We start from the raw sequence: 115343 nt of genomic DNA on the forward strand, positions 1-115343 counted from the left end.
CGTGAAACGACTTTGCGCCGATGATAGTGCTGCAACCAGTGTGAAAGTAGGTTATCGTCAGGCTAGTTATAAAGCAAAGCCCACCAAGTGAACTTGGTGGGCTTTTTGCTTTGGTGCGTCCGTTTGCACGTACGGCTGTGCATGGAAGTAGGGTGGGGACTCGTCCCCACCGAACCCAATCAACACGAACAACCGGTGGGTTCGAGAACCCACCCTACGCAAGTTCGCTGGCCGTACAATACGCACATGCGCATCCTGATCGTCGAAGACCACCCCGATATCCTGGCCAACCTGTACGGCTTCCTGGAACCGAAAGGCCATGTCCTCGACTCGGCGCGCAACGGCTATGCGGGGCTCGCACTGGCTTCGGAGCACACCTACGACGTGATCGTCCTCGATATCGGCCTGCCCGGCCTGAACGGCATCGAGTTGTGCCAGAAGCTGCGCGAAGAGCTGAATATCACGACCCCGGTCCTGATGCTCACCGCGCGCGACAGCCTGAGCGACAAGGTGGCAGGCTTCGACAGCGGCGCCGACGATTACCTGATCAAACCCTTCTCGCTGGTCGAACTCGACGTCCGCCTGAAAGCCCTGGTGCGCCGCGCCGAGGGCCAGCATGCGGTCAGCCACACGCTGCGCTTCGGCGACCTGGTGTTCGATCCCGACACCATGGAAGCAAGCCGCGAAGGCCAGTCCGTGGTGCTGACCAAAACCGGTTACATCCTGCTGCGCACCCTGATGAGCGCCGCGCCGCGCATCGTGCCGCGCGAAACGCTCGAGCAGGCGGTGTGGGGCGAGGACCGGCCCGACAGCGACGCCCTGCGCACGCACATCCACGCGCTGCGCCAGGCGATCGATAAACCCTACGCGCATGCCATGCTGCGCACGGTCGCCGGCGTCGGCTACCGACTGGTGCTGCCAGATGCGCGCGGCTGAGTCGCTGCGCCGGCGCATCGTCGTCGCCTTTGTATCCTTCAGCATCATCCTGTCGCTGTTCATCGCCGCGATCGCAGCGGTGGCCATCGAAGGCATCGAAGTGCACCTGGTCGACAACCGCCTGGCCGAAGCGGCGCGCTGGGCTTCGCCACGCCAGGCCGCGGGCCTGCCGACCGACATGCCGGCCGGCCTGCGCTTCCACCGCGGCGGGGACATCCCGCAATCGCTGCGCGGCCTGCCCACGGGTGTGTCGGAAGTCGACATCGACGGCGTCGGCCTGCACGTGCTGACCGGGACCGATGCCAACGGCCCGTATATCGTGGTCGACCACGAAAGCGACTACGAAAAGGTCGAGCTGGTCGTGTATTCGATGTTCGCGGCAGTCCTGCTCGGCATCATGCTGTTCGCCGCCGTGCTGGGCCGCTTCCTGGCGCGCCGCATCGTCAATCCGATCACCGAACTGGCCACGGCAGTCGCCAAAGGGAGTAATACCTTGCCGCTGACCGGCCGCGGCGACGAACTCGGCATCCTGGCGCGTGCGCTCGAAGCCCACACCACCGAGCTGCGCGCCTTCCTCGACCGCGAACGCTTCTTCACGGGCGACGTCAGCCACGAGCTGCGCAGTCCGCTCACTGTGATCATGGGCGCCGCCGAGATCCTCATGACCCAGGCCGACAGCGACGCCGTCCGCGCGCCGGCCGAGCGCATCTACCGCGCCGCGCACGAAGCCGCCGAGTGCGTGACCGTGCTGCTCCTGTTGGCGCGCGCCCCCGAGCTGGGCCGCCTGCCGCCGGTACAGGTCGATGCCATCGCCGCGCGCGAAGCCGAACGTTATCGTCCCCTGGTCGCCAACCGTCCGATCGCGCTGCGCTACCAGGACGGGCCGGCCTTTTCCATCCAGGCGCCGGCGGAACTGTGCGCCGCCGCCATCGGCAATCTGGTGCGCAACGCCTGCCAGTACACCGAGCGCGGCGAGGTGCTGGTGCAAATCCAGCAGGGGCAGGTCGTTGTCGAGGACACCGGCCCCGGCCTGCCGGACGCGGTACGCGAGACCCTGCGCCAGCCGGGCGGCACGCCGGCAGCGGTGCCCTCGAAAGGTTCGGCCGGCACCGGCCTCGGCCTGTCGCTGGTGCGCCGCATCTGCGAATACCTCGGCGCCACGTTGACGTATGAAGACCGCGCAGGCGGCGGCAGCCGCTTCACCATCGGCTTCCCCAGCGATTTCACACGTTCTTAACGTTCTGCTGACCAGCGCCTGACGCGCTGTTTTCTATCCTTGATGCAAGCGTGGCCGATCCCGGCCGCCATGTATGCACGGATGTCGGTTTGGACAAGCTTCTTGCACGGCGCATCAGCGCGCCATTTCTCACGCTGGCGGTCGCCATTTTCCTGGCCACCGCCGGCAACATCAAATTCTGGACCACCTTCACCGAGGCGGCCGGCGGGCTGTCCCTGGCGCACCTGCCGCTGCTGGCCGGCGCCATGCTCATCATCGTGTTGTTCTTCAACGCCTGCCTGACACTGGCCAGCTTCCGTTTCGTCGCCAAGCCGGTCTTCATCCTGCTGCTGGTAACGGCCTCGACGGCCAGCTATTTCATTGCCGCCTACGGCATCGTGATCGACCGCGCCATGATCCAGAACGTGTTCGAGACCGACGTGCGCGAAGCGACCGAGCTGGTCAGCTGGCACATGCTGCTGACGATCGGCCTGCTCGGGCTGGTGCCGGCGGCCTGGATCGCGCGCGCCCAGGTCGCGTATCCGCAAGGACGGCGCGGCTTGCTGCAGCGCGCGGGAATTGCCGGCGGCTCGCTGCTGCTGGCGGTGCTGCTGCTGGTCCTGCTGTTTAAAAGCCTGGCGCCGGCGGTGCGCGAGCACCGCGAACTGCGCTTCCTGCTCACACCCACGAATACCATCCAGGCCATGAACGGCTACTTGCGCGGCAAATGGAGCACGCCGGTCGTGGTCGCGCCGCTAGGACGCGATGCGATGAAGGGCAAGGCCTGGGCCGGACAGACGCGCAAGACCGTGACCGTGATCGTCGTCGGCGAAACCGCGCGCGCCATGAACTTTTCGCTGAACGGCTACAAGCGCGAGACCAACCCCTTGCTGGCCCGCCAGCCTGGCCTGATCAATTTCTCGAACGTGAGTTCGTGCGGGACGGCGACGGCGGTTTCGGTGCCCTGTGTCTTTTCCGCCTTTGGCCGCGAAGAGTATTCCGAATCGAAGGCCGCCAGCCAGGAAGGCTTGCTCGACGTCTTGCAGCACGCCGGCCTGCAGGTCGTGTGGCGCGACAATAACTCCGGCTGCAAGGGCGTGTGCGCGCGCGTGGGCTACGAGGATGTGTCGCACCCCGTTGCCGGCGATCCTTTCTGCGAGGGCGAGGAATGCCATGACGAACGCCTGCTGGCCGGCTTGCCCGAACTGATCCGCAACAGCGACAAGGACCTGGTGGTCGTGCTGCACCAGAAGGGTAGCCACGGTCCGGCGTATGCGAAGCGCTACCCGCAGGGCTTCGGGAAGTTCAGCCCTGTGTGCGACAGCAACGAGTTCGAGAAATGCACCTCGGCCTCGATTACCAACGCCTACGACAACACCATCCTGTACACTGATTACTTCCTCAGCAAGACCATCGACTTGCTGCGCCAGACCGCTGCGCAAGCAGGCGTGGACACGGCGATGCTGTATTTTTCCGACCACGGCGAATCGCTGGGCGAAAACAATCTGTATCTGCACGGCGCGCCCTACCTGTTCGCGCCCGCAGAGCAGACCCGGGTGCCGATGATGCTGTGGATGTCGGACGGTTTCAGCGAACGCTTCGGCATCGACCGCACCTGCCTGATGGCGCGCCGCGGCGAGCCGCTGTCGCACGACAACGTGTTCCACTCGGTGCTGGGCCTGCTCGACGTGAACACGGCCGTGCTCAATCCCAGGCTCGATCTGTTCCACGGCTGCGCGCGGGGTATCTGATGCTGGTCACGCAACACAACGCCGCGCCGGCACTGATCGGCGCGCGCACCGCATGGCGGATTGCCGCGGTCCTGCTCGCCAGCGCCGCCTTCCTCTTCTGGCTGGGCCGCTGCACCGACATCGACCTGATGCTGGCCGACGATTTCTACGATGCCGGGCTGCACGACTTCCCCTGGCACCACGCCTGGCTGACCGAAACCTTTAGCCACGGCATTCTCAAGATGATGCTGACGCTGGCGGCGGTCGGCTGCATCCTGCTGGCCTTGCAGGATGCGGTGCGCCCGAAACCTGGCCGCAGCCCCTTGCAGCGCTTGCGCCTGCGCGTGATCGGCCTGTCGGCGCTGCTGGTGCCGCTGGTGATCAGTACACTCAAACAGGCCAGCGTCGCCCACTGCCCCTGGGACCTGGCGCGCTATGGCGGCAGCGAGCCTTATTTGCGTCTGTTCGATGCCTTGCCGTTCGGCGTGCAGCCGGGACATTGCCTGCCGGCCGGGCATGCATCGAGTGCGCTGTGGCTGGTATCACTCTGCGTGCTGTGGCTGCCCGAGCGGCCGCGCACCGCGCTGCGTGCCCTCGTGGCGGCGCTCGCTATCGGCGGCGCCGTCGGGTGGCTGCAGCAGTTGCGTGGGGCGCATTTTTTGACGCATACATTGTGGTCGGTCTGGATTGCCTGCGCAGTGGTATTCACGCTGCTGCTGTGCCTGCAATGGCTGCCGGCGTACCGGCGCAGCCGGGTGCTGCGCCTGTCGTCATAGTTTTTCCAACTTCGGGCCGCGCAAGCCCACCAGCAATGCCTTGCCGTTCGCATCGACCCGGAACTCGCCATAACGCGCCGCCGCCCAGCGTTCGGCTTCGCCCTCCTTGAAGTACCAGGCATCGGTCACGATCAGGGGCCGGCTGCGCTTGCTGATCGCTTCGATCAGCATCTCCTGCGGGCCGAGGGGCCGGCCGTCGTGCTCGCCCAGCAAGGTCACCACGCCGTTCGGCGCGCGCCGCGCCACCAGCTTCGTCCTGGCCGTGTCGACCATGGCGAAGTCGGAAGGAAATGCATAGTTCAGCGTCATGTAGTCGCCTTGCATCAGCGAGCGCGGGTCGACCGGCGCCAGCTCGACGAAGACGACCTGGCCGGTGCTGATCAACGTCTCCTTTTCCCAGATGGCGGCGTTGGCGACGACCAGCGCCAGCATCCCGGCGCCGGCAAGCAGGCCGCGCTTCCAGCGCGGGTTGGTGTCCGGGGCAGCCGGGGCCGGCTGGAGCTGGGGCAAGGCTTCCGGTACTGATGGCAGCAAGGCGCCCGGCATCGCAAAGCGTACGATGGCGCCCAGGGCCAGGCCGCAGCCGAGCAGGAGCAGGGCCTTGTGCGCAAGCGGCCAGTACAGGTAGTAATACAGCGCGCCGACCATCCACAAGGCCGATGCCCCGGCGAGCAAGGCCAGGTTGCGGCGGCCGCTGGTCACGCAGATTGCCAGCATCAGCAGCACGGGTCCCATCGATGGCGCCAGCCAGCACAGCACCACGGCCGTGCCGCCCAGCGCCGCGAACCAGGCGCTGCGCAGCCTGGGCCAGCGCTGCATCATCCATCCGGCCGCGCCGAGTGCGCAGGCAAGGGACAGGAGGCCATCGAACCTGCCCGGCAGATCCCCGCCATAGCCGCCGTCGAGTCCGGCCGGCAGGCTGGCGCTGAGCAGGAAAGTGGGGCCGGAACAATATGCCAGGGCCAGCAGGGTCATGCCGCCGATGCCGGTCAGGATGGTTTCCAGGGTGGCTGCCGTGCCGGCGCGCAGCGGTGTGCGCTCCAGCTGCGACAGCAGGCCCTGGCCGAGCAGCCACACGGCCGCCAGGCAGGTCCAGGCTTGCCTGTAGGGCAGATCGAGCAGGCCGCGGCCAACGTGGGGAACGCCCGACATGGCCAGCGCCGCCAGGGTGGCCCCCGCTGCGCCGAGCAGGACACGCAACCAGACTTGGTGCAGCAGGAAGGCCAGGCCGAACACCAGCGTTGCCGTGATGGCCATGGCAAGGCCCATGTTGTTCCTGGCGAAGTCCATGTTGCCGAGCCCGACAACGAATAGCCCGGTCCCGATGATCAGGCAGGGGATGGCCAGCTGTTCCAGGAACAAGGGGATGTCGCGCTGGCGCAGCAGGGCCACGGCCGCACCCAGGAAAATGATGCCGAGCACGAGGGCGGTGCCATACACATTGGCGCCCGCCAGGAACAGCAGTCCGACCACCGCCCCGAGCGGAATCGCGGCGAACCAGGCCGCCATGGCCATCATGACGATCACCGGCCATGGCCGGTGCTGGCTTTCGAGTTCGGCATGGGCGGCGGCAAGCAAACCCTGGTCGACCGCTTCGCGCAACACCTTGTCGAGATGCCTGCTCATGGTTTGCCTCCGCTGCCGTATTCGCGCATCAGCGCAAGAATGCCCCGCACTGCCAGGGCCATCAGTCCGACCGTGGTGAGGCCAGCCACCAGCAGCATGCCGATTTCACCGCCACGACCCATGGTCATGGCCCGCACCAGGCCGGCGATCAGCAGGATGATCAGGCCAAGGGCAATCACGCTCAGCGCGGTCACGTCGAAGAGCCTGCGCCGGGTCAGGAGCGCCGCCGCCACGCCGAGCAGGCCCAGGCTCAGCAGATAGTACAGCGCGCCCCCGCTGCTTGAAGCGAACAGGGCCAGCATGCCGGCGCCGCCCAGCGAGGTCGTTGCAAACAGCACGACCAGGTTGAATGCTACCTTGCCGGCGCCGCTGAAGCGGGCAAGCGGCTGGCTCATGAGCACGGCAAGCGCGCTGGCCAGCAGCGCCACCAGCATGTGGGCGCCGAGGTTCGGGCCGGCGAAGCGCCACCATCCCGACTGCGCGGCGTCCCAGGCGGTGAGCCCGGTCATGGCGACGATCACCCAGGCGCTCCAGACGAGGTCGGTGCGGGCGCCCAGCGCCAGCGGCAGCGCCAGGACAGCCCAGACGGCGAACAATTGCCAGGGATCGGCGCCGGTCTGGTAGGTCTGGCCAAAGTAAGCGAACAGCGCGCCGATGACGAGCAGCCCGAGCAGCGCCAGCGACGTGCGCAGGCGCGGCAGGAAGGCCGCACCAAGGCAAGCCGCTCCCACGCACAACTGGAGCAGGATAAATTTCTCACGCCGCCCCAGCGCATCGAGGTTGGCGGCGACCAGGAAGATCAGGCCCAGGCCGGCGAGCAGCGCGGCCAGCATGCCGACAGCGCGGCGCAGCAGGGTGTCCAGCTCCGGCGATGGCTGGCCGAGGCGGGCAATGCGCCACAGCGCGCCGAGCGTCGCCGCGTCGAGCCGGTGCCGGTGGGTGAGTTCGAGAATGGCGAGGCGGGTGCTTATCATGCGAAAGTTCTCCTTGGAACATGGCAAAGGCCGCTCGCTATTCTAGGCAAGCCCGGCTGGCATGCGTTGCGTAAAAGCTAACGGGAGGCAGCTTAGCAGGAGACTGTTAGTTGCTCAAAATCATCTCTGATCATGAAGCGCCGCGAGATGATAGCCACCTTCTATCATGAGGAGAACACCATGCAGACTGGTAGCGACGCGGCAGGCCTGGGCAGCAAACTGATGGCGCCCATGAACGACATTCTCGACAAGCACAGGAGCAGCGTGCTGCCCCTGCTGGGTGGCGGCGAAGCGGCGGCGCGCGCCGCGCTGGCCAACGACGAAGCGGTGCGCAAGGTGGCGACCTTCTGCTATCCCTTGCTGCCGGGTTTGCTGCGGCTGGCCATCAAGGAGCCGATGTTCGTCAACTTTGTGATGAGCAACCGCGAACGCGTGTTCGCGACCCTGGTCAGCAGGGCCGCCTGAACCCCGGCGCTCAGGCCTGCTGGGCCACCGGCTCGGCCTGGGTCGCCTTTTCCCGTCCGCGGCTGATGCTGTCGCCATCCTCGCGGCGCAGGCGCCAGAAGATGATGGCCGACACCACGGTCAGCCCCGCCAGGAAATCGAAGGCGTGGTGCAGGGCGCCGGTCACCAGCACCTGGTTGGTTTGCGGCACCCGTCCCAGGAACCAGGCGGTCACCAGCGAGCCTGCCGCCAGGCCAAAGCTCATCGACAACTGCTGGAAGGAGCTGGCAATCGTGCTCGCCATGCTCGAATCGCGGGTCTCGATGTCGGCATAGGCCAGCGTGTTCATGCTGGAAAACTGCAGCGAATTGAAGAAGCCTTGCATCAGGCTGATGCAAACGATGGCCGCCAGCGGCGTGCTCGGCCCGACCTGCCCGAACAGCGCGATCGTGATGCCGATGCACAGGGTATTTGCCACCAGCACCTGGCGGTAGCCGAAGCGCGCCAGCACCTTGGGTGCGATCAGTTTCATGCCCATCGCCGCCGCGGCCGACGGCATCATCAACAGGCCCGATTGCCAGGCCGGCAAGCCCAGGCCCAGCTGGTACAGCAGCGGCAGCAGGAAGGGCAGGCCGCCCACGCCCAGGCGCGTGACGAAACCGCCGACCACGGAAATGCGGAAGGTGCGCACTTTCAATAATGTCAGGCGCAGCAGCGGGAACTTGATGCGGCTGGCGTGCAAGGCGTAGGTGCCGAGCAGGCCGATCGACACCACCAGCAGCAGGGCCATCGTGGCGCCGCTGAGCGTGTGCTCGCCGAAGATCTCCAGCAGCCAGGACAAAATCGCGGTGCCGGTGCTGAACAGGATCAGGCCGAGCACGTCGAGCGGACGGCGCTCGTCGCCGTGATAGTCGGGCATGTGGCGCCAGACCAGGTACATGGCGATCAGGCCGAAGGGCACGTTGATGAAGAAGATCGCGCGCCAGGAGGTCCAGTGCACCATCAGGCCGCCGACGGTCGGGCCCAGCAGCGGGCCGATGAGGGCCGGGATGATGACGAAGTTCATCGCCCCCAGCAGTTCGGATTTCGGGAAGGTGCGCACGATGGCGAGGCGCCCGACCGGCATCATCATGGCGCCGCCCAGGCCCTGCAGCAGGCGCGCGAAGGTCATCATCTCGGCATTCACCGACAGGCCGCACAGGACGGAAGCGGACGTGAAGATGCCGATCGCGGTGAGGAAGACGCGCCGGGTGCCGAAGCGGTCGGCCATCCAGCCGCTGACGGGAATGCCGACGGCAAGACCGAGGATGTAGCTGGTGACGACCGACTTCAGGCTCAGCGGGGTGACCCCGAGGCTGGCCGCGATGCTGGGAATGGCGGTGTTGACGACCGTGGCGTCGAGCTGCTCCATGAACAGGGCAGTGGCGACCAGCCATGGCAAATAGGTCTTGACGGTGGAACTATCCAATCGGCCCTCATCCAATCCCGCGCGCGCGGGCTGCGGCGCCTGACCGGATTGTCACATAAATTGTCAAATGATTCAGGGAGCGCCGCGTTCAAGCGGGCGCTCCCTGCCGGGCATGACAATCAGAACTGGTAGCGCGCCTGGACCACCAGGAAGTTGACGCCGCTGTTCGGCTTCTTGATGCTGCCGTTCGAGTAGTGCTGGATCTTCAGGCCCAGGTCCCACCTGGTGGGCGTGACATAGCCGATGCCGAGGTGATCGCCGAACTGGAAGGCGGTCGACAGGCGGTTGTCGCTGTTGTTATACAGTTCCGACATCAGGTTGGCGCCGATGCCGCCTTCGACGTACAGGCCGAGCTTGTCGTCGCGCTGGTAGCGGAACACCGGGGTGATGCCGATGACGCCGATGTTCTGGTGCTGGCCCTCGACGTTGCGGTAGGCCGAACCGCGCCAGTAGGCGGCCGACAGGTCCCAGTAACCGCCCAGGTGGCGGCCGTTCGAGGCAAACCATTGCTTGTCCCAGTTCGACTGGACGGCCACGCGGGCCATGCGTACTTTCGACCCCGTGCCGGCTTCGAAGGAAGCCGAATCGACCCAGCCGTCGGCGGCAAACGCCTGGCCGGTGCTCATCAGGACAACTGCAGCGAGGATAGTGCCAATTTTTTTATTAGAGACCATAATTGCTTTCATGAATAGTCGCCAGTCCTTGCTGGCGAGTGCCGAATATTGTACTGGCGCGGACAAAAACGCGTAGCGCGCCATCCAAAACTGAAAAAGGAAGCAGATGCCTCATCCAACTGTCGCTTTTCTGGGCATCGGCCTGATGGGCCAGCCGATGGCCGCACGCCTGGCCGGCGCTGGCTTTCCCCTGCGTGCCTGGAACCGTAGCACAGCCAAGGCGCGCACGCTTGCCACGCACGGTGCGCAGGTATGCGAATCGCTTGAAGACGCGGTGCGAGACGCCGACATGGTGGTATCGATGCTGGCTGACGGTGCGGCCGTGGGCGCGACCATGGACGCGGCATTGCCGGCCATGGCGCCGGGAAGCGTGTGGATCGACATGAGCTCGACCCGGCACGACGAGGCGCTGGCCTTCCATGCCCGTCTTGCCGGGCAGGGTGTGCGTTTCCTCGATGCGCCGGTGTCGGGCGGGGTGCCGGGGGCGCAGGACGGCAAGCTGGCGATCATGGCGGGCGGCAGCCTGCGCGACTTCGAAGAGGCGCTGCCGCTGTTCGCGGTGCTCGGCAGCGCGCAGCTGGTGGGGCCGGCCGGCAGCGGGCAGGTCGCCAAGTTGTGCAATCAATTGATCGTCGGCGCGACCCTGAACGTGGTGGCCGAGGCGCTGCTGCTGGCGCAGGCGGCCGGGGCCGATCCGGCGGCGGTGCGCGAGGCGATACGCGGCGGGTTTGCGGGCAGCCGGATCCTCGAATTGCACGGGCAGCGCATGCTGGACCGGAATTTCGTGCCGGGCGGGCAGGTGAAGAGCCAGTTGAAGGATCTACGGAATGTGCTGGCGGCGGCGGGGGAGGTGGGGCTCAGTTTGCCGCTGACGGCGGCCGCGACCCGCAGTTACGAGTCGATCGAGGCTGAGTTGGGTCATGCTGATCATGCGGCGGCGTTGCTGGCGCTGGAGCGGATCAATCCGGGGGTAAGGTTGGGGTTGGCCGAGGACCGGTTGCCGGAGTGAGGGTCGGGTGCGCATGAGTACGACTGCGTGGACACAGGTGCCTGGCGCGGCCCGGTCCACCCTACGAAAAACGACGTTGTAGGGTGGACATTCGTAGTGCTGGCATTTAGCCAGCCCTACTGTCCACGCTGTCTCACCGGTTGAATGGCCGGTGGGTTCGAGAACCCACCCTACAGCAAGGTAGGGTGGGTACTTGTACCCACCGTTTGTGAACGTTTGAAACCCGGCGCCGTTACGCCACCGGCAAACTCATCTCCACCAGCCTCGCCCAATAACTCGCCCCGATCGGCAGCAAGCCGTCGTTGAAGTCATAGCTGCCATTGTGCAGCTGGCAAGGCCCCAGCCCATGCCCGCCCGCGCGGTGCTCGCCGTCGCCGTTGCCGATGAAGACGTAGCAGCCCGGCTTGGCCTGCAGCATGAAGGCGAAATCTTCCGCACCCATGGTCGGCTCGACCGCGGTGTTCACGGCCGCCGGTCCCACCACCGCGCGCATTGCCTCGACGGCAAACGCCGTCTTCTCCGGATCGTTGATCAGCGGCGGGTAATTGCGCTTGAAGCCGAAATCGACGCTCGCATTGAACCCGGCCGCGATACCCTGCGCCATGGCTTCCATGCGCTCCTGGATGAGGTCCAGCACGGCGGTCGAGAAGGTGCGCACGGTCCCGATCAGCACCGCTTCATCCGGAATCACATTCGTGGCGCTGCCCGCGTGAATTTGCGTGATCGACAACACCGCCGTTTCCAGCGGATTCTTTTCGCGCGAAACGATGGTTTGCCAGGCTTGCGCGATCTGCACCGCCACCATCACCGGGTCGATGCCGCGGTGCGGCTGCGCGGCGTGCGCACCCTTGCCTTTGACGGTCACGCGGAACTCGTTACTGGACGCCATCATCGGCCCCGGGATCACGCCGAAGCTGCCCGCCGGCAGGCCTGGCCAGTTGTGCATGCCGTACACGGCGTCCATCGGGAACTGGTCGAACAGACCATCCTCGATCATCTTGCGCGCGCCGGCGCCGCCTTCTTCGGCGGGTTGAAAAATCAGATATACGGTGCCGTCGAAGTTGCGGTGACGCGACAAATAGTGGGCTGCACCCAGCAACATCGCGGTATGTCCGTCGTGACCGCATGCATGCATCTTGCCGGGGTGGCGCGACGCATGGTCAAATGTGTTGAGTTCCTGCATGGGCAGCGCATCCATGTCGGCGCGCAGGCCGATCGCACGTGGCGAATTGCCATTCTTGATGATGCCGACCACGCCGGTGATGCCCAGCCCGCGCACGACGGGAATGCCCCATTCGGTCAGGCGCGCGGCCACCACGTCGGCGGTGCGTTGTTCTTCGTAGCAGAGTTCCGGATGGGCGTGGATGTCGCGCCGGATTTGCTCCAGTTCGGTCTGGAAAGCGAGGATAGGTTCTACCAGTCTCATCTTGTTCTCCCTAGCATGGTGTTCGCTTACGTCAAAGCCTGTCAAAACCATTGTAGCCCTTGTCAGCCGATGAAATCCAGCCCGGCAGCAGCAACGGGCCGGTCCGCCACGAAGCCAGCCGGAATCGGATAAAGTATTGGTTTCTCGACGTTTTTTTCCCTGGAACTGATTCAGAATGAGCATCACCCAAGTCCGCGCCGCCTGCCCCCACGACTGCCCCGATACCTGCGCCATCCTCGTCACCGTCGAGGACGGCGTGGCCACCGCGGTGCGTGGCGACCCGGAACATCCGACCACCGCCGGCGTGCTCTGCACCAAGGTCTCGCGCTACGTCGAGCGCACCTATTCGCCGGACCGCGTGCTGCGTCCGATGCGCCGCGTCGGCAAGAAGGGCGAGGGCAAATTCGAACAGATCAGCTGGAACGAGGCACTGGACGAGATCGCAAACCGCCTGAAGCCGATCGCCGAACGCGACCCGCAAGCCATCCTCCCGTACAGCTATTGCGGCACCATGGGCCTGGTGCAGGGCGAGTCGATGTCGCTGCGCTTCTTCAACAAGCTCGGCGCCTCGCTGCTCGATCGCACCATCTGCGCTACCGCCGGCTTTACCGGCTACAAGTACACCATCGGCGCCTCGATCGGCACCGACATGGAGCAGTTCCAGGACGCCAAGCTGATCCTCATCTGGGGCGGCAATCCGATCGCCTCGAACCTGCACTTCTGGATGCGCGCCCAGGAAGCCAAGCGCCGCGGCGCCAAGCTGATCGCCATCGATCCCTACCGCTCGCTGACGGCCGAGAAGTGCCACCAGCACATTGCCCTGCTGCCCGGTACGGACTCGGCGCTGGCGCTGGGCATGATGCACGTGCTGATCGCGGAAGACCTGCTCGACCACGCCTACATCGCCGACCACACGCTGGGCTTCGACCAGCTGAAAGAGCGCGCTGCCGAATGGACCCCGGAACGCACCGCCGACACCTGCGGCATCAGCGCCCAGGAAGTGGTCGACCTGGCACGCCTGTACGGCGAAACCGCCAAGTGCGGCGAGCCGGTGGCGATCCGCTGCAACTACGGCGTGCAGCGCGCGAAGGGCGGCGGCATGGCCGTGCGCAACATGAGCTGCCTGCCGGCCCTGGTCGGCGCCTGGCGCCACGCGGCCGGCGGCATCCAGCTGTCGACCTCGGGCTCCTTCCCGGCCAACCGCGCCCTGCTGCAGCGCCCGGATTTACTGGCCGGCCGCAAAACCCGCACCATCAACATGACCACCATCGGCGACGATTTGCTGAAGGAGGCCTCGCCGGAATTCGGCCCGAAGGTCGAGGCCGTGATCGTCTACAACGCCAATCCGCTGGCGATTGCCCCGGATTCCGCCAAGGTGCAGGCCGGCTTCGAGCGCGAGGATTTGTTCACCGTGGTGATGGAACAATTCCGCACCGACAGCGCCGACTACGCCGACATCCTGTTGCCGGCCACCACCCAGCTCGAGCACGTCGATGCCCACCTGGCCTACGGCCACCTGTACATGATGGCGAACAACGCGGCAATCGCGCCGCTGGGCGAAGCCAAGCCGAACACCGAAATCTTCCGCCTGCTGGCCGCCCGCATGGGCTTTGACGATCCCTGCTTCCAGGAGAGCGACGAGGAACTGGCGGCGCAAGCCTTCGACAAGACCCACGCCCGCGCCATCCACTTCGACTGGGAATCGCTGAAGCAGAAGGGCTGGCAAAAACTGAATATGCCGGACGCGCCGTTTGCCGAAGGCGGCTTCCCGACCCCATCGGGCAAGTGCGAGTTTTATTCGAGCACGATGGAGCGCGATGGCCTCGACCCGCTGCCAGCCTACATCGCCCCGTACGAGTCGGTGGCTTCGAACCCGCAATTGGCAAAAAAATACCCGCTGGCGATGATTTCTCCGCCAGCAAGGAACTTCCTGAACTCAACCTTTGTCAATGTACAGAGCTTGCGTGCAACCGAGGGCGAGCCGCACCTCGACATCCACCCGTTTGACGCCGCCCCGCGCGGCCTCAATCACGGTGACATGGCACGTATTTTCAACGACCGCGGCTCTTTCGTTGCCAAGGCGCGCGTGACCGAGAAAGCGCGACCGGGCCTCGTGGTGGGCTTGTCGATCTGGTGGAAGAAACTCGCCAGCGACGGCAAGAACGCCAATGAAGTCACCAGCCAGCGCCTGACCGACATGGGCAGGGCGCCCACTTTCTACGACACCCTGGTGCAGGTCGAAAAGGCCGCGCCCCGACCCGGACATGAAGACACTCCTCACTAGACTCCCCCGTTTCATCCGGCACGCGCTGTTTGCGGGCGCGGCCGCCGGAATGCTTGCCAGTTGTTCTACTCTGAATTACTACACCCAGGCGGCGCAAGGCCAGCTTGAACTCCTCTCCGATGCAAGGCCGATCGACGACTGGTTGGCCGATCCCGCCACCAACACCTCCCTGCGCCACCGACTCGAGACTGCCCGCCAGATCCGCCTGTTCGCGGTCCAGAAGATGGGCTTGCCGGACAATGGCAGCTACAAGAACTACGCCGCGCTGAAACGCCAGTACGTCCTCTGGAACGTGGTGGCCACCCCCGAACTTTCGCTCAAGCCCCTGCAGTGGTGCTTCCCGGTGGCCGGCTGCGTGAACTACCGCGGCTATTACAACAAGGCCGACGCCCAGGCCTATGCGAAAGAGTTGCGCGACCAGGGCCGCGACGTCGAGGTCGGCGGCGTCAGCGCCTATTCCACCCTCGGCTGGTTCAGCGACCCCTTGATTTCCACCTTCATCAACTACCCCGACGCCGAACTGGCGCGCCTGATCTTCCACGAGCTGGCGCACCAGGTGGTGTATGTGCCGGGCGACTCGCGCTTCAACGAATCCTTTGCCAGCGCCGTCGAAGAGGCGGGCGTGGAAATGTGGCTGGAAAAATTCGGCAACCCGGCGATGCGCGATGCCTATGAGCGTTATTCGGTGCGGCGCAAGGGTTTCCTCGAACTGCTGCTGAAATACCGGCGCGAACTCGAGCGCGCCTATGCGGCGCCGGTCGGCGACGAGGACAAGCGCATCGCCAAGGCGCGCCTGTTCCTGGCGCTGAAAGACGAATACCAGGTGCTGAAGGCGAATTGGGGCGGCTATGCCGGCTACGACCGCTTCTTCGCCGAGCCGCTGTCGAACGCCCACCTGGCCTCGATCGCCACCTACAACGACTACGTGCCGGCCTTCCGCGCGATGCTGCGCAGGGACAAGGATTTCCGCACCTTCTACAAGGAAGTCACCCAGCTGTCGAAGCGCGACAAGGCCGAGCGGACGGCGGCGCTGAAGGTGTTCGACGCCGCCGCGCCGGGCGGGCCTGTCATGGTGCAACGCACCAATGCAGCCATGCCGTGATGGGGCAAATACGAGGAGCCGTAGAGTCCCTGTTCCAATAACGGCAAAAGCGCTTGCGTGCAAGCGCGCTGCCCGATAGCATCATATGCGGCAATAGCAAAGGCATAAGCACGCACGTTCGGTTTGCAAATATAATTTGACAATGTAGGCTGAACGACAACGATACTATTGGAGACAGGGGCATCTGATGGACAAGATTTGGCTGAAGTCGTATCCAGCTGGCGTACCGGCTGAAATCAACCCGGACCAGTACCGGTCCCTCGTTCACCTGCTGGAAGAGTCCTTCCAGAAGTACGCGCAGAACAACGCGTACGTCTGCATGGACAAGTTCCTGACCTACGCCGAGCTCGATGCCTGCTCGAAGCGCCTGGCTGCCTGGCTGCAAAGCCGCGGCATGGCCAAGGGCGCGCGCGTGGCGGTGATGATGCCGAACATCCTGCAGAATCCGATCGCGATCGCCGCGATCCTGCGCGCTGGCTACACCGTCGTCAACGTCAATCCCCTGTACACCGCGCGCGAACTCGAGCACCAGCTGAAGGACTCGGGCAGCGAAGCCATCATCGTGCTGGAAAACTTTGCCCATACCGTGGAGCAGGTGCTGAAAAGCACCCCGGTGCGCCACGTGGTCGTGGCCAGCATGGGCGAGATGCTCGGCGGCGCCAAGGGCATGCTGGTCAATTTCGTGGTCCGCAGCGTCAAGAAGATGGTGCCGGACTTTGCGATTCCGAACATGGTGCGCTTCAAGGACGCGCTGGCGCAGGGTGCCAGGATGCCTTACACCGCGCCCAATCTGACGGCGTCCGACATCGCCTTCCTGCAATACACCGGCGGCACCACCGGCGTCTCGAAAGGCGCCACGCTGACCCACCGCAACATCATCGCCAACGTGCTGCAGACCGAGGCCTGGGCCCAGCCGGCGCTGTCGCAGCCGCCTGTCGTCGAGTTCCCGAACATCGTCTGCGCACTGCCGCTGTACCACATCTTTGCACTCACGGCCTGCGCCATGTGGGGCATGCGCGTGGGCGGCATGAACATCCTGATTCCGAACCCGCGCGACATCCCGGGCTTCATCAAGGAGCTCGGCAAGTACAAGATCACCATGCTGCCGGCCGTGAACACGCTGTACAACGCACTGGTGAACCACCCGGACTTCGCCAGCGTCGACTTTTCCACGCTGAAGACCGCGAACGGCGGCGGCATGGCCGTCCAGCAAGCGGTTAATGACAAGTGGAAACAAGTGACCGGCAAGAGTATCATTGAGGGTTACGGTTTGTCGGAAACCTCGCCGGTGGCTACCTGCAACCGCGCCGACGAGCAGGGCTTCACGGGCACCATCGGCTTGCCGGTGCCGTCCACCGACATCGCCATCCTCGACGACGACGGCAACATCCTGCCGCTCGGCCAGACCGGCGAGATCGGCATCCGCGGCCCGCAAGTCATGGCCGGCTACTGGAACCGTCCGGACGAGACCGCCAAGGTCATGACCGCCGACGGCTACTTCAAGTCGGGCGACGTCGGCATCATGGACGAGCGCGGCTACGTGAAGATCGTCGACCGCAAGAAGGACATGATCCTGGTGTCGGGCTTCAACGTCTACCCGAACGAACTCGAAGGCGTGATCGCCGGCCACCCGGGCGTGCTCGAATGCGCGGTCGTCGGCGTGCCGGACGAGCACTCCGGCGAGGCGGTGAAGGTCTTCGTGGTGCGCAAGGACCCGAGCCTCACCGAAGCGACGCTGATGGACTACTGCAAGACGCAGTTCACCGGCTACAAGAAACCGAAGTACATTGAATTCCGCGACGAATTGCCGAAGACCAACGTCGGCAAGATCCTGCGGCGTGCGCTGCGCGACGAACAGCAGCAGAAGCAAAAAGAAGCAGCCTGAAGTCGTCGTACGGCGCAGGTTGGCCGGCAAAACCGCCCGGGGTATCCGGGCGGTTTTGCATTTTATTGGATACACAGCGTTTAAGAAGGCGAGGCAGAGATGGACAAGTTTTGGCTCAAGTCGTACCAGGCAGGGGTGGCGTCGGAAATCGACCCGACGCAGTATCGCTCCCTGACCCATTTGCTGGAAGAATCCTTCCGCAAGTACGCCGGCCAGAAGGCCTTCGCCTGCATGGACAAGGCCATCACCTACGGCGAGCTCGACCACCTGTCGCAGGCGATGGCGGCCTGGCTGCAAAGCCGCGGCCTGCAGCAGGGCGCGCGCGTGGCGATCATGCTGCCGAACGTGCTGCAATACCCGGTCGCGATGGCGGCCGCCCTGCGCGGCGGCTACACCATCGTCAATGTCAATCCCCTCTACACGCCGCGCGAACTGCAGCACCAGCTGAACGACTCCGGCGCCGAGGCGCTGATCGTGCTGGAAAACTTTGCCCATACCGTGGAGCAGGTCATCGCCCAGACCCAGGTCAAGCACGTGGTGGTCGGCACCATGGGCGACATGCTCGGCGGGATCAAGGGCGCGATCGTCAACTTCGTCGTCCGTAAAGTGAAGAAGATGGTGCCGGCCTGGTCGCTGCCCGGCCACACCCCGTTCAAGAAGGTGCTGGCCGACGGCGCGCGCCGCACCTTCAAGCCGGTGAAGCTGGGCCACGAGGACATCGCCTTCCTGCAGTACACCGGCGGCACCACGGGCGTCTCGAAAGGCGCAGTGCTGCTGCACAAGAACGTGCTGGCCAACGTGCTGCAGAACGAAGCCTGGTTCGGCCCTTCGCTGGGCAATGCGCCGGCCGGCAAGCAGCTCGAATTCATGTGCGCGCTGCCGCTGTACCACATCTATGCGCTGACGGTCTGCGCCTTGCTCGGCATGCGCCTGGGCGGCATGAACGTGCTGATCCCGAACCCGCGCGACATGGATGGCTTCATCAAGGAACTCGGCAAGTACAAGATCAACGTCTTCCCGGCCGTGAACACCCTGTACAACGGCCTGGTCAACCAGCCGGCGTTCGCCAACCTCGATCACTCGACCTACCTGGTCTGCCCGGGTGGCGGCATGGCGGTGCAGCAGGCCGTGGCCGACAAATGGCTGAAGATCACCGGCACGCCGATCGTCGAGGGCTACGGCCTGTCCGAGACCTCGCCGGTGGTCACCGCCAACCGCTGCGACATCAAGTCGTTCACCGGCACCATCGGCCTGCCGCTGCCGTCGACCGAGGTGCAGATCCTGGACGAAGCCAACAACCCGGTGCCCTTCGGCCAGTCCGGCGAGATCGCCGTGCGCGGCCCGCAGGTGATGGCCGGCTACTGGAAGCGCGACGACGAAACCGCCAAGGTCATGACGGCCGACGGTTTCCTGAAGACCGGCGACATCGGCATCATGGACGAGAAGGGCTATACCCGCATCGTCGACCGCAAGAAGGACATGATCATCGTCTCGGGCTTCAACGTGTACCCGAACGAAGTCGAGAACGTGGTCGCCTCGCACCCGGGCGTGCTGGAAGTGGCCTGCGTCGGCGTGCCGGACCAGCACTCGGGCGAAGCCGTGAAGCTGTACGTGGTGAAGAAGGATCCGAAGCTGACCGCCGAGGAACTGCTGGCTTTCTGCAAGGAAGAACTGACCGGCTACAAGCGCCCGCGTCAGGTCGAGTTCCGCGAGACGCTGCCGAAGACGAACGTCGGCAAGATCCTGCGCCGCGAATTGCGCGACGAGAAGCAGACGGCCTGAGGTTCAGGCTGTTGAATGAAAAACCGGCACAACGATGCCGGTTTTTTTACGTTGGCTGTGACCGTACGGTGGGCACCCCGTGCCCACGCGGAACGGTGCGCATTATTTGCGCTGGTCTTGTCGATGATGCCGCGACTTGCCGGCCTCTCCCAAGGCGTCTCGTTAGCGCCGCAGGTCTTCGTCCGCGTCTCGGAGCGAGTCCTGACGGCCACGGACCAAGGATGAGCACGTAACCGCGTGGGCACGGAGTGCCCACCGTACGATCTCGGCCGCCGGCCAACCCTTGCGTCAGCGGCCGGCCTTTTGCGCCGCGTCGCGCAACACTTCGTGCACACGCTCCAGGTCCGCCGGCTTGGTCAGGTGCGCATCGAACCCCGCATCGCTCGAGCGCTGGCGGTCCTCGTGTGCGCCCCAGCCGGTCAGCGCCACCAGCGTCGCCTGGTCCATGCCGTCGATGCGGCGCAGGGCCTGGGCGACCTCGAAGCCGCTCTGGTCGGGCAGGCCGATGTCGAGGAAGACGGCGTCCGGACGGAAGCTGGCGGCGCGCGCCAGGGCCGCATTGCCGTCATAGGCCACCGCCACCGCGTGGCCGCTCATCTCCAGCACCGCCTGCAGCATTTCGGCGGCATCGGCGTTGTCGTCGACCACCAGGATGCGCAGGCCGTCGCCGATCGGCGCGGGCGCGGGCGCCGCCGCGCCGGCCGCAGGTGCCGGCACCTCGGCCGGCGCCTCGGCCGGGGGCGCATCCGCCTGCACCGCTTCGAGCGGCAGGATCACCGTGAAGCGGCTGCCCTGGCCCAGCCCCGCGCTGTAGGCCGTCACGCGGCCGCCATGCAGTTCCACCAGGCGCCGGACCAGGTTCAGGCCCACCCCCAGGCCGCCCTGGGCCATGGTGGCGTGTTCCTGCACCTGGGCGTACATGTCGAAGATCGCCGACAGCATGCCGGCGTCGATGCCGATGCCGGTGTCGCTTACGCCGATCGTCACTTCGCCATCGCGGACACCGGCGTCCACCTCGATGTGGCCGCCGCGCGGCGTGTACTTGGCGGCGTTGTTCAGCAGGTTGCTCAGCACCTGGGCGATGCGGTGGCGGTCGACGTACAGCGGCAGCGGGGCGTCCGGCAGGCGCAGTTCCAGGCGGTGCCCTCCACCGCTCACCAGCGGCATGCTCATCTCGACCGCATCCTTCACCACGTCGCCCAGCAGCACGGCGCTGCGGCGCAGTTCGACCTTGCCCTCGGACAGGCGCGCCATGTCGAGCAAATCGTCGACCAGGTGCACCATGTGGTCGACCTGGCGCTTGATCATGCCCTGCACGTCGCCGGCCTGGGCCACGGCCGGGTTCACGCGCATCAGGTCCAGGCCGGTGCGGATCGGCGCCAGCGGATTGCGCAGCTCGTGCGCCAGCGTGAACAGGAACTCGCTTTGCATGCGGTTGCGTTCCGAGAGTTCCGACGCCAGGCGCTGCAGTTCCTGCTGGGCGTTCTTGTGGCGGCTGATGTCGAAGGTCACGCCGTCGAAGCGCAGCGGCTGGCCTTTGTCGTTCAGCTCGCACCAGCCGACCGCGCGCAGCCAGCGCGATGCGCCCTGGTCCTCGTGCAGGTGGGCCGGCGTATGGCGGAACTCGACGTCGAGCGCGCTGCCGTCGCCCAGGGAACGGGCGATGCCGCCCGCCAGGCGCGCGCGGTCCTCCGGGTCGACCGCCGCCAGCAGGGCGTCGATGGCCACGGCGCGCTCGCCGCTCACGCCGAGGTGGGCGGCCATCTGCTCGTTCAGGCGGAATTCCCGGAAAGGCGCATCGGCATACCAGACGCCGATGTCGCCGGCGCGCGCCACCCGCTCCAGGCGCAGCTGCAGCAGCGTGCGCGTGTGCACGTCGGTGACAGTGCCGACATAGCCGTTCGGCTGGCCGGCATCGTCGAAGCGCGGCGTGCCGGCATCGATGAACCAGCGGTAGCTGCCATCGTGGCGGCGCAGGCGGTAGTCGATGCGGAAGGCGGTACGCGCGGCGTTCGCGGCCAGGAAGGTGTCGCGCGCGTTCTCGAAATCCTCGGGGTGGATGTTTTCGAGCCAGCCCATGCCCTGGTCCTGTTCCCAGCTGCGGCCCGTGTACTCGTGCCAGCGCTGGCTCAGGTAGGTGCACATGCCGGCGTTGTCGGTGGTCCAGAGCATGACCGGCGCGAAGTCGATCAGCGAGCGGAAGTAGGATTCGCGCATGCTCGACGCTTCCAGCTGCAGCTGGCGCTCGCGCCCGAGCTCCACCTGGCGCCGCACGCGCGCCAGCAGCTCGCTGGCGGCAAAAGGCTTCACCAGGTAGTCGTCGGCGCCGGCCTGCAGGCCCTCGACCTTGGCTTCCTCGCCGGCGCGCGCCGACAGCAGCATGACCGGCAGGTGGCGCAAGGCGGGCGTGGCGCGGATCCTGGCGATCAGCCCGAAGCCGTCGAGCTTCGGCATCATCACGTCGCTCAGCAGCAGATCCGGGAGATCGCGCTGCACCGCCTCGAAGGCGGCCTCACCGTCGGCGCAGACCGTCACCTCGGCGTGCGGGTCGAGCAGGGCCTTCAGGTAGGCGCGCATGTCGTTGTTGTCGTCGGCGATCAGGATGCGCGGCAGCGGCGCGTCCGGCTGCAGGGCGCTGCCCGATGCCGGCCGTTCCACCGGGACCGCCGCTTCATCCGGCAGCCAGCGCAGGGCTTCCTCGACAAAGGCGGCGCCCATGCGCTGGGCGCCAGCAGCAGCGGCGGCATCGGCCACGTCGCTGGCGGCGATGCGGTCTTCCGGCAGGTGGGCATGGCCGAAGGGAATGTCGACGTCGAAGCGCGTGCCTGCGCCCAGCACGCTGTGCACGGCGATCTGGCCGCCATGCAGGCGTACCAGTTCCTGGATCAGCGCCAGGCCGATGCCGGTGCCCTCGAAGGTGCGGCCCGGCGTGCCCTCGATGCGGTGGAAGCGCTCGAACACCCGCGGCAGTTCCGACTCCGGAATGCCGCTGCCGCTGTCCTGCACGCTCAGGCGCACCATGCCGTCGACCTGGCCGAGCGTCACGCGCACGCCGCCCTGCAAGGTGAACTTGAAGGCGTTCGAGAGCAGGTTGAAGACGATCTTTTCCCACATGTCGCGGTCGACCCAGACCGGCTGGCCCGGGTCCTGCAGCGTTACCTCGTAGGCCAGGCCGCCCTTGGCCATGGCCGACTCGAACACGCTGGCCAGGTCGCCGGTCAGGCGCGCCAGGTCGGTCGGCACATAGGTCGCCTGCACGCGGCCGGCCTCGATGCGCGAGAAGTCGAGCAGCGAGTTCACCAGCTTCAGCAGGCGCAGGGAATTGCGGTGGGTGACGTCGATGCGGCGGCGCTGGACCGGCGGCAACGGCGTGTCGGTGTCGGCCAGGGCGTCGTCGAGCGGACCCAGGATCAGCGTCAGCGGCGTGCGGAATTCGTGCGAGACGTTCGAGAAGAAGGCGGTCTTGGCGCGGTCGATCTCGGCCAGCTCCTCGGCGCGGCGCTGTTCCTTTTCGTAGGCCACCACGTTGCCGGCCGCGGTGCTGAGGGCCGCGCCCAGCGCTTCGTAGAAGTGCAGGTAGTCGTCGTCGAGGGCGCGCGCCACGCTCGCGCCGGCCACCGCGAAGCCGTACAGCGCTTCCTGGCCGGGCAGGGTAATCGGCAGCACCATCGCCGACCCCGGTGGCTGCGGATACGGGCCGCAGGCCTGGTCGCCGAAGCGCGGCGCCAGGCCGTCGACACGCTGCGCCCTGGATTCGGCAGCGGTGCGGGCGAAGGGCCAGAGGGCGTCGTCGGCGTCCGTTACCGCCGGCGCCAGCGCGGTGTGCCCGTCCAGGCCCACGCGCGAGCGCAGCAGCAGCTTGCCGGTGTCGGGATCGATCTGGTAGACCAGCAGGAAGGGCAGGTCGAGCGTCATGTGCGGATGCTGGGCATCGATGCCGCGCGCCACGTCGCCGACCGTGCGGGCGTCGCCGATGGCCAGGCTCAGGTCGCGCAGGGCCTGGGTGCGGCGCGCGTTCAGCACCGTGGCCGTGGCTTCCGAGATCGGGTGGAAGATGCCGCCCACCTCGCCCGATTCGTCGCGGATCGGCGAGAACGAGAAGGTCATGAAGGCTTCTTCCAGGTAGCCGTAGCGGTCGAGGAACATGCGCTGGTCGCGGATATAGGTGCCTTCGCCCTGGTGCGCGCGCTCGAAGGCGTCGCCCACCACCGGCATCGCGCTCGCCCAGACTTCCTTGAAGGCGCCGCCCATCGATTGCGGATGCAGGTCGCCGCAGATCGGGCGGTAGGCGTCGTTGTAGATCTGGATGTCGTCCGGACCCCAGGCGATCAGGATCGGGAAGGTCGAGGACAGGCACAGGCTGACCGAGGTGCGCAGGCTTTGCGGCCAGGTGGCGGGTGGGCCGAGCGGCGTCTTCGACCAGTCCATCGAGCGGATCAGCGCGCCCATCTCGCCACCGCCCGCGAGCCAGCCCAGATCGTCGTTGGAGGCGGACAGGGGAGGAGGGGATGCGAGCATGGTATGGACTTTAGGAAGACGGCGGTGGACCGTTCATTCTAAGCCAAACCGGCGCGGTTACCTGTAACCGTTAGCCTTTTTGTCGATGCAGGACCGCTGGCGACCCGTCCTCGACGGCGAAAGCGGCCAGCATCGACTGTTTCGTCCCCGGCTCGCGCACCTCGTCAAGCGCCATGAAGCGCGCCTGCACCGCCTGCGGCGTCAGCTCCAGCAGCATGTAGCCACGCCGGTCGCTGCGCCCGTACAGGATATGCGGATTGCGGTCGACGTTTTCCTGGGTGCGCGCCTGGGCGCGCGAACTGGAGGTGATCGAGGTGCCGCAGAATTCCGCGGCGATGACCGGGTTGGCCTTCGAGACCGGCCGGTTGAAGTCGCGCCGCAGTTCGGCGGCATAGAAGGTGTGGACGTCGCCCGACAGCACCAGCGGATTGCGCGCGCCGCTTTTGGCCACCGTGTCGAGCAGGCGCCGGCGCGCGGCCGGATAGCCGTCCCAGCCATCGGTCCAGAAGCGGCCGTCCTCGGGCGACTGGACCGGCACGCCGCTCGACTGCGCCATCAGGGTTTGCTGGGCCAGGATGTTCCAGCGCGCCTTCGATGACGACAGACCCTGGGCCAGCCAGGCTTCCTGGGCGCCGCCGAGCATGCTGCGTTGCGGGTCGCGCAGTGCCTCGCAGGCGCGCGCCAGCACCACGTTCGAGCCGCCGCGGCCCGGCTTCGGACAGGCCAGGGGCGAGCGGTGCTGGCGGTCGTCGAGCACGTGGAAGCGCGCCAGCCGTCCCCAGTCGTAGCGCTGGTGCATGCGCAGTTCGCCGAAACCGGCTTTCGGCACGGGCAGGCGCAGCGGCATGTGTTCGTAGAAGGCCTGGTAGGCGGCGGCACGGCGCGTGGCGAAATCGGCGGCCAGGCGTTCGTCGACATCGCCCGCATAGTCGTTCGCGACTTCGTGGTCGTCCCAGGTGACGATCCAGGGTGCGGCGCGGTGCGCGGCCTGCAGATCCGGGTCGCTCTTGTATTGCGCATAGCGGGCGCGGTACTGGGCCAGCGTGAACGATTCATCGACCCGCACCGCGCGCGGCGGATGGCGCAGCTGGTACGGTCCCCACTCGTAGATGTAATCGCCCAGGAAAGCCACGAGGTCGGGCGCGGCTTGCGCGATGTGGCGGTGCGCCGCGTAGTGGCCGAATTCCCAGTGCTGGCAGGAGGCCACGGCCAGCCTGAGCATGGACGGCATCGCATCCGGCGCCGGCGCGGTGCGTGTACGGCCGACGGGACTGACCGCATCGCCCAGCATGAAGCGGTACCAGTAGTCGCGGTCCGGCCGCAGGCCGGTGGCGTCGACGTGGACGCTGTGCGCGAGAGCCGGAGCGGCGACCGCGCTGCCCTTGCGGACGAGCTTGCGGAAGGCGTCGTCCTCGGCCACTTCCCAGCGCACCGTGAGGGCGAGCGCAGGCGTCGACGCCGCGTTCAGCGGGTCGTGCAGGATGCGTGTCCACAGGATCACCGCGTCGGGCAGCGGCGACCCGGAGGCAACGCCGAGGCTGAAGGGGTAGGCGGGGCCGGCCGCACTGGTACCGGCACTCGCGCTGGCCGTGAAGCCGAGGCCGGCCGTGGCCGCCGCGGTGAGGCGCGCCGCGTCGAGCAGGAAGGCGCGGCGCGGCCCTGTCATTACTGCTCGTGGTGGTGGATCAGCGATTCGAGCGGCGGCAGCTGGCGCGGCTTGCGGTCCGGGCCGGTGGCCACATAGGTCAGGGTCGCTTCGGTGACCTTGACGATGTTCGACTGCAGGCGGTTGCGCTCGGCGTAGACCTCGACGTAGACGGTGACCGAGGTATTGCCGACCTTGACGATATCGGCGTAGAACGACAGCAAATCGCCGACGAACACCGGGTTCTTGAACAGGAAGGAGTTGACGGCAATGGTGGCGACGCGGCCATTCGCGCGGCGCGTGGCCGGCAGCGAGCCGGCGATATCGACCTGGGCCATGATCCAGCCACCGAACACATCGCCATAGATGTTGGCGTCGGGGGCGCCCGGCATCACCCGCAGCTGCGGAATCTTCCCTTCCGGCAGTCGGTTGGTCGGGGTGTCGTCTTTTTCTGGCGTGGTCATCGTGAATTCTCGTGAAAAGCTACAATCGACCCGAATTGAACCACAAATACCGGACCCCTGCCATGCGACGCACTCCCGCCAGCTCCCTCCCGCCGCCCGCCGATAACAAAGACCGCAAAGACCGGCAGCGCACCGACTGGGCCACGCTGCGCACCCTGTTCCCCTACCTCTGGGTCTACAAATGGCGCGTGATCGCCGCCCTCGGCGCCCTGATCGGCGCCAAGATGGCGAACGTCGGCGTGCCGCTGGTGCTGAAACAACTCATCGATCAACTCGCCATCGATCCGGCCCATCCGCAGGCTTTATTGGTGCTGCCGGTCGGCGCGCTGCTGGCCTATGGCGCGCTGCGCTTATCCACGACGGTGTTCACCGAGCTGCGCGAATTCCTGTTCGCGCGTGTGACCCAGCGTGCGGTGCGCACCATTGCGTTAAAGGTGTTCCGGCACCTGCACGCGCTGTCGCTGCGCTTCCATTTGAACCGCCAGACCGGCGGCATGACGCGCGATATCGAACGCGGCACGCGCGGCGTGAATTCGCTGATCTCGTATTCGCTGTTCAACGTGCTGCCGACCCTGGTGGAGATCACGCTGGTGCTGGGTTACCTGGCCTTCAACTACGATATCTGGTTCACCATCATCACGGCCGGCGCGCTGGCGGCCTACATCACGTTCACGGTCGTGGTCACCGAGTGGCGCACCCACTTCCGCCGCACCATGAACGAGCTCGATTCGAAGGCGAACACCAAGGCCATCGACTCGTTGCTGAACTACGAGACCGTGAAGTACTTCGGCAACGAGGACTACGAGGCCAAGCGCTACGACCAGGGCTTGCAGCACTACGAGAATGCGGCGGTGCGCTCGCAGACTTCGCTGTCGGTCTTGAACACCGGGCAGTCGCTGATCATCGCCACCGCCGTCACGCTGATTTTGTGGCGCGCCACCGAGGGCGTGATCGCCGGGACCATGTCGCTGGGCGATTTGGTGCTGGTGAACTCGTTCATGATCCAGCTGTACATTCCGCTGAACTTCCTGGGCGTGATCTACCGCGAGATCAAGCAGGCGCTGGCGGACATGGAGCGCTTGTTCGGCCTGCTGGACCAGAACCGCGAGGTGGCGGATGCGGCCTCAAGCCAGGCGCTGGTGACGAAAGGCGCGCATGTGGCGTTCTCGCATGTGGAGTTCAGCTACGAGACCAAGCGGCAGATTTTGTTCGACGTCGATTTCGCGATTCCGGCCGGGACCACCACGGCGGTGGTGGGGCACAGCGGCTCGGGCAAGTCGACCCTGTCGCGGTTGCTGTTCCGCTTCTATGACGTGAACCGCGGATCGATCAGCATCGATGGGCAGGATATCCGGAATGTGACCCAGCAATCGCTGCGCGCGGCGATCGGGATCGTGCCGCAGGATACGGTGCTGTTCAACGACACCATCGAGTACAACATCGCGTATGGGCGGCCGGGGGCGAGCCATGCGGACATCGTGGCGGCGGCGCGGGCGGCGTCGATTCATGAGTTCATCGAGAGTCTGCCGGATGGGTACCAGACCATGGTGGGCGAGCGCGGGCTGAAGCTGTCGGGCGGGGAGAAGCAGCGGGTGGCGATTGCGCGCACCTTGCTGAAGAACCCGGCGATCCTGATTTTCGACGAGGCCACGTCGGCGCTGGATTCGAAGTCGGAGCAGGCGATCCAGGGGCAGTTGAAGGAGATCGCGAAGAACCGTACCACGCTGGTGATTGCGCACAGGCTGTCGACGATCGCGGATGCGCAGCAGATCATCGTGCTCGATCATGGGCGGATCGTGGAGCGCGGCACGCACGGCAGCTTGCTGGCGGCGCGCGGCTTGTATGCGCAGATGTGGGAGCGCCAGCTGGCGCGGCCGGATGAGGAGTTGGCGTCGCCGCCGTTGGAGTTGCAGCAGGAGGAGTGAGATTGGTCGTGCCCCGTGCGGGGGGACGTGGCGCTGTTGCGTGTTGATGTATCGGTTCGCATGGTCCGCGTGGGCACGGGGTGCCCACCGTACGGTCGCCGTTCCGAGCGAATTCATGCAAAAACCGTCGATGCCGATGGTGGATCATACGGAACGCGGATACGCGACGTGTCCCGTACGGTGGGCACCCCGTGCCCACGCGGATTCAACATACCGATAACAGGACAGGCAACAGCCCCATTACCGTTTGCACACCGGCCAAAAACCGATCAATACGTCCCGAACATCTTCTGGATGTCCTTCGTATTCGTGGTCTTGGTCAAGGCCAGCATCAGCAAAATGCGCGCCTTCTGCGGCGACAGATTATCCCCCGCCACGAAGTCCAGCTCATCGTCATTCGCCTCGCCATTCCTCGCCACGATGCCCTGCCCAACCCGGCTCGAACGTACGATAATCACCCCCTTCTTGCGCGCCGCGCTCAAGGCCGGACGCACCTTGGCCGGCAGCGAGCCATTGCCCACGCCCGCATGCACCAGCCCCTTGGCGCCCGAGGCCACCAGCGCCTCCACCGCCACCGGCCCCACGTTCGCATGCGCGTACGCGATCTCCACCTGCGGCAGCACCGACAGGCTGCTCACGTCGAACTCGGTCTCGACCGTGTGCTTGCGCGTCGGGTTCCGATAAAAGTAGGGCTTGCCACCCTGGATATAACCCAGCATGCCCAGCTCCGCCGCCTTGAAGGTATCGGCCGTGGTGGTGTTGGTCTTGGTGACGTCGCGCGCGGACTGGATCTGGTCGTTCAGCGCCACCAGCACGCCGCGGCCCAGCGCTTCCGGCGAACCGGCCAGCAGCACCGCGTTGTACAGGTTGATCGGCCCATCCGCCGACAGCGCCGTCGACGGACGCATCGAGCCGACCACGACGACCGGCTTCCTGCTCTTGACGACCAGGTTCAGGAAATAAGCCGTCTCTTCCAGCGTGTCGGTACCGTGGGTAATGACGATGCCGTCCACGTTCGGCTGGGCCAGCAACACATTCACGCGCTTGGCCAGCGCCAGCCAGTGCTCGTTGCCCATGTTCTCGCTGGCGATCTGGAACACCTGCTCGCCGGTGACGTTCGCCACCTTGGTGATCTCGGGCACGGCCTGGATCAGCGCCCCCACGCCCACCGTGGCGGCGGTGTAGCCGACGGTGGTGGTGCTGGTGGCGCCGGTGCCGGCGATGGTGCCGCCGGTGGCGAGGATGGTCACGTTCGGCAGCTTGGCAGCTGGCTGGGTTTGCGCCTGGGCCGCCACGGCGACACAGAACAGGAAGCCGAACAGCGCGGCGGCCGAACGGGAATAACGTTGGAACAGCATGGCACTTCTCCTTAAAAAAACCTGGCGCCGCGAACCCGATTACAGGTTCTTGTAGACGACGCCTTCTTTCATCACAAATTTCACCTGCTCGAGCAGCTTGATGTCGCGCAGCGGGTCGCCGTCCACCGCCACGATGTCGCCCGCGAAGCCCGGCTCCAGCATGCCGAGGCGTTTCGGCTGGTCGAGCAGGGTGGCGGCATGGATGGTCGCAGCGCGGATGGCGTCGATCGGCGTCATGCCGGCTTCCACCATGTAGCCGAACTCTTTCGCGTTCTCGCCATGCGGAAAAACGCCGGCGTCGGTGCCGAAGGCGATCTTCACGCCGGCTTTATACGCGCGGGCAAAGGTTGCCTGCAGCTGCGGCCCGATGGCGGCCGCCTTTGGACGCACCAGGGCCGAATAGTAGTTCGGATCTTTCGCCTTGTCGGCCACGTAGCGGCCGGCCGAGATGGTCGGCACGTACCAGCCGCCGGTTTTCTTGAACAGGGCCACGCTTTCGTCGTCCATCAGGGTGCCGTGCTCGATCGAGTCGACGCCGGCGCGCAGGGCGCGCTTCAGGCCCTCGGCGCCGTGGGCGTGGGCGGCGACGCGAAAGCCATAGTCCCTAGCGGTGCTGACGATGGCCTTCAGTTCGTCCTCGGTGTACTGCGAGTTCTGGCCGCTGGCGGCCTGGCTCAGCACCCCGCCGGTGGCGGTAATCTTGATCAGGTCCGCGCCTTCCTTGTAGCGCTCGCGCACGGCCTGGCGGCCTTCGTCGGGGCTGTTGATCACGCCCTGCGCCGGACCCGGCGTGCCGATCGCGTGGCTGAGGAAGTGCGACAGATTGTTGGTCGGGTCGGCATGGCCGCCGGCGGTGGCGATCGATTTACCGGCCGTGAACATGCGCGGGCCGGGAATCGCACCGGCGGCGATGGCGCGCTTGAGCGATACGTTCAGGGCCTGCTCGGCGCCCAGGTCGCGCACGGTGGTGAAGCCGGCCATCAGCGTGCGCTCGGCGTATTTCACGGAGCGGTAGGCCATGTCGGCCGGGTCCGCGGTCAGGCGGTCGCGGTAGGCGTCGACCGCCGGCTGGGTTTCGCCCGTCAGGTGCACGTGCATGTCGATCAGGCCCGGCAGGCAGGATTTGCCGGACAGGTCGATGCGCCCTGGAGCAGGAGTGGACGCCATCGGACCAATCGACTTCACGGTCCCGTCCTCGATCACGATGCTGACGCGTTCGCGCCAGGCGCCGCTTTTCACGTCGAGCAAACGGCCGCAGTCGACCGTCTGGGTGGCGGCGTGGGCGCCGTTCAGGGAAAGCAGCAAACCCGCTGCGACCAGCTGTTTCATGTGTTCTCCTCTTTCTCTTCCGATGAAAAAAAGGCCTCCCAATGCTGGAAGGCCCCGGTGTCCCTTGTTGCGCGATCAGCGCAGCGGCGATGTGGCGACGTCCTTGTGCGGCACCGATTCGCCCAGTTCTCCTTCCCACTTGGCGACGACGGCGGTGGCGATGCCGTTGCCGATCACGTTGGTGCCCGAGCGCGCCATGTCGAGGAAGTGGTCGATGCCCAGCAGGAGCAGCAGGCCGGCTTCCGGGATGTTGAACTGGCCGAGGGTGGCGGCGATCACCACCAGCGAGGCGCGCGGCACGCCGGCGATGCCCTTCGAGGTGACCATCAGCACCAGCATCATCATGAGCTGGGTCGTCAGCGGCATCTCGATGCCGTAGGCCTGGGCGATGAAGACCGTGGCGAAGGTGCAGTACATCATCGAGCCGTCGAGGTTGAACGAATAACCGACCGGCAGCACGAAGGCGGCCAGGCGGTTCTTCACGCCGAAGCGCTCCAGGCCTTCCAGGGTTTTCGGGAAGGCCGCTTCCGACGAGGCGGTGGAGAAGGCCAGCAGGGTCGGGCCGCGCAGCTCGGCCACCAGGCGCAGCACGCGCTTGCCGAGGAACAGGCCGCCGATGGCCACCAGTGCCAGCAGCAGCAGGATGATCCCGAAGTAGAACTCGGCCATGAAGACGCCGTAGGTCTGGAGCACCGACAGGCCGCTCTTGGCGACGATGCCCGCCACCGCCGCGAACACGGCGATCGGCGCGAAGTTCATCACGTAGCTGGTCACCTTCAGCATGACGTGGGCGAGGCCGTCGATGGCCTCGATCATCGGGTTGGCGCGCGCGCCCACGGCGGCCGCGCCGATGCCGAAGAACACCGAGAACACGACGATCTGCAGGATTTCGTTCTTGGCCATGCCGTCGGCGATCGAGACCGGCACCAGGTGGCTGATGAAGTCCTTCAGGGTCAGGCCGGTGGCGGTAACGCCGGAGTCGGTGCCGATGGCCGGCAGGTGGCCCGACAGCGCCATCGCGTCGCCCGGACGGAACAGGTTCACCAGGATCAGGCCCAGCGACAGCGACAGGATGGACGCGATGATGAACCAGCCCAGCGCCTTGGCGCCGATGCGGCCGACTTCCTTGGCGTCGCCCATCTTGGCGATGCCGACCACCAGGGTCGCGAAGACCAGCGGCGCGATGATCATCTTGATCAAGCGCAGGAACAGGGTCGTCACCAGCGACATGGCGTCGGCGAAGCCTTGCGGATTGGCCGTGCTGACGTTGACGAAGTAGCCGACGATGATCCCGAGCACGAGGGCGATCAGGATATAAGTAGTGAGACGGTTTCGATTGTTCATGTGCTTCCTGTGGTCGGCCTGCGTTCTATCCCGCTTGCGCCGGAATTCGTGGTCCTGGCGCCGGCGAGGCGGGGCAAAATGGGGTGGTTCTGCGTGCGAACGGAATGCGTTCTGAGTATCTTGGCAAGTTCCGCAGTATCCTAGGCACTGTTAGTGCTGTCAAGCACGCCCAGGAGCTTGAATCTACTGTCGTAAACATGTTCGAAATCGAGAAAGGCAGCATGCCTTCCGCACTCGCCCGAGATAATTGGCGAAGTGCTGGACATGTTGACGGGCCAGGCCCTACCGGCTTGGTCCTGGTAATGACCCACAAAATGGACTTCGCGCAAAGTGACCAACCGGATTGTCTGTGCAGGTGTCTGATCGCCTGATGGGCGCCCTCACTGGACCTGGCTAAGGCAGCTGGCCTTGTTCAAATTCCGCAAGCATCGTATCCAGCCCAGTCATTACCTCTTCCGATGTATAAAATTCCCCACTTTCCAGCGCCTCGGTAAAGCCAGCTTGTCCCCGCGCGATAAACGCTTTCTGCGCTTCCGAAGGTGCTTCGGATCCCGGCTCCTGTGACATCGGCAAATCGTCCATGCTCATCTCCTTTCTTCATTTGGCCTTCAATCTACCCGAAAGTTCAGGCGCGCTCCACCACTCGCTATACAGGTAAAATACCGCCGTCCGCATTCCGAGAGCCGCCATGTCCACCTTCGACACCCCGCAATCCATCACCATCACCCGCCCCGACGACTGGCACCTGCACCTGCGCGACGGCGCGGCGCTGGCCAGCGTGCTGCCGCATACCGCGCGCCAGTTCGCGCGTGCGATCGTGATGCCGAACCTGAAGCCGCCGGTCACCACCGCCGCCGACGCGGCAGCCTACCGCGACCGCATCCTGGCCGCGCTGCCCGAAGGTGTACGGTTCGAGCCGCTGATGACGCTCTACCTGACCGACAACACCGACCCGGACGAGATCCGCCGCGCCCAGGACACCGGGTTCATCCACGCGGTGAAGCTCTACCCGGCAGGCGCCACCACGAATTCGGCCGCCGGCGTCACCGACCTGAAGAAGTGCTACAAGACCCTGGACGTGATGCAGGAAGTCGGCATGCCGCTACTGGTGCATGGCGAAGTAACCGACCATGACATCGACCTGTTCGACCGCGAAGCCGTGTTTATCGAGCGCGTGATGCGTCCGCTGCGCCGCGACCTGCCGGCCCTGAACATCGTCTTCGAGCACATCACCACCAAGGACGCGGCCCAGTACGTGGCCGAGGCCGAAGGCCCGATCGCGGCAACCATCACCGCCCACCACCTGCTGTACAACCGCAACGAGATCTTCCGCGGCGGTATCCGTCCTCACTATTACTGCCTGCCGGTGCTCAAGCGCGAGGAACACCGCCTGGCGCTGGTGACCGCCGCCACCAGCGGCGACGAGCGCTTCTTCCTCGGCACCGACTCGGCGCCGCACGCCATCGGCGCCAAGGAGTCGAGCTGCGGCTGCGCCGGCTGCTACACCGCGCTGCACGCGATGGAGCTGTACACGCAAGCCTTTGCCGACGCCGGCGCGCTCGACAAGCTGGAAGCGTTCGCCAGCTTCAACGGCCCGGCCTTCTACGGCCTGCCGCGCAACGAAGGCACGATCACCCTGGTGCGCGAGAACTGGACCATTCCGAACACGGTGGCAATGGGCGACGACCGCCTGGTGCCGCTGAACGCCGGCGAGGACATCGGCTGGAAGATGGTCCAGGCTTGAGCATGCTGGCGCAGATCGACTGGTCCCGCCCCTGGTACGACAGCGTCCGCCCCGCCTTCGAACGCCTCGGCGTCGAGGGCGACGATTTTGTCGCTGCCTTCAACCGCAACGCGGCCAGCCTCGCCCTGCGCAACCACCGCGATTTGCCGCTCACCTTCGTGCCGCAGGAATCGCTGCCCGAAGGGACGGCCTATGAGGAATTCATCAGCGCCACCGGCGGCGTGCCCACGCGCGACAACCTGCACGACTTCTTCAATGGCCTGGTGTGGCAGACCTTCCCCCTCATCAAGCGCCAGCTGAACGCCTTGCAGGCCGCGCAGATCGCGGCGGCCGGCGGGGTGGGGCAGTCGCGCGGGCCGGCGCGCGATGCCGCCACCATCTTCGACGAGAACGCGGCCCTGCTGGTGGTGCGTTTTTCAAACGAGGGGCGGGCGCTGGTTGACGAACTGCGTGCCCACTGCTGGGATGCGGCGCTGTTCGAGAAGCGCGCCATGTTCGGGCGCGATGCCCAGGTCTGGCTGTTCGGCCACGCGCTGATGGAAAAGCTGGTGGCGCCACGCAAGGCGATCACCGCGCATACGCGCGTGCTGTTCGCCGGCGACGACTATTTCGATTTACAAGCGGATGCGCAACGCGCCTGGATCGACGCCCGCGTGGCGGCCGAGCTGGCGAGCGAACCGCTGGCCACGTCAAGCTTCACGCCGCTGCCGGTGCTCGGCGTGCCGGGCTGGTGGCCGGAGCAGGACGCCGCCTTCTATGCCGATACCGGCGTGTTCCGCCCGAAAAGGAGAGCCTGAATGAACCAACAAGTCCGCTGGGGCATCCTCGGCACCGGCAAGATCGCGCGCGCCTTTGCCACCGCGCTGGGTGCGCTGCCCGACGCCGTGCTGGCAGGCGTGGCATCGCGCAGCCAGGACAAGGCCGACGCGTTTGCCGCCGAATTCGGCGCCGCCGCCGCGTATGGTTCGTACGAAGCACTGGCCGCTGCCGCCGACATCGACCTGGTCTACATCGCCACGCCCCATCCCCAGCACGCCGCGAATGCGCTGCTGGTGCTGAATGCGGGCAAGGGCGCGCTGGTCGAAAAGGCGTTCACGGTGAATGCACGCGAGGCCGAACAGGTCGTCGCACTGGCGCGTGCGAAAAACCTGTTCCTGATGGAGGCGATGTGGACGCGCTTCCTGCCGGCGCTGACCGAGATGAAGCGCATCATCGCCGCCGGCGAGATCGGCGAGGTCAGCCAGGTGGTGGCCGACTTCGGCTTTGCCGCCAACTTCGGTCTTGAACACCGCGTGTTCAACCCGGACCTGGGCGGCGGCGCGCTGCTCGACCTCGGCATCTATCCGCTGTCGATCGCGGCCAGCCTGCTCGGGCCGGTACGCAGCGTGCAGGCGCAGGCGCAGATCGGCCCCACCGGCGTCGACGTGCAGACCGGCTTCACGCTGCGCCACGAGGGCGGCGGCATGTCGGTGTGCAGCTGCTCGTTTTTGGCGCGCACGCCGGGCGAACTGACGGTATCCGGCACCCGCGGCCACGTGCGCATGAACACCATGTTCCACCGCGCCCGCACGGTGACGGTGGCGCTGGAAGACGGCAGCACGCGCACGGTCGAGACGCCGTATCTCGGCAACGGCTACGTGCACGAGGCGCTCGAGGCGCAGCGCTGCTTCCGGGCGGGCCTGATCGAAAGCCCGGGCATGACCCACGACGAGACGCTGGCGCTGATGCGCGTGATGGACGAGATCCGGCGCCAGGTCGGCGTCGTCTACGCGGCCGACCGGGTGGCCTGATCCGGCAACGCCGGGCGGCGTATGCATGTTGACAAGCGGTGCGGCGCATCGAATACTGGGTTGTTCATCGATGTGTTCCTGACCCGGAGTTCAACATGCATACCCTTCGCGCCGCCATCCTCGCCGCCTGCCTGCTGCCGCTGGCGGCCCATGCCGAACCCGTTCCCGTCCCTGCCGATAAGCTGGCCTATGTCGGCGACTGGCAGGGCAAGGACATGCGCATCCAGATGGGCAAGGACGGCAAGGTCAAGTACAAGCGCGACCGGCCGGGCAAGCAGCTGGATCTCAGCGTCGACCTGCAGGGCTTCCATGGCGATAATTTCGACGTCGGCGCGGCTTTCGTGCGCTCGACTTTCGTGGTCAGCAAGCCGCCGCACCGCGAGGGTGACAAGTGGAAGATGACGGTGGATGGGGTGGAGTTGACGCGGGTGGATTGAGGGCGGCGATGGTTTTCGGCGTTCGCGGGTGGTGGGTTCGAGCCGCACGCGGACCGACCCACCCTACCATCCCAGGCGTAGGGCGGGTTCTCGAACCCACCAGTACAAGGCTGGATCAGGGATTCAGCCGCGTTTCCCACCAGTCGCCGCATCCAGCCGCTTGAACAAACCCTGATGCAACCCGCGCGTGTACTTGGTCATGTGCTTGCGCGCGTGTGCGATCTCCTTCAGTTCGCGCTCGGCCAGGTCGCCCTTGTCATTCTCCAGCGCCCATAAGGCCAGCTCCACGCGCCCCTCGATCCCGCCGAACTTCTGCACCGCCGTCTCGAACTGCGCGCCCGCTTCCTCCTGCCGCCCGCAGCCGGCATACGCGCGGCCCAGCGCCAGCGCCATTTCTTCAGGACGGAAGCCCGGCTGCTTGGCCTGCAAGGGCGCCAGCAGCGCCAGCGCCGCTTCCGGCTGCCGGTTCGCCAGCTTCGCCCGCGCGGCGCCGAAAATCACTTCCGGGTCGGCGGCGAAGGGCCCCTGCAAACAGGCGTCGTACTGCGCCACCGCTTCCGCGCTCTGGCCGTTGTCGAGCAGGGCGCCGGCCAGGCGCATCTGGTTGTAGGCGGTCGGGGTCAGGTCGAAGTCGTTCTGCGCTTCGCGCACTTCGCGGCCGGGGTCGAGGGTGCGTCCGAGCGCGCGGCCGGCCAGGCGCGCCTGGCGCTCGATCTGCGAGTGCGGCAGGAAGACCGCCGCGAAGTAGACCAGGCTGCCCAGCAGCGGGAAGGAAAAGAGAATCAGCAGCCAATACATCTGGCGCCCGGTGCGCACCGCGTGGACCGCGAAGAAGAGCGCAACGAGGATGTGAAGTCCGAGTCCGAGAAAGGGCATGGCCGAGTCCTGTTTGTTGTTATCGGTGGGAGCGCGCCACGCAGGCGTATTGCTCCGGACGCAACGATATCTCCAAACAGGGGCCAAATGTCTATCGAATTGTCACACCATGGCACAAATAAAAGCCGGGGTCAGGTCTGACATTCGGACACGAACTCTGCATTATCGGACTTGCGCGAGCAGGTTGCCGACCAATCCGGATGCGATTTCGCGTCTACCGCTGAGGCCGTGTCCGAATGTCAGACCTGACCCCCGCTTGGGTTTCAGATCACACCTTCAGGAATTCCTCGCGTCCGCCCAGCCAGCGCGCCAGGTGGGCATCGACGATGGCCACGTTCTGCGGCGTCTCGTTCTCCAGCAGGCTCGCCGCCACGTCGCGCGCCTCTTCCACCAGCCACTGGTCGGTTTCCAGGTCGGCAAAGCGCAGCATGGCCTGGCCCGACTGGCGCGCGCCCAGAAACTCGCCCGGGCCGCGGATTTCCAGGTCGCGCCGCGCGATCTCGAAGCCGTCGGTGGTTTCGCGCATCGTCATCAGGCGCTGTTTGGCCACCTGGCCCAGCGGGCTTTGGTACAGCAGCAGGCAGACGCTGGCCGCCGAGCCGCGGCCGACACGCCCGCGCAGCTGGTGCAGCTGCGACAAACCGAAACGCTCGGCGTGCTCGATCACCATCAGCGAGGCATTCGGCACGTCGACGCCGACCTCGATCACGGTGGTCGCCACCAGCACGTGGATCTCGCCGGCGGAAAAGGCGTCCATGATCACCTGCTTCTCGGCCGGCTTCAGGCGCCCGTGCACCAGGCCCACCTGCAAGTCGGGCAGGGCTTCGGCCAGGGTCTCGTAGGTTTCGGTGGCCGTCTGCAGCTGCAGGGCTTCGGATTCCTCGATCAGCGGGCACACCCAGTAGGCCTGGCGCCCTTCCAGCGCGGCCGCATGCACGCGTTCGATCACTTCGTCGCGCCGGTTCTGGTCGATGGCGCGCGTGACGATCGGCGTGCGGCCCGGCGGCAGCTCGTCGATCACCGACACTTCCAGGTCGGCGTAGTAGGTCATGGCCAGGGTGCGCGGGATCGGCGTGGCCGACATCATCAATTGGTGCGGCACCAGTCCGTCGCTACCCTTGTTGCGCAAGGTCAGGCGCTGGCCGACGCCGAAGCGGTGCTGCTCGTCGACCAGCACCAGCCCAAGCCGCGCGAACTGCACGGTGTCCTGGATCAGGGCGTGGGTGCCGATTACGAGGTGCGCCTCGCCGGTTTCCGCCATCTCGCTGGCGGCGGCCTTTTCCTTCTTCTTCAGGCTGCCGGTGAGCCAGGCCACCTTCACGCCGAGCGGCTCCATCCAGGCGGCGATCTTGCGGAAGTGCTGCTCGGCCAGGATCTCGGTCGGCGCCATCAGGGCGGCCTGGTAGCCCGAGTCGATGGCCTGGGCGGCGGCCAGCGCCGCCACCACGGTCTTGCCGCTGCCGACGTCGCCCTGCAGCAGGCGCTGCATCGGATAGCCCTCGCGCAAATCGGCGCTGATTTCCTTCACCACGCGCGCCTGGGCCTTGGTCAGCTTGAAAGGCAGGGTCTGGAGGAAGGCTTCGGACAGGCTGCCCACCGTGCGCAGCGTCGGCGCGCCCTTGTCGCGGCGTGCGCGCTGGGCCCGTTTCAGCGAGAGCTGCTGGGCCAGCAGTTCGTCGAACTTCATGCGCGTCCAGGCCGGGTGCGACTTGTCCATCAGCGCGTATTCGTCGGCATCCTTCGGCGGGTAGTGCAGCAGCTTCACCGACGGCTCGAAGTCGCCCAGGCCGAGGTGGTGCCGCACCGCCGGCGGCACGGTATCGGTCCAGTCGACCCGCTTCATGGCGTCGCCGATCGCGCGCCGCAGGATCGGCTGCGACAGGCCTTCGCCCGACGGATACACCGGCGTGAGCGAAGTCGGCAGCGGCGCGCCTTCGTTGACGACCTTGTAAGTGGGATGGACCATCTCGGCGCCGAAGAAGCCGTGCTTGACCTCGGTGCGCGCACGCACGCGCACGCCTTCGGCCAACTGCTTGACCTGGCTGCCGTAGAAATTCATGAAGCGCAGCAGGATGTCGCCGGATTCGTCGGCAATCGTCACCAGCAGCTGGCGCCGCGGCTTGAAGCTGATCTCGTTTTTCGTGACCACGCCCTCGATCTGCGACACATGGCCGCCGCGCAGGCAGGCCTCGCGTATCGACACGATCTTGGTCTCGTCCTCGTAGCGCATCGGCAGGTGCAGCACCAGGTCCATGTCGGTGCGCAGGCCGAGGCGGGCGAGCTTGCTTTCTGTGGTTTTCGGGGCGGAAGTGGGTTTTGGCGAAGGCATATCTGCGGCATTTTGGCGCGGGCTGACGTAAAATAGAGGGTTCGCCGCACGCGCTGCAGCCCGTATTGTAAAGCTGCCAGCCCCCATTTTCCCAGAAATGAACAGAATGTACTCGCTTTCCGATTTCGATTTCGACTTGCCGCCCGAGCGCATCGCGCAACTGCCGCTGCCCGACCGTAGCGCGTCGCGCCTGCTGCAGCTCGATGGCGAGCAGATTACCGACCGCCATTTCGCCGACATCCTCGACCAGCTGCAAGCCGGCGACCTGCTGGTGATGAACAATACCCGCGTCCTGAAGGCGCGCTTCTTCGGCGTCAAGGAAACCGGCGGCCAGGTCGAGGTGCTGGTCGAGCGCGTCCTGGACAGCCGCACCGTGCTGGCCCAGGTGCGCGCTTCCAAGTCGCCGAAGCCCGGCAACCGCATCCGCCTGGCCGACGCCTTCGACGTCACCACCGGCGAGCGCGCCGGCGAATTCTTCACCCTCCATTTCGAGGGCGACGTGTTCGAGCTGATCGAGGCCCACGGCCGCCTGCCGCTGCCGCCCTACATCGAGCACAACGCCGACGAGTTCGACGAGCAGCGCTACCAGACCGTGTATTCGAAGGAACCGGGCGCCGTCGCCGCGCCGACCGCCGGCCTGCACTTCGACCAGCCGCTGCTCGACAGGCTGGCCGCCAAGGGCGTGAACATCGCCTACGTGACCCTGCACGTGGGCGCCGGCACCTTCCAGCCGGTGCGGGTGGAAGACCTGTCCGCGCACCAGATGCATACCGAGTGGTACACCATCGGCCAGGAGACTGTGGATGCGGTGCGTGCAGCGAAGGCCGCCGGCCGTGACGTTGTCGCCGTCGGCACCACGTCGCTGCGCGCGTTGGAGTCGGCCTCGCAGAGCGGCGAACTGGTGGCCGGCAGCGCCGACACCGCGCTGTTCATCACGCCGGGCTACACCTTCAAGACGGTGACGCGCCTGATCACCAACTTCCACCTGCCGAAATCGACCCTGCTGATGCTGGTGTCGGCCTTTGCCGGCTACGCAGAAATCCGCAAGGCCTATGCGCACGCCATCGCCAACGAATACCGCTTCTTCAGCTACGGCGACGCCATGCTGCTGACCACTACTTCAAAATAAACACGATGCTCGAATTTACGCTCCTGAAGAAAGACACCAGCGGCCTGTCGCATGCGCGCCGCGGCCGCCTGAAACTCAATCACGGCACCATCGAAACCCCGATCTTCATGCCGGTCGGGACCTATGGCTCGGTCAAGGCGATGGACCCGACCGAACTGAAAACCGTCGGCTCGCAGATCATCCTCGGTAACACCTTCCACCTGTGGCTGCGCCCGGGCATCGAGGTGTTCAACAAGTTCGGCGGCCTGCATGGCTTCATGGGCTGGGACAAGCCGATCCTCACCGACTCGGGCGGCTTCCAGGTGTTTTCGCTGGGCGCGATGCGCAAGATCACGGAAGAGGGCGTGACCTTCGCCTCGCCGATCGACGGTTCCCGTAAATTCCTGTCGCCGGAAGTGTCGATGCAGATCCAGCGCGCGCTGAACTCGGACATCGTGATGCAGTTCGACGAGTGCACGCCGTACGAGATCGACGGCCGCGCGGCCACCGCCGAAGAAGCGGCGAAGTCGATGCGCATGTCGCTGCGCTGGGCCCAGCGTTCGATGAACGAGTTCAAGGGCGGCGAAAACCCGAACGCGCTGTTCGGCATCGTCCAGGGCGGCATGTACGAGCACCTGCGCGACGAGTCGCTGGCGGCGCTGGAGGACATCAACTTCCCGGGCCTGGCGATCGGCGGGCTGTCGGTGGGCGAGCCGAAGGAAGACATGAAGCGCATCCTGGCCCACGTCGGCCCGCGCCTGCCGGAAAACAAACCGCACTACCTGATGGGCGTGGGTACGCCGGAAGACCTGGTGGAAGGCGTGGCCAACGGCGTCGACATGTTCGACTGCGTGATGCCGACCCGGAATGCGCGCAACGGCTGGCTGTTCACGCGCTTCGGCGACGTGAAGATCAAGAATGCGCGCTACAAGGAAGACACGGCGCCGCTGGACGAGTCGTGCAGCTGCTACTGCTGCACCAACTTCTCGCGCGCTTACCTGCACCACCTGCATCGCTCGAACGAGATCCTGGGGGCGCGCTTGAACACGATTCACAACCTGCACTATTACCTGAACCTGATGCAGGAGATGCGCGATGCGATCGATGCGGATGGGTTCAATGCGTTCCGCGTGCGGTTTGCGGCGGATCGGTCACGCGGGGTGTAATTGGCTCGCGATCATGCTTGGCGTGGTTGAACGCGTGGGCACAGGGGCGCCCACCCTACATAATCAAGGCCAGCGGCCGCAATGACGTAGGGTGGGCGCCCCGTGCCCACGCGTTTTTACGCACCTTCGCCCACCCGAATAAAAAACGCGGCCATCGAGCCGCGTTTTTTATTCACTTCTAGTTCATTACTCCGCCGCGCGGTAGCGCTCCAGCCAGTGCGCATACGGCGCCGGCAGCGTCCACGACGGTTTGTCCTGGCCCAGCGCCTTGGCCGCCGCATACGTATAGTGCGGATTACCCAGGTGCGCGCGGCCGATCATGACCAGGTCCATCTGGCCTTCTTCCACCACGCGGTTGGCGACGGCCGGCGAATCGATATTCCACGATGACGCCACCGGAATGCCCGCTTCGCGCTTCACGCGTTCGGCGATCGGCGCCAGGAAGCCCGAGGCCCACGGAATGCTCGCATCCGGCGTCGAAAAGCCTACGCTCACATTCAGCATGTCCAGGCCGGCGGCGCGGAACTGGCGCGCCAGCTCGATCGACTCGGCCAGCGTTTCTTCGTCGCGGCCGTCGAACTCGATCACGCCGAAGCGCGCCGTCAGCGGCAGGCGGTCCGGCCACACTTCGCGCACGGCTGCCAGGGTCTCGAGCAGGAAGCGGCTGCGGCCGGCGAAGTCGCCGCCGTATGCGTCGGTACGCTTGTTCGCATGGACCGAGAAGAAGCTCTGGCCCAGGTAGCCGTGGGCGAAGTGCAGCTCCAGCCACTCGAAGCCTGCCTCCAGTGCGCGGCGTGCGGCGGCGACGAAGTCGGCTTTCACGCGCTCGATGTCGGCAATCGTCATCTCTTTCGGCACCTGCGGCAGGTTGGCGCCAAAGGCGACGGCCGACGGCGAGATGGTTTCCCAGCTGCGCGGGTCGCTCGCCGGGATGTGGTCGTCGCCTTCCCAGGGACGCTGGGCGCTGGCCTTGCGGCCGGCGTGGCCGATCTGGATGCCGGCGACGGCGCCGCCAGCCTTGATGCCGGCCGCGATGCGCGCCAGGCCCGGCACGTGCTCATCCGACCACAGGCCGAGGCAGCCCGGGGTGATGCGGCCTTCCGGCGAGACGCCGGTGGCTTCCACGATCACCAGGCCGGCGCCGCCGCGGGCGATGCTTTCGTAGTGGGTGGTGTGCCATTCGTTGGTATAGCCATCGGTGGCGCTGTACTGGCACATCGGCGGCACCGCGATGCGGTTGCGCAGGGTGACGTCCTTGAGGGTATAGGGGGTGAAGAGTGCTGACATGGGTGGTTTTCTTTGACTGGATTAAGCGGGAGCCAGCGCGGCTGGTTCGATGTTGCAGCGCGGGACGAGGATGATAACCGCGGTGCTGAATCCGTGCTTGCCACCCGCAAATGTGAGTGCCCACTTTCGTTGAGAATTTGTAGGGTGGGCACTCTGTGCCCACCGGTGTCTTGGTTGATCAATTGAATATTGCGAGCATAAAGGGTACGGTATGCATCGGTACGACCGCGTGGGAACAGGTGCCCACCCTACAAGGTCAACCCAACACCCAAGGGAATGCGGGTGCACCGTTGTAGATTTCCTACTTGCATTTTTTACAGCCAACCCCACATGCGGCGGAATGGCCGCTGGCAGTTCGCCGGTGCTAGAATACAGCGCTGTTTTTTTTATCTCATAATCGGAGTCCTTGTGTTCATTTCCAACGCTTACGCGCAAACCGCGGCCGCAGCCAATCCAGACATGATGAGCAGTCTGCTCGGCTACTCGCCGATCCTGATCATGTTCGTGGTCATGTACTTCCTGATGATTCGCCCGCAGCAGAAGCGCCAGAAAGAAGCCAAGGCGATGATGGATGCGCTCACCAAGGGCGACGAAGTGGTCACCGCCGGCGGCATCCTGGGCCGCGTCGTGCAGGTGAAGGACGCCTACGTCACCCTGGAAATCGCGACCGGCACCGAGATGATCGTGCAAAAGAACGCCGTCACCACCCTGCTGCCGAAGGGCACCCTGAAGTCCCTGTAAGCCAAGCGCTGCGGCCCTGTCAACGGGCCGCACGCCGCTCAACATAGAACGCTGGAACATCATGAATCGCTATCCGCTCTGGAAATACATACTGATCGCTGTCGCGCTCCTGCTGGGCGCGCTGTACACGGCGCCCAACTACTTCGGCGAATCGCCGGCGTTGCAAGTGACGACTGGCAAAACAACGGTCAAGATCACGAGCGACACCTCGGCCCAGATTGCCGACGTGCTGAAACGCGAAGGTGTTCCGGCCAACCAGGTCACGCTCGACGGCTCCGGCAACTCGACCGCCGTGCGTGCCCGCTTCGACAGCACCGACGCCCAGTTCAAGGCCAAGCTCGCGCTCGAACGCCAGCTGAACCGTGACCAGACCGACCCCGATTACATCGTCACCGTCAACCTGGTGAAGAACACCCCGGCCTGGATGCAGGCGGTGCGCGCGCTGCCGATGAACCTCGGCCTCGACCTGCGCGGCGGCGTCCACTTCCTGCTGCAAGTCGACTCCAAAGCCGTGCTGGAAACCCGCGTCAAGAGCACCCAGACCAGTGTCCGCAGCATCCTGCGCGACAACAACGTGCGCCATGCCGGCATCGAACGCAACGGCAACGCCATCGAAGTGTCTTTCCGCGACGAGCAGACCCGCAGCGCCGCCCGCAACGTGCTGGGCAAGCAGATGGCCGACCTGACGCTGGCGGATGCCGCCGACGGCACCGAACTGAAGCTGATCGCCACCATGAAGCCCGAGGCGCTCAAGCGCATCGTCGAGGAAGGCGTCAACCAGAACATCTCGACCCTGTCGAAGCGTATCAACGAACTCGGCGTGACCGAGCCGGTCATCCAGCGCCAGGGCGCCGACCGCATCATCGTGCAATTGCCGGGCGTGCAAGACGTGGCCCGCGCGAAAGACCTGATCGGCCGCACCGCCACCCTGGAACTGCGCCTGGTCGACCCGACCGTGACCCCGGGCACCGAACTGTCGGCCGCGATTCCGCTGAACTCGGAACTGTTCACCGAAGGCCGTGGCGCCCCGATCGTGGTGTCGAAAGACATCATCCTGACCGGCGACTACATCACCGGCGCCGTTGCCAGCTTCGACTCGAACCAGCAGCCGGCCGTCTCTGTCGACCTGAACGGCGACGGCGGCCGCAAGATCCGCCTGGTGACCCGTGAAAACGTCGGCAAGCGCATGGCGATTTTGCTGAAAGAGAAGGGCAAGTACACCGTACCGTCGGCGCCGACCATCCAGAGCGAACTCGGCTCGACCTTCCAGATCACCGGCATCGGCAACGCCCAGGAAGCGAATGAACTGGCGCTGCTGCTGCGCTCGGGCGCGCTGTCGGCGCCGATGGAATTCATCGAGGAACGCGTGGTCGGCCCGCAGCTCGGCGCCGAAAACATTTCGCGCGGCCTGCACTCGACCCTGTGGGGCTTCGTGGCGATTGCCGTCTTCATGATCATCTACTACCACATGTTCGGTGTGTTCAGCGCGGTGGCGCTGGCGGCCAACGTGCTGTTCCTGCTGGCCCTGCTGTCGATGCTGCAGGCCACCCTGACCCTGCCGGGTATCGCGGCAATCGCGCTGGCCCTCGGTATGGCAATTGACGCCAACGTGCTGATCAACGAGCGTATTCGCGAGGAACTGCGTGCCGGCGCCACGCCGCAGCAGGCGATCACGCATGGTTTCAGCCACGCCTGGGACACGATTTTCGACTCCAACGTGACCACCCTGATCGTCGGCCTGGCGCTGCTGATCTTCGGTACCGGTGCGGTGCGCGGCTTCGCCGTGGTGCACACCCTGGGCATCCTGACCTCGATGTTCTCGGCCGTGTTCGTCTCGCGCGGCTTCGTGAACCTGTGGTACGGCCGCCGCGGCAAGAAAGTGACCAAGCTGTCGGTCGGTACGGTGTGGACGCCGGGCCTGCCCGCTGAAAAGAAATAAGGACGAGGAACTGTCATGGAATTTTTCAAAATCAAACGGGACATCCCGTTCATGCGCCACGCGTTGATCTTCAACGTGATCTCGGCGCTGACCTTCGTGGCTGCCGTGTTCTTCCTGGTGACCAAGGGCCTGCACTTCTCGGTGGAATTCACCGGCGGTACCGTGATGGAGCTGCGCTACCCGCATGCTGCCGACCAGGAAAAGATCCGTACGACGCTGCGCTCGATCGGCCATGAAGCGCCGGAAGTGGCGAGCTTCGGCACCGCCCAGGACATCATGCTGCGCCTGCCGCCGGTGAAGACCGCGGCCGGCTCGACCGTGTCGGGCGAAGCCTTCAAGGCGGTCTGCGCTTCGGAAGGCGGTACCCCGAAACAGATCAACGTGACGGAGAAGGGCCAGCAGATCGAACGCACCAGCTGCGCGAATGCAGCCGGCGCCGAGCTGGTGACCCTGCAGCGCGTCGACTTCGTCGGCCCGCAGGTCGGCGACGAACTGGCCGAAAGCGGCCTGCACGCGCTGATCATGGTCGTGGTCGGCGTGGTGATCTACCTGGCCGTGCGCTTCGAGTGGAAATTCGCCGTGGCCGCGATCCTGGCCAACCTGCACGACGTGGTCATCATCCTGGGCTTCTTCGCCTTCTTCCAGTGGGAATTCTCGCTGACGGTGCTGGCGGCGATCCTGGCGGTGCTGGGTTACTCGGTGAACGAATCGGTGGTGATTTTCGACCGTATCCGCGAAACCTTCCGCAAGCAGCGCAAGATGAGCGTGACCGAGGTCATCGACCACGCGATCACCAGCACCATCTCGCGTACCATCATCACCCACGCGTCGACCCAGATGATGGTGCTGTCGATGCTGTTCTTCGGCGGCCCGTCGCTGCATTACTTCGCGATGGCGCTGACGATCGGTATCTGCTTCGGTATTTACTCGTCGGTGTTCGTGGCTGCCGCGCTGGCAATGTGGTTCGGCGTGAAGCGCGAGGATTTGATCAAGCCGGTCAAGGAAAAAGACGAGACCGATGGCGCGGTGGTCTGACGCGCCCGGTATTCGCCTCGCATGAAAAAGCCGCCACGGTGAAAGCCGTGGCGGCTTTTTTTGTTTATAAGCTCTTTTCGGATATCGATTTTTACAAGGAATTTGTCGATATGTGACATTTCCTGGCCTTGTGTGAGTTATCGCACAGAGCGCCCGGGTGGCCGAACCGTATAGTGGACCTGTCTCTTTCAGGACATCCCTAGTTTTGGACTTCACCCGCTCCGTTTGGAGCGGGTTTTTTTTTGCCCGGTTTGCTTGTGCGGCGAATCACGCAGAAATGTCACATGAATGTGAATTGGCGCACAGAGTGTGCGGGAACCGGGAACTATAGTGGAGCTGTCTCTTTCAGGACATCCCTAGTTTTGGACTTTGCCCGCTCCGTTTGGAGTGGGCATTTTTTTTGCGTGGATGGAAGGGCAGCTCGCGGGCGTTATCGGGGCTGTTGCCTGTTGGCGTTAATGGTGGGTTGAATCCGCGTGGGCACGGAGTGCCCACCGTACGGGCTACATTGCGTATCCGCGTTTCGAATGATCTCGCTGCGAGCGATGAGGGTTTTTGTGCGAACTTGCCGATAACGGCGACCGTACGGTGGGCACCCCGTGCCCACGCGGACCATGCAAACCGATAACAGCGCAGGCAACAGCCCCACGAACGGTCGATCCGACCGCCTTATAACAACGCCGACGTCAGGCTCTGCACCTCTTCCGCCGACTCTTCCATGATGCGCGCCAGCGTCCCGTCGCCCACCGCGAAATCGATGGTCGCCGCCGCCTGCACACTGGTCGCACCCGGCCGCTCCAGCAAAGGCGAATGCTCCGGCGACAAATCGTTCGCCAGCAACAAGGTATCGCCCAGGGTCTCCGGCGGCAAGGCGCGCATGCCATTCCACATGGCCTCGATCGCCCCCATCACCGGCGCCGGCACGCCCAGCTTGAGCAGCACGCCGCGGCCGATCGCCACTTCGCCATGCTCCAGCCAATCCTCGGCGCCGCCTTCGATCAGCCCCGGATACGCGTGCGCCCGCGACAGCAGGTAGAACCCGCCTACCTCATGCACGATGCCGGCAAACATCGCCGTCTCCGGATCGACAAACGACACCCGGCGCGCAATGACCTGGGCCAGCGCCGCCACGTGGGCCGAGTGGCGCCACAATTGATCCGCCTTGGCGCGCAAGACGGGATCGGTGATCTCGCTGCTCAACTGGCGCACGATCACCGACGCCGCCAGCGCGCCCAGCGTGCGAAAACCCACGCGCTGCACGGCGGCGCGCACGTTGGTCACGTCGTTGCCGGCGCGGTTGTAGGTGACGGAGTTGGCGATCGCAACAGTGCGTGCGGCCAGCAGCGGCTCGGCTTGCACCAGGCGCGCTGCCAGGTCGGCGTGGCAATCGGGATCGTTCAGCGCACGCTGCAGCTTGAGCGTGGCGTCGACATTCGTCGGGAAGCTGAGCTCGCCGCGGATGGCCTGGGCGGCGATGCTCTTGAGGGCGTCTAGTCTGTCCATCGAAAAATTATACTCCCTGCGAACAGCCACACTTCGGAGTATTTGCTCCAAAGCATCTTTTTACAACGCCAAACGTCTCCCGATCAAGGCTCGCTGAAGATGGCGTCGCAGTCTTCCTTCGGCTCTTCGGTGTCTTGCAGTTCGTCGACCAGGCCCAGGTCGAACAGTTCCTCGACGGCGTTCATGAAGCTGCTCAGTTTGGTCGCGCCGATCAGGCGGTAGATTTCGCCGTCTTCGTTGCGCACGCCGATCAGCATGGCTTCCTCGCGCACTTCGGCCTCCGGAGCGATGTCGAGCAGGATATTGCCGATGATGTGCTTGTCGAAGTGGGCCGGCTTCTTGCCGTCGATCAGGGAAGTTTTCAAGATGATTCCTTTTGTTGTGGTAATGAAGGGGAAGGGCGTCCTGCCCCGAGTATCCGTTCGCGCAATTTCTTCAGCGCGCCATCGACCTCGTCGAATTCGGCATCGCTGAAATCCTCGAATAATTGCTTTCCGTGTGCAACCACCTTCGGGAACACATCGCGAAACACCGCGTCGCCGCGTTCGGTCAGGCGCACGAAATACGAGCGCTTGTCCTCAAGGCTGCGTTCGCGCAGCACCAAGTTTTTCTGCTCGAGCCGCTCGATGACGCCGGTGAGCGTGCCCTTGGTAATCAGGGTGCGCTTGCCAAGCTCCTTGTAGCTCATGCCACTGGTATTGCCGAGTGTGGCGATGATATCGAACTGCGCATGCGTTAAACCGTACTGGCGCACGGATTCGCCCGAATACCGTTCGAAGCCCTGCAGGCATTCGGCCAGCAAGCGGACGCTCTTTAAATATCGTTCCCCCATGAAGGGAGATTATAGCCGTCGGCGGCCTGCCTGCGATGACGGTTGGCCTTTTATGGGCGAGGCGCGTTACCATACGCGCTTTGCCCGCGCCCCCTGTCCATGACCCGCCATCTCCACGGCATATTCGCTCTCTTGCTCGTCACACTGGTCTGGGGCACGACCTTCCCGGCAATGAAAGACCTGACTGGCCATTTCTCGGCGGTCTGGATCATTCTCGTGCGCTTTGTCCTTGCCGCCATATTGTTGTCGCCCTTCCTGTGGCGCGGCAAACTGGCCGACATGCGTGCCGGCGCCATCCTCGGCGCCTTGTTGTTTTTCTGCTTCGTGTTCCAGGTCGAGGGCCTGGCCCTGACCAGCTCAAACCGCAACGCCTTCATCTGCGGCCTGAACGTGCTGGTCGTGCCGCTGCTGGGCGTACTCGCCGGCCGCCTGCCGGAACGCCGCATCGTGCTGGCCCTGGTGATGTCGATTGCCGGCCTGGCCGCCCTGTGCTGGGACGGCGGCGCCTGGGGAACTGGAGACTCGCTCGCCCTGATGAGCGCACTGTGCTTCGGCGTCTACATCAAGGTGATGGAAGTGCAGACCCGGCGTGCCACGCGCCTGCTCACCGTGACTGCCGCCCAGATCGCCACCGTCGGCCTGTGCGCCGCGCTGTGGCTGCTGGCGCGCGAATTGCCGGGCGAGGCCGCGGCGCGCGCCGCCTACCTCGACGGCGTATTCAGCAAGCTTGGCCAGCACGGCTGGAACTTCGCCTACCTGGGCGTGGTCGCCACCGCCGCCATCATCTCGCTGCAAACCTGGGGCCAGTCGCGCACCTCGGCCAACGAAGCGGCGGTGGTGTACGCCTTCGAGCCGGCCGCCGCCGCCTTCTTCGGCTACTTCTGGCTGGGCGAAGCCTTGACGGCGCGGGGCTGGCTGGGTGGATTGTTGTTGATCTCCGGTATGATAGTCAGCCAATGGAATTCCGAACGCCGGCCATCCGCCGCGCTTGCTCCCGAGTGAACAACGTCACGATCCGCTTCAATGCCGCAAGCTGAACTGTCCCGCCTGGCGCAGGAGAAGCCGCTGCGCGTGCTGCTCGTGAATGCCGGCGAGCCGGACACGATGAGCTGGTCGGGCCTGGCCCAGCCGCTGCGCCTGGCCGCCAAGATCCTTGGCCCCGAGCGCCTGCACGTGGACGTGCGCAGCCCCGACAAATTCACCAGCGACGCCCAGCGCCACTGGCATCTGGTGCTGCTGGCCGCCGACGAAGCCCAGGCCGGCCTGAAACCGGCGAACTTCCGCGCCCTGGTCGAACGCTGCCGCGCCGCGCCATTCTGGGGCGGCGTGGGCGCCGGCGTGCTGTGGCTGGCCGAGGCCGGCGCGCTGAACGGCGTGCGCACTGCACTGCCGTGGTCGCTGTACGCCGGCGCCGACAGCCGCGCCGACCAGGCCGTCTTTACCCCGAATCTCTACGAAATCGAAGGCGAACGTTTGACCTGCTGCGGCGGGGCGGCGTCCGTGGACTTCGCGCTGACCTTGATCGAGATCATTTTTGGCTCGACGGTGCAGGCGCAGGTGAAGGAAATCCTGTGTGTCGACCGGGTGCGCGGCAAGGAAGAGCGCCAGCGCGTGGCCTTGCAGGCGCGTTTTGGCGTGCTGCAGCCGAAGCTGACCGAGGCGGTGACGCTAATGGAAACAAATATCGAGGAGCCGCTGTCGACCGACGAGATTGCCCAGCTGGCGGGGGTGTCGCGGCGCCAGCTGGAGCGGTTGTTCAAGCAGTATCTCGGGAGTTTGCCGTCACGCTATTACTTGGAACTACGCCTGACGCGGGCGCGGCAGTTGCTGCTCGATACGAACTACTCGATCGTGCAGGTGGGGCTGATGTGCGGGTTTTCGTCGGGGTCGCATTTTTCGACGGCGTTCGGGGCGCTGTTCGGGAATACGCCGCGGGAAGAGCGACAGCGCAGGCTCGCTGAATAACTCTAGGCACCGTACTCAACCCAGATGCGTTCGCCTGGGTGATGTTCCTCGATGGTCGAGAGTGCATTTTCCAACGTGAGCGCATCCGCATTCCCAAGCGAGTAGTTAAAGCGGGTCAGTCCATTAAACGATAGCTCTTGAAATGCTGATTCGGACAAGGCATTGGCTCCGCACCAAACATGGATTTGCCTGTCCTTTGCAATCTCCAGAATGTCATGCAGCCCTTGCGGTGTGATGGCGAGGTAGATCATTTGCGTCCTTGAATAAAAATCGTGATCACGGCTGTCAAATAAAAGGCAGTTTGTCGACTGATCAATTTCTCCTTTCTCCTGAACCATCAGCAATCGCGTAAGCCTTCCGGAAGTGATCATAGGGATTCTTCGGGATCACCCGATATCGCACGATTCCTCACGTTCTAAAGCGATACGTGCACGAAACAGCACGATACGTTTGCGAAATCGCGCGATTCTTTGACGCAAATAGACGATTGGTTTACGAATTCGAACGATACGAAATCCGTATGTCTAACAGACTATACAGCCGTCGCCGTTATCGCTTGAAAGCGTGCTCCCATCGCGTGATTTCGCGGCATTATCGTATCGATTCGCGCGACTTTCGTACGTTTTCGCATGCATATCGTGTGATATCGTTCTCTATCGTGTGAAAGCGAGCAAATGATGGATCATCCTACCCCCACTCCCGGTATGGCCATGCCCATACCAATCGAGTTGCACCAGCAACTTTTGCTTGCGGTAATCCAGTCCGGCTTCAAGAAAGAAGCATGGGAGATCGGCGCCGCTGCCATCCGGGATTGGCTCGTCCGACACCAGCCGGACGCAATTGCCATGCCGGTTACTTCCGGTTATCAATGGAAGAATGTCTTTTTGCCGAATGGAACCCTGCTGCGCACGGTATTCAACGGCAAGAATTACCACGCGCTCGTCGAAGGCGACCAGCTCCGATATGAGAAGGCAATTACCTCGCCGAGCCGTTTTGCCAATGCGGTGGGCGGCGTTCGGCGCAATGCATGGAAGGTCATCTGGGTCCTGCTTCCGGACGCCACGACATGGAAGCTTGCGGACGAGCTTCGTCCGCGAAGAAAACCCTTAGCGCTAAAGAATCGTCACGAAGGAAAGTCGTTTTCAACCGGCATACGGTCAAGCCCTTAATGGATGGAGCGCGTGGGTGTTACCACCGCCCACGTGCAAAATTCGCGATTGCAAGGTAGAGAAGACCCGCCACAGCCACACCGACGACCAGCAATGCGGTGCCCGTGCTGATCCAGTATGTCCGCCTGTCGCGCGGATTGGCTCCTGCCAATCCCAGCAAGGGAGCTAGCGCAAGAATAAAGGGTGGAACGAGCGAGCCCAGGCTAAATGCAAGCAAGCCGCCGAATATAAATACAAAGGCAAGATGAAGCAGGATGAATGTCGTGCGGGTATGTGGTGGGCGCATGAAGATCCGCAAGTCGGCTGGTCACTATGGCAATTCTACCGCCGGTAGCCTTGCTCTGCTGCTACACGGGATGCAAGAGAAACCGTACCGGCCTTCCGGCCAAAAATGAAAATCCCCGTCGCACTTCTGTAAGAACTTGCCTGGTAGCCTTCCTATAATGACCAGACTCGGCGCCCGGCCCTTGGCGCGCCTGTCACGAACTTAGGATGAGGAAAAAGTCATGAACGCAAAGCTTGATTCGGGTGTCACAACGCGGCCTGTCACTCGGCAGACCTTCGACGAAGTCCTCGTCCCGACCTACGCCCCGGCTGCGATGGTGCCGGTACGCGCCTCGGGCCTGGACGTGTGGGACCAGGAAGGCAAGCACTACCTCGACTTCACCTCCGGCATCGCCGTCTCGAGCCTGGGCCACTGCAACCCGGTGCTGGTCGACGCGATGACCAAGCAGATCAACACCCTCTGGCACCTCGGCAACGGCTATACCAACGAGCCGGTGCTGCGCCTGGGTACGGCCCTGACCGAAGCCACCTTCGCCGACCGCGCCTTCTTCTGCAACTCGGGCGCGGAAGCGAACGAAGCGGCCCTGAAACTGGCGCGCAAGTACGCGCACACCAAGTTCGGCCCGCACAAGTCGCGCATCATTTCCTGCCTGTCGTCCTTCCACGGCCGCACCCTGTTCACCGTGTCGGTCGGCGGCCAGCCGAAGTACACCGAAGGCTTCGAGCCGCTGCCGCAGGAAATCAACCACATCCCGTACAACGACATCGACGCGGCGCGCGCCGCCATCCTCGATGACGTGGCGGCCGTGATCGTCGAGCCGATCCAGGGCGAGGGCGGCGTCATCCCGGGCAACAAGGAATACCTGCAAGCCCTGCGCGAGCTGTGCGACAAGACCGGCGCGCTGCTGATCTTCGACGAAGTGCAGTCGGGCGTGGGCCGCACCGGCACCCTGTACACCTACATGGACACCGGCGTGACCCCGGACATCCTGACCAGCGCCAAGGCCCTCGGCAACGGCTACCCGATCGGCGCCATGCTCACCACGAACGCGATCGCCGAGCACTTCAACGTCGGCTCGCACGGCACCACCTACGGCGGCAACCCGCTGGCCGCGACCGTCGCGCTGAACGTGATCGAAACCATCAACCAGCCGGCATTCCTGGCGCGCGTGAAGGAAGCCAGTGCCAAGATCTTCGCCAACCTCGACAAGCTGAGCGCCGACTACCCGCAGCTGTTCGGCAAAGCACGCGGCATGGGCCTGCTGATCGGCCTGCCGATGGCCGAAGGCTACAAGGGCCGCGCCAAGGACCTGACCAAGGTCGCCGAGAACCTCGGCCTGATGCTGCTGGTGGCCGGCTTCGACGTCGTGCGCCTGGCGCCGGCGCTGATCGTCTCGGACGAGCAGATCGCCGAAGCCGACCGCATCATGCGCGCCGCCGTCGAGCAGTTCCTGGCTGCCTGATCCGCGAAAAGCCATAGCACCTTGCAGTAACAAGGCCCGCGGAACAGCGCGGGCCTCCGTTCGTTTGCACTGAGGTCTTTTTGGGAGTTCACATGTATGTTGTCCGTCCGGTAGAACTGTCGGATATCGGCGCGCTGGAAAGCCTGGCCGCCGTGACGACGCCGGGAGTGCACACGCTGCCGCGCACGCGCGACGCGATCACCGCCTTTGTCGAGCGTTCCATCGCCTCGTTCGCGGCGCAGGTCGATATCCCGAGCGAGGAGTCCTACTTGTTCGTGCTGGAAGACACGGCCAGCAACGAGGTCGTCGGCACCGCCGCCGTACATGCCTCGGCCGGCTCGAACGGCACCTATTTCGCCTTCCGCAACGACGTCATCCAGCAGGTCTCGCGCGACCTGAACATCAGCCACAGCGTGCACGCGCTCACGCTGTGCTCGGAACTTACCGCCTGCTCGCAGCTGGCCGGTTTCAATCTGCGCGACCGCGCGCGTGCCGGCATCGAGGCCGCGCTGCTGTCGCGTGCGCGCCTGCTGTTCGCGGCGCTGGCGCCGCACCGCTTCGGCGACCGCTTCTTCGTGCCGATGCCGGGCGTGACCGATGGCGAGGGCCAGTCGCCGTTCTGGAATGCGCTGGGCCGCAAGTTCTTCAAGATGGATTTCCTCGAGGCCGAGCGCATCATCGGCGGGGCGCGCAACCGCACCCTGATCGTCGAGCTGATGCCGCATTACCCCGTGTACGTGCCGCTGCTGCCGGGCGACGCCCAGGCGGCCATGGGCCAGATCCATCCGAGCGGCCAGCTGGCCTTCAAGCTGCTTACGGAAGAGGGCTTCGAAGCGGACGAATATGTCGATATCTTCGACGGCGGCCCGATCCTGGCGGCCCATAAACTGTCGCTGCGCTCGTTCTGCGGTTCGCAGCAGCGCCGCGTCGAGAGCGCATCGCGCGGCAATGGTGCCACCGTCACCTATGCGGTGGCCACCAGTGCCGACCGCTTCCGCGCCGTCACCGTGGCCTGCCCGTCCTGCGATACCTCCGACGCCATCTGCCTGCCGGCCGAGGCACAGAAGGTGCTGGGCGTGGCGCCGGGCGACACCGTCATCTGCGTCAGAATCTGAGAGAGGCACCATGCTCGTCATTCGTTCCATCGCTGCTTCCGACCTCGACGGCCTGATCGACCTGGCCACCCAGGTCGGCAGCGGCATGACCACCCTGAAGCCCGACCGCAAGATGCTGGGCGACCGCGTCGACTGCGCCGTCGCCTCGTTTGCCGAGACGATTCCGCCCGAAGAGCGCGACTACATGTTCGTGCTCGAAGACACGAGCAATGGCCGCCTGGCCGGCATCTGCGCCATCAAGGGCGCGGTCGGCCTGACCGAGCCGTTCTATAACTACCGCATCGGCACCCTGGTGCATTCCAGCCGCGAACTGAACGTGTTCACGCGCATGGAAACCCTGTACCTGTCGAACGATCTCACCGGCGCCACCGAACTGTGCTCGCTGTTCCTGCAGCCTGACTACCGCAGTGGCGGCTACAACGGCAAGTGGCTGTCGAAGAGCCGCTTCCTGTTCATCGCCCAGTTCCAGCAGCTGTTCACCGAGAAGATCATCGCCGAGATGCGCGGCTACTTGCTGGAAGACGGCACCAGCCCCTTTTACGAAGGCCTCGGGCGTCACTTCTTCAAGATGGATTTCAACCATGTCGACGGCCTGACCGCGATTGGAAAAAAATCCTTCATCGCCGAGCTGATGCCGCGCCAGCCGCTGTACGTGGATTACCTGCCGGATTCGGCGCGCGAAGTGATCGGCCAGGTACACCGCTCGACCCTCCCAGCGCGCAAGCTGCTGGAGCAGGAAGGCATGCACTACGACGGCTATGTCGACATCTTCGATGCCGGTCCGGTGCTGCAGGGCCGCGTGTCAGACCTGCGCTCGGTACGCGACAGCGTGCTGCGCGTGGCCGTCGAGGGCAAGCCCGAGGGCGAAACCGACTGCATGTTGGTGTCGAACACGAAGCTGCACGATTTCCGGATGGTGCTGGCGCAGACCACGATCGACGGCACGGAAGCGGTGCTCTCGGCCGACGAGCTGGCGCTGCTGCATTGCGAGGCGGGCGACACGGTGCGCACGCTGTCACTCAACGTCAGGAAGAACAATGGATAATTTGTCGAACTACATCAACGGCGAATGGCTCGCCGGCAGCGGCGCGGAACTGGTCACGGTCGATCCGTCCACCGGGCGCCAGACCTGGACCAGCAACGAGTCGAACGAAGACGACGTCGCTCGCGCCGCGCAAGCCGCCCGCGACGCCTTCGAGGACTGGGCCTTGATGCCGCTGGAAGAACGCATCGCCATCTGCACGCGCTTCCGCGACCTGCTGAAGGAAAACGCGGAAGAGCTGGCCGCGACCATCGCCGAGGAAGTCGGCAAGCCGCTGTGGGAAGCACGCACCGAAGTGGCGACCATGGCCAACAAGATCGACATCTCGGTCCAGTCCTACGGCGCGCGCACCGGCGAAACGAATGCCAAGGTCGCCGACGGCAACGCCGTGCTGCGCCACCGTCCGCACGGCGTGTTCGCCGTGTATGGCCCCTACAACTTCCCCGGCCACCTGCCGAACGGCCACATCGTGCCGGCCCTGATCGCCGGGAACACGGTGGTGTTCAAGCCGAGCGAATATGCGCCGCGCACCGCGGTGAAAACCGTGCAGCTGTGGGCACAGGCCGGCCTGCCGAAGGGCGTGCTGAACCTGGTGAACGGCGGCCGGAATACCGGCATCGCCCTCGGCGCACAGCCGCAGATCGACGGCGTGCTGTTCACCGGCAGCAGCCAGACCGGCGCTGCCCTGCACAAGCAGTTCGGCGGCCAGCCGGGCAAGATGCTGGCGCTGGAAATGGGCGGCAACAACCCGCTCGTGGTGTGGGACGTGAAGGAGATCGACCCGGCCGTGCACCACGCCGTGATGTCGGCATTCATCTCGGCCGGCCAGCGCTGCACCTGCGCGCGCCGCCTGGTGGTGCAAGACAATGAACACGGCCAGGCCTTTATCGACCGTCTGGTGGAAGTAGCGAGCAAGCTGCAGGTCGGCCCGTCGAACGCCGAGCCGCAGCCTTTCATGGGACCTGTGGTTTCGGCAGCGGTTGCCGCGCGCCTGGTACAGGCGCAGGCCGAGATGGAGCAGAAGGGCGGCAAGGTACTGCTGCAGATGCGCCAGCTCGACCCGAATGCCGGCTTCGTCACCGCCGGCATCGTCGACGTGACCGATGCGCAGGGCATTCCGGATGAAGAGTGGTTCGGCCCGCTGCTGCAAATCGTGCGTGTAAAGGATTTCGATGCGGCGCTGAAGGTGGCGAACGCCACCGAGTTCGGCCTGGCCGCGGCGCTCTTGTCGCCGTCGGAAGAACTGTGGAAGCACTTCGCCGTGCGCGCCCGCGCCGGCATCGTCAACTGGAACCGTCCGACCACGGGCGCGGCCAGCTCGGCGCCGTTCGGCGGCGTGGGTAAATCGGGCAACCACCGTCCAAGCGCCTATTATGCAGCCGACTACTGCGCCTACCCGGTCGCCTCGATCGAAACCTCCGAACTGGAAATGCCGGCCAAGCTGTCGCCTGGCCTGAGCTTTTAATTGAGCTTCTAATGTACAACGCACGCGAATACAACTTCGACGGCCTGGTCGGCCCGTCGCACAACTACGCCGGCCTCTCGTTCGGCAACGTCGCTTCGTTCAGCAACGTGAAGAGCGCCTCGAACCCGCGCCAGGCGGCGCTGCAGGGCCTGGCCAAGATGCGCGCCCTGGCCGCACGCGGCTTCGGCCAGGCCGTGATGCCGCCGCAGGCGCGTCCGAACTTCCGCCTGCTGCGCAGCCTGGGCTTCTCGGGTACCGATGCCGACGTGCTGGCGCAAGCCTGGCGCGAGGCGCCGGTGATCCTGTCCTGCGCCTGGTCGGCCGCGCCGATGTGGACCGCGAACGCGGCGACGGTCAGCCCCTCGGCCGACACCCGCGACGGCCGCGTGCACTTCACCGCCGCCAACCTGAACAACAAGCTGCATCGCTCGGAAGAGCACGTGCAGGCCACGCGCACGCTGCGTCATATTTTTGCGGACCACGATCACTTCGTGGTGCACGACACGCTGCCGGCCACGCCGGCATTTGGCGACGAAGGCGCGGCGAACCACACCCGCTTTGCCGCCGACCATGGCGCACCGGGCGTGGAGTTCTTCGTGTATGGCCGCGTCGAGTTCGACCCATCGGCCCCGGCCCCGAAAAAATACCCGGCGCGCCAGACCCTGGAAGCCTCGCAGGCCGTGGCGCGCCTGCACGGCCTGGACCCGGCGCGCACCGTGTTCGCCTCGCAGAACCCGGACGTGATCGACCAGGGTGTGTTCCACAACGACGTGATCGCGGTCGGCAACGGCAACGTGCTGTTCTACCACGAGCAGGCCTTTGCCGACGAAGCGGCGACCATCGATGCGCTGCGCCGCACGGCTGCGGGTGTAGGCTTCGAGTTTGCGCCGGTGCGCGTGGAGACCGGCATGGTGCCGGTGGCCGATGCGGTGGCCAGCTATTTGTTCAACAGCCAGTTGCTGTCCAAGCCAGACGGCAAGATGGCGCTGGTGGTGCCGCACGAATGCCGCGAGAACGATGCCGTGGCGCGTTATCTGTCCGGGTTGGTAACGGGCGGCGGGCCGATTGACGAACTGATCGAATTCGACCTGCGCCAGAGCATGCGCAACGGCGGCGGCCCCGCCTGCCTGCGTCTACGCGTGGCGCTGACCGACGAGCAGGCCGCAAGCATGCACGGCGGCGTGATCATGACCGAGGCGCTGTATGCGCAGCTGGTCGAGTGGGTCGAGAAGCATTACCGGGATCGCGTGGAGCCGAAGGATTTGATGGATCCGCAGTTGGCGATCGAGTGCCAAGCGGCGCTGGAGGCGCTGGAGCGGATTCTCGGTTTGCCGGGGTTGTACGATTTCGGTTGATCGGATGGTAGAACCGGTGGGTTCGAGAACCCACCCTACCTTACTCGGATGATCGGATGATTAAATTGGTGGGTTCAAGAACCCACCCTACGATGTGCGGGTTTGTAGGGTGGGCCGGGCCGCGCAAGGCTCCTGAGTCCACGCGGTACGACGGTAGAACAGAGATACCGCGTCGCAAAGTAGCAAAGCAAAGCACGTAGGGTGGGTTCTCGAACCCACCAATAGAACAGCAGAACAGCAACAACAGCAGCAAAGAACCGACGCCAGGCGCCCACCGCGCCGGCATCGAACGACAAACGAGTTACACGCTTCCAGGACAAGGAAGCCAAGGACCTGGACGGGACAACCCCGCCCACCAAACGCCGGTGCATGCAAAGCCACAAGCCGTAGCGCGCGCAGGCGACAACATCAAGCTTGGAGAAGCACAATGAACGACATGACGCAAGATCTGCGCACCCAGACCCTGGCCCTGGTGACCAACCAGCCGGCAGCCGGCGCGACCGAGCCGGTCACGGCCCTGATCACCGCCTGGATCCGCTCCCTCGACGAAGAAGACCTGGCCGGCATCGCGCCGCAAGCCCTGGCGCCCGTCCTGTGGGACGGCTTCATGCAGGCCGCGAAGCGCACCCAGGGTTGCCAGATCGCGCAACTGCGCTACAACGACACCAAGGGCGGCACCGCCACGGCCCTGTTGATCGTCAACGACGACATGCCTTACCTGGTCGATTCCTTCGTCATGGCCCTGCGCAAGGAGCGCATCCTGGCCGCCGGCGTGATGAACGCCGTGCTGCCGGTGCAGCGCGACGCATCGGGCATGGTCGCCGCTGTCGGCGCCGCCGGCTCTCCGCTTGAGTCCTACGTCCTTGTCCTGCTGAACGACGAACTCGCCTTCGAAGAACTCGACAAGCTGACCGCGCGCATCCGCATGGTCGCCAACGACGCCGCCACCGTGCACCGCGACGCGGTGGCCATGGGCGACCGCATGACCGAAGTCGCCGCCGCGGCCAGCGCCCACGGCACCCCGGCCGGCCAGGAAGTGGCCGCCTTCCTCGAGTGGGCCAAGAACGAAGGCTTCGAGCCCTTCGGCTACGCCTACTACGAAGTGCAGCCGGGCCAGCCGCAGCTGGTGCGCGACATCCCGAGCCGCATCGGCGTCCTGAAAGACACTGCGCATCCGGTCTACGGCACCTGCCTGGCCAACATCCCGGGCGAACTCGCGACCCTGTCCGGCCGCGCCGAGACCCTGTCGATCGTGAAGGCCGACGTCGAAGGCACCCTGCACCGCGACCAGCCGCTCGACTTCATCGGCGTGCGCAACACCGATGCGCAAGGCAACATCCTCGGCGAGCACTGCTTCGTCGGCCTGTTCACCCGCGCCGCCACCTCGACCCCGCTGGCGCGCCTGCCGTTCGCGCGCGGCCGCGTGGCGAAAGTCCTGAGCCTGGCCGGCGTGCGCCAGGAAGGCTTCCGCGCCGAGAAATTCCTGGAAATCATGGAGTCGCTGCCGCGCACCGAAGCGCTGGAAGCCGATCCGGAATGGCTGGCGCAGGTGTGCAGCTCGGTCGTCTCGCTGTACAAGCAGCCGCGCCCGAAAGTCTTTGCGCGCCGCGACGTGTATGGCCGCCACCTGAACGCCCTGGTCTACCTGCCGCGCGAGCGCTACAGCGCAGCGGTGGCCGCCTCGCTGGCGCAAGCCCTGAAGGAAAGCTCGGGCGCGCATGACGTGCGCGTGCAGACCCTGGTGGCAGACGGTCCGCTGGCCCGCGTCTACCTGATCGCCCACGCCGCGCGCAACCCGCTCGACCTGGAAACCGACATCCAGCAGCCGCTGCTGGCCGTGCTGGACGGCTGGCACGACCGCTTCGCCGCCATGACCGGCGGCGTGGAAGACCACGCCCAGCGCAGCAGCCTGCGCAAGCTTGGCGCCAACCTGCCGGTGTCGTTCGTCACCGCCACTGCGCCGGACGTCGCCTTCCGCGACCTGCAAGCCATGCTGAGCATCGGCCAGCACGAGCGCGTGGCCGTGCGCATCGAGCCGGGCAGCGGCGAGGGTAACGCCGCGCGCGACGCCTCGATCCGCCTGTACTCGAACGAGAACGTGCCGTCGCTGTCGCGCATCCTGCCGGCCCTGCAGAACGCCGGCATCGCCGTCGACCGCGAACAGACCTGGGCGATCACCACCGCCGACGGCGTGCGTCACCACGTGACCGCCCTGGCCGTCGACGACGAAAGCGGCGCCAAGCTGGTGAAAGCCGGCATCGCACCGGTGGCCGAGGAACTGTTCACCGCGCTGTTCAACGACGAAGCCGAAGACGGCCGCATGAACGGCCTGACCATCGAAGGCGGTTTGTCGATGCGCGAAGTGCAGCTGGTGCGCGGCTACATCAGCTACTGGCGCCAGCTGGGCTCGAAGTTCTCGGTGCGCTACATGGCCGAGACCCTGCGCATGCAGCCGGACCTGGTCAAGGAATTCGTGACCGGCTTCGTGCAGCGCTTCGACCCGAAACTGTCGCAGTCCGAGCATGACGCCGGCACCGCGAAACTGAGTGCCCTGAAGGCCGGCCTGTCGAGCGTGAACCACGCCGACACCGAGGAAATCATGGCGGCCCTGGTCGACCTGGCCCTGGCCACCGTGCGCACCAACTACTTCCAGAACAGCGGCGAGAAGATCATCTTCAAGTTCGACACCAGCAACCTGGCGCTGGCGCCGGAGCCGCGTCCTTACCGCGAGATCTACGTGTTCTCGCGCCGCTTCGAAGGCGTGCACCTGCGCGGCGGCCCGGTCGCCCGCGGCGGCCTGCGCTGGTCGGACCGCATGGAAGACTACCGCACCGAGGTGCTGGGCCTGGTGAAGGCGCAGATGGTCAAGAACGCCGTCATCGTGCCGGCCGGCTCGAAGGGTGGTTTCGTCTGCAAGCAGATGCCGAAGGACGCGCCACGCGAAATCATGGCCGCAGAGGGCGAAGCCTGCTACCGCATGTTCATCTCCAGCCTGCTGGAAGTGACCGACAACCGCGAGCGCGGCGCCATCGTGCCGCCGCAGGACACCGTGCGCTACGACCAGGACGATCCTTACCTGGTGGTGGCCGCCGACAAGGGCACCGCAACCTTCTCCGACATCGCCAACGGCATCGCCGTGCAGCGCGGCTTCTGGCTGGGCGACGCGTTCGCGTCGGGCGGCTCGAACGGCTACGATCACAAGAAGATGGGCATCACCGCCAAGGGCGCGTTCGAAGCCGTCAAGCGCCACTTCTACGAACTGGGCCACGACATGAGCACCACCCCGATCACCATGGTCGGCGTGGGCGACATGTCGGGCGACGTGTTCGGCAACGGCGTGCTGCTGTCGCGCCAGCTGAAAGTACTGGCCGCGTTCGACCACCGCCACATCTTCCTCGATCCGACCCCGGACGTCGAAGTCTCGTTCAAGGAACGCCAGCGCATGTTCGCGCTGCCGCGTTCGTCGTGGGAAGACTACGACAAGAGCCTGATCTCGCAGGGCGGCGGCGTGTTCCCGCGCTCGGCCCGTTCGATCGAGCTGACGCCTGAAGTGCGCGCCGCGCTGGACATCAAGGAAACGTCGCTGGCGCCGGAAGAGCTGATGCACCGCATCCTGCTGGCGCCTGTGGACCTGTTCTACAACGGCGGCATCGGTACCTACATCAAGGCTTCGAACGAGACCCACGCGCAAGTGAAGGACCGCGCCAACGACCGCATCCGCGTCAGCGGCAACGAGCTGCGTTGCAAGGTCGTGGCCGAAGGCGGCAACCTGGGCGCGACCCAGGCCGGCCGTATCGAGTTCGCGCTGAACGGCGGCCGCATCTTCACCGATGCGATCGACAACTCGGCCGGCGTGGATTGCTCGGACCACGAAGTCAACATCAAGATCTGGCTGGACACCGAAGTCAACCTCGGCAAGCTGCCGGAAGCCGACCGTAACCGCATTCTGAACGAGATGACCGGCGACGTCGAGAAGCTGGTCCTGCGCGACAACTCGCAGCAGACCCACCTGCTGACGCGCGAAGTGCAGGCCCAGTCGAACGCCTCGGTGGTCGACGCCTACGCCGCGCTGATCACCAGCCTGGAAAGCGAAGGCGCGGTCTCGCGCGAGCTGGAACAGCTGCCGACGGACGCCGAACTGCAGCGCCGCAAGGCGCAAGGCGAAGGCCTGACGGCGCCGGAACTGGCGGTCGTGGTGGCAAACGTGAAGAACCGCTTCAAGCGCATCCTGGCGACGCTGCCGCTGACGGATGAGCCATGGGCCGACACCGTGCTGCGTCCTTACTTCCCCGCCCAGCTGGTCGCCACCCGCGATCCGCTCGATCATCCGCTGGCCAACACCATCCTGGCCACCGTGCTGGCGAACGAAGCGGTCAACCGCTGCGGTCCGCTGATGATCCGCGACCTGGCCGCCGAGCACCGCATCGACGACGCCGAAGTCGTGAAAGCCTGGGGCCGTGGCTGGTCGGCGCTGCAACTGGCGCCGGTCTTCGACGCACTCGACGCCGATGCGCTGAACGTGCCGCGTGAAGTCTCGATCGCGGTCGACGCCCGCACCCGCGCGCTGCTGCGCGCCGTGATGGAAGGCGTGCTGTCGATGCCGGCAGGCGCCGACGGCATGCAGGAACTGACCTCGCTGTTCGCGAGCAGCGACCAGATGCGCCAGCTGATGCCGGCCAAGTCGGAAGCCGACGGCCACGCTGGCCTGAGCAAGAACTTCGTCGCGTCCTGGAAGGCGGTCGAGGCCATCGAGTCGCTGGCCACCTTCCTGTTCGCTGCGGTATCGGTGCAGCGCCCGGCCGGCATGACCCTGGCCCGGTTCCTGCAGGTCGGCATGGCGCTGCGCGAGCGCGCCGGCATCGACACGCTGGAGCGCGGCCTGAAGCTGCCGGCCACCAGCAAGTCGCAGGAGCAACTGCGCAACTACGCGATGCAGGCACTGCGCCGCACCCAGCAGCGCCTGCTGCTGCAGGTGATCGAGCGTGCCGGCACGGGTGACGCGCTGGCTGCCGTCGATGCGGTCACGGCCGAGCGTGGCCTGAAGGGCTACGCGCAGGTCACCGACCTCGAAGAAGCGATGCTGGACGTCTGGGCGCTGTCGGAAAGCTCAAACCCAGAGCGTCTGGCGGCCTGAGCGATGAGCGCACCCGACCAGGCACAGGTGCCGGACGCGGTGCGCGCGCTGGCCGAGGCCGATTTCGGCACGGTCGCGCAGCGCTTCGCGGACGCGGGGTTCGCCGTCGGGATGCCTGCCAAGGGCATCCTGACGGTGAAGGGTTCGAATGGTGGCATTAACCGTGAGGCGGTGCTGCTGTCGGTTGGCGTGCACGGCGACGAGACCGGGCCGATCGAAATGGTCGCCCACGTGATCGAAGCCCTGTCGCGCGAACCGTCGGCGCTGGCAGTGGACCTGATGCTCTGCGTCGGGAACATCGATGCCATCGCCGCCGGCAAGCGTTTCATCGATGCGGACTTGAACCGCATGTTCAAGCGCGACCGCGGTGCGCTGGCTGGCACCTTCGAGAGCGCGCGGGCCGACGAGATCGTCGCCGCGACCGATGCGTTCTTCGCCGATGCCGGCCCAGTGCGCTGGCACCTGGATTTGCACACCGCGATCCGCGCCTCGCACTATCCAATGTTCGCGATCGTGCCGGATTTGATCGCGGACGGGCGCAAGGCGGACTTGATCCGCTGGCTGGGCGAGGCCGCGATCCAGGCCATCATCATGAATCCGAAGTCGGCCGGCACCTACAGCTACTACTCGAGCGAGCACCACGGCGCCGCCGGCAGTACGGTGGAGCTGGGGCGGGTGGGCACGCTGGGGCAGAACAACCTGGCCCAGTTTGCCGATGCCTCGGCCGCGCTCGACGCCATGCTGCGCGGCGTGCAGGCGCCGCCGGCCAAGGCCGCGCCGCATGTGTTCAAGGTGGCGCAGGAAGTGATCAAGCTGTCGGATGCCTTTACCATGGGCTTCAGCAAGGAGACGCCGAACTTCGCTTCGCTGAAACGCGGCGAGGTCATCGCCACCGATGGGGAGACGGTGTATACCGTGTTCCATGAAGAGGAGATGGTGGTGTTTCCGAATCCCGATGTGCGGGTCGGCCTGCGCGCCGGCCTGATGGTGGTGCGCATCGATTGAACCGAAGCCGCGAGAGATCGCGGCTTTTTTTATATCGTTTGCGGTTCCGGCCCCCGTACGGTGGGCACGCCGTGCCCACGCAGAATGATGACCATCGTTGGCGCTGGATGATGGCACGCCCGTCGCGTATCGGCAGCGTCTCCGGAGCGCCCGGCTAGCGCTATTTCCATTGTTGACGTTTCGGGGCGAATAGTCGCCGCCGCTGACTAACGGACGAGCACGTAACCGCGTGGGCACGGAGTGCCCACCGTACGACCCCGCCCTCGCCCTCGCCCCGCACCCGCACCCGCACCCGCACCCGCACCCGCACCCGCACCCGCACCCGCACCCCCACCCGCACCCGCACCCGCACCCCATACCCCGCACCCCAAAAACTCCCTTGCGTCTGCACAATTGAACAAGCTTCGATAGACTTTGTGCTTTGCACAAGACCGGAGCCGTCCATGAGCAGCAAGCTGTTTTCCCCCTATCAACTCGGACCGCTGGCGCTGTCCAACCGCATCGCCATCGCCCCGATGTGCCAGTACTCGGCCGACGAAGGCCTGGCCACCGACTGGCACATGATCCACCTTGGCCACCTGGCCCTGTCCGGCGCCTCGCTCCTGATCATCGAGGCCACCGCCGTCACTCCGGAAGGCCGCATCTCGCCCGACGACCTGGGCCTGTGGTCCGACGCCCACCTCGACGCCCTGCAACCGATCATCGCCGCCATCCGCAAGCACTCGCCGATCAAGGTCGCGGTGCAGCTGGCGCATGCCGGCCGCAAGGCGTCGAGTGCGGCGCCCTGGCTGGGCGGCGCCAACATCAAGCCCGACGAGGAGCGCGGCTGGCAGACGGTGGCGCCGTCCGCCGTGCCGCATGCCGAAGGCGAAACCGTGCCGCTGGCGCTGGACGCCGCCGGCCTGCAGCGCATCAAGCAGGGCTTCGTGGAAGCCGCCCGCCGCGCCGCCGCCCTCGACCTGGACGGCATCGAGCTGCACGGCGCCCACGGCTACCTGCTGCACGAATTCCTGTCGCCGCTGTCGAACCGGCGCGAAGACCAGTATGGCGGCTCGCTGGAAAACCGCATGCGCTATCCGCTCGAAGTGCTGGAGGCGGTGCAGGCAGCGGTGCCCGAGACCATGGCCGTCGGCATGCGCATCTCGGCCACCGACTGGGTCGAGGGCGGCTGGAACATCGAGGAAAGCGTGGTCTTCGCCAGGGAGCTGGAAAAGCGCGGCTGCCACTTCATCCACGTGTCGAGCGGCGGGCTGTCGCCGCAGCAGAAGATCCCGGTCGGCGCCGGCTACCAGATCGCGTTCGCCGAACGGATCAAGCGCGAGACCAGCATGCCAACGATCGGCGTGGGCCTGATCACCGAGCCGCAGCAGGCCGAGCACATCCTGCAATCGGGCCAGGCCGACATGGTGGCGCTGGCGCGCGCCATGCTCTACAACCCGCGCTGGCCCTGGCATGCCGCCGCCGAACTCGGCGCCCAGGTGGCCGCGCCGCAGCAGTACTGGCGCTCGCAGCCGCACCAGTTCAAGAACCTGTTCGGCGACACCCGGCTCGGACAACGCTGATCCGCGTGTTTGCACGGTTCAACCCGGCAAAAGCGCAGTCTGTCGCAGGGTGCGCGACAGCGGTTGGGACAGATTCTAGAGTGGCAACATCAGCGCTGCGGCGCTCCACCACGACAAGAAAAGGTCCCATTATGCGTACTCTGCTCGCTCTCGCCTGTGCCGCTACTCTGACCGGCGCTCTCAGTGGCTGCATCATCGTTGCCGGTCCTCCGGGAAGCGACTACACGGTCCACACGCCGTTCAGCGGCAAGACGGTGGAAGGCGATGGCGTTGCGACACGCGACGTACGCAGCGTGGCGGCCCTGACCGGGCTGAACGTGGGCGGGTCGATGATCGTCGAGGTGCGCGTCGGCGCGGCGCCGTCGCTGGTGGTCGAAGGCGACAGTAACCTGGTGCGCTACGTGCAAACCGAAGTGCGCGGCTCGACCCTGCACATCGGCACCGAAGGCCGCCTGCGCAGCACCACGCCCTTGAAAGTCATCTACACCACGCCGCGCCTGACCGAGCTGCGCGCTGGCGGTTCGGGCAATGTGACCGTGCGCGACTTGCGCGGCGATCCGCTGGAAGTGCGCCAGGGCGGCTCGGGCGTGACGCGCCTGTATGGCGACGTTGCCGACCTTGAAGCCAGTGTGGCCGGTTCGGGCAAGATCGAAGCGACCGAGCTTCGCGCCGGCAGCGCACGCATGGGGGTGAGCGGGTCCGGACGCCTGAGCGTGGGCCAGGTACGCGGCGATTATGCGCGCGCTTCGGTCAGCGGATCGGGTCGGGTGGAAGCGGGTGGCGCCGTGCAGCGCTTGAACGTGAGCGTGAGCGGCTCGGGCAGTGTGGACCTGGTGAATCTCACCAGCGAGCAGGGTGAATTGAGCACAAGCGGCTCGGGCGGGATTTCGGCCACCGTGCGCCAGTCGGTGGTGGCGCAGGCCAGTGGTTCGGGTCCGATCCGCGTGTATGGGCAGCCGGCGCAGCGTACGATCAGCGGGCGTGGCGTGCAGGTGATGTAAGCGGACGGGGTGTCTCGGTTCCGTATCCGATAGCCCGAGGCTTCAACCGTACGGTGGGCACTCCGTGCCCACCGTACGGGTCAGGTTTCGACCGTTCGAACGTCGGTATTACAGCAAGTGATCCAGCAACTCCGGCCCGAACACCTCGCGGTGCAGACGCGCAGGCGGCACGCCGGCATCCAGTAGCGCCAGCCACTGCGCCTGCATGAATTTCAGGGGGCCGCACACCCACACCTCGGCCGCATCGCGCTCCCACTCGGGCAGGCGCGCTACCTCCATGCGACCAGCCAGCACGTCGGCCTCGCCATTCGCCTCTTCGTAGAACGTCACCATCTGCAGATTCGGCATCACGGCCTGCGCCGCCGCCACGTCGGCCTGGAGCGGATGGTGCCGCGCATCGCGCGCCGCATGGGCAAAGATCACGCGGCGCTGCGGATTGACCAGCGCGATCCGGTTCAGCGCCGACACCATCGGCGTGATGCCGACGCCGGCCGACAGCAGCACGATCGTCTCATCCGACTCGGTATCCGGCGTGAATTCGCCGAACGGATGCGTCACCCGCAGCACGCTGCCCACTTCCACGTTCGCATGGATCCAGTTCGACACTTCGCCGGCCGGCGTGGTATCGATTGCGTCTTCGCGCTTGACCGAAATGCGCATGCCGTCCTTGCCAGCAGCATCCGACAAACTGTACTGGCGCAGCTGGTGGCGCCCGCCCGGCAGGTCGACGGCGACGCTGACGTACTGGCCGGCCTGGAAGGCCGGCAGGGGCTGGCCGTCGTCGGCGACGAAGCGGATCGACAGCACGTTGTCGCTCTCGCGCTTCACTTCCGTCACGCGCATCGGGCGGGTGGCGCCGGGCTCGATGCCCGCGGTGCTGTACATCTCGGCCTCGGCGGCGATCAGCAGCTTGGCCAGCGCGTTGTAGGCTTCGGCCCAGGCGTCGAGCAGCGGCGGCGTGGCGGCTTCGCCCAGGGTGGCGGAGATCGACGCCAGCAGGTGGCGGCCGACGATCGGGTAGTGCTCGGCGCGGATGCCGACCGAGACGTGCTTGTGCACGATGCGCTTGACCACCGGCCCCAGCGCTTCCGGCGTGCCGATGTTCGCGGCGTAGGCGAAGACGGCGGATGCCAGCGACTGCTGCTGCGCGCCGCGCGCCTGGTTGCCCATGTTGAACAGGCGCGTCAGCTCCGGGTGCTCGCCCAGCATGTTCTTGTAGAACAGGCTGGTGATGGCGAGGCCGTGCTCGCGCAGGACCGGGACGCTGGCATCGATGTAGGGGCGGGAAGCGGCGGAGATCATGTTGTTTCCTTATTCATGCAAATGAAATGCATATTTAAATTTTAAAAAAACGCCGGCATGGGCTGGCGGGAAAAATAAAGGAGCGGCTGCGGAGCTGATGTACCGCGTGGACTCGGGAGTCCACCCTACATCAACCCGGTATGGCAAACGGTTGGCATGCATTGGTGGGTTCGGAGAACCCACCCTACGCTGTACCTCCGGCGCCACTCCAGAACATCTTGTGCATCCGCACGATCTGCTCGCCGGTGCCGCCCTCGGTGATGCGGGCCAGCGTGTAGCGGTCCATCTCGGCATAGAAGGCGCGCATGCCGGCCTTTAAAACGCCGCGCAGCTGGCAGTCCAGGCTGAGGCCGCACTTTGTGCCTTCGCAGTCGACCAGTTCCTCGTCGCCTTCCAGTTCGCGCAGCACCTGGCCGACGGTCAGCACCTGCGGATCGGCGGCCAGGCGCAGGCCGCCGTTGCGGCCGCGCATGGCGCGTACCCAGCCGGCGCGGGCCAGGTGGCCGACCACCTTCACCAGGTGGTTCAGCGGAATGTCGAACTGCGTGGCGATCTCCGCCACCGTCACCGGGTGCGGGCGTTCGCCGGCGCGCTCGAGGTAAATCAGCACGCGCAGGCCGATGTCGGAAAAGCGGGTCAGACGCATCGGATGCTGTTCAGAAAGTAACCCGGACATTCTAGCTTATAAATACGCATAGGAAATGCATATTTTGCGAAAACTATTTTCTCAACAACGGTGGAACAGCCCTATAATCGCGAACTTTGGCTGTCCACATGTGCTCAGCCGTTTTCCTTTTCTAGTACGACCAAAGGACTTTTCGTGAATCTGACACTGGGCCAGAAGCTGTTCCGCACCAAATCGGCCGAACGCGCACACGAGGACAGCCATGCCTACGGCGGCGCCGGCCTGAACCGCACGCTGGGCCTGTTCCCGCTGACCATGATCGGCGTCGGCGCGACCGTCGGCACCGGCATTTTCTTCACCATGGTGGAAGCGGTGCCGAAAGCCGGCCCGGCCGTCATCCTGTCGTTCCTGATCGCGGCGCTGACCGCCGGCCTGACCGCGCTGTGCTACGCCGAGCTGGCCGGGCGCGTGCCGGCCTCGGGCTCGTCCTACTCGTTCGCCTACGCCACCGTCGGCGAATTCGCCGCCTTCATCGTGGCGGCCTGCCTGCTATTGGAATACGGCCTGGCGGGGAGTGCGGTGGCGATCGGCTGGTCGGATTACCTGAATAATTTCCTGCAGAATGCCTTCGGCTGGGAGATCCCGGCCTCGCTGCGCTCCCCGATGTTCGTGTCCGACCACAGTAATTTGACGGTCCACTCCGGCAACTTCAATCTGCCGCCGGTGCTGCTGGTGATCATGTGCTGCATCCTGCTGGTGCGCGGCACCAAGGAATCGGCCACCACGAATGCCGTCATGGTCGTGATCAAGCTGGCGATCCTGGCCTTCTTCGCGGCGATCGCCTTCACCGGCTTCGACGCCAACAACTTCACGCCCTTCTTCAATACCGACGACAGCAAGGGCTTTGCCGGAATGGCCGGCGTGACGGCCGCCGCCGGCACCGTGTTCTTCTCCTTCATCGGCCTGGACACCATCGCCACCGCTGGCGAAGAAGTGAAGGACCCGCGCCGCAACGTGCCGATCGGTATTTTGGCGGCCCTGATCATCGTTACCCTGTTCTACCTGCTGGTGGCCATGGCCGCGATGGGCGCCCAGCCGGCGCACCTGTTCGAAGGCCAGCAGGCCGGCCTGTCGGTGATCCTGCAGAACGTGACCGGCAAGGCCTGGCCGGCGCTGGTACTGTCGGCCGGCGCGGTGATTTCCGTGTTCTCGGTGACCCTGGTGACGATCTACGGCCAGACCCGCATCCTGTATGCCATCAGCCGCGACGGCCTGATCCCGAAGACCTTCCAGAAGGTGAATCCGCGCACCGGCGCGCCCGTGTCGAACACCCTGATCGTCTGCCTGGTGGTGGGCCTGGTGGCCGGCCTGGTCGATGCCACCTTCCTGTGGGACATGGTAAGCATGGGCACGCTGACCGCTTTCATCGTGGTCTCGATCGCGGTGCCGGTGATCCGCGCCAAGCAGGGGCCGGGCGCCGAGCACGGCTTCAAGGTGCCGTTCGGCCCGTACGTGATCCCGGGCCTGTCGGTGCTGGCCTGCCTGTACATCATGAAGGATTTGCCGGCCGCGACCTACCGCGTGTTCATCATCTGGATGGCGGCGGCGGTGGCGACCTATTTCCTGTACAGCGTGCGCCACAGCAGGCTGAACCGGAAAGCTTGACCGGATAAACAAAAACGCCGCGCTCGACGCGGCGTTTTTTCTGCCCAAAGAAATGCCACAAATGATGGAGTTGTTGCAAATTAGTGATAATCTGCAACATTCCGCATGGCTGCCCTTACACATTGTTCGTCCGGCCCTGCTTGACGCATGATCACAGGACGACGATGAGCGATACTGTTTTCCCTTCCGCAACCACGCGCAGTGCATCGGCCCTGCTGCCTTTCCAGCGCCACGCCCTGTTCGTGGCAGCTGCCATTGCCGTCGCCACGCTGCTGCTGATGCCGACCGCGGCCGACAAGTGGCCCGCCATCCCGGCCTTCCTGCCGGCCTACCAGACCAGCATCATCGGCGCCTACACGGTGGCCGCCTATCTGCTCTACGGCTACTTCATGCAGACGCGCACCCATGCCGTGCTCTACCTGTGGGGCGGCTCGGTGTACACGGCGCTGATCCTGGCGGCCCAGTTCCTGTCGGTGCCGGGCGCCTTCATTCCCGGCGCGCGCCTGCTCGGCGGCGGGCAAACCACCAGCTGGCTGTGGTTCTACTGGCACCTGGGCGCGACCGGCATGCTGTTCTGCTACGCCTTGGCCGAGCTGCGCGCACCGGGCCGGCGCGTAACCGACACCCGCGCCGCCTTCCTGCGCGCCCTGGCCTGGACCGGGGCCACCGTCGCCGTCACCCTGGCCTCGGTGACGCTGTTCGAGGCGCGGCTGCCGATCGTCGACATCGCCGGCGATTTCAACCGCATCACGCACAGCGGCTACGCACCCTTCATCCAGGCCGTGATCGTGGCGGCGCTGCTCATGATGTGGCGCGCCACGCGCTTCCGCACGCCGATCGCGGCCTGGATCGGCGTGGCCATGGTGGCGCTCGCCTTCGACAACCTGATCACGATGGCGGGCGGCACGCGCCTGTCGATTGGCTGGTACGTCGGGCGCCTGAACGCCTTGTTCGCGGCGCTGGTGATGCTCGGCCTCTACCTGAAGGAAATCAACCGCGTCTACCTGCGCGCCACCGAGCACGCGCGTTTGCTGGCCGAGGCCCATGCGCGCCTGGAGGGCGAACATGCCCGCTTGATGAGCATGTTCGAGCAGGCGCCGGGCTTTGTCGCGGTGCTCGGCGGCGACGATTGCCACCTGCAGATCGTGAACGCCGCCTTCCGCGACCTGGTGGGGCCGCGCGAACTAATCGGCAGGCCGATCCGCGAGGCGCTGCCGGAACTGGAAGGGCAGGGCTGGTTCGAGCTGGTGGAAAACGTCTGCGGCTGCAGCAAGCCGCACGTGGAACACGGCATGAAGCTGCGGCTGCAACGCGGCGACGGGCCGCCCCACGAGGTGATCATCGACGTGCTGTTCCAGCCCAACCTGGGACCGGACGGCGAACTGGCCGGCGTCTTCATCCAGGGCCAGGACGTGACAGAGGAACACCTGGCGCGCCTCGAACTGGAGCGTTACCAGGACCACCTGGAAAGCCTGGTGCAGGAGCGCACGCGCTCGCTGGAGGAAACCCGGAACGCCCTGATGCACTCGCAGAAGATGGAAGCGATGGGCAAGCTGACCGGCGGCGTGGCCCACGATTTTAACAACGTCCTGCACATCATCAACGGCAACCTCGACCTGATCAAGATGCTCGCCGCCGGCAACGCCAAGGTCGGCGAGCGCTGCCAGTCGGCGCAGACGGCGGTGCGGCGCGGCGCCAAGCTGTCCTCGCAATTGCTGGCCTTTGCGCGCAAGCAGCCGCTGCAGCCGAGCGCGCTCAAGCTGGAAGACGTGTTCGCGTCCATCGATTTGCTGCTCAAGCGCGCGGTGGGCGAGCGCATCGACATCCGCTTCGATAGCGCACCCGATGCCTGGAACGTCGAGGTCGACCCGCAGCAGCTGGAAAACGTGATCCTGAACCTGGCCCTGAATGCCAGCGACGCCATGCCGGAAGGCGGCGCGCTGGCGATGACGGTGGCGAACGTTGCCGAGGGTCCCGACGATGGTGAGTTCGTGCGCCTGTCGTTCGCCGACACCGGCACCGGCATGAGCGACGAGGTCAAGGCGCGCGCCTTCGAGCCCTTCTTCTCGACCAAGGGCGTGGGCAAGGGCACCGGCCTGGGCCTGAGCATGGCCTACGGCTTCGTCAAGCAAAGCGGCGGCCACATCGACATCGAGAGCGCGCCGGGCGCCGGCACCACGGTCCACATCCTGCTGCCGCGCACCGGTGCGGCGGCCAGCATGCGCAAGGCCGAACGCGCGGCCGAGGTCAGCGGCGGCAGCGAGACCATCCTGGTGGTGGACGACGAACAGGACATCCGCGAGAACGTGACCCTGATGCTGACCGGGCTCGGCTACCGCGTGCTGGGCGCCGCCAGCGCCGACGCCGCCGCCCGCCTGCTCGAAAGCGAAGCGCACATCGACCTGCTGTTCACCGACGTGATCATGCCGGGCGCGATGAGCAGCCGCGAACTGGCCGAACGCGCCCGCGCGCGCCATCCCGGCATCCAGGTGCTGTTCACCTCGGGCTATACCGAGGACGCGGTGATCCGCAACGACCGCCTCGACGAAGGCGTGCACCTGCTCAGCAAGCCGTATGCACGCGAGGAACTGGCGGCGGCATTGCGCCGCCTGCTGCAAAAAGCCGGGCAAGCACCCGACGTCGCCGAGGAAACGGCGCCGGCCTAAGGCCGGGCCTGGGCTAGCGCAAAGCCGCCCGGTGCTTGCCGAAGAAGGCGCCGGCCTGCCGCACTGCGTCGTCGTAGCCGGCGCGCCGCTGCCTGCGCAGCATCCAGGCGGCGAAGCCGGTGCCGCCCAGCCACAGGACACCGAGCGGCGTCGCGTTCATCAGCAGGCCCAGGCCGATCAAGCCCATCAACAACAGCGCCATGCCGGCCAGCACGGGCAGCAGCTTGCTGCAGTTCTTCGGGTAGGCCGTCACGATGTTGCCGTTGGCCTTGGTGACGCTGCCGTCCTCGAGGTCGAACACGGCCGTCGCCACGCCGCGATCTTCCTTGTCCGGGCCGGCGAACAGCACCGCATAGGCGCGGCCTTGCACCAGGCTGTCGCGCGCGGGAATGCTGGCCGTGAAGTGGCGGCCGCTGGCGGTCTCGAAGGTGGCCACGCGCCAGTAGGTGGTCGAGGTGCTGACATTGCCGTTGTAGCTCGATACCGAGGTATGGCTCTTGCTCTCCGAATGCACCAGGCGGCCGATGTTCGGGAACATCTTCCACTTGCCGCCATAGGCTGAAAACCAGGCGATGGCGTCCCATTCGGCGCGGCGCTGGCGCTCGTCGGCATCGTTCTGCATGCCCTGGCTGGCTTGCACGGCGTTGGTTTCCCCGTATTTGGCGGCTTCGGCGATCAGGCCGGCGTAGTTGTCGCCATCGACCGGCGTGGCGCCCAGGCGGATCGCCTCGGCCTTCAGGTAGAGGGCGCGGCCCCAGTCCAGCGGCGCCACGCGGCGTGTCGCGCCCGACATGAAGTGGCTGTAGCGCTGCAACACGTCATAGGCATTCTGGGCGTTTTGCGGGATGTGGCGGCCTTCGAGATACACCTCGGCCAGCAGCAGGGCGGCGTCGGTATTGATGCCGTTTTCCGCGCCTTCCGACAGCAGCTGCAGCGCCTCGAGCGGCTTGGCCGGCCCGCCTTCGCCGGCCAGCATCATGCGCGCCAGCAGGTTGGTGGCGCCCATGTCGCCCATGCCGTGCGCCAGGCGCGCGTTTTCCAGCGCGCTCGCGAAATCGTTCGATTCGCGCTGCAGGTGGGCCAGCCAGAAGCGGCTGAACGAGGAGCCCAGTTCGGCCGCCATCTTCGTGTACTTGAATTCCTTGATGCGGTCTGCGCGGATCGCCGGGGTGCCGTCGGCATAGGCGCCGACCAGCAGTTCGGCCGCTTCGATATTGCCTTCCTCGGCCAGGGCGGCGGCTTCCTTTTCCGCGCGCGCGGCGTCGCCGGGGACGGTGCTGTTGAGTTGCTGCTTGAGATCGTCGAGGTCAATGATCATGATGAACGGACTGGAAATGGAGTCGAATGGGGAGACGGATGAGCCGATCCATTCTAGGAGCCGCCATTCCCGGCGTGACCTGTAAGCCCTTACAGGATGCGCCGCCGCCGTGTTCAGGGAGCGATCAGGCCAAGCGCAAAGGCCCTGGCCACCGCCTGTGAGCGGGTGCGGGTGTCGAGCTTCTTCATGGCGTTATCGACATGGAAGATCACGGTGCGCTCGGCCAGCGCCAGGATGCGCGCGATTTCCCAGGACGTCTTGCCGGCGCCGACCCAGGTGAGGACTTCCTTTTCGCGCGCCGTCAGCCGTACCGTGGTTGCCGGGGGCTGCGCCTGGGTGTCCAGGCGGCGCATGCTTTCGTGCAGGTAGCTCATCAGCATGTGGCCCTGCGCGGCCTGCTGCTCGACCACGCGCAGGTCGCGCTGGCGCGTGCGTTCGCGCGTCAGGCTGAGCAGGCCAAGCACGCCGCCGCCGCCGATCACCGAGCAGGTCATGCCCGAGCCGATGCCGTGCTGGCGCGCTTCGTCGAAGAAGCCGGCGGTGCGCGCATCCTGGGGCCAGGCCTGGCGGTGCCAGACCGCCGGGAGCATCGAGCGGCTGCATTGCGCGATCAGGGGATCGACTTCGAGATAGCCGGCGGCGATGTAGTGGCTGGTCCAGGCCAGCGGGTAGTCCGAGAGGATGTTCCCGGCCGAGAAGTCGGTGGCGTCGAAGCGTTGCTGCGCATCGCGCACGCGTCCGGCCGGGCTGCCGCCGTAGACAAAGGATTCGAAACCGAGCCCGTGCACCGTGCGGCGCAGGTTGTCGAGCAATTGCTCTTTGGTCGTTGCCAGCAGCAGGGTCTCGAATTGGCGCAGCATCTCAGGATGGTGGCGGACAGGGGTTCGAATGCATAATAGTTTGATAATGTAATTTTACTTCAAGTAGATCAGTGCGGCACAGCTACTGTTCCTCGCGCACCAGGGGGCGCACATGGTTCAGCAGGCTGACCAGGGTCTTGCCCGGCTCTTCCCACGGCACCATGTGCGCCGAGCGCTCGAACCAGACCGCCCCTTTCGACGGCGCTTTTACCTGATCGAGCCAGGCGACGGTGGGTGCGGTCGGCGTGGTGTAGTCGTGGCGGCCGAGGAACATCACCACAGGAATCGGGAAGATCTTGACCTGCGAAAAATCGACCTTCACGAATTCCGGCAGCAGGCGCCCGAGCGTGAACAGGCTGCCCTGGTCGATGGCTTTCACCTGGGCCGCGTCGTAGTCGGGCGAGAGCAGGGGGCCATTGAAGTAATACGTCGAGGTGCTGCGGAAGGCGCTCAGGCCGCCGTAGTGCTGGGGCCACTTGCGGGCGACGATGATGCGTTCGCGCGTGATGGGTTCCGTGCCAGGGTAGGGCGCGATCGAGGCCAGGTCTTTTAGCGCTTCGTCGTTCTTGTGCAGCTTCGCCTGCTCCACGGCGTACTCGTAGCTGATGCGCTCGTTTTCGCGGGTGCTGATCACCTGGCCGATGCCGACATAGGCGTGGAACAGGTCAGGCCGTTTCAGCGCCGCGCCCATGCCGACGACCGTGCCCCAGCTGTGGCCCATCAGGACCAGCTTGCGCTTGCCGTAGCGCTTGCGCACGTATTCGGCCACCTCGATGGCGTCGTCGACATAGCGTTCGATGCGGATCGTCGGCGCGACTTTCTCCGGGTCGCTTTCCAGCAAGGTCTTGCCGGCGCCGCGCTGGTCCCAGTGCACCACTGTGAAGTATTCCTCGATGGGGCGCTGGAATTCCCACATCGTCGGCGTGATCGGCGCCGCCGGGCCGCCGTGCACGAACAGGATGATGGGGTTGCTCCGGTCCTGGCCGCGCACGTTCAGCCATTGGTCGATGCCGCCGATGCTGGTCTTGTACGATTCCTGGATGCCGCTCGGGGCGGCGATGCGTTGCAGGTCGTCGATGGCGGCGCGGGCGCGGGCAAGGTGTTTCGTGTCGCCGCTGTCCTGGGCCAGGGCGGGCAGGCCGAGCAAAGCAAGGCAGAAAAGCAGGACGTTCTTCATGGCGCCTCCGCAAAGAGCGAACAGTCGAGCGCACAGGATAAGCCGGTATTGGCCTCGGGTGGGCACGCTTGCGACGGGATGGCGGATCGCAGGGGTGAGCGGTCGTCGTGCTTTGCATCGCCTCAATGCGTGCAATTACCCCTCCGTTAGATTGGGCAGCTTACCCGACTCGACCGCAGGAGACCGCATGCTCAAACGTTATCTCATCTTGCTTGGCGCGCAGGCGACCGCCGGCGGCACGGTCAAGACCGCCACGTCCTTCATGTCGTATAACGGCTTGCCTTACGCGCTGGAGGGCGACCTGGTCGACTGTCCGGCCTGCGGGCAGCAGGGAAGCATCGAATGCGTGGCGCCACGCCTCGCTGCCCGTTACAACGGCAAGCAATATGCACTGGAACACGACTTGTGCGTATGCGGATGTAGTCCGCCGCCGCGCCTGATCGCGAACCAGCAGCACAACTGCCAGGTGCTCGACGACACTGGTTCGAGCGGCAATTCGCTGGACGCAATGCAAACCTGACGGCAAATTCACGAGCTGGTCCCCACGCCTTACCACGTTCCATTTGTGGAAAGAAAGCGACCGTATGGCGTTCGTTCTCCGTACAGCTGAACAGTTCGAACGACTATTGAAGAGCGGCGAACGGTTTGCCATAGAACTGATTGCGATGATGACGACGACGCACGGTTCCTGATCGATGTCGGCCTGGGGAAGGAGGTAGGAAACTGAGAGAAGGCGATTGTCGTCGTCATGCCCATGAAAAAAGCCACGCGCCTTCCGGCAGCGTGGCTTCGTTTTACTGAACGCCCAAGATTACAGTGCGTTCATTTCCTTCAGCAGGTTATCCGCTTTATCCACGTGCTTCATGTTCCACAGGATGTAGCGCACGTCGACCTGGATGTCGCGGGTGTTGGCCGCGTTGAAGTCCCAGTCCGAGATGATCGAATCCAGGGTGCCGTCGAAGGCCAGGCCGATCAGCTCGCCGCGCTTGTTCAGCGCTGCCGAACCCGAGTTGCCGCCGGTGATGTCCAACGTGGCCAGGTAGTTGACCGGCACGGTCTTCAGCACAGGGTCGACATACTTGCCGAAGTCCTTGGCCTTGATCGCGGCCAGCTGGGCTGCCGGTGCATTGAACTCGCCTTCGCCGGTGTTTTTCGCGACCACGCCCTTGACGGTGGTGAACGCGGTCCACGAACCGGTGCCGTCGGCGCCATGGTCGCGGCCCATGATCTTGCCGAAGGTGACGCGCAGGGTGCCGTTGGCGTCCGGATAGACGGCCTGGCCCTTGCTGTTCATGTAGGCGATCTTGGCCTTCATGTAGCCGCCGTAGGCTTTCTGGATCTTGCCGGCGAGTTCTTCCTCTTTGGCTTCGTCCTTCAGGTCGGCGTCATACATGGCAACGGCTGCCTTGATGAAGCTGTCGTTGCTGGCCTTGAATTCGGCCGGCGACTTCTTCAGCCAGGTCACGCGCTCTTCCTTGTTGGCCAGTTTCGAACCGGCGTAGGCCTTGTCCAGGGCGGCTTTCAGTTCTTCCTGGCTCATGCCTGCGCGCAGGCCGAGGGCGTCGTTGAAGGCCTTGTCCTGCTCGGCGGCTGGCTGGGCCAGGTACTTGGTCAGGAAGTTCATGACCAGCGCCTTGTCGACCTTTTCGTCGTAGGTGCGGTCCTGGCCGGTGATGACCGAGGTGACGCGCGCCATGTCGCGTTCCTGGTAGCCCGATTTACGGGCGGCGTCCGGCTTGGTGCGCTCGTTGGCCAGGCGGTACAGGCTGCGTGCCGAGCTCAGGAAGCGTGGCTGGGCGTAGCCCAGGTAGAAGCCCTGCTTGGTGTGGGCATCGCGCTCGGCGATCAGCTTCTCGGCGGTGTCGATGTCGGCGCCGAACTGCTTTTTACGCGCGGCGTCGCTGTTCACCCATGCCTTCAGGGCATTGTGTTCGGCGGTCTTGCGCTGCAGGAAGTCGCTCTCGCCGTACGAGGTCAGCATGCCCTTGCGGTTCTTGTAGTAGTTGTTCACGCCCGCGATCTGGCCGGCGTACTTCAGCTTGGCGGCCGGGTCGTTCTTGGTTTCGCGTTCGATGATGGCCAGCACTTCACCCGAGGCTTGTACGAAGGCCGGGTAGTTCCAGTCGAAGGTGTACTGCACTTCCGACGGCAGGCGGTGGCGGTTGGTGCGGCCGGGGTAGCCGGCGACCATGATGAAATCGCCTTCCTTCGAGCCTTCGGTGGCCAGCTTCAGGAAGTGCTTCGGCACGTAAGGGACGTTGTCGGCGGCGAAGTCGGCGGCCTTGCCATCTTTCGAGACGTAGGCGCGGTAGAAGCCGTAGTCGCCGGTGTGGCGCGGCCACATCCAGTTGTCGGTGTCGCCACCGAATTTACCCACGCCCGACGGCGGTGCGTGCACCAGGCGCACGTCGCGGATTTCCAGCTGTTTCAGGCGGTAGAACTCGAGGCCGCCGTAGTAGCTGGCCACGGTGCAGCGGTAGCCCGGGGTCTTCTCGCAGGCAGCAACCATTTCCTTCTGGTTCTTTTCGATCGCGTCGATGCGCGCCTTGCCGTTCAGCTTGGCGACTTTCTTGTCGATGATCTGGTCGGTGACGTTGGTCACTTCTTCGGTCACGAAGACGCGGCTGCCCGGCGCGGCCGGCACTTCTTCGCCCAGGGTCTTGGCCAGGAAGCCGTTCGCCAGCAGGTCGCGCTCAGGGGTCGAGTTGACGGCGACGCTGTTGTACACGCAGTGGTGGTTGGTGATGACCAGGCCCTGCGGCGACACGAAGGAAGCCGAGCAACCGCCCAGGCTCACGATGGCGCCCATCGGGAATTCGGTCAGCTTGGTCAGGGTGGCCGGATCGAGTTCCAGGCCGGCGGCTTTCAGTTGCTGGGCTACTTGTGGCAGCTGCTGCGGCATCCACATGCCTTCGTCCGCTTGTGCGGCGAAGCTGGTCAGGATGGCGAGCGAGAGAAGGGTCTTTTTCATTCGCGTGTCAGGGATGGTTGATATCAGGAGCGTCCGGCTCCGCGGAGCACCCCGGAGTATGGGTACTCCACTGTTGCCTCGTCAACCAATATTTCCGTTTCGTGACACGCGGTCTTTACAGCTGCGACCCCAGCAGCGAGGCCGCTTCGCCGGCCAGTTTTTCCATCACCGGACGATTGCGCCAGGCCTCCAGTGTGATCGGGCGCGCGCGCTTCCAGTCGTCCTCGAAGACTTCCCGCTGGGACTTGGCAAAGGCCGGGTCGAGCAGGTTCAAATTCGCTTCGTCGTTGATGCTGAACGAGCGGTTATCGAAGTTGGTGGAACCGACCGAGACCATCATGTCGTCGACGATCAGCGCTTTCACGTGGTACATGGTCGGCTGGTATTCAGCGATCTTGATGCCGGCTTCCAGCAGCGGACCCCAGCGCTCGCGCGAGGCCACGCGCACGATGTCGGAATCGATGTCCTTGCCCGGCGTGATGATGCGCACGTCGACGCCGCGCTTGGCGGCTGCCACCAGGGCCTTGATCGCCAGTTCGTCCGGCACGAAGTAGGAAGCCGACAGCAGGATCGACTGGCGCGCGGCGGTAATGGCCATCAGGTACATCAGGTGCATGCTGGCGCTGCCGCCGGTGGGCGAGCTGGAAAACATTTGCGCCGGAATCTCGCCGCGTGCCTGCAGCGGCGGGAAGTAATCGGGGCCGTCGAGGACGGTGCCGGTGGACTTGGTCCAGTTATCGGTGAACACGGCCTGCATCTGGCCGACCACCGGGCCTTCGACGCGGAAATGGGTGTCGCGCCAGTGGTCTTCGTCCTGGGCATTGCCGCGCCACTGGTCGGCGATGCCGACGCCGCCGGTGAAGCCGATTTGGCCGTCGACGATCAGGAGCTTGCGGTGGGTGCGGTTGTTCAGGCGCGCCAGTTTCCACCAGGCCGGCTTGTGGTAGCGCTGTACCTGCACGCCGGCGTCGCGCATCGTTTTCAATGAATCGTCGTCCATCTTGATGCTGCCGACGAAGTCGAGCATCACGTGCACCTTGACGCCGGCGCGGGCGCGCTCGGCCAGGGCGTCGCGGAATTCGTGGCCGATGGTGCCGGACCAGTAGATATAGGTTTCGAAGGTGATGCTGGTTTTCGCCTTGCGGATGGCGTCCAGCATGGCCGGGAAGATCTGGTCGCCGTTCAACAGTACATCGACCTTGTTGCCCTCGATGATGGGCGGCCCCAGCAGCACACCCATCGAGCGCCGGAACTGGGCGTCGTGGATATCGTACTGGCGCGTCAGTTGGGTCTCGATCTGCTTTTCGCTCGGCATGAAGTTCAGGGCGAGGAAGCCGGCCAGCAGGGTGACGATGCTGGTGATCAGGACGATGGTGAAGATTCTGGAGCGCATTTGAATTCTGGAAGAACCGATCAAAAAAAAACCAACGCATCAGGCGTTGGTTTTTATAAATGGCTTACCACTTTGTATTAACGAACGCGGCCGCGGCGCAGCAGATTGACGATGGCCAGCAGGATGACAGCGCCCAGGAAGGAAACCAGCAGCGACGACACGCTGAAGTCGTCCGAATTGATGGTGCCCGAACCGAACAGCGGCGACAGCAGCCAGCCACCCAGGAAGGCGCCGACGATACCGACCACGACGTTCAGAATCATGCCTTGCTCGGCATCGGTCTTCATGACCATGCTTGCAAGCCAGCCCAGGATACCACCGACAACGATCCAGATAATGAATAGCATTTTTAGTTCCTCCTCATAGTGAAAAAACCTACCTGAGGCCAATTGTTTGAGTGGCCATGTGAAAAAGTCTACGGATTCCAACCGTAGCGGGTCGGTGCGGCAAGTAACGTTAGACGACGAATCTGCTGTGCGTGTTCCGGCGCCGGATTTGATGCCGCTTCGACCAGCGCTCGATGCGTAGTCTGATGTTGACCAAGAGGCGGTTAGTTGACGCCGGGAATGTCCTGGACAGGGTGCGTCAACGAACAGAAGTGGACAGCTCGGCAGGCATATCGTTCACGGACCGGCAACGCCCCACATTGGGGCGCGTTGCACCCCGATTCCGCGTTAGACCTTTTCGAAAGGATTCATCATGAGCTACGACACGACCAACAACAACCAGCAGTCGCGCATGGTCACCGGCCTGTTCCCCGATCGCGCCAGCGCCGAGCGCGCCTATGGTTCGATTTCCGACCGCGGCTATGGCCGCGACGACGTCAACCTGATGATGTCGGATTCGACCCGCAAGACCCACTTCGCCGACACCGATACCGAACTGGGCAGCAAAGCGGCCGAAGGCGCCGGCATCGGCGCGGGCATCGGCGGCACCATCGGCGCCGTGCTGGCCGGTATCGCCGCAGTCGGCACCACGCTGGTACTGCCGGGCGTTGGCCTGGTCGTGGCCGGTCCGCTGGCGGCAGCCCTGGCCGGCGCCGGCGCGGGCGGCATCACCGGCGGCCTGATCGGTGCACTGATCGGCGCCGGCATTCCGGAAGAGCGTGCCAAGCACTATGAAGAAGGCATCCATAACGGCGGCATCCTGATGGGCGTGAACGCCCGTTCCGACGAAGACGCGGCCCACATCCACCGCTCGTGGACCGAAAGCGGCGGCTCGCACGTGATCGGCGCCGGCGTCGGCGGCACGGCGGGCGCGCTGGTTGGCGCCGGTATCGGTGCAGCGGCCGGCCCGGTCGGCATGGTGGCCGGCGCCGCCATCGGCGCGGTTACCGGCGGTATCGCCGGCAAGGGCGCTGGCGAAGTCGTGAATCCAAAATCCGGCGACGACCTGGCCGAACACCACCTGGCCAAAGGCGTCGGCGCCAGCGCCGGTGCGGCCACCGGTGCCGCGATCGGCGCCGTCGGCGGCCCGATCGGCATGGCAGCCGGTGCCGTCGTCGGCGGCCTGGCGGGCGGCGCTGCCGGCCGTGGCGCGGGCGAAGTGGTGAATCCAAAAGCGACCGACGACCTGAACGACCATAACCTGGCGCAAGGCGTCGGCGGCGCCGGCGGCGCAGTGGCTGGCGCCACGGTGGGCGCGGTCGGCGGCCCGGTCGGCATGGCTGCCGGCGCCGTGATCGGCGGCCTGGCTGGCGGTGCAGCCGGCAAGGGCGTGGGCGAAGTGGCCAACTCGGCGCCTGGCGACGAGCTGCACGACCATAACCTGGCCAAGGGCGTGGGCGCCGGCGGCGGTGCGGCTGCTGGTGCAGCGGTGGGCGCCGTGGGCGGCCCGGTCGGCATGGTGGTCGGTGCGGGCGTTGGCGCCGCGGTCGGCGGCATGGCCGGCAAGGGCGTCGGCGGCCTGGTCAATCCAGCGCACGAAGACGACTACTGGCGCAACAACTACCAGAACCAGTCGCACTATACCCCGGGCTACACCTACGACGACTACGCACCGGCCTACGCGCTGGGCTACAACGGCAAGGGCCGCTATCCGGGCAGCTACGACCAGAACGAATCCTACCTGTCGGACGAGTGGAACAGCACCCGCGGTTCCTCGCGCCTGTCGTGGGACCACGCCAAGGTCGCCAGCCGCGCCGCATGGGACCGCGTCGAGCGCGCGATTCCGGGTGACTCGGACCGCGACGGCAAGTAATTAGCCGGACGTAAAAAAGCCCCGCTGCAGCGATGCGGCGGGGCTTTTTGTTTTCGTAGGGTGGACGGCTTCGCCGTCCACGCGTCGATCGATATCGGTCCTATTCTCGTGTCCGATGACCTTGCTGCTAACTATCAACGCGTGGACGGGAAAAGCGCCTTTCGTGGCCCGGTCCACCCTACAAGTTATTGCTTGACCGCTTCGACCTGGATCGCGAGTTTGACTTCCGGCGAGAAGCGCGGCAAGCCGAAGCTCACGCCAAAATCGCTGCGCTGGAAGGTGGCCGACGCATCCGCGCCGCAGACCTCACGCTTCAGCATCGGGTGGTCGATGCACTTGAACTTGTTGATGGTCAGGGTCAGAGGCTTGGTCACGCCGTGCAGCGTGAACTGGCCTTCGACTGCCACCGGCGTATCGCCATTGAAGCGCACCTTGTTGCCTTTAAAAGTCGCGGTCGGGAACTGGGCAACGTCGAAGATGTCCGGCTTGCGTGCGTGCTCGTTCATCTTTTCGTGGCCGAAATCGACACTGTTCATGTCCACGGTGATGTCGACACTGCCGGTCTTCGCGGCGCGGTCGAGGGTAATCGTGCCTTCGGTCTTGGTGAACTTGCCGCGCCAGACGGAAATGCCCATGTGGTCGGCTTCGAAGCTCGGGTAGGTGTGGCCCGGATCGATCTTGTAGGTATCGGCGGCGGCAAAGGCGAGGCTGGCGCTGGTGGCCAGGGTAGCGGCGACAAAGAACTTGAGTTTCATGTGTACATCCCTTGGTTGAGCTTGGTTGAGTTTGTTTATTTACTGGCCCGCGGTAACGCGGAACTTGATGACAACTTCATCGGCGACCATGCTGGTGTCTTTCCACTCGCCTTCGCCAATGTTAAAAGCCAGCCGCTTGATCGGCAACTGGCCCTCGAACACCTGCTGCTTGCCTGCCGCCTTCACCGTCAGCGGAAACGCCACGTCGGCGGTCTTGCCCTTGATCGTCAGCTTGCCGGCAACATTCAATTTGTCCGCGCCGGCCGGCTTGATCGAAGTCGATACGAAGGTCGCTTTCGGGAACTGCGCCGTATTGAACCACTCTTTCTTGGCAACCTCGCGGTTGTATTCCGGGTCGCCCAGGTCCATGCTGGCGGTGCCGATGTCGACCGTGGCCTTCGATGCTTCCGGCTTGGCGGCATCGTAGTCGATCTGGGCGCTAAACGTCTTGAATTTGGCTTCGACCGGCACGTTCATTTGCTTGAAGGTGGCCGAGACGCTGCTTTTCGCCAGGTCGGTCTTCAGCGGGGCGGCGTGGGCGGCGCCTGCGAACAGGGCGGCGGCGAGCAGGAAACGCAGGGGTGTCATCGGAAACTCCTTATTTGGAAAAGGGCAGCATGCGCTGCATCACGCCGTCGCGGTCCAGCAGCAGATGCTTGAACGCGGCCAGCACGTGGATGGCCACCAGGGCCGCCAGCAGCATGTTGAGCCAGTAGTGCAGGGCGCCGAGCGTCGGCTTCAGGGCTTGATCGGCCTCGATCAGCGTCGGCAGCGGGAACAGGCCGAAATACACGACCGGCACGCCGGCCGCCAGGCTGTAGAAATAACCGGACAGGGGCACGGCGAACATCAGCACGTAGAGCAGGCCGTGCAGCGAGTGGGCGGCGTGGCGCTGCCAGGTGGGCATGTGGGCCGGGTAGGCCGGCGGGCGCGAACGCAGGCGCCACAGCAGGCGCAGCGCGGCCAGGGCCAGCACCGTTACGCCGGCCCATTTGTGCCAGGAAAAGTAGCGCAGCTTGGTGGGCGTCAGGCCGGGGATGTCGGTCATCACCCAGCCGAGCGTGAAGGTCCCGATGATGAGAATGGCGATCAGCCAGTGCAGGGCGATGGCGACGGAAGAATAACGCTGCATGGTGATTGTCCGTGTTCGTACTGATTAGCGCCAGACTATAGCAAAAAAAGCCAGGGGATTGCTGGAGTCGATATAGTTTCTTTCTGTACACTATCATGGATTGTTAAACGTGCACAGCCGCGATGCCACAGAATGTAAAATCAAGGCAGGCGTGAATTTATCTATTTAGCGCGGCCGAATGAGTGGAACCTGGCTCTGCGCCGCACCGTAGCAAAGGAAGTCATGCACCATCCCTTGTCTGTGTCGCGTCCGTGCGCGCTGGCCGTCTCGGTTGCCATCGCGCTGGGCGCTGCAGCGCCGGCGCCGGCCGCCACGCTTGCGCAGCCCGCAACGTCGCCGCCGCTGCTCCTTCCTGCGCCGCAAGCCGATTTCGCCGATCTGTCGATCGAGGAACTGGCGAACATCCAGGTCACCTCCGTCTCCAGGAAACCCGAGCGCCTGCAGGATGCACCGGCCTCGGTGTTCGTCATCACCAATGAGGACATTCGCCGCGCCGGCGCGCGCAGCCTGCCCGAGGCACTGCGCCTGGCGCCCAACCTGCAGGTGGCGCAGACCAGCAGCTATGGCTATGCGATCAGCGCGCGCGGCCTGAACGGTAGCAGCAACAGCGCGCCGAACAAACTGCTGGTGATGATCGACGGCCGCTCGGTGTATGCGCCGCTGTTTTCCGGCGTGTTCTGGGACATGCAGGACGTGATGCTGGAAGATGTCGAGCGTATCGAGGTCATCAGCGGACCGGGCGGCACCATGTGGGGCGTGAACGCGGTGAATGGCGTGATCAACATCACCACCCGTTCGGCCGCGGCGACTGCGGGCAGCCTGGCCGTGCTGGGCGTGGGCAGCGATGGCGCCGACCTGGCTTTCCGCCAGGGCGGCAAGCGCGGCGACATCGATTGGCGCGTCTACGGCAAGACGCTGCGCCGCTCCGCCGGCGAACTGGAAAACGGGGTGCGCGTGAACGATGCCTGGCGCCAGGCGCAAATCGGTTTCCGCGCCGATTGGGCGCGCGGCGGCGATACCTTCAGCGTCAACGGCAATGTGCTGCGCGGCCGGCTGGAGCAGCCCGAGCCGGGCGCCATCGCGGTCAGCGGCACGGATCTGCGCCTGGGCGACATCGATACCGAAGTCGCGAACCTTACCGGACGCTGGCAGCATGCGCTCGCCGATGGCGGCAGCCTGAGCGTGCAGGCTTACCTCGACCACACCCGGCGTGCCGTGCCGCCGACGTTTACCGAATCGTTGTCGATCGCCGACCTGCAGTTCCAGCACACGCTGCCGCTGCAGGGCGCCCACAGCCTGGTGTGGGGGGCGAACTACCGCCACAGCTGGGACCGCGTGACCAACAGCGAGGTCATCGCCTTTTTGCCGGCGCGCGAACAGCAGGCCTGGGCCAGCCTGTTCGCCCAGGACGAGATCGCTCTACGCCCCGACCTGAGCCTGACCCTGGGCGCCCGCGTCGAGCGCAACGACTACACCGGCAACGAACTCCTGCCGACCGCGCGCCTGTCCTGGCGCCTCGACCCGCACCATGCGCTGTGGACGGCCGTCTCGCGCACGGTGCGTGCGCCGACCCGGCTCGATGTCGACGCGTATATCCCGGGCCGCCCGCCCTATCTGCTGCAGGGCGGGCGTGCGGTGCGTGCCGAGGTGGCCAAGGTGTTCGAACTCGGCTACCGCGGCCAGCCGCTGCCGGGGCTGTCGTATTCGGCGACCGTGTTCCACAACGAGTACGACCACCTGCGCACCCAGGAGATCGATCCGACGTTTACCTTCCTCACCTTCGGCAGCCTGATGCAGGGCAGGGCGACCGGAATCGAGATGTGGGGCAGCTACCAGCTGAACCGCGCCTGGCGCCTGTCGGGCGGGTTCACGGCGCTGCACGAACGCTTGCGCCTGAAGGCGGGCAGCAACGATGCGGCCGGGCCGGGGACCGCGGGCAAGGACCCGGAGCACACGCTGCAGCTGCGCTCGAACTATACGTTCGACGAGCGGCGCGAGCTGGAAGTGGCAGTGCGCAAGGTGGCGGCGCTGGAGAATCCTGGCGTGCCGGGGTACTGGGCGTTGGATGCGCGCTTCGGCTTGCGCTTGCGGCCGAACCTGGAGCTGTCGGTGGTGGGGCAGAATTTGAACGGTAGCCACGGCGAGTACGGGCCGGTGGCGACCAGGCTGGAGCTGGAGCGCAGGGTGGGCGTCAAGCTGGTGTGGACGCATTGATGCGGCGGTGGGTGCGTAGGGTGGGTTCTCCGAACCCACCACATGCGGTCGATGCGTCATCGCATCGCGTTGCGATTCGTCCTCCGTTGCGTCATGGTGGGTTCGAGAACCCACCCTACAACGCCATCGCCGATGACGCGGTTGGCGCCATGAACAAAAAAGCCCGCATCATCACTGACGCGGGCTTTTTTCATACGGAGACGATCCTCAGATCGCCTTGGCCAACTGCGCCGCAATCCCCGTGTAATTCGCCGGCGTCATCGCCAGCAGCAGGTCCCTGGCTTCCTGCGGCACGGCCAGCGTGCCGATGAACTCCTGCAGCGCTTCACGCGTAATGCCCTTGCCGCGTGTGAGTTCCTTCAACTGTTCGTACGGATTCTCGATGCCATAACGGCGCATCACGGTCTGCACCGGCTCGGCCAGCACTTCCCAGCTGGCGTCGAGGTCCGCTTCCAGACGGGCGGCGTTCACTTCCAGCTTGTTCAGGCCGCGCAGGCAGCTGTCGTAGGCCAGAAGGGCGTAGCCGAAGCCGACGCCGATGTTACGCAGCACGGTCGAATCGGTCAGGTCGCGCTGCATGCGCGAGACCGGCAGCTTTTCGGCCATGTGGCGCAGCACCGCGTTGGCCAGGCCCAGGTTGCCTTCCGAGTTCTCGAAGTCGATCGGATTGACCTTGTGCGGCATGGTCGACGAACCGATTTCGCCCGCCTTCAGCTTCTGCTTGAAGTAGCCCAGCGAGACGTAGGTCCAGATGTCGCGGTTCAGGTCCAGCAGGATGGTGTTGGCGCGTGCAATTGCGTCGAACATCTCGGCCATGTAGTCGTGCGGCTCGATCTGGATGGTGTACGGATTAAACGTTAAGCCAAGCCGCGATTCGATCACGTCCTTCGAGAAGGCCTGCCAGTCGAAGCCCGGGTAGGCCGACAGGTGGGCGTTGTAGTTGCCGACCGCGCCGTTCATCTTGCCGAGGATCTCGACGTCGGCGATGCGCTTCACGGCGCGCTGCAGGCGCGCGACCACGTTGGCGAATTCCTTGCCGAGGGTGGTCGGGCTGGCGGTCTGGCCGTGGGTGCGCGAGAGCATCGGCAGCTCGGCGTTCACATGGGCGATCTCGGTGAGCCTGGCAATCACGTTCTGCAGGGCCGGCACGATCACGCCGTCGCGCGCGGCTTTCAGCATCATGCCGTGCGAGGTGTTGTTGATGTCTTCCGAGGTGCAGCCGAAGTGGATGAATTCCGACGCCGCCACCAGCTCCGGCACGTCCTTCACCTGTTCCTTCAGCCAGTACTCGACCGCCTTCACGTCGTGGTTGGTGACCGCTTCGATTTCCTTGATGCGCGCGGCGTCGGCTTCGCTGAAGTCCGTGGCCATCTTGTCGAGGTGGGCGATTGCTTCCGCCGAGAACGGCTTGATCTCGTCGAAGCCAGCCTGGGCCAGGGCCTGCAGCCAGGAGATTTCGACCTTCACGCGGTGGTGCATGAAGCCGGCTTCGGACAGGATCGGGCGCAGCTTGTCGGTCTTGGCGGCGTAGCGGCCGTCGAGCGGCGACAGGGCCGACAGGGAGGAAAGTGGGGCGGTAGCGGTCATGGCGGGCGTCCGTGCAAAAACGTCGATTTTACCATTGGACTGGCCCGCGTCCTCTGTTGCAGGCGTAGCAAATGCAAGCCGGACGGCGGTTTTCCAGGGGATGCCCAATGTTATACTCTTGTTAAATTATCCTTTCCGAGCATCTATGAAACTCATCGGTTCGACCACCAGTCCCTATGTGCGCAAGGTCCGCGTCGTGATGGCGGAAAAGAAGCTCGACTACTCCTTCGAGCTCGATAACGTCTGGGCCGCGAGCACCCAGGTCCACCTGTCCAACCCGCTCGGCAAGGTGCCCTGCCTGGTGATGGAAGACGGCAGCGCCCTCTACGACTCGCGCGTGATCGCCGAGTACCTCGACACCCTCACGCCCGTGTGCAAGCTGCTGCCGGCCAACGGAAACGGCCGCGACCGCGCCGACGTCAAGGTCTGGGAAGCGCTGGCCGACGGCGTGCTCGATGCAGCCGTGCTGGTGCGCCTGGAACGCACGCTGCGTCCGCAGGAACAGCAAAGCCCGCAGTGGATCGCGCGCCAGCTGGGCAAGGTGACGGCCGGCCTGCAGGTCATGTCCGACAAGCTCGGCGACGGCGCCTTCTGCATGGGGAAAAATTACTCGCTGGCCGATGTGGCCGTCGGCTGCGCGCTGGGCTGGCTGAGCTTCCGCTTCCCGGAAATCGACTGGCGCGGCGACCACGCCAACCTGGCCCGCCTGCACGACAAGCTCGCCGAGCGCGCGTCCTTCAAGGACACCGTGCCCTTCGAAGCGTGAGCGCGGAAGTGGACGGCGCAGTGGATAAAACGACGACCGTCGTCTTCGGCGAAGCCCTGGTCGACGACTTCGCCACCGAGCAGGTGGTGGGCGGCGCGCCCTTCAACGTCGCGCGCCACCTGGCCGCCTTCATGGCGCCGCAGCTGATGATCACCCGCGTCGGCGAAGACCGCAACGGCGAAAGCGTGCGCGCCGAGTTCGAGCGCTTCGCCATGTCGCAGGCCGGCCTGCAGCGCGACGCCATCGAGGAAACCGGCCACGTGCTGGTCGAGCGCCTGGCCAGGGGCCACCGCTTCGTGATCGTGCCGAACCAGGCCTACGACTACATCGAACGCGAGGCCGCGCTGGCGGCGCTCACGTCGGTCAAGCCATCCGCCATCTACTTCGGCATCCTGGCCCAGCGCGGCGAACGCTCGCGCGGCACGCTGCAGGCGCTCCTGTCCGCTACAGGGGCCACGCGCTTCCTCGACCTGAACCTGCGCGAAGGCCAGTACGGCGAGCGCACCGTCTTCCACGCGCTGCACGCGGCGGACATCGTGAAGGTGAACGAGGAAGAGCTGCAGTCTTTATTCCAGTGGTACTTCCAGCTCGGCCCGAACGATCCGCCGCTGGCTGCCGGCGAAACCCGCTCGGCCTGTGCGGGGCTGGTGCAGATGTTCGGCCTGCAGGCCTTGATCGTGACCCTGGGCCACCGCGGCTCGGTCTACTTCGACCGCGACGGCAGCACGATCGACACGCGCGACACGCCGGCGCCGCCTTTCGTCATCGATACGGTGGGGGCAGGGGATGCCTTCTCGGCGATCTTCCTGCTGGGCCGCGCACGCGGCTGGCCGCTGGAGGTGACGCTGGCGCGCGCCAACGAATTCGCCGGCGCGATCTGCGCCGTCACCGGCGCCGTGCCGCGCGACCTCGGTTTCTACGACAAGTGGATGAGCCGCTGGCGTTGATGTGATACGGCCGGTTGAACGCCGATGCCGATGATGCCGGCGATCGTTGCGTTGCGCGTAGGGTGGACGGCTCTGCCGTCCACGCGTTCAACCGCAGGTGGAACAGATGCGCAGTTCGATATGCATGCGTGGAACAGATGCGCGGTTCGATATGCATGCGTTCGTTGAACGCGTGGACGGGAAACCCGTCCACCCTACAGCCCGAAACCTTCGCCGACGCCCAGCAGCGTGGCCACGCCCAGGGCCGCGAAGATCAAGGCCGCAATCCCGTGCACCAGCCCCAGCGGAATCTTGTTCGCGATCCGCTCCCCAAAGTACACCGCCGGCACGTTCGCCAGCATCATGCCGAAGGTGGTCCCGGCCACCACCGCCGCGATCTCGTGATAACGCGCCGCCAGCGCCACGGTGGCCACCTGCGTCTTGTCTCCCATCTCCGCGATGAAGAACGCCAGCACGGTCGTGAAGAACACACCGAACCTGGCCAGCGAAGCCTCGGTCTCGTCGACTTCGTCCGGAATCATCGCCCACACCGCCATGCCAAGGAAGGACAGGCCCAGCACCCAGCGCATGCTTGAAGGTCCCAGCAGCTCGCTCACCAGGGCGCCGACGGCGGCGGCAAAAGCGTGATTGAGCAGGGTGGCGACAAAGATGCCGGCAACGATGGGCAGCGGACGGCGAAAGCGCGCGGCGAGGAGAAAGGCCAGGAGCTGCGTCTTGTCGCCGATTTCAGCGAGGCCGACGATGCCGGTAGCGACCAGGAAGGCATCCATAAGGTGGTGCGTGCAAAAGCGCGGATCATAGCAGAGTCGGCTTCACGCCAGCGCGTCAATACGGCGCTGGCGGCGGGATACGGCGCTTGAACCTCCACCGGCGTAGGGTGGGTTCTCGAACCCACCGCTTCTGTGCCGGCACGCTTTCCGACGCCACCCTAAAGTGCTATCCTGCCCAGCTGCTTCCGCCGTCCCAGCGCCGGCCTCACCACCAACGAGACACCATGACAACCAGTACCTTGCTGCGCGCCACCCTGTGCGCCATCCTCGGCACGGCCAGCGCCCAGGCCCTCGCACTCGACCCCCTGAGCTATGCCAACTACGACCAGGTGCGCACCCGCGCCCTGCACATGGACCTGAAGGCCGACTTCGAAAAGAAAACCCTGTCCGGCTTTGCCGAACTCTCGCTCGACTGGCTCGACAAGTCCGCCCGCACCCTCGACCTCGACACGCGCGAACTGACGATCTCGAAGATCGAAGCCCAGGATGCCATGGGCCGCTGGACCCCGGCGAAGTACAGCCTCGACAAGTTCGACCAGGAGAAGGGCCAGGCCCTGCATGTGCAGCTGCCCGCGCAAGCGCCCAAGGTGCGCATCCACTACCACACCGCGCCCACCGCCAGCGCCCTGCAATGGCTGACGCCGGCCCAGACCCTATCCGGCAAGCGTCCCTTCATGTTCAGCCAGTCGCAGTCGATCAACGCGCGCTCCTGGGTGCCGGTGCAGGACACGCCGTCGGTGCGCTTCACCTACACCGCGCGCATCCAGGCCCCGCAAGGCCTGCGCGTGGTGATGAGCGCCGATAACAACCCGAAAGCCACCGGCAAGGGCGGCTGGAAGTTCACCATGCCGCAGCCGATTCCGTCCTACCTGCTGGCCATCGGCATCGGCGAACTCGAAGCGCGCACCCTGGGCAGCCGCACCGGCGTCTACGCCGAGCCGCTGCGCATGCAGGCCGCCGCCTACGAACTGGCCGACACCGAGAAGATGGTCGAAGCCGCCGAGTCGCTCTACGGCCCGTATCGCTGGGGACGCTACGACATGCTGGTGCTGCCTCCGTCCTTCCCGATCGGCGGCATGGAGAATCCGCGCCTGACCTTCCTCACCCCGACCATGATCGCCGGCGACCGCAGCCTGGTCGACCTGATCGCCCACGAACTGGCGCACAGCTGGTCGGGCAACTTGGTCACCAACGCTTCGTGGAAGCACTGGTGGCTGAACGAAGGTTTCACCACCTACGTGACCACGCGCATCCTGGAAGTCCTGTACGGTGAAGAAGTCGCGCTGATGAATTTGCAGCTGGAGCAGGAAGAAGCGATCGACTCGCTGAAGGAGATCCCGCCGGCCAAGCAGGCCCTGGTCACGCGCGCCGCCGACACGGGTTCGGATACCTATACCGACGAAGGCCTGGCCTACCCGAAGGGCGCCTGGTTCCTGCGCACGCTGGAAGAGCGCGCCGGCCGCGCCGTGTTCGATCCCTTCCTGCGCGGCTGGTTCGACAGCCACGCCTTCCAGAGCGTGACCACCGGCCAGTTCATCGCCTACCTGCGTTCCAATCTGCTGGCCAAGCATCCCGAGGTGATGAGCGACGCTGAACTCGACGAATGGCTGTACGGCCCGGGCATCCCGGCGAGCGCGAAGCACGCCAGGTCGCAGCGCTTGACGGCGCTGGACGCCGCCACCGCCGCCTGGATCAAAGGCGAACTGCCGACCGCCAAGCTCGACACCAAAGGCTGGACGGCCGCCGAGTGGATGAAGTTCCTGAACGATATCGACAACAAGGTGGATGCGAAGCGCCTGAAGGAACTGGACCTGGCATTCGGCCTGGCCAGGACCGGCAACAACGAAGTCGCCTTCCGCTTCTACCGCGCCGCCGTGCACGCCGGCTACCGCGACATCCGCCCGCAGCTGAACGCCTTCCTGATGAGCGTCGGCCGCCAGAAGTTCGTGGTGCCGCTGTACACCGCACTGCGCGCCAACGCCGAGGACCGCGCCTGGGCCGAGAACGTCTACAAATCCGCCCGCGAACGCTACCACCCCGAAACCCAGGGCAGCGTCGATAAACAGATGGCCAAACAATAAAAGGAACCAGAGAGTGCAACATATGAAACACCTTGCAGCCGCAATCCTGATCGCCTATTCCGCCACCTTCGCCGGCGCCCAAGCCCAGACGCAGGCCGCGCCGGCCATCGCCGCCATCGCGCCCATCTCCGCCTACGACCTGGAGCAGGACGTCACCCGCACCATGAAGGCCTTCGACGTGCCCGGCATCGCGATTGCCGTCGTCAAGGACGGTCAAGTGATCGCCGCGCGCGGCTTCGGCGTGCGCAAACTCGGCGAGCCGGCGAAAGTGGACGGCAAGACCCTGTTCGAAATCGCCTCGAACTCGAAGGCCTTTACCGCCGCCGCGCTGGCGATGCTGGTCGACGAGGGCAAGCTGAAATGGGACGACCCGGTGGTCAAGCACCTGCCGGACTTCCAGATGTACGACGCCTACGTCACCCGCGAAATGACGGTGCGCGATCTGCTGACCCACCGCAGCGGCCTGGGCCTGGGCGCGGGCGACCTGCTGTGGTGGCCAACCACGAATTTCAGCACGGACGAGATCATCGAGAAGCTGCGCTACATCCGCCCGGCCACCAGCTTCCGCAGCAGCTATGCCTACGACAATCTGCTGTACATTGTGGCCGGCAAGATCATCGCCCAGAAGTCCGGTAAATCCTGGGGCGACACAGTGCGCGAGCGCATCCTGAACCCAGTGGGCATGAGCACGACCACCACCAGCCTGGCGGAAAACGAGGGCAACCCGAACGCCTCGAACGCGCACAGCAAGATCAAGGACAAGATCAGCGCCGTGAAGTCGATGCCGGTGGCGAACGCCGTTGGCGCGGTGGGTATCAACACGAATGCCGAAGACATCGCCAAGTGGATGCAGGTGCTGCTCGACGGCGGCCGCGTGGCCGGCGCCAAGGGCGCGGACGGCAAGGAATTGCGTTTATGGTCCGAAGCGCAGTCGCGCGAGATGTGGACCGCGCAGACGCCGATGAAGATCGGCACGCCGAAAGGCCCGCTAGCATCCACCAAGCCGAACTTCTACGCCTATGGCCTGGGCTTCCAGCTGCGCGACTACAAGGGCCAGCTGGTCGCCATGCACGGCGGCGCGCTGCAAGGCTTCTATTCGCGTGTACTGCTGGTGCCGGAATCGAAGCTGGGCATCGCGATCCTGACCAATGCCGAAAGCGGCGGCGCCCTGAGCGCGCTGCAGTACCGCCTGATGGACCAGTACATGACCGGTTCCACGCCGACCGACTGGATCAAGCTGGTGTCCGATGTCGAGGAAGAGGCGCATGCGAAGGAGCTGGCGCGCCTGAAGTCGGCATCGACCACACGGGCGTCGACGTCGAAGCCGTCGCTGGCGCTGTCGGCCTACGAGGGCCAGTACGAGGATCCGTGGTACGGCATCATGAACGTCAAGCGCAACGGGAACAAACTGGTGATGTCGTTCTCGAAGACGCCTGATCTGACGGGCGAAATGGAGCACTTCCAGCACGATACCTTCATCGTGCGCTGGAAGGAGCGCAACTTCAACGCCGATGCGTATGCGACGTTCTCGCTGGACCATGACGGCAGCATCGACCATGTGAAGATGAAAGCGGTGTCGGAGGAGACCGACTTCAGCTATGACTTCCATGACTTGCTGTTCACGCCGGTGAAGACCAAGAAGTAACGGCAAAGGGGCTCGCAGCCCCTTTTTCATTGTTGGCTTAAACCGTACGGTGGGCACTCCGTGCCCACGCGGAATGCGATGTCATCGGCGGTCTTGTTCTGGACGCGCTGCGCGTATCGAGACAACGTGTCTCAAAGAACAATCGCTAACTCCTATCTTGGGCGACAGCCAACGCTTTGCAGAGTGCCGGTATTAAACGGCGCCAACACGCATCACGCTTCCGCGTGGGCACGGCGTGCCCACCGTACGGTCACCGCCTCGATCATTCCTGCCTCACGAAGATGCCGGCACTACGATAAAAAACGGGGCCACCGGCCCCGTCCACTTACTGCTTCACGAATTTCAACGTCATCCGATCGCTCTCGCCAATCGCGATGTATTTCTCGCGATCCTTGTCCTTGTTCGCCAGCACCGGCGGCAGCGTCCACACGCCCTTGTCGTGGTCCGCCTTGTCCTTGGCGTTCGCATTCACTTCCGACCGTCCGGCCAGCTTGAAGCCCGCGCTCTCGGCCATCTTGATCACATACGATTCGTGCACGTAGCCGCTCGAGGCCTTCTCGTCCTGCTTCATCGACGCCGGCAAGCGGTGATCGACCACGCCCAGCACGCCGCCCGGCTTCAGCACCTTGTGGATTTCCTTGAAAATCGTCTGCACCGAGTCGTCGCCATAGCCTACCCAGTTGTGCAGGTTGCGGAAGGTGAGCACCATGTCGACGCTGTTCGGCGCGGCGATCTCGTAGCGGCTCGGCGGCTCGAACACGCTGGTCACGACCTTGTCGTACAGCGCCGGATTCGAATCGAGCTTTTTCTTGAACGCCTCGCCATAGCGGTTGCCCGGTGCGATGGCCTGGCCGGCGCCGATCAGCTTGCCCTTGTCGCGCAGGTAGGGCGCCAGGATCTCGGTGTACCAGCCGCCCGAGGGCACCAGCTCGACCACCGTCATGGTCGGCTTGATGCCGAAGAAGGTCAGGGTTTCGTAAGGGTGGCGGTAGACATCGCGCGCGCTATTGGTGGCGGCGCGGTGTTCGCCGGCGATGGCGGCTTTCAAAGCGTCGTCGGCCTGGGCGGCGCCCAGCAGGCCAGTGGCCAATGCTGCTGCCAGGATCAGTCGTTTCATCGGTTGCGTCTCCATTGTGGTTGAGCGTCGCGCCCGATGATCAGGCATGCATACGGCACAGTCAAGCGAATCCGCGTGCACTCTTCAGGTGAGTGTCAATACAAAAAACGCCCCCGCATGCAGCACCCATGCGTAGCCGTGTAGCCAGTTTGTATCGACCGCAAAGATTGCCTATTCAAAACGTTTGGTTACTGATAATGTTGAGCAGTTTGCCGTCGCGCTTGCCGCGACAGCAGCCACGAGTTCTCGATATACATACGCGGCTTGCCCGTGTGCGCGCCGCCCCAGAAGCAGCTTGAATTCAGGAGACAGAATGGAACGTCGTACCTTTCTCAACATCGGCACCATCGCCTTTGGCTCGATGCTGATCCCCGTGGCTGGCCGCGCAATCGCGGCTGAAGAGCTGCTCAATCCGATGGCCGCCTCGGCGAAAAAAGCGCTGGCCGACATCGCGCTGAACGCCGCCACCAAGGCCGGCGCTTCCTACTGCGACGTGCGCATCGGCCGCTACCTGAACCAGTTCGTCACCACGCGCGACCTGAACGTCGAGAACGTGGTCAACACCGAGTCGGCCGGCGTCGGCGTGCGCGTCATCGCGAATGGCGCCTATGGCTTCGCCGCCACCTCCGACATGACCAACGACGGCATCGCCGGCGCCGCGCGCCAGGCCGTCGCCATCGCCAAGGCCAACGCCAAGCTGCAAAGCGAGCCGGTGCAGCTGGCGCCGGTGAAGGGCGTGGGCGAAGTCGCCTGGGCCACGCCGATCAAGAAAGACTGGCGCACCGTGCCGATCAAGGACAAGGCCGACCTGCTGATCGCCGCCAACAAGGCCGGCATGGACGGCGGCGCCAACTTCATGCAGTCGATGCTGTTCCAGGTGAACCAGCAGAAGTACTTCGCTTCTACCGACGGCTCCTACATCGACCAGGACCTGCACCGCCTGTGGGCGCCGTTCAGCGCCACCGCGGTCGACAAGGCCAGCGGCAAGTTCCGTTCGCGCCAGGGCCTGGGCGCCCCGGTCGGCATGGGCTACGAATACCTCGACGCCCGCCCCGAGCACAAGATCAAGGCCGCCGGCGGCGTCGCCACCCTGTACACCCAATCCTACGACATCGTCGAAGACGCGCGCGCCGCCGGCCGCGACGCCAAGCGCAAGCTCACCGCCAAGTCGGTCACCCCGGGCAAGTACGACCTGATGCTCAGCCCCGAGCACCTGTTCCTAACCATCCACGAATCGGTCGGCCACCCGACGGAACTCGACCGCGTGCTCGGCTACGAAGCCAACTACGCGGGCACCAGCTTCGCCACGCTGGATAAATGGCAGTCGAAGACATTCAAGTACGGTTCGCCGATCGTCAACATCGTCGCCGACAAGACCACCCCGGGTTCGCTCGGCGCCGTGGGCTACGACGACGAAGGCGTGCGCTGCAAGCAGTGGGACATCATCAAGGACGGCATCCTGGTCAACTACCAGGCCACGCGCGACCAGGCCCACATCATCGGCGAAAAGGAGTCGCACGGCTGCTCGTACGCGGACTCGTGGAGCAACGTGCAGTTCCAGCGCATGCCGAACGTCTCGCTCGCCGCCGGCAAGAAGAAGATGTCGCCGGACGACATGGTCAAGGGCATCAAGAAGGGCATCTACATCGTCGGCGACGGTTCGTTCTCGATCGACCAGCAGCGCTACAACTTCCAGTTCGGCGGCCAGCTGTTCTACGAAATCAAGGACGGCAAGATCGGCGAGATGCTCGAAGACGTGGCCTACCAGGCCAACACCCAGGAATTCTGGAGCGCCTGCAGCGGCATCTGCGACGAGCGTGACTGGCGCATGGGCGGTTCCTTCTTCGACGGCAAGGGCCAGCCACCGCAGATTTCCATCGTCTCGCACGGGTCATCGACCGCGCGCTTCAATGGCATCAACGTGATCAACACCGCCCGCAAGATCGGCTAAGGACAGTACATGACCATTTTGACCCAGGAACAGACCAAACGCATCTGCGACCGCGTGCTGTCGCTGACCAAGGCCGACGAGTGCATCGTCAGCATCGGCGGCAAGCGCGCCGGTAACATCCGCTTTGCCCGCAATGCCGTCTCCACCGCCGGCCTGACCGACGACACCAGCATCACCGTGCGCGTCGCCTTCGGCAAGCGCCAGGGCACCGCCAGCATCAACGAGTTCGACGACAAGTCGCTCGAACGCGTGGTGCGCCGCGCCGAAGAGCTGGCGCGCCTGGCGCCGGAGAACCCGGAGTTCATGCCGGCCGTCGGCAAGGCCGCGTTCAAGCAGTCGGCCACCTTTGTCCAGAAGACCGCCGACATCGACCCGGAAATCCGCGCCCAGGCCGCCGCTTACAGCATTGAGGCCTGCCGCAAGCAGGGCCTGGTGGCAGCGGGCTTCCTGACCGACACCACCTCGTTCGAGACCATCGCGAATTCGAACGGCGTCTTCGGCCACCAGGTCCTGACTTCGCTCGACTTCACCTGCACCATCCGCACCGAAGACGGCCGCGGCTCGGGCTGGGTCAAGCGCTCGGCGCGCGACCTGGCCAAATTCGACCCGCGCGAGGCAGCCGACGTCGCCATCGAAAAGGCGCTGCGCTCGGTCGATGCGAAAGCGCTGGAGCCGGGCCGCTACACCGTGGTGCTGGAGCCGGCCGCCACCAGCGATTTGCTGGCCTATATGTTCAACGGCTTCGACGCGCGCCGCGCCGATGAGGGCCGCAGCTTCCTGTCCAAGGCCGGCGGCAAGAACCGCCTGGGCGACAAGCTGTTCGACGAGAAGGTGAACATCTGGACCGACCCATGGAACCCGGACGTGCCGGTGCTCCCGTGGGACAACGACATGCGCGCGCGCGAACGCACCGCGCTGATCAAGGATGGCCGCGTGGCCGCGATGGACTACTCGGCCTACTGGGCCAAGCAAAAGAACGCGCGCTCGATCGGCAGCCCGGGCAACTTCATCATGGGCGGCACCGACAAGACCACGGCGGAGCTGATCGCGAACACCAAGAAGGGCGTGCTGGTCACCCGTACCTGGTACATCCGCATGGTCGACCCGCAGTCGGTGGCCCTGACCGGCCTGACCCGCGACGGCACCTTCTACATCGAGAACGGCAAGATCAAGCACCCGATCAAGAACTTCCGCTTCAACGAAAGCCCGGTGGGGCTGCTGAACAACATCGAGGAGATCGGCAAGCCGGTGGTGATCGGTGGCGACGAAGGTCCGGATCCGATGGTGATTCCGTCGATGAAGGTGCGCGACTTTAACTTTACGTCTCTCTCGGACGCGGTATAAGGTCCGTTGGCGCTGACATGCATGTTGGCGCTGACCGTACGGTGGGCACTCCGTGCCCACGCGAACGTGCGCGTCATGTTGACGCTTTAACGATGCGCATTCGGACGCACCGTGGCAGCGCATCGGAAGCAGGCCACAACACAAGGTAACAACGCGCACGCATCCGCGTGGGCACGGGGTGCCCACCGTACGGGACGCAGCGCGGATATGGAAACACGCGCGGTAAATGGAGACACAATGGAACGACGTAGTTTTCTGAAAATCGGCGCCGGCACTGCTGGCGCCATGCTGGTCCCGGTCTTCGGCAACGCCATCGCGGCCGAAGACCTGCTCAACCCGATGGCGCTGAGCTTCAAGAAATCCCTGGCCGACGCCGCCCTGAACGCCGCCACCCAGGCCGGCGCGTCCTACTGCGACGTGCGCATCGGCCGCTACCTGAACCAGTTCATCACGACGCGCGACCTGAACGTCGAGAACATCACCAACACCGAATCGACCGGCGTCGGCGTGCGCGTGATCGCCGGCGGCGCCTACGGCTTCGCCGCCACCAACAGCATGCACCCCGACGCCGTGGCCGCCGCCGCGCGCCAGGCGGTAGCCATCGCCAAGGCCAACGCCAAGCTGCAAACCGAGCCGGTACAACTCGCGCCGGTGAAGGGCGTAGGCGAAGTCAGCTGGGCCACGCCGATCAAGAAGGACTGGCGCGCGGTACCGGTGAAGGAAAAGGCCGACATGCTGATCGCCGCCAACAAGGCCGGCCTGGAGGCGGGCGCCAGCTTCATGACGGCGAACCTGTTCCAGATTAACCAGCAAAAGTACTTCGCCTCCACCGACGGCTCCTACATCGACCAGGACATCCACCGCCTGTGGGCGCCGATCAACGCCACGGCCGTCGACAAGGCCACCGGCAAGTTCCGATCGCGCGGCGGCCTGGGCGCGCCGGTGAGCATGGGCTACGAATACTTCGACGTGCGCGCGCAAGACAAGGTGCGCGCCGCCGGCGGCGTCACCACGCTCTACACCAAGTCCTATGACGTGGTCGAGGATGCGCGCCTCGCCGGCAAGCAGGCACGCGAAAAGCTGTCCGCCAAGTCGGTCGAACCAGGCAAGTACGACCTCGTGCTGGCGCCGGAACACCTGTTCCTGACCATCCACGAAGCCGTCGGCCACCCGACGGAACTCGACCGCGTGCTCGGCTACGAAGCCAACTACGCAGGGACGAGCTTCGCCACCCTCGACAAGTGGCAGACGAAGAAATTCAAGTTCGGTTCCGAGCGCGTGAACTTTGTTGCGGACCGCACCACGCCGGGCTCGCTCGGCCTGATCGGCTACGACGACGAAGGCGTGCGCGCCAAGCAGTGGGACATCATCAAGGACGGCGTGCTGGTCAACTACCAGGCCACCCGCGACCAGGCCCATATCATCGGCGAAAAGGAATCGCACGGCTGCTCGTATGCGGATTCGTGGAGCAGCGTCCAGTTCCAGCGCATGCCGAACGTGTCGCTGGCCGCCGGCAAGGCGCGCATGACGCCGGACGAGATGGTCGCCGACGTCAAGAAAGGCATCTACATCGTCGGCCGCGGTTCCTACTCGATCGACCAGCAGCGCTACAACTTCCAGTTCGGCGGCACGCTGTTCTACGAGATCAGGAACGGCAAGATCACGAATCCGCTGGAAGACGTGGCCTACCAGTCGAACACCCAGGAATTCTGGAATGCCTGCAGCGCCATCTGCGACGAACGCGACTGGCGCATGGGCGGCTCTTTCTTCGACGGCAAGGGCCAGCCGAGCCAGGTCAGCGCGGTCTCGCACGGGTCGAGCACCACGCGCTTCAACGGCATCAATGTCATCAACACCGCACGCAAGATCGGTTGAGGAGAACACATGAAACAGCTGAACCAGGAAGAAGCAAAACGTATCTGCGACCGTGTCCTTTCGTTCTCGAAGGCCGACGAATGCAGCGTCGACATCAGCGGCAACCGCTCGGGCAACGTGCGCTTTGCGCGCAACAGCATCTCGACCGCCGGCCTGAACGAAGACATGACCCTCACCGTGCAGGTGGCGTTCGGGAAGAAATCGGGCATCGCCCAGCTGAACGAGTTCGACGACAAGTCGCTCGAAAAGGCGGTGCGCCGCGCCGAGGAGTTGGCGCGCCTGGCGCCCGAGAATCCGGAATTCATGCCGGCCATCGGCAAGCAGGAATACAGGGCCACGCCGACTTTTGTCCGCGCCACCGCCGACATCGACCCGGACTTCCGCGCACAAGTGGCGGCCTACAGCATCGAGGAAGCGAAGAAGAACAAGCTGGTCACCGCCGGCTTCTTCAACGATAACACCCGCTTCAACGCGATTGCCAACTCGAACGGCGTGTTCGGCTTCCAGGAGATGACCGACCTGACCTACACCTGCACCGCGCGCACCGAAGACGGCCGCGGTTCGGGCTGGGTCAGCCGCGCCGCGGTCGATGCACGCCGCTTCGACGCGCGCGAGGCGGCCGGCGTCGCCATCGAAAAGGCGCTGCGTTCGGTCGACGCGAAAGCGCTGGAGCCGGGCCGCTACACCGTGATCCTGGAGCCGGCCGCGACCTCCGAAGTGCTGGGCAATATGTTCGGCTCCTTCAGCGCGCGCGACGCCGACGAAGGCCGCAGCTTCCTCACCAAGTCCGGTGGCAAGAACCGCCTGGGCGACAAGCTGTTCGACGAGCGCATCAACGTCTGGGCCGATCCGTGGAATCCGGATGTGCCGGTCATGCCCTGGGATGGCCAGACCGGCATGGCACGCCAGCGTACCGACATCATCAAGAACGGCCGCATCGCCTCGCTCGAATACTCGCGCTACTGGGCGCAGAAGCAGGGCGTGAAGCCGACCGCGGGCCACGGCAACATGATCATGGCCGGCGGAAGCAAGTCGCTGGAAGAGCTGATTGCCTCCACGAAGAAGGGCGTGGTCGTCACCCGCACCTGGTACATCCGCATGGTCGACCCGCAGTCGCTGCTGATCACGGGCCTGACCCGCGACGGCACCTTCTACGTCGAGAACGGAAAGATCAAGTACCCGATCAAGAACTTCCGCTTCAACGAAAGCCCGGTCACGCTGCTCAACAACGTCGATGAGCTGGGCAAACCCGAGGTGATCGCGCCGGACGAAGTGCCGTACCAGATGATCCTGCCGCCGATGAAGGTGCGCGACTTCAACTTCACTTCGCTGTCCGACGCGGTGTAGATGGCGCCTGAAGATGGCTAGATACGATTTCTACTTCACGCGCCTGATGTACGAGTCGGGCGACTGGGACGTGGACATCCGCATGCCCAGCAATGTGCTCAATTCGCTGGTCGAGTACACCACCCTGAAGGTGGACCCGGCCGAGCGGATGGTGTCGCTCAGCGACCCGAAGATGCTGGAAGCGCCGTTCTGCTACCTGGCCGGGCACAAGTTGGTGCAGTTCACCCCGGCCGAGCGCAAGAACTTCGAGCGCTACGTGAAGGGCGGCGGCTTCGTCTTCGTCGACGACTGCAACCACGACATCGACGGCCTGTTCGCGAAATCGTTCGAGGCCGAGATGGCGAAGATCTTCGGGGCCTCGGCCCTGAAGAAGATACCGAACAAGCACCCGATATATTCAAGCTTTTTCAAGTTCGACGGCCCGCCGAATACTTCGGTGGAGCTGAACGGCTGGGGCGACGACCTGGTGCACGAATACCTGAAGGCGATCGAGATTGGCGGGCGCGTGCGCGTCCTGTACTCGAACAAGGATTATGGCTGCGAGTGGGATTACGACTTCCGTAACAAGCGTTTTCTCGCGGTCGACAACACCCGCTTTGCGGTGAACATCATTCAATATGCGTTAGGGGCTTGAGCAGTGGCTGAACAAGATGCGGTAGCGTGGAACGAAGCGGAAGTAGCGGATTTGGTGGCCAAGACCGCCGCCCTGAAAGCCAGCATGGGGCGCGTGATCATCGGCCAGGAAAACGTGGTCGAGCTCCTGATTACCTGTTTGCTGGCGGGCGGGCATGCGCTGGTGGAGGGTGTGCCGGGCCTCGGTAAAACCCTGTTGGTGAAGTCGCTGGCCCAGGCCACCGACATGCAGTTCCGCCGGGTGCAGTTCACGCCCGACCTGATGCCTTCGGATATCGTCGGCACCGAGATCCTGGAAGAAGACGCGGCCACCCGCCAGCGTTCCTTCCGCTTCCAGCCCGGCCCCGTGTTCACGCAAGTGCTGCTGGCCGACGAGATCAACCGCGCGCCACCGAAAACCCAGTCGGCCCTGTTGGAGGCGATGCAGGAGCGCTCGGTTACCTTTGCCGGCCAGACGCATCAACTGCCGCGCCCCTTCTTCGTGCTGGCCACCCAGAACCCGATCGAGCAGAGCGGCACCTATCCGCTGCCCGAAGCCCAGCTCGACCGCTTCCTGCTGCGCATCGACGTGGTATACCCGACCGAGGACGAGGAAGTCATGATGGTGGCGGCCACCACCCGATCGAGCCTCCAGGACGCGGAAGCCGCGATGGACCTGGCCACCTTGCTGCGCTTGCAGCAGCTGGTGCGCGATATCGAGATCGGCGACCACCTGGTGCGCTACGCCACGCGCCTGGTACGCGCCACGCGGCCGCAGGAAACGACGGTGGCCGCGGTGAAGAAGCACGTCGGCTGGGGCGCCGGTCCGCGCGCCGGGCAGGCGCTGGTGCTGGCCTCGAAGGCGCGCGCGCTGATGCAAGGGCGCCTGGCTGTAACGCGCGACGATATTGGCGCGATGCTGCTGCCGGTGCTGGCGCACCGCGTGGTGCGCAACTTCGAAGCCGAAGCCGATGGCGTGGCGATGGCCGATATCCTGCAGGCCCTGCAACGCGAGATCAAGGTCGACTGAATTGGCATAAGCAATGGCATCAGTTAGCTCGGCGCTGATCGCGCACACGACCAATCTCGACCTCGTCATCCGCCACGTGCTGGCCGGGCTGGGGCAGGGCATCCACGCCGGCCGCGAACGCGGCTCCGGCGTCGAGTTCTCCGAATACCGGGCCTACGCGCCGGGCGACGAGTGGCGCCGCGTCGACTGGAAGCTGCTGGCGCGTGCCGACCGCTACTATGTGCGCGAGGCCGAGCGCGACAGCCACGTCGCTTTGTGGCTGGTGCTGGACGCCAGCGCCTCGATGATGGAGCCGAGCCGCAGCATTCCCGGACTCGACAAGCTGGCCTACGCGCGCACCCTGCTGGCCTGCGTGGCAGCGATTGCCCAGCGCCAGGGCGATGCCTTTGGCCTGGTCGTGCTGTCCGGTGGCCGCGTGCAGTTCACGCCCGCCGCGCGTGGTCCACGTCAGTTGCAGCGCGTGCTGGCCAGATTGAACGCGGCCCGGGCCGAAGGCGAATTGCCGGATGCCGCCGCCCTGAAATCCGGACTGCGTTTCGCCGGCGCGCCTTCGTTGGTGTTTGCCGCCAGCGACTTCCTCGATTTTCCTTCACCCCTATCGGAAGCCCTGCTGCGCCTGCGCGACATGCGCCACGACGTGCGCCTGGCCTGCATCCAGACCGAGGCCGAGTGCACGGGCGGTTTCGATGCCGATCCGGCTTACCGCGACCCCGAGCGCGAGGGTGGCGTGTTCCGCTTCGGCGCCGATTTGCGCGAGGGTTACCTGCGCAACCGCGAGGCCCATTTCGCTACCGTGACGGCGGCCTGCCGCGCGGCTGACGTCCCGCTGGTGGACGCGCGCATCGAGCAGGCGCCGGGCGATGTGCTCAGGATGTGGCTACGCCAGGCAGGACGACGATGAACAGTTTGTGGTGGTTGGCTTTACCGACCTTGCTGCTCCCAATCTGGTGGCATCGCAAGAAGCGCGTCCAGGTTGCGGCGGAACCGATGGCCACGGCACGCTTCCTGCCGCGCACCGAGCCGCGCCAGATGCGCGTGTGGCGCTGGGCCGACGTCATCCTCATGATCCTGCGCTGCCTGCTGCTGGCCTGTCTGATCGCCTGGCTGGCCAACCCGGTGCTGCCGTGGCGCGGGAACACCGTGGTCGTGGCCGAGGGGACCGATGCGCGCTGGGCCGAGCAGCAGGTGCAGGCCGCCGGATTCAAGGATGCGGCGCGTCTGTCGCTGCCGGCAGCCGAAGCGCTGGCCTGGGTCCGTTCGCACGAGCGCGAATGGAAGCCGGATGCGCGCCTGCTGGTGCTGGGCGATATTCCGATGCCGGCCACGCCGCCGCAGTTCCGTCATGCGCTTGACCTGCGCACGCTGGCCAAGCCTTCCGTACCAGGCGAGGTGCACGTTGCCGTCGCCGGCGAACGGGCCGGGGAATGGCGGCGCATGTTCGCGGCCCTGAACGGTCCGCTGCACGCGGTGGTCGAGGAGGCCCCTGGCGCGAAAACCGAATTGATCGTCTGGGACCAGTCCGAGGCGCCGCCGGCTTCGATGCGCGCGCCGCTGTGGTGGGTCGCCGATGCGAGCGCCTTCCCCGAGCTGGCAAAAGCGCCAACGGTCGACGGCATCCGCTACGCCGACAGCGCGCGTGGCCGCCTGTGGACGTCCGATGCCTGGCCACCGTCGGACCCGGCCGCCGCGCGCCGCCTGCTGGAAACCTGGCGCAGCCTGCATTACGCGCCGCTGGCCTACACTGCGCCGTCGCAGTCCTTTGCCGCGTCGAGTGTCCCGTCCACAACGCACGCGGACGGCGCCCTGCGCGGCTTCCTGATGTGGGCGCTGGTCGTCCTGTTTGCTCTCGAGAGGAGTGTGACCCATGCACGCCGACGCTGACATCGCCCGGCGCATCTGGCGTGCCGCCTTGCTGCGGCGCCTGCCGCTGTGGGTGCTGGGCGCCTTGCCCTGGCTGTCGCTGCGCCTCCTGCCGGGACTCCTGGCCTGGGTCGCCTGGTGCATGTGGGATGGCGCGCGGCTGCGCCAGCGAGTTGCGCACGGCTGGATAAGCTGGCTCGACGCGGATGTGCCCGAGCTGGAAGACAGCAGCGCACTGCTCGTCGACGCCGACACCCCGCTGGCCAGGATGCAGCGCGAGCGCCTGCTGGCGCGCATCGCCGAGCGTCTCGACGCCCGCACCGTGCGCGCCATCGTGCGCCGCCATATCGACATGGGCCTGAGCTGGCTCGCACCCTGGCTCGCCTTTGCCGCCATCGTCTGGTTCTTTGGCCAGCAGGGTGAGGCGTCAAAGGGAACGGCACCCGCAGCCGCGGCGCCGGCCGCCAAGGCTGCCGTGATTCCCGAACTGACGGTTACCGCGACCCCACCTGCCTACACCGGCCTGGCGCGCACCGAAGGCGCACCGCGTCATCTCGAACTGCCGGAAGGGAGCAAGATCGCCTGGTGCCTGAAGAACCCGGAAGCCGGCCAGACCATCCTCGAACTCAGCGATGGCCGTACGCTGAACGCCGGCGCCAAGTGCGCCGAGCTGGCCGCCACCGAATCCCTGTTCTGGCGCTGGCGCGGCGCGCGCTACACGCTGAAGGTGACGCCGGATGCGCCGCCGCAGATCACGGTCACCCAGCCGACCCAGATGGTCCAGGAGCTCAAGCCGGATGCGAAGACCGCCGCCATGGCCTTGACGGTGCGCGACGACTACGCCGTGCGCCGCGCCACCCTGCACCTGACCCTGGCGCGCGGCAGCGGCGAGAACATCAAGTTCACCGACCGCGAGATGCCGCTGCCGGCATCGAACGACCCGCGCGTGCGCAACTGGTCCAGGCAATGGACGCTGGCGGAACTCGGCATGGAGCCGGGCGACGAGATGTACTTTTTTGTCCGTGCCGTCGACAACGCCGCCCAGCCTCACGCCGTGCAGTCGCCGACCTACACCCTGCGCCTGCCCGCACCGGAGCAGGAAGAAGAGGAAGTCACCTCGGCCATGCCGATGCTGGTGAAGCCGCAAAGCCTGCGCAGCCAGCGCCAGATCATCATCGACACCGAGCAGCTGATCGCCGACATGAAAGCCACCCGCATGGCGGCAAGCGAAGCGCGCGAGCGCAGCGAAGCCATCGCCGCCGACCAGGCCCAGCTGCGCCGCCGCTACGGCCAGTTCCTGGGCGAGGAATCGACCTTGTTCGGCGGCGAGGAAGAACACGACGACGACCACGGCCACGCGTCGGCGAATGGCCAGATGGACGTGCTGCACGAATTCGGCCACGCCCACGACGAAGCCGAGAACGCCACGCTCTACGACGAAGGCACCAAGAAAATCCTGCGCCGCGCGCTGGTGGCGATGTGGGACGCCGAAAAGGCGCTGCGCGCCATCACACCGAAGACCGCGCTGGCGCCGGAACTGAAGGCATTGGAAGCGATCAAGGAACTGCAGCAGGCCGACCGCATCTACCTGCACAAGACGGCTTTCGTGCCGCCGCCGATCAAGGAAGAGATCCGCATGACGGGCGACGTGGTGGGCGCGGCCAGCTACCGGCGCGAGCAGGGCGAAGCCGGGGATGCGATCCCGCTGCCGCTGCGCGAGTTGGTGACGGCCTTGTCGAACGAAGGCCCGCTGCCGGCCCTGTGGACCCGCACCGCCCACGACTGGGTGCGCGAACGCCTGAGCGATGACGAACAACGGCTGGCCGCCCAGCGCGCGATCCAGGACGTGGCGGATGGCTGCCTGCGCTGCCGTCCCGCCTTGCGCGCCTGGCTGCGCGCCGGCATCGCGCAGGCGCCGGTGATCCTGCAAGCGACACCAAGGGCGCACACGCCGTTCACCCAGGCCTGGCAGCGAGAACATGCGAAGGGAGACGCGAAATGATCGCCGCCATCGTCATCATCGGCGCCATCAGCCTGCTGCTCTACCTGTGGCGCCGTCGCGTGGTCGATGCGCTGCTGGTGTTGCTTGCCACCGGCGCACTGGTCTTGCTGGCCACCGGCTGGAAGCTGCCCGGCGAAATGGGCGGCACATTGGCCATCGACCCCGCCCGGCCGCCGGCGACGCTCGACGGCGTGCGCGCCCTGAGCCTGCAGGGCGACGGCCTGCGCGTCGCGCAATGGCAGGATCTGCCGGCGCGTCCGCTGGCGTGGACGCCGCCAACGACCGACACGCTGCGCCTGGACTTCCCGCGCCGCCTGGCACTGGGCCGCATGTTCACGCTCACCGTGCAGCGCACGGCGAAGACGCCGGCGCGCCTGCAACTGGTTGCCGAGAATGGCCAGGTACTGGCGGAAGCGCGCGGCGATGGCGCGCTCACGGTCGATTGGCTGCCGCCGCTGGCCGAAACCCTGGAGCTGAAGGCGCGCCTGCTGGATGCGCAAGACAAGCTGCTGGCTGAAGGACCGGTGCCGGTGGTGGTCAGCGAGATCCCGCCGCTGCAGGTGCGCGGCCGCTTCAGCGCACCATCCTTCGATTTACGCGTACTGAACGAACTGCTGGGAAGCAGCCATGCCGTGATCGACTGGCAGGTGGCGCTCGGCAAAACCGTCACCCGCAGCGAAACCGCGCGCGAAAAGATGGACGCGCCGGACCTGCTGGTGATCGACGCCGCCTGGTTCGAGCGCGCATCCGGCGTCGCGCGCAGCGCCTTGCTGGAAGAAGTGGAGAAGGGCGCCGCGCTGCTGGTCCTGGGCGGGAATGCCAACGACAGCGCGGTGTGGTCGCGCAGCGTGCAGCTGGCGCTGCGCGCGCAAGCCGCCGACGCCACGATCGGCTCGCTGGCCCTGACATCCGCGCCCCTGAATCCGGCATCGAAGCAGGCCGGCACGTGGACCGGCAAGGACGCCGTGTGGGCGCGCCCGTGGGGCCAGGGCCGCATCGGCTGGCTCGGCGCCGCCGACTGGCACCGCCAGGCGATCAAGGAACCGCGTGCACTGGCGCTATGGTGGCAGGGCGTACTCGATACGCTGGCCGTGCAGCGCATCGAGGACGTGCACTGGCTCGATCCGCAAGAGATGCCGCTGCCGAATCAGCGAATGGAAATCTGCGCCCAGGGCGTGAGCGGCAAGGTCCGTTTCCCGGACCTGGGCCGGACCCTGTCCTGGCAGCGCCGCAGCGACCGCGTCGATGCATCCTGTGTCGCCGTGTGGCCGCGCCAGGCCGGCTGGCTGCGCATGGAAACCCAGGGCACGAAGCCGGTAGCCGGTCAGGTCTATGTCTACGCGGCGGGCGATTGGCCGCTGTGGCAGGCGGCCGAGCGGCGCGATGCCACGGCCCGCTATGCGGCGCGCACGCCAGTGGCGGCTGCGCAGAACCAGGGCGCGCTGCCCGGCTGGCCGTTCGCCGTCGTGTTCGCGCTGGCGATGCTGTGCCTGTGGTGGCGCGAGCGGCGCTGATCTACCCGTACGTTCGACATATCCGATGTGCTTCCGATACCGGAGAAAGGCAGGTCCATGAAAGTCGCATTCCATGCGAACGTCATCGACGAAGACACCAGGGCAATCGCGGACGCACTCGATCCTGTATTGAAGAAGCTGGCGCAGAGCCTGGACGGCGAGTATGGCGGCCCCATGGAACACTTGTGGATCCAGATAGAGATGCTCGCGTACCTGGCGCGGCCGGATGGACGGGCGCGCCATCCGTTCCGTTTCCAGAAGCGTGTTTCAGGCCGGTCGCGTCTCGGGCTTCCACCCAACCCTGACTGGCTCAACGTCGGTCATTTCAGCGTCAGGCCGGATTTTGCAAACCTGATTTCGCCCCCTGTCGAGGACGGGGTTCGGCACGTCCTGCAACGCATTCATGCCGCATCGGCCGTTTTGCTGGAAAAGCAGAAAAAGCTCGGCGGCTTCGATGCCGGGCTGTTTCGGGAGCGCATCCTGGTCAACTGTTCCTCTCTCGGCTATCCGCTGTCTCCGGACGCGCATTGAGTCCGGGTTCGGCTTCACGGCGGCCTGGCGCGCTGAAGACACTGTTACTGCTGCTTCTGCTGGAGGTGTTCCAGTCCTCTGCCAGCGCACACGACGCACTCGAGCCTTGTCGTGATGAACGCAACGATCCGTATCACACGCGTGTCAATGGTCTCATCGACAAGGCCGTCGGAAAGCCATCGTCAATCCAGCTGACGACGTATCCCTCATTCGCGTCTGAATCCGGATTGAGAGTCGTCGGAAGCGAACTCTATTTTGTGGAGTTCGCAAGGTCCTTCTGGGAAGAGTCGTTTGAACAGGTGTCCAGGCATAAGTACCGGATGAATTTCAAGAAGCCAGATATCCTCACGAGGACGCGCCATGCTCCGCTGAGCGCGCTGGCCGCGGACCGGATCAGGCGCGTGTACACCTCGGCGATCGCGAAGCCAAAGGAATCGGGCCACATGGGATTGGATGGCGTCAGTTACGTGTTCACGACATCCGACGGCGCCTGCGCCTGGACCTGGTCTCCCGAACCATCGACGCGAACCGGCAGGCTGGTCGAGCTACTGAAACGTTTGGAAAAGCATGCCACGTTATCGCTGCCGATCGATCTGCAGCGAAGCGAGAAGAACATCATGCAACTCGTTCGGGTCATGGAGGCCGATTAGCGATGTGCGGTGCCTGATTAGAAACGGCTTACCCCGCAGCCGCCATGACAGGCGCCGCCTGCACCAACTGCAAATTGGCAGCGCCGGTGCGCAGCGGCGTGACCGTGCCATCGAACTGATAGCTACTCGCTTCGTGCACTTCCCACGCGCCTTCGCCCAGCAGGCGCAGCACATGCGTGTGGTGGCGCAGCACGGCCGGACGGTGCGCGATGCTGATCAGGGTGGTGCCGCTTTCGCGCAGGCGTGCATACAAGGACGCCTCGTTGGCGCTGTCGAGCGCACTGGTGGCTTCGTCGAGGATGACGATGGACGGCGCATGCACCAGCACGCGGGCAAAGGCCAGGCGCTGCTGCTCGCCGACCGACAGCACTTTTTCCCAGTCCTGCACCGCATCCAGCCCGCCCACGCGCTCGGCCAGGCGCGGCAGGTGCACCTGTTCCAGGATCGCCAGCAACTGCGCGTCGTCGAGCGCCGACTGCCCGCTCGGGTACAGCAGCTGGCTGCGCAGCGTGCCCGCCTGCAGATAGGGCTGCTGGGGCAGGAAGAAGAAGCTCTCCAGCGGCGGGTGGTGGATGGTGCCGCTGCCGGTGTTCCACAGCCCCGCGATGGCACGCAGCAGCGAACTCTTGCCGCAGCCGCTTTCGCCGGTGATCAGGAGGGCGTCGCCCGGCTTCAGGATCAGGCTCAGTTCCTTGATCAGCACCCGCTCGGATCGCGGCGGATGCAGGGTCAGGGATTCCAGTGCGAGGTGGCTGGAAGGCTGCATCCGGATGCACGGCTGCGCGGCGTCGGCAGCGGCGCTGGTGGCCTCTGGCTCCGTCTCCGGCAGCATCAGCCGCGACAGGGCTTGCAGCCGGTCGATGCCCGCCACGAAGCGGCTCAGGCTCTCGAAGTTATCGACGATCACGCCGACGGCGGTCAGCACTGCCGTGAAGGCGCCGGCCGCCTGCACCGCGCGGCCCACTTCCAGCTCGCCCGACAGCACGCCCTGGGCCAGGATCACGAAGGGCAGCACCAGCGTCAATTGGCTGAAGGTGCGCTGGAACAGGTTGAGCGAACACTGCTTCCTGATCAGCTGCGCGAAGTTCTTGATCACGCTGTCGAACTTGCCGTCGATATGCGCGCGTTCCTGGGCTTCGCCGCGGTAGAAGGCAATCGATTCGGCATTCTCACGCAGGCGCATCAGGCTGAAACGGAAATCCGCTTCGCGCCGCAGCTGCCAGAAGTTCAGCTGGATCAGCGGATTGCCGAAGACGTAGAGGGCGACGACCGTGCCCACCAGCGCATACACCGCCAGCACGCCGACCAGCACCTTGGAGATCGACCACAGCACGGCGCTGAAGGCCACCAATTGCATGATCGAGCCGATGAAGATCAGCAGGAAGTGGATCGACCGGCCGGTAAAGGTGTTGATGTCTTCGCTGATGCGCTGGTCGGGGTTGTCGATCTCGCTGTTCGAGCCGAGCGCGTAGTACTTGCGGCCTGTCAGGTAGCCGTCGAGGAAGCGGCCGGTCAGCCAGCGCCGCCACCCGTTGGCGAAACGGTCGCGCATGTAGTAATAGAAGGCATACACCGGCACCGCAAAGGCCAGCACGAACAGGCAGGCGCGCACGGAGTTCCAGAAGCGGTCGCTGTTCCTGCCCGCCAGCGCCGAGGTCATTTCGCCCGCCTGGTTGTTCAGCATGACGGCCAGCTTGGTCTCGACCAGCATCAGCACGATCAGGAGCAGCAGCAAGGCCCAGGCGCTGCGCTTTTCCTCGCCCAGCCAGTAGGGCTTGGCCACGTTCACGAACTGCTTCCATGCAGTCAGCGACAAGGCTGCCGCCCGCCGCTTGTCGTTCGATGACGCTGGGACCTCGGTGGTCCCGGTGGCGGAAGGTGCGGAGCTGGGCGTGTTCATGATTCGTCACTTGCTGTGGTCAACCGGCGGTTGCTGTACGACCCCAGCATAGGACCGCGCCCGGCCCTGTTCAGTGCGGAAACAAACACAGCATGTATTTATACTTTCCTGTTAGAACGCATATTCGGCGCGGGCGTAGTAGCTGCGGCCATTGATGCCGAAGGGGCAGGTTTCCCAGCAGTGGGTGAAGCCCATCTGCGGGAAGGGGGCGGCGCGCACCGGGTCCCAGCGCGTCGGGTAGGTGTCGAAGACGTTGTTGGCGCCGGCCGACAAACTCAGGTTGCGCGACACGGAGAAACGCAGCGCCAGGTCGACCAGCCACTTCGCATCCCAGGTCTGGACATAGGGCGTGGTGAAGCCCTGGCCCTGCACCTTGCCGTAGTAATTCGCGCGCAGGTTCGCGTTCCAGGCGCCGCGCGTGAAATCGGCGGCCACCACGTGGTGCTGGCGCGGCTGGCCGCGTTCGATCAGCGTCACCTGCGCATCGTCGAACAGCTGGGCGCCGCTCAGCACGCTCGATTGCGAATGGCGCGCTTTCACCTTCGTGCGGTTCAGGCCCAACTGGCCGGACAGCACCAGCTTGCCGCCGGCGACGCCGCGCGTGGTGTGCTCGGCGGTGATGTCCAGTCCGCGCGTTTCGGTGTCGATCGCGTTGGTGAAGAACTGGGCCTGGCCGACGCGCAGCGGCGCCAGGATGGTGCGGATCGGGCAGGCGGCCGGCGTGGCGCAGGCGCCGGTTTCGGGCGAGATCGTGCTGGAAAAGACGATGCGGTCGTCGATGTCGGTGCGCCAGACGTCGGCCGTGATGCTGAAGTTCGGCGCCGGACGCAGTAGGATGCCGGCGCTGGCGCTGCGCGATGTCTCTTCCTTCAGCGGCGCGATGCCGAAGGCGCGCGTCACCGGGCTGCCTTCGCGTGCGGTGAGGGTGTCGGTGAGCACGCCGGCGCCGTTCAAATTGGTCGACACCGAGCTGTAGAACTTCTGCTGCACCGACGGCGCCCGGAAACCCGTGGACGCGCTGGCGCGCAAGGCGACACTGCGGCTCGGGTCGTAGCGGGCAATGAGCTTGCCCGTGGTGGTGCTGCCGAAGTCGGAATAGCGCTCGCGCCGCAGGGCCGAGCCGAGCGTGAGCTGCTCGCTCCATTTGTGTTCGGCGTCGATGTAGAAGGCGGTGTTGTGGCGGCCTGCATAGACTTCATTGGCCGGCGTGTAGCCGGGGAAGCCCTGGATGCCGGCCTGGGCGATGCCGCCGTGCTGGTCGCGGATGCGCAGCGCCGGGTTGTTGGTGCGGCCGTACTGGTACGACACCGGCTCGCCCGCCTCGATGCGGTAGCTGTCGCGCCGGTACTCGAAGCCGGCACCGACGAAAATCGGCTGATCGAGGAAGTGCAGCGTGCCCTTCAGGTCGAGGTTGAAGGTCGACTGGTGGAAGCCCAGCGTGCCGGTATAGGCCTCGAAGGGCGACTCGCACTTGCAGGGATTCTCGTACCAGTAGCTGACGTTGATCGAATTGCGTTCGTTGAACACCAGTTCGCTGCGGCCGTGGTTGAAGCTGGCGTCATATTTCCAGCCGCCGCCCAGCTCCCCGCGATAGCCGAAGGCCAGTGAAGCGTCGCGCACTTCGGTACGGATCTCGGGCAGGAAGCCGTCCGGGTACACGGCCGGCACGTTGCGCGCATCTTCGCGCGGGCGGAAGAAACCGGCCGCTTCGCCAGTGCGCTTCGAGGCGCCGCCGAACAGGTAGAGTTCTCCGCCGCCGAGCGGCAGCGCGGCATTCGTCCACACATAGGCGTCCTTGGCGCGGCTGTCGCCGATGCGCTGGGTCACGCGCGCCGGCGTCACCCGCAGCGTGTCCGGTCCGGCGCGGTTGGTTTCGCCGCGGCGGCGGCCTTCGATGGCAAGGGACAGGAAACCGCCATCCGAACCCAGCGCAAAGCCGTGGTATGCGCTGGCGCCGAAGGTGTCGCCGTCACCCTCGGACGTGGTGCCGGCGCTGGCGCCGACCAGGCTTTTGCCCGCCCCTTCCTTCAGCACGATGTTGATCACGCCGGCAATCGCGTCCGAGCCGTACTGGGAGGCGGCGCCGTCGCGCAGCACTTCGATGTGGTCGATGGCCGACATCGGGATCGCATTGATGTCGGTGCCGGCCGAGCCGCGTCCGACCGTCTGCTGCACGTTCACCAGCGCCTGCTGGTGGCGCCGCTTGCCGTTCACCAGCACCAACAGCTGGTCCGGCCCCAGGCCGCGCAGGGTGGCCGGGCGGATGATGTCGGT

General features: G+C 65.3%; 89 protein-coding genes (1 of these 89 running past the window's edge). 53 read left to right on the forward strand and 36 right to left on the reverse strand.

Going from position 1 to position 115343, the window contains the following annotated elements:
* Positions 1-246 precede the first annotated feature (246 nt).
* The 4 genes from QPK31_RS22445 (at position 247) to QPK31_RS22460 (ending at position 4658) form a co-directional block, all read left to right on the forward strand.
* Entirely contained in the window at positions 247-936 is a 690-nt protein-coding gene (locus tag QPK31_RS22445) for a response regulator transcription factor (RefSeq protein ID WP_290425113.1), read from the forward strand.
* Positions 923-2173, forward strand: coding sequence for a HAMP domain-containing sensor histidine kinase (locus QPK31_RS22450; RefSeq protein ID WP_290425114.1), 1251 nt, complete (start codon positions 923-925; stop codon positions 2171-2173). The genes QPK31_RS22445 and QPK31_RS22450 overlap by 14 nt, the downstream gene beginning before the upstream one ends.
* Before the next feature lie 89 nt (positions 2174-2262).
* A complete protein-coding gene (locus QPK31_RS22455; protein ID WP_290425115.1) occupies positions 2263-3903 on the forward strand; it encodes a phosphoethanolamine transferase in 1641 nt (546 codons plus the stop codon).
* Positions 3903-4658 (forward strand): phosphatase PAP2 family protein, encoded by a 756-nt coding sequence (locus tag QPK31_RS22460; protein WP_290425116.1) that lies wholly within the window; start codon positions 3903-3905, stop codon positions 4656-4658. The genes QPK31_RS22455 and QPK31_RS22460 overlap by 1 nt, the downstream gene beginning before the upstream one ends.
* Here QPK31_RS22460 and QPK31_RS22465 read toward each other — a convergent pair.
* Positions 4653-6284, reverse strand: coding sequence for a GDYXXLXY domain-containing protein (locus QPK31_RS22465; RefSeq protein WP_290425117.1), 1632 nt, complete (start codon positions 6282-6284; stop codon positions 4653-4655). The genes QPK31_RS22460 and QPK31_RS22465 overlap by 6 nt on opposite strands.
* On the reverse strand, positions 6281-7258 hold the full coding sequence (locus QPK31_RS22470; protein ID WP_290425118.1) for a DUF2157 domain-containing protein: 978 nt from the start codon (positions 7256-7258) through the stop codon (positions 6281-6283). The genes QPK31_RS22465 and QPK31_RS22470 overlap by 4 nt, the downstream gene beginning before the upstream one ends.
* Positions 7259-7438: 180 nt before the next feature.
* Here QPK31_RS22470 and QPK31_RS22475 point away from each other — a divergent pair, with 180 nt between their 5' ends.
* Positions 7439-7723: a hypothetical protein gene (locus QPK31_RS22475; protein WP_290425119.1), complete on the forward strand. Its 285-nt coding sequence runs from the start codon at positions 7439-7441 to the stop codon at positions 7721-7723.
* Between the two features lie 10 nt (positions 7724-7733).
* Here the strand turns inward: QPK31_RS22475 and QPK31_RS22480 are convergent, their stop codons facing one another.
* Complete coding sequence (locus QPK31_RS22480) at positions 7734-9170, reverse strand: DHA2 family efflux MFS transporter permease subunit (RefSeq protein ID WP_290425120.1); 1437 nt, start codon at positions 9168-9170, stop codon at positions 7734-7736.
* 119 nt (positions 9171-9289) lie between these two features.
* Positions 9290-9796, reverse strand: a complete 507-nt coding sequence (locus QPK31_RS22485) for an acyloxyacyl hydrolase (protein ID WP_290425121.1) — start codon at positions 9794-9796, stop codon at positions 9290-9292.
* Between the two features lie 154 nt (positions 9797-9950).
* Between QPK31_RS22485 and QPK31_RS22490 the strand changes: the two genes are divergently transcribed.
* Positions 9951-10853, forward strand: coding sequence for an NAD(P)-dependent oxidoreductase (locus tag QPK31_RS22490; protein WP_290425122.1), 903 nt, complete (start codon positions 9951-9953; stop codon positions 10851-10853).
* Between the two features lie 232 nt (positions 10854-11085).
* Here the strand turns inward: QPK31_RS22490 and QPK31_RS22495 are convergent, their stop codons facing one another.
* The gene (locus QPK31_RS22495; RefSeq protein ID WP_290425123.1) at positions 11086-12279 is read right to left on the reverse strand and encodes a M20 aminoacylase family protein; all 1194 of its coding nucleotides are present in this window, start codon (positions 12277-12279) and stop codon (positions 11086-11088) included.
* 175 nt (positions 12280-12454) lie between these two features.
* Here QPK31_RS22495 and QPK31_RS22500 point away from each other — a divergent pair, with 175 nt between their 5' ends.
* The 4 genes from QPK31_RS22500 (at position 12455) to QPK31_RS22515 (ending at position 19332) form a co-directional block, all read left to right on the forward strand.
* A complete protein-coding gene (locus tag QPK31_RS22500; protein ID WP_290425124.1) occupies positions 12455-14563 on the forward strand; it encodes a molybdopterin-dependent oxidoreductase in 2109 nt (702 codons plus the stop codon).
* A gap of 49 nt (positions 14564-14612) precedes the next feature.
* On the forward strand, positions 14613-15665 hold the full coding sequence (locus tag QPK31_RS22505) for an aminopeptidase (RefSeq protein WP_290425125.1): 1053 nt from the start codon (positions 14613-14615) through the stop codon (positions 15663-15665).
* 187 nt (positions 15666-15852) lie between these two features.
* Complete coding sequence (locus QPK31_RS22510) at positions 15853-17550, forward strand: long-chain fatty acid--CoA ligase (protein WP_290425126.1); 1698 nt, start codon at positions 15853-15855, stop codon at positions 17548-17550.
* Positions 17551-17649: 99 nt separating this feature from the next.
* Positions 17650-19332, forward strand: coding sequence for a long-chain-fatty-acid--CoA ligase (locus QPK31_RS22515; protein ID WP_290425127.1), 1683 nt, complete (start codon positions 17650-17652; stop codon positions 19330-19332).
* A gap of 288 nt (positions 19333-19620) precedes the next feature.
* Here QPK31_RS22515 and QPK31_RS22520 read toward each other — a convergent pair whose 3' ends face one another.
* The 3 genes from QPK31_RS22520 to QPK31_RS22530 form a co-directional block, all read right to left on the reverse strand.
* Complete coding sequence (locus tag QPK31_RS22520; protein WP_290425128.1) at positions 19621-23850, reverse strand: ATP-binding protein; 4230 nt, start codon at positions 23848-23850, stop codon at positions 19621-19623.
* A gap of 70 nt (positions 23851-23920) precedes the next feature.
* Complete coding sequence (locus QPK31_RS22525; protein ID WP_290425129.1) at positions 23921-25516, reverse strand: alkaline phosphatase; 1596 nt, start codon at positions 25514-25516, stop codon at positions 23921-23923.
* A complete protein-coding gene (locus QPK31_RS22530) occupies positions 25516-25959 on the reverse strand; it encodes an acyl-CoA thioesterase (protein WP_290425130.1) in 444 nt (147 codons plus the stop codon). The genes QPK31_RS22525 and QPK31_RS22530 overlap by 1 nt, the downstream gene beginning before the upstream one ends.
* Positions 25960-26021: 62 nt before the next feature.
* Here QPK31_RS22530 and QPK31_RS22535 point away from each other — a divergent pair, with 62 nt between their 5' ends.
* Positions 26022-27884, forward strand: a complete 1863-nt coding sequence (locus QPK31_RS22535) for an ABC transporter ATP-binding protein/permease (protein WP_290425131.1) — start codon at positions 26022-26024, stop codon at positions 27882-27884.
* 269 nt (positions 27885-28153) lie between these two features.
* On the opposite strand, the gene QPK31_RS22540 is transcribed toward QPK31_RS22535, so the two are convergent.
* The 4 genes from QPK31_RS22540 to QPK31_RS22555 all read right to left on the reverse strand — a co-directional run bounded on the left by QPK31_RS22540 (position 28154) and on the right by QPK31_RS22555 (position 32497).
* Positions 28154-29242 (reverse strand): type II asparaginase, encoded by a 1089-nt coding sequence (locus QPK31_RS22540; RefSeq protein ID WP_290425132.1) that lies wholly within the window; start codon positions 29240-29242, stop codon positions 28154-28156.
* A gap of 39 nt (positions 29243-29281) precedes the next feature.
* Positions 29282-30571 (reverse strand): amidohydrolase family protein, encoded by a 1290-nt coding sequence (locus tag QPK31_RS22545; protein WP_290425133.1) that lies wholly within the window; start codon positions 30569-30571, stop codon positions 29282-29284.
* Between the two features lie 75 nt (positions 30572-30646).
* Positions 30647-31915 carry a dicarboxylate/amino acid:cation symporter gene (locus QPK31_RS22550; RefSeq protein WP_290425134.1) on the reverse strand — a complete coding sequence of 423 codons (1269 nt, stop codon included), beginning with the start codon at positions 31913-31915 and terminating at the stop codon, positions 30647-30649.
* Between the two features lie 393 nt (positions 31916-32308).
* Positions 32309-32497: a hypothetical protein gene (locus QPK31_RS22555; protein WP_290425135.1), complete on the reverse strand. Its 189-nt coding sequence runs from the start codon at positions 32495-32497 to the stop codon at positions 32309-32311.
* 106 nt (positions 32498-32603) lie between these two features.
* Between QPK31_RS22555 and pyrC the strand changes: the two genes are divergently transcribed.
* The 4 genes from pyrC to QPK31_RS22575 all read left to right on the forward strand — a co-directional run bounded on the left by pyrC (position 32604) and on the right by QPK31_RS22575 (position 35886).
* A complete protein-coding gene (gene pyrC, locus QPK31_RS22560; protein ID WP_290425136.1) occupies positions 32604-33659 on the forward strand; it encodes a dihydroorotase in 1056 nt (351 codons plus the stop codon).
* Positions 33660-33661: 2 nt separating this feature from the next.
* A complete protein-coding gene (locus tag QPK31_RS22565) occupies positions 33662-34456 on the forward strand; it encodes a DUF3025 domain-containing protein (protein WP_290425137.1) in 795 nt (264 codons plus the stop codon).
* Positions 34457-35449, forward strand: coding sequence for a Gfo/Idh/MocA family protein (locus QPK31_RS22570; protein WP_290425138.1), 993 nt, complete (start codon positions 34457-34459; stop codon positions 35447-35449).
* A 95-nt stretch (positions 35450-35544) separates the two neighbouring features.
* Positions 35545-35886 carry a hypothetical protein gene (locus tag QPK31_RS22575; protein WP_290425139.1) on the forward strand — a complete coding sequence of 114 codons (342 nt, stop codon included), beginning with the start codon at positions 35545-35547 and terminating at the stop codon, positions 35884-35886.
* A gap of 123 nt (positions 35887-36009) precedes the next feature.
* Here the strand turns inward: QPK31_RS22575 and QPK31_RS22580 are convergent, their stop codons facing one another.
* Together QPK31_RS22580 and recG are read right to left on the reverse strand one after the other, a co-directional pair.
* Positions 36010-36762: a hypothetical protein gene (locus tag QPK31_RS22580; RefSeq protein WP_290425140.1), complete on the reverse strand. Its 753-nt coding sequence runs from the start codon at positions 36760-36762 to the stop codon at positions 36010-36012.
* Between the two features lie 268 nt (positions 36763-37030).
* Positions 37031-39091 carry an ATP-dependent DNA helicase RecG gene (recG, locus tag QPK31_RS22585; RefSeq protein ID WP_290425141.1) on the reverse strand — a complete coding sequence of 687 codons (2061 nt, stop codon included), beginning with the start codon at positions 39089-39091 and terminating at the stop codon, positions 37031-37033.
* Positions 39092-39197: 106 nt separating this feature from the next.
* On the opposite strand from recG, the gene queA reads away from it, so the two are divergent.
* On the forward strand, positions 39198-40220 hold the full coding sequence (gene queA, locus QPK31_RS22590; protein WP_290425142.1) for a tRNA preQ1(34) S-adenosylmethionine ribosyltransferase-isomerase QueA: 1023 nt from the start codon (positions 39198-39200) through the stop codon (positions 40218-40220).
* 5 nt (positions 40221-40225) lie between these two features.
* Positions 40226-41365, forward strand: coding sequence for a tRNA guanosine(34) transglycosylase Tgt (gene tgt / locus QPK31_RS22595; protein ID WP_290425143.1), 1140 nt, complete (start codon positions 40226-40228; stop codon positions 41363-41365).
* 186 nt (positions 41366-41551) lie between these two features.
* On the opposite strand, the gene QPK31_RS22600 is transcribed toward tgt, so the two are convergent.
* Positions 41552-42652 (reverse strand): NADH:flavin oxidoreductase/NADH oxidase, encoded by a 1101-nt coding sequence (locus tag QPK31_RS22600; protein WP_290425144.1) that lies wholly within the window; start codon positions 42650-42652, stop codon positions 41552-41554.
* A gap of 462 nt (positions 42653-43114) precedes the next feature.
* On the opposite strand from QPK31_RS22600, the gene yajC reads away from it, so the two are divergent.
* From yajC to secF, 3 genes are all read left to right on the forward strand, one after another.
* Entirely contained in the window at positions 43115-43393 is a 279-nt protein-coding gene (gene yajC / locus QPK31_RS22605) for a preprotein translocase subunit YajC (protein ID WP_290425145.1), read from the forward strand.
* Between the two features lie 61 nt (positions 43394-43454).
* Entirely contained in the window at positions 43455-45332 is a 1878-nt protein-coding gene (gene secD / locus QPK31_RS22610) for a protein translocase subunit SecD (protein WP_290425146.1), read from the forward strand.
* Between the two features lie 15 nt (positions 45333-45347).
* Entirely contained in the window at positions 45348-46367 is a 1020-nt protein-coding gene (secF, locus tag QPK31_RS22615; protein WP_290425147.1) for a protein translocase subunit SecF, read from the forward strand.
* 669 nt (positions 46368-47036) lie between these two features.
* On the opposite strand, the gene QPK31_RS22620 is transcribed toward secF, so the two are convergent.
* The 3 genes from QPK31_RS22620 to QPK31_RS22630 all read right to left on the reverse strand — a co-directional run bounded on the left by QPK31_RS22620 (position 47037) and on the right by QPK31_RS22630 (position 48702).
* Positions 47037-47870, reverse strand: a complete 834-nt coding sequence (locus tag QPK31_RS22620; RefSeq protein ID WP_290425148.1) for an HDOD domain-containing protein — start codon at positions 47868-47870, stop codon at positions 47037-47039.
* A gap of 83 nt (positions 47871-47953) precedes the next feature.
* Positions 47954-48235, reverse strand: coding sequence for a hypothetical protein (locus tag QPK31_RS22625; protein ID WP_290425149.1), 282 nt, complete (start codon positions 48233-48235; stop codon positions 47954-47956).
* A complete protein-coding gene (locus tag QPK31_RS22630) occupies positions 48232-48702 on the reverse strand; it encodes a MarR family winged helix-turn-helix transcriptional regulator (protein ID WP_290425150.1) in 471 nt (156 codons plus the stop codon). The genes QPK31_RS22625 and QPK31_RS22630 overlap by 4 nt, the downstream gene beginning before the upstream one ends.
* 99 nt (positions 48703-48801) lie before the next feature.
* Here QPK31_RS22630 and QPK31_RS22635 point away from each other — a divergent pair, with 99 nt between their 5' ends.
* On the forward strand, positions 48802-49704 hold the full coding sequence (locus QPK31_RS22635; protein WP_290425151.1) for a DMT family transporter: 903 nt from the start codon (positions 48802-48804) through the stop codon (positions 49702-49704).
* Between the two features lie 21 nt (positions 49705-49725).
* Positions 49726-50667, forward strand: a complete 942-nt coding sequence (locus QPK31_RS22640; protein ID WP_290425152.1) for a GlxA family transcriptional regulator — start codon at positions 49726-49728, stop codon at positions 50665-50667.
* Positions 50668-50669: 2 nt separating this feature from the next.
* Here QPK31_RS22640 and QPK31_RS22645 read toward each other — a convergent pair whose 3' ends face one another.
* A complete protein-coding gene (locus QPK31_RS22645) occupies positions 50670-50918 on the reverse strand; it encodes a hypothetical protein (protein WP_290425153.1) in 249 nt (82 codons plus the stop codon).
* A gap of 459 nt (positions 50919-51377) precedes the next feature.
* Between QPK31_RS22645 and QPK31_RS22650 the strand changes: the two genes are divergently transcribed.
* The 10 genes from QPK31_RS22650 to QPK31_RS22695 all read left to right on the forward strand — a co-directional run bounded on the left by QPK31_RS22650 (position 51378) and on the right by QPK31_RS22695 (position 67263).
* Positions 51378-51836 (forward strand): hypothetical protein, encoded by a 459-nt coding sequence (locus QPK31_RS22650; RefSeq protein WP_290425154.1) that lies wholly within the window; start codon positions 51378-51380, stop codon positions 51834-51836.
* 506 nt (positions 51837-52342) lie between these two features.
* Positions 52343-53584, forward strand: coding sequence for an acetylornithine/succinylornithine family transaminase (astC, locus tag QPK31_RS22655; protein WP_290425155.1), 1242 nt, complete (start codon positions 52343-52345; stop codon positions 53582-53584).
* Between the two features lie 92 nt (positions 53585-53676).
* Positions 53677-54699, forward strand: a complete 1023-nt coding sequence (locus QPK31_RS22660; protein ID WP_290425156.1) for an arginine N-succinyltransferase — start codon at positions 53677-53679, stop codon at positions 54697-54699.
* A gap of 10 nt (positions 54700-54709) precedes the next feature.
* Entirely contained in the window at positions 54710-55744 is a 1035-nt protein-coding gene (astA, locus tag QPK31_RS22665; RefSeq protein WP_290425157.1) for an arginine N-succinyltransferase, read from the forward strand.
* A complete protein-coding gene (astD, locus tag QPK31_RS22670; RefSeq protein ID WP_290425158.1) occupies positions 55737-57206 on the forward strand; it encodes a succinylglutamate-semialdehyde dehydrogenase in 1470 nt (489 codons plus the stop codon). Before astA ends, astD begins: the two co-directional genes overlap by 8 nt.
* Positions 57207-57217: 11 nt before the next feature.
* The gene (astB, locus tag QPK31_RS22675) at positions 57218-58561 is read left to right on the forward strand and encodes an N-succinylarginine dihydrolase (protein WP_290425159.1); all 1344 of its coding nucleotides are present in this window, start codon (positions 57218-57220) and stop codon (positions 58559-58561) included.
* 427 nt (positions 58562-58988) lie between these two features.
* The gene (locus QPK31_RS22680; protein ID WP_290425160.1) at positions 58989-63695 is read left to right on the forward strand and encodes an NAD-glutamate dehydrogenase domain-containing protein; all 4707 of its coding nucleotides are present in this window, start codon (positions 58989-58991) and stop codon (positions 63693-63695) included.
* Positions 63696-63698: 3 nt separating this feature from the next.
* A complete protein-coding gene (locus QPK31_RS22685; protein ID WP_290425161.1) occupies positions 63699-64700 on the forward strand; it encodes a succinylglutamate desuccinylase in 1002 nt (333 codons plus the stop codon).
* Between the two features lie 443 nt (positions 64701-65143).
* Positions 65144-66262: an NADH:flavin oxidoreductase/NADH oxidase gene (locus QPK31_RS22690; protein WP_290425162.1), complete on the forward strand. Its 1119-nt coding sequence runs from the start codon at positions 65144-65146 to the stop codon at positions 66260-66262.
* Positions 66263-66393: 131 nt separating this feature from the next.
* On the forward strand, positions 66394-67263 hold the full coding sequence (locus QPK31_RS22695) for a head GIN domain-containing protein (protein WP_290425163.1): 870 nt from the start codon (positions 66394-66396) through the stop codon (positions 67261-67263).
* A 108-nt stretch (positions 67264-67371) separates the two neighbouring features.
* Here the strand turns inward: QPK31_RS22695 and QPK31_RS22700 are convergent, their stop codons facing one another.
* On the reverse strand, positions 67372-68565 hold the full coding sequence (locus QPK31_RS22700) for a globin domain-containing protein (RefSeq protein WP_290425164.1): 1194 nt from the start codon (positions 68563-68565) through the stop codon (positions 67372-67374).
* Between the two features lie 184 nt (positions 68566-68749).
* The gene (locus tag QPK31_RS22705; protein ID WP_290425165.1) at positions 68750-69211 is read right to left on the reverse strand and encodes an Rrf2 family transcriptional regulator; all 462 of its coding nucleotides are present in this window, start codon (positions 69209-69211) and stop codon (positions 68750-68752) included.
* Positions 69212-69385: 174 nt separating this feature from the next.
* Between QPK31_RS22705 and QPK31_RS22710 the strand changes: the two genes are divergently transcribed.
* On the forward strand, positions 69386-70855 hold the full coding sequence (locus QPK31_RS22710; RefSeq protein ID WP_290425166.1) for an amino acid permease: 1470 nt from the start codon (positions 69386-69388) through the stop codon (positions 70853-70855).
* A gap of 164 nt (positions 70856-71019) precedes the next feature.
* Positions 71020-73521 (forward strand): MASE4 domain-containing protein, encoded by a 2502-nt coding sequence (locus QPK31_RS22715; protein WP_290425167.1) that lies wholly within the window; start codon positions 71020-71022, stop codon positions 73519-73521.
* 13 nt (positions 73522-73534) lie between these two features.
* Here the strand turns inward: QPK31_RS22715 and QPK31_RS22720 are convergent, their stop codons facing one another.
* From QPK31_RS22720 to QPK31_RS22730, 3 genes are all read right to left on the reverse strand, one after another.
* The gene (locus tag QPK31_RS22720; protein ID WP_290425168.1) at positions 73535-74839 is read right to left on the reverse strand and encodes a tetratricopeptide repeat protein; all 1305 of its coding nucleotides are present in this window, start codon (positions 74837-74839) and stop codon (positions 73535-73537) included.
* 113 nt (positions 74840-74952) lie between these two features.
* Positions 74953-75699 carry an autoinducer binding domain-containing protein gene (locus tag QPK31_RS22725; protein ID WP_290425169.1) on the reverse strand — a complete coding sequence of 249 codons (747 nt, stop codon included), beginning with the start codon at positions 75697-75699 and terminating at the stop codon, positions 74953-74955.
* A gap of 82 nt (positions 75700-75781) precedes the next feature.
* Positions 75782-76876 (reverse strand): alpha/beta hydrolase, encoded by a 1095-nt coding sequence (locus tag QPK31_RS22730; protein WP_290425170.1) that lies wholly within the window; start codon positions 76874-76876, stop codon positions 75782-75784.
* Positions 76877-77063: 187 nt separating this feature from the next.
* Between QPK31_RS22730 and QPK31_RS22735 the strand changes: the two genes are divergently transcribed.
* On the forward strand, positions 77064-77396 hold the full coding sequence (locus QPK31_RS22735) for a PAAR domain-containing protein (RefSeq protein WP_290425171.1): 333 nt from the start codon (positions 77064-77066) through the stop codon (positions 77394-77396).
* A 291-nt stretch (positions 77397-77687) separates the two neighbouring features.
* Here QPK31_RS22735 and QPK31_RS22740 read toward each other — a convergent pair whose 3' ends face one another.
* The 3 genes from QPK31_RS22740 to QPK31_RS22750 form a co-directional block, all read right to left on the reverse strand.
* Complete coding sequence (locus QPK31_RS22740) at positions 77688-79847, reverse strand: S46 family peptidase (protein WP_290425172.1); 2160 nt, start codon at positions 79845-79847, stop codon at positions 77688-77690.
* A 115-nt stretch (positions 79848-79962) separates the two neighbouring features.
* Positions 79963-81240 (reverse strand): cardiolipin synthase, encoded by a 1278-nt coding sequence (gene cls / locus QPK31_RS22745; RefSeq protein WP_290425173.1) that lies wholly within the window; start codon positions 81238-81240, stop codon positions 79963-79965.
* A gap of 77 nt (positions 81241-81317) precedes the next feature.
* A complete protein-coding gene (locus QPK31_RS22750; RefSeq protein ID WP_020656446.1) occupies positions 81318-81587 on the reverse strand; it encodes a GlsB/YeaQ/YmgE family stress response membrane protein in 270 nt (89 codons plus the stop codon).
* Positions 81588-81939: 352 nt separating this feature from the next.
* Here QPK31_RS22750 and QPK31_RS22755 point away from each other — a divergent pair, with 352 nt between their 5' ends.
* Positions 81940-83439: a hypothetical protein gene (locus tag QPK31_RS22755; protein ID WP_290425174.1), complete on the forward strand. Its 1500-nt coding sequence runs from the start codon at positions 81940-81942 to the stop codon at positions 83437-83439.
* A gap of 185 nt (positions 83440-83624) precedes the next feature.
* On the opposite strand, the gene QPK31_RS22760 is transcribed toward QPK31_RS22755, so the two are convergent.
* Genes QPK31_RS22760 through QPK31_RS22770 form a run of 3 tightly spaced genes read right to left on the reverse strand, consistent with a single transcriptional unit; the run spans position 83625 to position 85326 of the window.
* Entirely contained in the window at positions 83625-84194 is a 570-nt protein-coding gene (locus tag QPK31_RS22760) for a YceI family protein (RefSeq protein WP_290425175.1), read from the reverse strand.
* A gap of 39 nt (positions 84195-84233) precedes the next feature.
* On the reverse strand, positions 84234-84782 hold the full coding sequence (locus QPK31_RS22765) for a YceI family protein (RefSeq protein ID WP_290425176.1): 549 nt from the start codon (positions 84780-84782) through the stop codon (positions 84234-84236).
* Between the two features lie 10 nt (positions 84783-84792).
* The gene (locus tag QPK31_RS22770) at positions 84793-85326 is read right to left on the reverse strand and encodes a cytochrome b (protein ID WP_290425177.1); all 534 of its coding nucleotides are present in this window, start codon (positions 85324-85326) and stop codon (positions 84793-84795) included.
* 222 nt (positions 85327-85548) lie between these two features.
* On the opposite strand from QPK31_RS22770, the gene QPK31_RS22775 reads away from it, so the two are divergent.
* Positions 85549-87540: a TonB-dependent siderophore receptor gene (locus QPK31_RS22775; RefSeq protein WP_290425178.1), complete on the forward strand. Its 1992-nt coding sequence runs from the start codon at positions 85549-85551 to the stop codon at positions 87538-87540.
* 56 nt (positions 87541-87596) lie between these two features.
* On the opposite strand, the gene QPK31_RS22780 is transcribed toward QPK31_RS22775, so the two are convergent.
* Positions 87597-87734, reverse strand: coding sequence for a hypothetical protein (locus QPK31_RS22780; protein WP_290425179.1), 138 nt, complete (start codon positions 87732-87734; stop codon positions 87597-87599).
* Positions 87735-87747: 13 nt separating this feature from the next.
* Positions 87748-89127: an adenylosuccinate lyase gene (gene purB, locus QPK31_RS22785; protein WP_290425180.1), complete on the reverse strand. Its 1380-nt coding sequence runs from the start codon at positions 89125-89127 to the stop codon at positions 87748-87750.
* Between the two features lie 145 nt (positions 89128-89272).
* On the opposite strand from purB, the gene QPK31_RS22790 reads away from it, so the two are divergent.
* Positions 89273-89893 (forward strand): glutathione S-transferase N-terminal domain-containing protein, encoded by a 621-nt coding sequence (locus QPK31_RS22790; protein ID WP_290425181.1) that lies wholly within the window; start codon positions 89273-89275, stop codon positions 89891-89893.
* A 20-nt stretch (positions 89894-89913) separates the two neighbouring features.
* The gene (locus tag QPK31_RS22795) at positions 89914-90840 is read left to right on the forward strand and encodes a PfkB family carbohydrate kinase (RefSeq protein WP_290425182.1); all 927 of its coding nucleotides are present in this window, start codon (positions 89914-89916) and stop codon (positions 90838-90840) included.
* Between the two features lie 194 nt (positions 90841-91034).
* On the opposite strand, the gene QPK31_RS22800 is transcribed toward QPK31_RS22795, so the two are convergent.
* Positions 91035-91610 carry a TMEM165/GDT1 family protein gene (locus QPK31_RS22800; protein WP_290425183.1) on the reverse strand — a complete coding sequence of 192 codons (576 nt, stop codon included), beginning with the start codon at positions 91608-91610 and terminating at the stop codon, positions 91035-91037.
* Positions 91611-91834: 224 nt separating this feature from the next.
* Here QPK31_RS22800 and QPK31_RS22805 point away from each other — a divergent pair, with 224 nt between their 5' ends.
* Together QPK31_RS22805 and QPK31_RS22810 are read left to right on the forward strand one after the other, a co-directional pair.
* A complete protein-coding gene (locus tag QPK31_RS22805; RefSeq protein ID WP_290425184.1) occupies positions 91835-93691 on the forward strand; it encodes a M1 family metallopeptidase in 1857 nt (618 codons plus the stop codon).
* Positions 93692-93713: 22 nt separating this feature from the next.
* Positions 93714-95336 carry a serine hydrolase gene (locus tag QPK31_RS22810; RefSeq protein ID WP_290425185.1) on the forward strand — a complete coding sequence of 541 codons (1623 nt, stop codon included), beginning with the start codon at positions 93714-93716 and terminating at the stop codon, positions 95334-95336.
* Between the two features lie 325 nt (positions 95337-95661).
* Here QPK31_RS22810 and QPK31_RS22815 read toward each other — a convergent pair whose 3' ends face one another.
* Positions 95662-96453, reverse strand: coding sequence for a class I SAM-dependent methyltransferase (locus tag QPK31_RS22815; protein ID WP_290425186.1), 792 nt, complete (start codon positions 96451-96453; stop codon positions 95662-95664).
* Positions 96454-96766: 313 nt separating this feature from the next.
* On the opposite strand from QPK31_RS22815, the gene QPK31_RS22820 reads away from it, so the two are divergent.
* The 12 genes from QPK31_RS22820 (at position 96767) to QPK31_RS22875 (ending at position 111169) form a co-directional block, all read left to right on the forward strand.
* On the forward strand, positions 96767-98404 hold the full coding sequence (locus tag QPK31_RS22820) for a TldD/PmbA family protein (RefSeq protein ID WP_290425187.1): 1638 nt from the start codon (positions 96767-96769) through the stop codon (positions 98402-98404).
* Between the two features lie 9 nt (positions 98405-98413).
* Positions 98414-99748: a TldD/PmbA family protein gene (locus QPK31_RS22825; protein ID WP_290425188.1), complete on the forward strand. Its 1335-nt coding sequence runs from the start codon at positions 98414-98416 to the stop codon at positions 99746-99748.
* 237 nt (positions 99749-99985) lie between these two features.
* Positions 99986-101623 carry a TldD/PmbA family protein gene (locus tag QPK31_RS22830; RefSeq protein WP_290425189.1) on the forward strand — a complete coding sequence of 546 codons (1638 nt, stop codon included), beginning with the start codon at positions 99986-99988 and terminating at the stop codon, positions 101621-101623.
* 9 nt (positions 101624-101632) lie between these two features.
* A complete protein-coding gene (locus QPK31_RS22835; RefSeq protein WP_290425190.1) occupies positions 101633-102970 on the forward strand; it encodes a TldD/PmbA family protein in 1338 nt (445 codons plus the stop codon).
* A 13-nt stretch (positions 102971-102983) separates the two neighbouring features.
* A complete protein-coding gene (locus QPK31_RS22840; protein ID WP_290425191.1) occupies positions 102984-103604 on the forward strand; it encodes a DUF4159 domain-containing protein in 621 nt (206 codons plus the stop codon).
* A 3-nt stretch (positions 103605-103607) separates the two neighbouring features.
* Positions 103608-104612 carry a MoxR family ATPase gene (locus QPK31_RS22845; protein ID WP_290425192.1) on the forward strand — a complete coding sequence of 335 codons (1005 nt, stop codon included), beginning with the start codon at positions 103608-103610 and terminating at the stop codon, positions 104610-104612.
* Between the two features lie 13 nt (positions 104613-104625).
* On the forward strand, positions 104626-105513 hold the full coding sequence (locus tag QPK31_RS22850) for a DUF58 domain-containing protein (protein ID WP_290425193.1): 888 nt from the start codon (positions 104626-104628) through the stop codon (positions 105511-105513).
* Positions 105510-106493 (forward strand): BatA domain-containing protein, encoded by a 984-nt coding sequence (locus QPK31_RS22855; RefSeq protein ID WP_290425194.1) that lies wholly within the window; start codon positions 105510-105512, stop codon positions 106491-106493. The genes QPK31_RS22850 and QPK31_RS22855 overlap by 4 nt, the downstream gene beginning before the upstream one ends.
* On the forward strand, positions 106477-108474 hold the full coding sequence (locus QPK31_RS22860) for a hypothetical protein (protein WP_290425195.1): 1998 nt from the start codon (positions 106477-106479) through the stop codon (positions 108472-108474). The genes QPK31_RS22855 and QPK31_RS22860 overlap by 17 nt, the downstream gene beginning before the upstream one ends.
* The gene (locus QPK31_RS22865; RefSeq protein ID WP_290425196.1) at positions 108471-109988 is read left to right on the forward strand and encodes a hypothetical protein; all 1518 of its coding nucleotides are present in this window, start codon (positions 108471-108473) and stop codon (positions 109986-109988) included. The genes QPK31_RS22860 and QPK31_RS22865 overlap by 4 nt, the downstream gene beginning before the upstream one ends.
* 57 nt (positions 109989-110045) lie before the next feature.
* Complete coding sequence (locus QPK31_RS22870; RefSeq protein WP_290425197.1) at positions 110046-110519, forward strand: hypothetical protein; 474 nt, start codon at positions 110046-110048, stop codon at positions 110517-110519.
* The gene (locus QPK31_RS22875; protein WP_290425198.1) at positions 110516-111169 is read left to right on the forward strand and encodes a hypothetical protein; all 654 of its coding nucleotides are present in this window, start codon (positions 110516-110518) and stop codon (positions 111167-111169) included. Before QPK31_RS22870 ends, QPK31_RS22875 begins: the two co-directional genes overlap by 4 nt.
* 28 nt (positions 111170-111197) lie before the next feature.
* On the opposite strand, the gene QPK31_RS22880 is transcribed toward QPK31_RS22875, so the two are convergent.
* Both QPK31_RS22880 and QPK31_RS22885 read right to left on the reverse strand, forming a co-directional pair.
* Complete coding sequence (locus tag QPK31_RS22880) at positions 111198-113069, reverse strand: ABC transporter ATP-binding protein/permease (RefSeq protein ID WP_290425199.1); 1872 nt, start codon at positions 113067-113069, stop codon at positions 111198-111200.
* 111 nt (positions 113070-113180) lie between these two features.
* Positions 113181-115343 carry the 3' portion of a TonB-dependent siderophore receptor gene (locus QPK31_RS22885; RefSeq protein ID WP_290425200.1) on the reverse strand. It continues 273 nt past the right edge of the window, so only the last 2163 of its 2436 coding nucleotides appear in the window; the start codon falls outside the window, past its right edge — the gene reads right to left on this strand; its stop codon occupies positions 113181-113183.

The organism is Massilia sp. YIM B02769 (assembly GCF_030411995.1).
GTDB lineage: Bacteria > Pseudomonadota > Gammaproteobacteria > Burkholderiales > Burkholderiaceae_D > Telluria.

Excerpts from the sequence above, each read along its gene's own strand:
- QPK31_RS22445 (WP_290425113.1), top strand. The coding sequence starts at position 247 with ATGCGCATCCTGATCGTCGAAGACCACCCCGATATCCTGGCCAACCTG.
- QPK31_RS22450 (WP_290425114.1), top strand. The coding sequence starts at position 923 with ATGCGCGCGGCTGAGTCGCTGCGCCGGCGCATCGTCGTCGCCTTTGTA.
- QPK31_RS22460 (WP_290425116.1), top strand. The coding sequence starts at position 3,903 with ATGCTGGTCACGCAACACAACGCCGCGCCGGCACTGATCGGCGCGCGC.
- QPK31_RS22465 (WP_290425117.1), bottom strand. The coding sequence starts at position 6,284 with ATGAGCAGGCATCTCGACAAGGTGTTGCGCGAAGCGGTCGACCAGGGT.
- QPK31_RS22470 (WP_290425118.1), bottom strand. The coding sequence starts at position 7,258 with ATGATAAGCACCCGCCTCGCCATTCTCGAACTCACCCACCGGCACCGG.
- QPK31_RS22475 (WP_290425119.1), top strand. The coding sequence starts at position 7,439 with ATGCAGACTGGTAGCGACGCGGCAGGCCTGGGCAGCAAACTGATGGCG.
- QPK31_RS22485 (WP_290425121.1), bottom strand. The coding sequence starts at position 9,796 with ATGAGCACCGGCCAGGCGTTTGCCGCCGACGGCTGGGTCGATTCGGCT.
- QPK31_RS22490 (WP_290425122.1), top strand. The coding sequence starts at position 9,951 with ATGCCTCATCCAACTGTCGCTTTTCTGGGCATCGGCCTGATGGGCCAG.
- QPK31_RS22495 (WP_290425123.1), bottom strand. The coding sequence starts at position 12,279 with ATGAGACTGGTAGAACCTATCCTCGCTTTCCAGACCGAACTGGAGCAA.
- QPK31_RS22500 (WP_290425124.1), top strand. The coding sequence starts at position 12,455 with ATGAGCATCACCCAAGTCCGCGCCGCCTGCCCCCACGACTGCCCCGAT.
- QPK31_RS22505 (WP_290425125.1), top strand. The coding sequence starts at position 14,613 with ATGCTTGCCAGTTGTTCTACTCTGAATTACTACACCCAGGCGGCGCAA.
- QPK31_RS22510 (WP_290425126.1), top strand. The coding sequence starts at position 15,853 with ATGGACAAGATTTGGCTGAAGTCGTATCCAGCTGGCGTACCGGCTGAA.
- QPK31_RS22515 (WP_290425127.1), top strand. The coding sequence starts at position 17,650 with ATGGACAAGTTTTGGCTCAAGTCGTACCAGGCAGGGGTGGCGTCGGAA.
- QPK31_RS22520 (WP_290425128.1), bottom strand. The coding sequence starts at position 23,850 with ATGCTCGCATCCCCTCCTCCCCTGTCCGCCTCCAACGACGATCTGGGC.
- QPK31_RS22525 (WP_290425129.1), bottom strand. The coding sequence starts at position 25,516 with ATGACAGGGCCGCGCCGCGCCTTCCTGCTCGACGCGGCGCGCCTCACC.
- QPK31_RS22530 (WP_290425130.1), bottom strand. The coding sequence starts at position 25,959 with ATGACCACGCCAGAAAAAGACGACACCCCGACCAACCGACTGCCGGAA.
- QPK31_RS22535 (WP_290425131.1), top strand. The coding sequence starts at position 26,022 with ATGCGACGCACTCCCGCCAGCTCCCTCCCGCCGCCCGCCGATAACAAA.
- QPK31_RS22540 (WP_290425132.1), bottom strand. The coding sequence starts at position 29,242 with ATGCTGTTCCAACGTTATTCCCGTTCGGCCGCCGCGCTGTTCGGCTTC.
- QPK31_RS22545 (WP_290425133.1), bottom strand. The coding sequence starts at position 30,571 with ATGAAACAGCTGGTCGCAGCGGGTTTGCTGCTTTCCCTGAACGGCGCC.
- QPK31_RS22550 (WP_290425134.1), bottom strand. The coding sequence starts at position 31,915 with ATGAACAATCGAAACCGTCTCACTACTTATATCCTGATCGCCCTCGTG.
- QPK31_RS22555 (WP_290425135.1), bottom strand. The coding sequence starts at position 32,497 with ATGGACGATTTGCCGATGTCACAGGAGCCGGGATCCGAAGCACCTTCG.
- pyrC (WP_290425136.1), top strand. The coding sequence starts at position 32,604 with ATGTCCACCTTCGACACCCCGCAATCCATCACCATCACCCGCCCCGAC.
- QPK31_RS22565 (WP_290425137.1), top strand. The coding sequence starts at position 33,662 with ATGCTGGCGCAGATCGACTGGTCCCGCCCCTGGTACGACAGCGTCCGC.
- QPK31_RS22570 (WP_290425138.1), top strand. The coding sequence starts at position 34,457 with ATGAACCAACAAGTCCGCTGGGGCATCCTCGGCACCGGCAAGATCGCG.
- QPK31_RS22575 (WP_290425139.1), top strand. The coding sequence starts at position 35,545 with ATGCATACCCTTCGCGCCGCCATCCTCGCCGCCTGCCTGCTGCCGCTG.
- QPK31_RS22580 (WP_290425140.1), bottom strand. The coding sequence starts at position 36,762 with ATGCCCTTTCTCGGACTCGGACTTCACATCCTCGTTGCGCTCTTCTTC.
- recG (WP_290425141.1), bottom strand. The coding sequence starts at position 39,091 with ATGCCTTCGCCAAAACCCACTTCCGCCCCGAAAACCACAGAAAGCAAG.
- queA (WP_290425142.1), top strand. The coding sequence starts at position 39,198 with ATGTACTCGCTTTCCGATTTCGATTTCGACTTGCCGCCCGAGCGCATC.
- tgt (WP_290425143.1), top strand. The coding sequence starts at position 40,226 with ATGCTCGAATTTACGCTCCTGAAGAAAGACACCAGCGGCCTGTCGCAT.
- QPK31_RS22600 (WP_290425144.1), bottom strand. The coding sequence starts at position 42,652 with ATGTCAGCACTCTTCACCCCCTATACCCTCAAGGACGTCACCCTGCGC.
- yajC (WP_290425145.1), top strand. The coding sequence starts at position 43,115 with ATGAGCAGTCTGCTCGGCTACTCGCCGATCCTGATCATGTTCGTGGTC.
- secD (WP_290425146.1), top strand. The coding sequence starts at position 43,455 with ATGAATCGCTATCCGCTCTGGAAATACATACTGATCGCTGTCGCGCTC.
- secF (WP_290425147.1), top strand. The coding sequence starts at position 45,348 with ATGGAATTTTTCAAAATCAAACGGGACATCCCGTTCATGCGCCACGCG.
- QPK31_RS22620 (WP_290425148.1), bottom strand. The coding sequence starts at position 47,870 with ATGGACAGACTAGACGCCCTCAAGAGCATCGCCGCCCAGGCCATCCGC.
- QPK31_RS22630 (WP_290425150.1), bottom strand. The coding sequence starts at position 48,702 with ATGGGGGAACGATATTTAAAGAGCGTCCGCTTGCTGGCCGAATGCCTG.
- QPK31_RS22635 (WP_290425151.1), top strand. The coding sequence starts at position 48,802 with ATGACCCGCCATCTCCACGGCATATTCGCTCTCTTGCTCGTCACACTG.
- QPK31_RS22640 (WP_290425152.1), top strand. The coding sequence starts at position 49,726 with ATGCCGCAAGCTGAACTGTCCCGCCTGGCGCAGGAGAAGCCGCTGCGC.
- QPK31_RS22645 (WP_290425153.1), bottom strand. The coding sequence starts at position 50,918 with ATGATCTACCTCGCCATCACACCGCAAGGGCTGCATGACATTCTGGAG.
- QPK31_RS22650 (WP_290425154.1), top strand. The coding sequence starts at position 51,378 with ATGCCCATACCAATCGAGTTGCACCAGCAACTTTTGCTTGCGGTAATC.
- astC (WP_290425155.1), top strand. The coding sequence starts at position 52,343 with ATGAACGCAAAGCTTGATTCGGGTGTCACAACGCGGCCTGTCACTCGG.
- QPK31_RS22660 (WP_290425156.1), top strand. The coding sequence starts at position 53,677 with ATGTATGTTGTCCGTCCGGTAGAACTGTCGGATATCGGCGCGCTGGAA.
- astA (WP_290425157.1), top strand. The coding sequence starts at position 54,710 with ATGCTCGTCATTCGTTCCATCGCTGCTTCCGACCTCGACGGCCTGATC.
- astD (WP_290425158.1), top strand. The coding sequence starts at position 55,737 with ATGGATAATTTGTCGAACTACATCAACGGCGAATGGCTCGCCGGCAGC.
- astB (WP_290425159.1), top strand. The coding sequence starts at position 57,218 with ATGTACAACGCACGCGAATACAACTTCGACGGCCTGGTCGGCCCGTCG.
- QPK31_RS22680 (WP_290425160.1), top strand. The coding sequence starts at position 58,989 with ATGAACGACATGACGCAAGATCTGCGCACCCAGACCCTGGCCCTGGTG.
- QPK31_RS22685 (WP_290425161.1), top strand. The coding sequence starts at position 63,699 with ATGAGCGCACCCGACCAGGCACAGGTGCCGGACGCGGTGCGCGCGCTG.
- QPK31_RS22690 (WP_290425162.1), top strand. The coding sequence starts at position 65,144 with ATGAGCAGCAAGCTGTTTTCCCCCTATCAACTCGGACCGCTGGCGCTG.
- QPK31_RS22695 (WP_290425163.1), top strand. The coding sequence starts at position 66,394 with ATGCGTACTCTGCTCGCTCTCGCCTGTGCCGCTACTCTGACCGGCGCT.
- QPK31_RS22700 (WP_290425164.1), bottom strand. The coding sequence starts at position 68,565 with ATGATCTCCGCCGCTTCCCGCCCCTACATCGATGCCAGCGTCCCGGTC.
- QPK31_RS22705 (WP_290425165.1), bottom strand. The coding sequence starts at position 69,211 with ATGCGTCTGACCCGCTTTTCCGACATCGGCCTGCGCGTGCTGATTTAC.
- QPK31_RS22715 (WP_290425167.1), top strand. The coding sequence starts at position 71,020 with ATGAGCGATACTGTTTTCCCTTCCGCAACCACGCGCAGTGCATCGGCC.
- QPK31_RS22720 (WP_290425168.1), bottom strand. The coding sequence starts at position 74,839 with ATGATCATTGACCTCGACGATCTCAAGCAGCAACTCAACAGCACCGTC.
- QPK31_RS22725 (WP_290425169.1), bottom strand. The coding sequence starts at position 75,699 with ATGCTGCGCCAATTCGAGACCCTGCTGCTGGCAACGACCAAAGAGCAA.
- QPK31_RS22730 (WP_290425170.1), bottom strand. The coding sequence starts at position 76,876 with ATGAAGAACGTCCTGCTTTTCTGCCTTGCTTTGCTCGGCCTGCCCGCC.
- QPK31_RS22735 (WP_290425171.1), top strand. The coding sequence starts at position 77,064 with ATGCTCAAACGTTATCTCATCTTGCTTGGCGCGCAGGCGACCGCCGGC.
- QPK31_RS22740 (WP_290425172.1), bottom strand. The coding sequence starts at position 79,847 with ATGAAAAAGACCCTTCTCTCGCTCGCCATCCTGACCAGCTTCGCCGCA.
- cls (WP_290425173.1), bottom strand. The coding sequence starts at position 81,240 with ATGCGCTCCAGAATCTTCACCATCGTCCTGATCACCAGCATCGTCACC.
- QPK31_RS22750 (WP_020656446.1), bottom strand. The coding sequence starts at position 81,587 with ATGCTATTCATTATCTGGATCGTTGTCGGTGGTATCCTGGGCTGGCTT.
- QPK31_RS22755 (WP_290425174.1), top strand. The coding sequence starts at position 81,940 with ATGAGCTACGACACGACCAACAACAACCAGCAGTCGCGCATGGTCACC.
- QPK31_RS22760 (WP_290425175.1), bottom strand. The coding sequence starts at position 84,194 with ATGAAACTCAAGTTCTTTGTCGCCGCTACCCTGGCCACCAGCGCCAGC.
- QPK31_RS22765 (WP_290425176.1), bottom strand. The coding sequence starts at position 84,782 with ATGACACCCCTGCGTTTCCTGCTCGCCGCCGCCCTGTTCGCAGGCGCC.
- QPK31_RS22770 (WP_290425177.1), bottom strand. The coding sequence starts at position 85,326 with ATGCAGCGTTATTCTTCCGTCGCCATCGCCCTGCACTGGCTGATCGCC.
- QPK31_RS22775 (WP_290425178.1), top strand. The coding sequence starts at position 85,549 with ATGCACCATCCCTTGTCTGTGTCGCGTCCGTGCGCGCTGGCCGTCTCG.
- QPK31_RS22780 (WP_290425179.1), bottom strand. The coding sequence starts at position 87,734 with ATGAAAAAAGCCCGCGTCAGTGATGATGCGGGCTTTTTTGTTCATGGC.
- purB (WP_290425180.1), bottom strand. The coding sequence starts at position 89,127 with ATGACCGCTACCGCCCCACTTTCCTCCCTGTCGGCCCTGTCGCCGCTC.
- QPK31_RS22790 (WP_290425181.1), top strand. The coding sequence starts at position 89,273 with ATGAAACTCATCGGTTCGACCACCAGTCCCTATGTGCGCAAGGTCCGC.
- QPK31_RS22800 (WP_290425183.1), bottom strand. The coding sequence starts at position 91,610 with ATGGATGCCTTCCTGGTCGCTACCGGCATCGTCGGCCTCGCTGAAATC.
- QPK31_RS22805 (WP_290425184.1), top strand. The coding sequence starts at position 91,835 with ATGACAACCAGTACCTTGCTGCGCGCCACCCTGTGCGCCATCCTCGGC.
- QPK31_RS22810 (WP_290425185.1), top strand. The coding sequence starts at position 93,714 with ATGAAACACCTTGCAGCCGCAATCCTGATCGCCTATTCCGCCACCTTC.
- QPK31_RS22815 (WP_290425186.1), bottom strand. The coding sequence starts at position 96,453 with ATGAAACGACTGATCCTGGCAGCAGCATTGGCCACTGGCCTGCTGGGC.
- QPK31_RS22820 (WP_290425187.1), top strand. The coding sequence starts at position 96,767 with ATGGAACGTCGTACCTTTCTCAACATCGGCACCATCGCCTTTGGCTCG.
- QPK31_RS22825 (WP_290425188.1), top strand. The coding sequence starts at position 98,414 with ATGACCATTTTGACCCAGGAACAGACCAAACGCATCTGCGACCGCGTG.
- QPK31_RS22830 (WP_290425189.1), top strand. The coding sequence starts at position 99,986 with ATGGAACGACGTAGTTTTCTGAAAATCGGCGCCGGCACTGCTGGCGCC.
- QPK31_RS22835 (WP_290425190.1), top strand. The coding sequence starts at position 101,633 with ATGAAACAGCTGAACCAGGAAGAAGCAAAACGTATCTGCGACCGTGTC.
- QPK31_RS22840 (WP_290425191.1), top strand. The coding sequence starts at position 102,984 with ATGGCTAGATACGATTTCTACTTCACGCGCCTGATGTACGAGTCGGGC.
- QPK31_RS22850 (WP_290425193.1), top strand. The coding sequence starts at position 104,626 with ATGGCATCAGTTAGCTCGGCGCTGATCGCGCACACGACCAATCTCGAC.
- QPK31_RS22855 (WP_290425194.1), top strand. The coding sequence starts at position 105,510 with ATGAACAGTTTGTGGTGGTTGGCTTTACCGACCTTGCTGCTCCCAATC.
- QPK31_RS22860 (WP_290425195.1), top strand. The coding sequence starts at position 106,477 with ATGCACGCCGACGCTGACATCGCCCGGCGCATCTGGCGTGCCGCCTTG.
- QPK31_RS22865 (WP_290425196.1), top strand. The coding sequence starts at position 108,471 with ATGATCGCCGCCATCGTCATCATCGGCGCCATCAGCCTGCTGCTCTAC.
- QPK31_RS22870 (WP_290425197.1), top strand. The coding sequence starts at position 110,046 with ATGAAAGTCGCATTCCATGCGAACGTCATCGACGAAGACACCAGGGCA.
- QPK31_RS22880 (WP_290425199.1), bottom strand. The coding sequence starts at position 113,069 with ATGAACACGCCCAGCTCCGCACCTTCCGCCACCGGGACCACCGAGGTC.